The organism is Planococcus glaciei (assembly GCF_900099655.1).
GTDB classification, from domain to species: domain Bacteria; phylum Bacillota; class Bacilli; order Bacillales_A; family Planococcaceae; genus Planococcus; species Planococcus glaciei.
Window position 1 is genome coordinate 288,358 of the sequence record NZ_FNDC01000001.1, and the last position, 115,343, is coordinate 403,700.

Annotated in this window: 101 protein-coding genes, 1 pseudogene and 2 riboswitches (2 of these 104 only partly in view); of the genes and pseudogenes, 39 read left to right on the forward strand and 63 right to left on the reverse strand. The window is 46.9% G+C overall.

Annotated elements, in window-relative coordinates; all coding sequences use genetic code 11:
• From BLQ32_RS01450 to BLQ32_RS01465, 4 genes are all read left to right on the forward strand, one after another.
• Positions 1-921, forward strand: partial view of an MFS transporter gene (locus BLQ32_RS01450; protein WP_074508809.1) — the 3' portion only. The gene continues 315 nt to the left of window position 1, outside the view; the window shows 921 of its 1,236 coding nt (coding positions 316-1,236); the start codon falls outside the window, past its left edge; its stop codon occupies positions 919-921.
• Positions 922-1,010: 89 nt separating this feature from the next.
• Positions 1,011-2,243: an MFS transporter gene (locus BLQ32_RS01455; protein ID WP_074508810.1), complete on the forward strand. Its 1,233-nt coding sequence runs from the start codon at positions 1,011-1,013 to the stop codon at positions 2,241-2,243.
• Between the two features lie 177 nt (positions 2,244-2,420).
• Positions 2,421-3,620 carry an MFS transporter gene (locus tag BLQ32_RS01460; RefSeq protein WP_053164988.1) on the forward strand — a complete coding sequence of 400 codons (1,200 nt, stop codon included), beginning with the start codon at positions 2,421-2,423 and terminating at the stop codon, positions 3,618-3,620.
• Positions 3,621-3,761: 141 nt separating this feature from the next.
• Entirely contained in the window at positions 3,762-4,670 is a 909-nt protein-coding gene (locus BLQ32_RS01465) for a MerR family transcriptional regulator (protein ID WP_036805426.1), read from the forward strand.
• Positions 4,671-4,718: 48 nt separating this feature from the next.
• Here the strand turns inward: BLQ32_RS01465 and BLQ32_RS01470 are convergent, their stop codons facing one another.
• Positions 4,719-4,904, reverse strand: a complete 186-nt coding sequence (locus BLQ32_RS01470; protein ID WP_036805430.1) for a hypothetical protein — start codon at positions 4,902-4,904, stop codon at positions 4,719-4,721.
• A 121-nt stretch (positions 4,905-5,025) separates the two neighbouring features.
• On the reverse strand, positions 5,026-6,324 hold the full coding sequence (locus tag BLQ32_RS01475) for an NCS2 family permease (RefSeq protein ID WP_074508811.1): 1,299 nt from the start codon (positions 6,322-6,324) through the stop codon (positions 5,026-5,028).
• 245 nt (positions 6,325-6,569) lie between these two features.
• Here BLQ32_RS01475 and BLQ32_RS01480 point away from each other — a divergent pair, with 245 nt between their 5' ends.
• Positions 6,570-7,514 carry a nuclease-related domain-containing protein gene (locus BLQ32_RS01480; RefSeq protein WP_175557052.1) on the forward strand — a complete coding sequence of 315 codons (945 nt, stop codon included), beginning with the start codon at positions 6,570-6,572 and terminating at the stop codon, positions 7,512-7,514.
• 342 nt (positions 7,515-7,856) lie between these two features.
• Here BLQ32_RS01480 and BLQ32_RS01485 read toward each other — a convergent pair whose 3' ends face one another.
• From BLQ32_RS01485 to BLQ32_RS01515, 7 genes are all read right to left on the reverse strand, one after another.
• Positions 7,857-9,071, reverse strand: a complete 1,215-nt coding sequence (locus tag BLQ32_RS01485; RefSeq protein ID WP_074508813.1) for a NupC/NupG family nucleoside CNT transporter — start codon at positions 9,069-9,071, stop codon at positions 7,857-7,859.
• Positions 9,072-9,261: 190 nt separating this feature from the next.
• The gene (locus BLQ32_RS01490; RefSeq protein ID WP_074508814.1) at positions 9,262-10,677 is read right to left on the reverse strand and encodes a DHA2 family efflux MFS transporter permease subunit; all 1,416 of its coding nucleotides are present in this window, start codon (positions 10,675-10,677) and stop codon (positions 9,262-9,264) included.
• A 138-nt stretch (positions 10,678-10,815) separates the two neighbouring features.
• A complete protein-coding gene (locus BLQ32_RS01495; protein WP_074508815.1) occupies positions 10,816-13,893 on the reverse strand; it encodes an efflux RND transporter permease subunit in 3,078 nt (1,025 codons plus the stop codon).
• Between the two features lie 115 nt (positions 13,894-14,008).
• On the reverse strand, positions 14,009-14,260 hold the full coding sequence (locus tag BLQ32_RS01500) for a hypothetical protein (RefSeq protein WP_036811866.1): 252 nt from the start codon (positions 14,258-14,260) through the stop codon (positions 14,009-14,011).
• Between the two features lie 116 nt (positions 14,261-14,376).
• The gene (locus BLQ32_RS01505; protein WP_074508816.1) at positions 14,377-15,543 is read right to left on the reverse strand and encodes a TraB/GumN family protein; all 1,167 of its coding nucleotides are present in this window, start codon (positions 15,541-15,543) and stop codon (positions 14,377-14,379) included.
• Between the two features lie 133 nt (positions 15,544-15,676).
• Positions 15,677-16,525 carry a KPN_02809 family neutral zinc metallopeptidase gene (ypfJ, locus tag BLQ32_RS01510; RefSeq protein ID WP_036811861.1) on the reverse strand — a complete coding sequence of 283 codons (849 nt, stop codon included), beginning with the start codon at positions 16,523-16,525 and terminating at the stop codon, positions 15,677-15,679.
• Positions 16,526-16,561: 36 nt separating this feature from the next.
• Positions 16,562-17,197 (reverse strand): class I SAM-dependent methyltransferase, encoded by a 636-nt coding sequence (locus BLQ32_RS01515; protein WP_074508817.1) that lies wholly within the window; start codon positions 17,195-17,197, stop codon positions 16,562-16,564.
• Positions 17,198-17,305: 108 nt separating this feature from the next.
• Positions 17,306-17,484: riboswitch (Lysine riboswitch) on the forward strand.
• Between the two features lie 124 nt (positions 17,485-17,608).
• Here BLQ32_RS01515 and dapA point away from each other — a divergent pair.
• Positions 17,609-18,490, forward strand: a complete 882-nt coding sequence (dapA, locus tag BLQ32_RS01520; protein ID WP_074508818.1) for a 4-hydroxy-tetrahydrodipicolinate synthase — start codon at positions 17,609-17,611, stop codon at positions 18,488-18,490.
• Positions 18,491-18,551: 61 nt separating this feature from the next.
• Here the strand turns inward: dapA and BLQ32_RS01525 are convergent, their stop codons facing one another.
• From BLQ32_RS01525 to BLQ32_RS01570, 10 genes are all read right to left on the reverse strand, one after another.
• Entirely contained in the window at positions 18,552-19,394 is an 843-nt protein-coding gene (locus tag BLQ32_RS01525) for an STAS domain-containing protein (RefSeq protein ID WP_175557053.1), read from the reverse strand.
• 179 nt (positions 19,395-19,573) lie between these two features.
• A complete protein-coding gene (locus BLQ32_RS01530) occupies positions 19,574-20,515 on the reverse strand; it encodes a GGDEF domain-containing protein (RefSeq protein WP_074508820.1) in 942 nt (313 codons plus the stop codon).
• A gap of 15 nt (positions 20,516-20,530) precedes the next feature.
• Entirely contained in the window at positions 20,531-21,331 is an 801-nt protein-coding gene (locus BLQ32_RS01535; protein ID WP_139150498.1) for an alpha/beta fold hydrolase, read from the reverse strand.
• Between the two features lie 269 nt (positions 21,332-21,600).
• Positions 21,601-21,870 (reverse strand): 30S ribosomal protein S14, encoded by a 270-nt coding sequence (gene rpsN, locus BLQ32_RS01540; RefSeq protein WP_074508822.1) that lies wholly within the window; start codon positions 21,868-21,870, stop codon positions 21,601-21,603.
• 43 nt (positions 21,871-21,913) lie between these two features.
• Positions 21,914-22,063 (reverse strand): 50S ribosomal protein L33, encoded by a 150-nt coding sequence (rpmG, locus tag BLQ32_RS01545; RefSeq protein ID WP_036811835.1) that lies wholly within the window; start codon positions 22,061-22,063, stop codon positions 21,914-21,916.
• A 40-nt stretch (positions 22,064-22,103) separates the two neighbouring features.
• A complete protein-coding gene (locus tag BLQ32_RS01550; RefSeq protein ID WP_074508823.1) occupies positions 22,104-23,210 on the reverse strand; it encodes a GTP-binding protein in 1,107 nt (368 codons plus the stop codon).
• Positions 23,211-23,386: 176 nt separating this feature from the next.
• Entirely contained in the window at positions 23,387-24,295 is a 909-nt protein-coding gene (locus BLQ32_RS01555) for an SDR family NAD(P)-dependent oxidoreductase (RefSeq protein WP_074508824.1), read from the reverse strand.
• A 23-nt stretch (positions 24,296-24,318) separates the two neighbouring features.
• On the reverse strand, positions 24,319-25,233 hold the full coding sequence (locus BLQ32_RS01560) for an SDR family NAD(P)-dependent oxidoreductase (RefSeq protein WP_074508825.1): 915 nt from the start codon (positions 25,231-25,233) through the stop codon (positions 24,319-24,321).
• Between the two features lie 35 nt (positions 25,234-25,268).
• Positions 25,269-26,183: an SDR family NAD(P)-dependent oxidoreductase gene (locus BLQ32_RS01565; RefSeq protein ID WP_074508826.1), complete on the reverse strand. Its 915-nt coding sequence runs from the start codon at positions 26,181-26,183 to the stop codon at positions 25,269-25,271.
• Between the two features lie 171 nt (positions 26,184-26,354).
• Positions 26,355-26,546: a hypothetical protein gene (locus BLQ32_RS01570; RefSeq protein WP_036811823.1), complete on the reverse strand. Its 192-nt coding sequence runs from the start codon at positions 26,544-26,546 to the stop codon at positions 26,355-26,357.
• 350 nt (positions 26,547-26,896) lie between these two features.
• On the opposite strand from BLQ32_RS01570, the gene BLQ32_RS01575 reads away from it, so the two are divergent.
• The gene (locus BLQ32_RS01575) at positions 26,897-27,853 is read left to right on the forward strand and encodes a YsnF/AvaK domain-containing protein (RefSeq protein ID WP_074508827.1); all 957 of its coding nucleotides are present in this window, start codon (positions 26,897-26,899) and stop codon (positions 27,851-27,853) included.
• Between the two features lie 44 nt (positions 27,854-27,897).
• On the opposite strand, the gene BLQ32_RS01580 is transcribed toward BLQ32_RS01575, so the two are convergent.
• A complete protein-coding gene (locus BLQ32_RS01580; RefSeq protein WP_074508828.1) occupies positions 27,898-28,620 on the reverse strand; it encodes a class I SAM-dependent methyltransferase in 723 nt (240 codons plus the stop codon).
• Between the two features lie 139 nt (positions 28,621-28,759).
• Here BLQ32_RS01580 and BLQ32_RS01585 point away from each other — a divergent pair, with 139 nt between their 5' ends.
• Together BLQ32_RS01585 and BLQ32_RS01590 are read left to right on the forward strand one after the other, a co-directional pair.
• A complete protein-coding gene (locus BLQ32_RS01585) occupies positions 28,760-29,626 on the forward strand; it encodes an alpha/beta fold hydrolase (protein WP_074508829.1) in 867 nt (288 codons plus the stop codon).
• 243 nt (positions 29,627-29,869) lie between these two features.
• On the forward strand, positions 29,870-31,153 hold the full coding sequence (locus BLQ32_RS01590) for an ATP-binding protein (RefSeq protein WP_074508830.1): 1,284 nt from the start codon (positions 29,870-29,872) through the stop codon (positions 31,151-31,153).
• A gap of 67 nt (positions 31,154-31,220) precedes the next feature.
• Here BLQ32_RS01590 and BLQ32_RS01595 read toward each other — a convergent pair whose 3' ends face one another.
• The gene (locus BLQ32_RS01595) at positions 31,221-32,279 is read right to left on the reverse strand and encodes an LLM class flavin-dependent oxidoreductase (protein ID WP_074509092.1); all 1,059 of its coding nucleotides are present in this window, start codon (positions 32,277-32,279) and stop codon (positions 31,221-31,223) included.
• 327 nt (positions 32,280-32,606) lie between these two features.
• On the opposite strand from BLQ32_RS01595, the gene BLQ32_RS01600 reads away from it, so the two are divergent.
• Positions 32,607-35,027: a DUF4084 domain-containing protein gene (locus BLQ32_RS01600; protein ID WP_244890300.1), complete on the forward strand. Its 2,421-nt coding sequence runs from the start codon at positions 32,607-32,609 to the stop codon at positions 35,025-35,027.
• Between the two features lie 71 nt (positions 35,028-35,098).
• Here BLQ32_RS01600 and BLQ32_RS01605 read toward each other — a convergent pair whose 3' ends face one another.
• Positions 35,099-35,776 (reverse strand): protein kinase family protein, encoded by a 678-nt coding sequence (locus BLQ32_RS01605; protein WP_074508831.1) that lies wholly within the window; start codon positions 35,774-35,776, stop codon positions 35,099-35,101.
• Between the two features lie 254 nt (positions 35,777-36,030).
• Here BLQ32_RS01605 and BLQ32_RS01610 point away from each other — a divergent pair, with 254 nt between their 5' ends.
• Positions 36,031-36,876 (forward strand): metallophosphoesterase family protein, encoded by an 846-nt coding sequence (locus BLQ32_RS01610; RefSeq protein ID WP_074508832.1) that lies wholly within the window; start codon positions 36,031-36,033, stop codon positions 36,874-36,876.
• A 202-nt stretch (positions 36,877-37,078) separates the two neighbouring features.
• On the opposite strand, the gene BLQ32_RS01615 is transcribed toward BLQ32_RS01610, so the two are convergent.
• Positions 37,079-37,501: a YybH family protein gene (locus tag BLQ32_RS01615; protein WP_074508833.1), complete on the reverse strand. Its 423-nt coding sequence runs from the start codon at positions 37,499-37,501 to the stop codon at positions 37,079-37,081.
• Positions 37,502-37,754: 253 nt separating this feature from the next.
• Between BLQ32_RS01615 and BLQ32_RS01620 the strand changes: the two genes are divergently transcribed.
• A complete protein-coding gene (locus BLQ32_RS01620) occupies positions 37,755-39,971 on the forward strand; it encodes an MMPL family transporter (protein WP_074508834.1) in 2,217 nt (738 codons plus the stop codon).
• Positions 39,972-40,030: 59 nt separating this feature from the next.
• On the opposite strand, the gene BLQ32_RS01625 is transcribed toward BLQ32_RS01620, so the two are convergent.
• The 3 genes from BLQ32_RS01625 to BLQ32_RS01635 all read right to left on the reverse strand — a co-directional run bounded on the left by BLQ32_RS01625 (position 40,031) and on the right by BLQ32_RS01635 (position 42,291).
• A complete protein-coding gene (locus BLQ32_RS01625; protein WP_053165376.1) occupies positions 40,031-41,218 on the reverse strand; it encodes a M20 family metallopeptidase in 1,188 nt (395 codons plus the stop codon).
• Between the two features lie 210 nt (positions 41,219-41,428).
• Entirely contained in the window at positions 41,429-41,869 is a 441-nt protein-coding gene (locus tag BLQ32_RS01630; RefSeq protein WP_074508835.1) for a DUF4357 domain-containing protein, read from the reverse strand.
• Positions 41,870-41,964: 95 nt separating this feature from the next.
• Entirely contained in the window at positions 41,965-42,291 is a 327-nt protein-coding gene (locus tag BLQ32_RS01635; RefSeq protein WP_074508836.1) for a YnfA family protein, read from the reverse strand.
• Between the two features lie 199 nt (positions 42,292-42,490).
• On the opposite strand from BLQ32_RS01635, the gene BLQ32_RS19755 reads away from it, so the two are divergent.
• Entirely contained in the window at positions 42,491-42,646 is a 156-nt protein-coding gene (locus BLQ32_RS19755) for a hypothetical protein (RefSeq protein ID WP_175557045.1), read from the forward strand.
• Between the two features lie 72 nt (positions 42,647-42,718).
• Here BLQ32_RS19755 and BLQ32_RS01640 read toward each other — a convergent pair whose 3' ends face one another.
• Positions 42,719-43,477: a TerC family protein gene (locus BLQ32_RS01640; protein WP_074508837.1), complete on the reverse strand. Its 759-nt coding sequence runs from the start codon at positions 43,475-43,477 to the stop codon at positions 42,719-42,721.
• A gap of 293 nt (positions 43,478-43,770) precedes the next feature.
• Positions 43,771-45,138 carry a sigma-54 interaction domain-containing protein gene (locus tag BLQ32_RS01645; protein ID WP_074508838.1) on the reverse strand — a complete coding sequence of 456 codons (1,368 nt, stop codon included), beginning with the start codon at positions 45,136-45,138 and terminating at the stop codon, positions 43,771-43,773.
• A 186-nt stretch (positions 45,139-45,324) separates the two neighbouring features.
• Here BLQ32_RS01645 and BLQ32_RS01650 point away from each other — a divergent pair, with 186 nt between their 5' ends.
• From BLQ32_RS01650 to rpoN, 4 genes are all read left to right on the forward strand, one after another.
• Complete coding sequence (locus tag BLQ32_RS01650; protein WP_036811778.1) at positions 45,325-46,308, forward strand: proline racemase family protein; 984 nt, start codon at positions 45,325-45,327, stop codon at positions 46,306-46,308.
• Between the two features lie 16 nt (positions 46,309-46,324).
• On the forward strand, positions 46,325-47,308 hold the full coding sequence (locus tag BLQ32_RS01655) for a proline dehydrogenase family protein (RefSeq protein ID WP_074508839.1): 984 nt from the start codon (positions 46,325-46,327) through the stop codon (positions 47,306-47,308).
• 39 nt (positions 47,309-47,347) lie between these two features.
• Positions 47,348-48,712: a branched-chain amino acid transport system II carrier protein gene (gene brnQ, locus BLQ32_RS01660; protein WP_074508840.1), complete on the forward strand. Its 1,365-nt coding sequence runs from the start codon at positions 47,348-47,350 to the stop codon at positions 48,710-48,712.
• A gap of 165 nt (positions 48,713-48,877) precedes the next feature.
• Positions 48,878-50,173 (forward strand): RNA polymerase factor sigma-54, encoded by a 1,296-nt coding sequence (gene rpoN, locus BLQ32_RS01665; protein ID WP_074508841.1) that lies wholly within the window; start codon positions 48,878-48,880, stop codon positions 50,171-50,173.
• A 192-nt stretch (positions 50,174-50,365) separates the two neighbouring features.
• On the opposite strand, the gene BLQ32_RS01670 is transcribed toward rpoN, so the two are convergent.
• The gene (locus BLQ32_RS01670; protein WP_235524951.1) at positions 50,366-50,650 is read right to left on the reverse strand and encodes a hypothetical protein; all 285 of its coding nucleotides are present in this window, start codon (positions 50,648-50,650) and stop codon (positions 50,366-50,368) included.
• A gap of 208 nt (positions 50,651-50,858) precedes the next feature.
• Positions 50,859-51,593, reverse strand: coding sequence for a glucose 1-dehydrogenase (locus BLQ32_RS01675; protein ID WP_074508842.1), 735 nt, complete (start codon positions 51,591-51,593; stop codon positions 50,859-50,861).
• Between the two features lie 151 nt (positions 51,594-51,744).
• Here BLQ32_RS01675 and BLQ32_RS01680 point away from each other — a divergent pair, with 151 nt between their 5' ends.
• Positions 51,745-52,329 carry a TetR/AcrR family transcriptional regulator gene (locus tag BLQ32_RS01680; protein ID WP_074508843.1) on the forward strand — a complete coding sequence of 195 codons (585 nt, stop codon included), beginning with the start codon at positions 51,745-51,747 and terminating at the stop codon, positions 52,327-52,329.
• 199 nt (positions 52,330-52,528) lie between these two features.
• Here BLQ32_RS01680 and BLQ32_RS01685 read toward each other — a convergent pair whose 3' ends face one another.
• The 7 genes from BLQ32_RS01685 to BLQ32_RS01715 all read right to left on the reverse strand — a co-directional run bounded on the left by BLQ32_RS01685 (position 52,529) and on the right by BLQ32_RS01715 (position 57,645).
• A complete protein-coding gene (locus tag BLQ32_RS01685) occupies positions 52,529-53,200 on the reverse strand; it encodes an HAD family hydrolase (protein ID WP_053164926.1) in 672 nt (223 codons plus the stop codon).
• Positions 53,201-53,411: 211 nt separating this feature from the next.
• The gene (locus BLQ32_RS01690; protein WP_074508844.1) at positions 53,412-54,200 is read right to left on the reverse strand and encodes an FAD synthetase family protein; all 789 of its coding nucleotides are present in this window, start codon (positions 54,198-54,200) and stop codon (positions 53,412-53,414) included.
• A 22-nt stretch (positions 54,201-54,222) separates the two neighbouring features.
• Positions 54,223-55,215 carry a 4-hydroxy-2-oxovalerate aldolase gene (gene dmpG / locus BLQ32_RS01695; protein WP_074508845.1) on the reverse strand — a complete coding sequence of 331 codons (993 nt, stop codon included), beginning with the start codon at positions 55,213-55,215 and terminating at the stop codon, positions 54,223-54,225.
• Positions 55,212-56,099: an acetaldehyde dehydrogenase (acetylating) gene (locus BLQ32_RS01700; RefSeq protein WP_074508846.1), complete on the reverse strand. Its 888-nt coding sequence runs from the start codon at positions 56,097-56,099 to the stop codon at positions 55,212-55,214. Before BLQ32_RS01700 ends, dmpG begins: the two co-directional genes overlap by 4 nt.
• Positions 56,096-56,890 carry a 2-keto-4-pentenoate hydratase gene (locus tag BLQ32_RS01705; RefSeq protein ID WP_074508847.1) on the reverse strand — a complete coding sequence of 265 codons (795 nt, stop codon included), beginning with the start codon at positions 56,888-56,890 and terminating at the stop codon, positions 56,096-56,098. The genes BLQ32_RS01700 and BLQ32_RS01705 overlap by 4 nt, the downstream gene beginning before the upstream one ends.
• 10 nt (positions 56,891-56,900) lie before the next feature.
• Entirely contained in the window at positions 56,901-57,374 is a 474-nt protein-coding gene (locus BLQ32_RS01710) for a flavin reductase family protein (protein ID WP_074508848.1), read from the reverse strand.
• Between the two features lie 34 nt (positions 57,375-57,408).
• Positions 57,409-57,645 carry a hypothetical protein gene (locus BLQ32_RS01715; RefSeq protein WP_139150479.1) on the reverse strand — a complete coding sequence of 79 codons (237 nt, stop codon included), beginning with the start codon at positions 57,643-57,645 and terminating at the stop codon, positions 57,409-57,411.
• Positions 57,646-57,871: 226 nt separating this feature from the next.
• Between BLQ32_RS01715 and BLQ32_RS01720 the strand changes: the two genes are divergently transcribed.
• On the forward strand, positions 57,872-59,167 hold the full coding sequence (locus BLQ32_RS01720; RefSeq protein ID WP_074508850.1) for an MFS transporter: 1,296 nt from the start codon (positions 57,872-57,874) through the stop codon (positions 59,165-59,167).
• A gap of 69 nt (positions 59,168-59,236) precedes the next feature.
• Here BLQ32_RS01720 and BLQ32_RS01725 read toward each other — a convergent pair whose 3' ends face one another.
• Positions 59,237-61,039 (reverse strand): V4R domain-containing protein, encoded by a 1,803-nt coding sequence (locus tag BLQ32_RS01725; RefSeq protein ID WP_074508851.1) that lies wholly within the window; start codon positions 61,037-61,039, stop codon positions 59,237-59,239.
• A 176-nt stretch (positions 61,040-61,215) separates the two neighbouring features.
• Here BLQ32_RS01725 and BLQ32_RS01730 point away from each other — a divergent pair, with 176 nt between their 5' ends.
• The 5 genes from BLQ32_RS01730 (at position 61,216) to BLQ32_RS01750 (ending at position 66,281) form a co-directional block, all read left to right on the forward strand.
• Positions 61,216-62,112: an alpha/beta fold hydrolase gene (locus BLQ32_RS01730; protein ID WP_074508852.1), complete on the forward strand. Its 897-nt coding sequence runs from the start codon at positions 61,216-61,218 to the stop codon at positions 62,110-62,112.
• Positions 62,113-62,136: 24 nt separating this feature from the next.
• Entirely contained in the window at positions 62,137-63,306 is a 1,170-nt protein-coding gene (locus BLQ32_RS01735) for an acyl-CoA dehydrogenase family protein (RefSeq protein ID WP_074508853.1), read from the forward strand.
• 52 nt (positions 63,307-63,358) lie between these two features.
• The gene (locus BLQ32_RS01740; RefSeq protein ID WP_074508854.1) at positions 63,359-64,339 is read left to right on the forward strand and encodes a VOC family protein; all 981 of its coding nucleotides are present in this window, start codon (positions 63,359-63,361) and stop codon (positions 64,337-64,339) included.
• An 87-nt stretch (positions 64,340-64,426) separates the two neighbouring features.
• On the forward strand, positions 64,427-65,479 hold the full coding sequence (locus tag BLQ32_RS01745; RefSeq protein WP_074509094.1) for an AbrB family transcriptional regulator: 1,053 nt from the start codon (positions 64,427-64,429) through the stop codon (positions 65,477-65,479).
• A gap of 40 nt (positions 65,480-65,519) precedes the next feature.
• The gene (locus tag BLQ32_RS01750; protein WP_244890301.1) at positions 65,520-66,281 is read left to right on the forward strand and encodes a hypothetical protein; all 762 of its coding nucleotides are present in this window, start codon (positions 65,520-65,522) and stop codon (positions 66,279-66,281) included.
• Between the two features lie 128 nt (positions 66,282-66,409).
• Here the strand turns inward: BLQ32_RS01750 and BLQ32_RS01755 are convergent, their stop codons facing one another.
• The gene (locus tag BLQ32_RS01755; RefSeq protein WP_074508856.1) at positions 66,410-67,267 is read right to left on the reverse strand and encodes a neutral zinc metallopeptidase; all 858 of its coding nucleotides are present in this window, start codon (positions 67,265-67,267) and stop codon (positions 66,410-66,412) included.
• 426 nt (positions 67,268-67,693) lie between these two features.
• Between BLQ32_RS01755 and BLQ32_RS01760 the strand changes: the two genes are divergently transcribed.
• The 3 genes from BLQ32_RS01760 to BLQ32_RS01770 all read left to right on the forward strand — a co-directional run bounded on the left by BLQ32_RS01760 (position 67,694) and on the right by BLQ32_RS01770 (position 69,259).
• Positions 67,694-68,467 carry an SDR family NAD(P)-dependent oxidoreductase gene (locus tag BLQ32_RS01760; RefSeq protein ID WP_074508857.1) on the forward strand — a complete coding sequence of 258 codons (774 nt, stop codon included), beginning with the start codon at positions 67,694-67,696 and terminating at the stop codon, positions 68,465-68,467.
• Between the two features lie 211 nt (positions 68,468-68,678).
• Positions 68,679-68,918 (forward strand): helix-turn-helix transcriptional regulator, encoded by a 240-nt coding sequence (locus BLQ32_RS01765; RefSeq protein ID WP_175557054.1) that lies wholly within the window; start codon positions 68,679-68,681, stop codon positions 68,916-68,918.
• A gap of 74 nt (positions 68,919-68,992) precedes the next feature.
• Complete coding sequence (locus BLQ32_RS01770) at positions 68,993-69,259, forward strand: DUF2178 domain-containing protein (protein ID WP_342342108.1); 267 nt, start codon at positions 68,993-68,995, stop codon at positions 69,257-69,259.
• Between the two features lie 139 nt (positions 69,260-69,398).
• Here BLQ32_RS01770 and BLQ32_RS01775 read toward each other — a convergent pair whose 3' ends face one another.
• Complete coding sequence (locus tag BLQ32_RS01775) at positions 69,399-70,016, reverse strand: cyclase family protein (protein WP_074508858.1); 618 nt, start codon at positions 70,014-70,016, stop codon at positions 69,399-69,401.
• A 289-nt stretch (positions 70,017-70,305) separates the two neighbouring features.
• On the opposite strand from BLQ32_RS01775, the gene zwf reads away from it, so the two are divergent.
• Complete coding sequence (gene zwf, locus BLQ32_RS01780) at positions 70,306-71,751, forward strand: glucose-6-phosphate dehydrogenase (RefSeq protein ID WP_074509095.1); 1,446 nt, start codon at positions 70,306-70,308, stop codon at positions 71,749-71,751.
• A 68-nt stretch (positions 71,752-71,819) separates the two neighbouring features.
• Positions 71,820-73,232: an NADP-dependent phosphogluconate dehydrogenase gene (gene gndA, locus BLQ32_RS01785; protein ID WP_074508859.1), complete on the forward strand. Its 1,413-nt coding sequence runs from the start codon at positions 71,820-71,822 to the stop codon at positions 73,230-73,232.
• A 141-nt stretch (positions 73,233-73,373) separates the two neighbouring features.
• On the opposite strand, the gene BLQ32_RS01790 is transcribed toward gndA, so the two are convergent.
• From BLQ32_RS01790 to BLQ32_RS01815, 6 genes are all read right to left on the reverse strand, one after another.
• Positions 73,374-74,324, reverse strand: coding sequence for a ribose-phosphate diphosphokinase (locus BLQ32_RS01790; RefSeq protein WP_074508860.1), 951 nt, complete (start codon positions 74,322-74,324; stop codon positions 73,374-73,376).
• Between the two features lie 263 nt (positions 74,325-74,587).
• The gene (locus tag BLQ32_RS01795; RefSeq protein WP_074508861.1) at positions 74,588-75,853 is read right to left on the reverse strand and encodes a nucleoside permease; all 1,266 of its coding nucleotides are present in this window, start codon (positions 75,851-75,853) and stop codon (positions 74,588-74,590) included.
• Positions 75,854-75,903: 50 nt separating this feature from the next.
• Positions 75,904-76,839, reverse strand: coding sequence for a nucleoside hydrolase (locus BLQ32_RS01800; RefSeq protein ID WP_074508862.1), 936 nt, complete (start codon positions 76,837-76,839; stop codon positions 75,904-75,906).
• Between the two features lie 219 nt (positions 76,840-77,058).
• Positions 77,059-77,160, reverse strand: a riboswitch (purine riboswitch).
• Positions 77,161-77,374: 214 nt separating this feature from the next.
• Positions 77,375-79,804: a DEAD/DEAH box helicase family protein gene (locus BLQ32_RS01805; protein ID WP_074508863.1), complete on the reverse strand. Its 2,430-nt coding sequence runs from the start codon at positions 79,802-79,804 to the stop codon at positions 77,375-77,377.
• A complete protein-coding gene (locus BLQ32_RS01810) occupies positions 79,797-80,123 on the reverse strand; it encodes a nucleoside triphosphate pyrophosphohydrolase (protein ID WP_074508864.1) in 327 nt (108 codons plus the stop codon). Before BLQ32_RS01810 ends, BLQ32_RS01805 begins: the two co-directional genes overlap by 8 nt.
• 63 nt (positions 80,124-80,186) lie before the next feature.
• Complete coding sequence (locus BLQ32_RS01815) at positions 80,187-80,435, reverse strand: hypothetical protein (RefSeq protein ID WP_074508865.1); 249 nt, start codon at positions 80,433-80,435, stop codon at positions 80,187-80,189.
• A gap of 283 nt (positions 80,436-80,718) precedes the next feature.
• Here BLQ32_RS01815 and BLQ32_RS01820 point away from each other — a divergent pair.
• Both BLQ32_RS01820 and BLQ32_RS01825 read left to right on the forward strand, forming a co-directional pair.
• Positions 80,719-81,366 (forward strand): annotated as a pseudogene (locus BLQ32_RS01820) (recombinase family protein).
• Between the two features lie 119 nt (positions 81,367-81,485).
• Complete coding sequence (locus BLQ32_RS01825) at positions 81,486-81,989, forward strand: hypothetical protein (protein WP_074508866.1); 504 nt, start codon at positions 81,486-81,488, stop codon at positions 81,987-81,989.
• Positions 81,990-82,453: 464 nt separating this feature from the next.
• On the opposite strand, the gene BLQ32_RS01830 is transcribed toward BLQ32_RS01825, so the two are convergent.
• Genes BLQ32_RS01830 through BLQ32_RS01850 form a run of 5 tightly spaced genes read right to left on the reverse strand, consistent with a single transcriptional unit; the run spans position 82,454 to position 92,855 of the window.
• Positions 82,454-85,201, reverse strand: coding sequence for a DEAD/DEAH box helicase (locus BLQ32_RS01830; protein ID WP_074508867.1), 2,748 nt, complete (start codon positions 85,199-85,201; stop codon positions 82,454-82,456).
• A gap of 22 nt (positions 85,202-85,223) precedes the next feature.
• Entirely contained in the window at positions 85,224-85,745 is a 522-nt protein-coding gene (locus BLQ32_RS01835; protein ID WP_074508868.1) for a hypothetical protein, read from the reverse strand.
• A gap of 2 nt (positions 85,746-85,747) precedes the next feature.
• Positions 85,748-89,086 carry a site-specific DNA-methyltransferase gene (locus BLQ32_RS01840; protein ID WP_074508869.1) on the reverse strand — a complete coding sequence of 1,113 codons (3,339 nt, stop codon included), beginning with the start codon at positions 89,084-89,086 and terminating at the stop codon, positions 85,748-85,750.
• Positions 89,087-89,109: 23 nt separating this feature from the next.
• Positions 89,110-90,096: a hypothetical protein gene (locus tag BLQ32_RS01845; protein ID WP_083335243.1), complete on the reverse strand. Its 987-nt coding sequence runs from the start codon at positions 90,094-90,096 to the stop codon at positions 89,110-89,112.
• Positions 90,093-92,855 (reverse strand): ATP-binding protein, encoded by a 2,763-nt coding sequence (locus tag BLQ32_RS01850; RefSeq protein ID WP_074508870.1) that lies wholly within the window; start codon positions 92,853-92,855, stop codon positions 90,093-90,095. The genes BLQ32_RS01845 and BLQ32_RS01850 overlap by 4 nt, the downstream gene beginning before the upstream one ends.
• Before the next feature lie 185 nt (positions 92,856-93,040).
• Here BLQ32_RS01850 and BLQ32_RS19760 point away from each other — a divergent pair, with 185 nt between their 5' ends.
• Entirely contained in the window at positions 93,041-93,217 is a 177-nt protein-coding gene (locus BLQ32_RS19760) for a hypothetical protein (protein WP_175557055.1), read from the forward strand.
• Between the two features lie 548 nt (positions 93,218-93,765).
• Here BLQ32_RS19760 and BLQ32_RS01855 read toward each other — a convergent pair.
• From BLQ32_RS01855 to BLQ32_RS01875, 3 genes are all read right to left on the reverse strand, one after another.
• Positions 93,766-94,812 carry a 5-methylcytosine restriction system specificity protein McrC gene (locus tag BLQ32_RS01855; protein WP_074508871.1) on the reverse strand — a complete coding sequence of 349 codons (1,047 nt, stop codon included), beginning with the start codon at positions 94,810-94,812 and terminating at the stop codon, positions 93,766-93,768.
• Positions 94,799-96,904 carry an AAA family ATPase gene (locus tag BLQ32_RS19940; protein WP_217629829.1) on the reverse strand — a complete coding sequence of 702 codons (2,106 nt, stop codon included), beginning with the start codon at positions 96,902-96,904 and terminating at the stop codon, positions 94,799-94,801. The genes BLQ32_RS01855 and BLQ32_RS19940 overlap by 14 nt, the downstream gene beginning before the upstream one ends.
• 1,055 nt (positions 96,905-97,959) lie before the next feature.
• Positions 97,960-99,216, reverse strand: coding sequence for a Y-family DNA polymerase (locus BLQ32_RS01875; RefSeq protein ID WP_074508874.1), 1,257 nt, complete (start codon positions 99,214-99,216; stop codon positions 97,960-97,962).
• A 153-nt stretch (positions 99,217-99,369) separates the two neighbouring features.
• Here BLQ32_RS01875 and BLQ32_RS01880 point away from each other — a divergent pair, with 153 nt between their 5' ends.
• Entirely contained in the window at positions 99,370-100,209 is an 840-nt protein-coding gene (locus BLQ32_RS01880) for a ComEC/Rec2 family competence protein (protein WP_074508875.1), read from the forward strand.
• A 2-nt stretch (positions 100,210-100,211) separates the two neighbouring features.
• Positions 100,212-100,433: a DUF3006 domain-containing protein gene (locus BLQ32_RS01885; protein WP_074508876.1), complete on the forward strand. Its 222-nt coding sequence runs from the start codon at positions 100,212-100,214 to the stop codon at positions 100,431-100,433.
• A gap of 216 nt (positions 100,434-100,649) precedes the next feature.
• Here the strand turns inward: BLQ32_RS01885 and BLQ32_RS01890 are convergent, their stop codons facing one another.
• Positions 100,650-103,541, reverse strand: a complete 2,892-nt coding sequence (locus tag BLQ32_RS01890; RefSeq protein ID WP_074508877.1) for a DEAD/DEAH box helicase — start codon at positions 103,539-103,541, stop codon at positions 100,650-100,652.
• 24 nt (positions 103,542-103,565) lie between these two features.
• Positions 103,566-103,970 carry a (deoxy)nucleoside triphosphate pyrophosphohydrolase gene (locus BLQ32_RS01895; protein WP_074508878.1) on the reverse strand — a complete coding sequence of 135 codons (405 nt, stop codon included), beginning with the start codon at positions 103,968-103,970 and terminating at the stop codon, positions 103,566-103,568.
• Positions 103,971-104,137: 167 nt separating this feature from the next.
• On the opposite strand from BLQ32_RS01895, the gene BLQ32_RS01900 reads away from it, so the two are divergent.
• A complete protein-coding gene (locus BLQ32_RS01900) occupies positions 104,138-104,575 on the forward strand; it encodes a hypothetical protein (RefSeq protein WP_074508879.1) in 438 nt (145 codons plus the stop codon).
• Between the two features lie 115 nt (positions 104,576-104,690).
• On the opposite strand, the gene BLQ32_RS20140 is transcribed toward BLQ32_RS01900, so the two are convergent.
• Positions 104,691-105,305, reverse strand: coding sequence for an HU family DNA-binding protein (locus BLQ32_RS20140; protein ID WP_425312138.1), 615 nt, complete (start codon positions 105,303-105,305; stop codon positions 104,691-104,693).
• 85 nt (positions 105,306-105,390) lie between these two features.
• Between BLQ32_RS20140 and BLQ32_RS01910 the strand changes: the two genes are divergently transcribed.
• Positions 105,391-106,287 carry a LysR family transcriptional regulator gene (locus BLQ32_RS01910; protein WP_074508881.1) on the forward strand — a complete coding sequence of 299 codons (897 nt, stop codon included), beginning with the start codon at positions 105,391-105,393 and terminating at the stop codon, positions 106,285-106,287.
• Between the two features lie 67 nt (positions 106,288-106,354).
• On the opposite strand, the gene tcuA is transcribed toward BLQ32_RS01910, so the two are convergent.
• Positions 106,355-107,851, reverse strand: a complete 1,497-nt coding sequence (tcuA, locus tag BLQ32_RS01915) for an FAD-dependent tricarballylate dehydrogenase TcuA (protein WP_074508882.1) — start codon at positions 107,849-107,851, stop codon at positions 106,355-106,357.
• A gap of 252 nt (positions 107,852-108,103) precedes the next feature.
• Between tcuA and yyaC the strand changes: the two genes are divergently transcribed.
• Entirely contained in the window at positions 108,104-108,691 is a 588-nt protein-coding gene (yyaC, locus tag BLQ32_RS01920) for a spore protease YyaC (protein WP_244890302.1), read from the forward strand.
• Positions 108,692-108,733: 42 nt separating this feature from the next.
• Here the strand turns inward: yyaC and BLQ32_RS01925 are convergent, their stop codons facing one another.
• Both BLQ32_RS01925 and BLQ32_RS01930 read right to left on the reverse strand, forming a co-directional pair.
• Positions 108,734-110,041, reverse strand: a complete 1,308-nt coding sequence (locus BLQ32_RS01925; protein WP_074508883.1) for a CitMHS family transporter — start codon at positions 110,039-110,041, stop codon at positions 108,734-108,736.
• Between the two features lie 188 nt (positions 110,042-110,229).
• Positions 110,230-111,093 carry a LysR family transcriptional regulator gene (locus BLQ32_RS01930; protein WP_074508884.1) on the reverse strand — a complete coding sequence of 288 codons (864 nt, stop codon included), beginning with the start codon at positions 111,091-111,093 and terminating at the stop codon, positions 110,230-110,232.
• A gap of 130 nt (positions 111,094-111,223) precedes the next feature.
• Between BLQ32_RS01930 and BLQ32_RS01935 the strand changes: the two genes are divergently transcribed.
• The gene (locus BLQ32_RS01935) at positions 111,224-112,351 is read left to right on the forward strand and encodes a 2-methylaconitate cis-trans isomerase PrpF family protein (RefSeq protein ID WP_074508885.1); all 1,128 of its coding nucleotides are present in this window, start codon (positions 111,224-111,226) and stop codon (positions 112,349-112,351) included.
• Positions 112,352-112,533: 182 nt separating this feature from the next.
• On the opposite strand, the gene BLQ32_RS01940 is transcribed toward BLQ32_RS01935, so the two are convergent.
• From BLQ32_RS01940 to BLQ32_RS01950, 3 genes are all read right to left on the reverse strand, one after another.
• Complete coding sequence (locus BLQ32_RS01940; protein ID WP_074508886.1) at positions 112,534-113,334, reverse strand: putative protein N(5)-glutamine methyltransferase; 801 nt, start codon at positions 113,332-113,334, stop codon at positions 112,534-112,536.
• 211 nt (positions 113,335-113,545) lie between these two features.
• A complete protein-coding gene (locus BLQ32_RS01945; protein ID WP_074508887.1) occupies positions 113,546-113,815 on the reverse strand; it encodes a hypothetical protein in 270 nt (89 codons plus the stop codon).
• A gap of 150 nt (positions 113,816-113,965) precedes the next feature.
• Positions 113,966-114,652, reverse strand: coding sequence for a FusB/FusC family EF-G-binding protein (locus tag BLQ32_RS01950; protein ID WP_074508888.1), 687 nt, complete (start codon positions 114,650-114,652; stop codon positions 113,966-113,968).
• A 347-nt stretch (positions 114,653-114,999) separates the two neighbouring features.
• On the opposite strand from BLQ32_RS01950, the gene BLQ32_RS01955 reads away from it, so the two are divergent.
• A protein-coding gene (locus tag BLQ32_RS01955; RefSeq protein ID WP_074508889.1) for a DUF6241 domain-containing protein crosses the window boundary here: on the forward strand, positions 115,000-115,343 show its 5' portion. 163 nt of this gene lie beyond the right edge of the window; the window shows 344 of its 507 coding nt (coding positions 1-344); it begins with the start codon at positions 115,000-115,002; its stop codon lies off the right edge, out of view.

Here is a 115,343-nt window from a genome sequence, read left to right on the forward strand (position 1 = left end):
GGAATCGGCGACGCGTTCCTGATTCCGGCAGTTTTTGCCTATACAGCGGACATCACGACGCCCGAACAGCGCGCGAAAGGGACTGGCCTCGTGACAGCTTCCATGTCGATGGGCCTTGTGGCGGGACCGGCCATCATGCTGTTTATGTCGGATTTCGACGTAAAAGCGCCGTTTCTCCTGTCTGCTTTTATCACTCTTAGCGCAGTTCTGTTCTCCGTCGCATTTTTAAAAGAAAGCGACCCTTTGCGGACGGGGCAAGCCAATGTACGGGATTTAGCGGATGAAGAATCGATGTCCAAAAAAATTGCCCGTTCCACCAAAATGCCGTATTTCATTCCATTGGTTATCACGTTCGTGATGAGCTTCGGTTTAATCGCTTACGAATCGATTTTCGGCCTGGTGCTCAACGACGAATTCAATGCCAGCGTCCAGGACATCGCCCTTATGTGCATCGCCATCCAGGGCGTCAGCGTTTTGACCCAGCTGTTTGCAGTCGAGCGGCTAATCCGCCGCTTTGGGGAAGTGCCAGTCCTAATTGCGTTTCTCGGCGTTGCTTCTGCCGGCTTCCTGCTCGCGCTTATAGCTGACACGTACGCCATGTTCTTTGCCGTGACATTGATCATTTTCATGGCCATGTCCATCCTCCGCCCGGTGTTGAATATCCTGGTTTCCAAACTGGCAAAAGGCGAAGTCGGCTTTGCGATGGGTCTCAGCACTTCTTTCATGGGCATCGGCAACGTCATCGGCCCGATTTCAGCGGGGCTGTTGTACGACATCAACCTGGTCTTCCCGTTCCTCCTCGGGCTCATCATGCTGGCAGTCACGATTTCAATTACTGCTGCCTGGCACATTTCGCGCAGCAAAAAAGCGGCCGAGATGCCTGAAGAAGCACTTTCATTTAAAGCTGAATCCGCTGTTTAAGCGGACAGCTTGCTGTTTGACTATCACCTCTCCGACGCTTTGCTTTTGATGAAATCAATTTATTCGATAGAAAAGAGGCTTTTCCTGTAATGTCTTCTCAACAACGCAAAAAAATCACGATCCTGATGGTGAATATGTTTATCGCCATCGCCAGCTTCGGAATCATCGTCCCGATTCTCCCCGCATATCTCGTATCCATCAACCAGGGCGGTACCGCCGCCGGTTTGATGATTGCCATCTTCGCCGGAGCTCAGCTCCTGTTCTCGCCGCTTGGCGGCAAATGGGCAGACATCTACGGACCGCGCAAAGTCATCATCATCGGCTTGTCGCTCTTGACGGTTTCCATGCTGATGTTCTATGCGACGGATTCCATTTGGCTTCTGTATGCTTCCCGCATCGTCGGCGGCATCGGTGACGCTTTTCTTGTTCCGGGCATCTTTACGTATGTAGCTGGCATCACGACAGCTGCGCAGCGCGCAAAAGGCACGGGCCTGGTCACTGCGTCCATGTCGCTCGGTTTGGTCATCGGACCTGGAATCGGCGGCTTTTTGGCTGATTTCGACTTGAAATTGCCGTTCCTTGTTTCGGCGATCGTCACTTTCACTGCTGTTGTCTTTTCATTGGCCATGCTGAAAGAAATTGCGCCGACCGCCGACAGCACGAAGCAGGCGGAAGAATTTGCAAAAGACGAATCGATGCTGGAGCAAATCGGCCGTTCCGTCAAAATGCCGTACTTCATTCCATTGATCATTACGTTTGTCATGAGCTTCGGGCTGGTCGCTTATGAGTCGGTCATCGGCATGTATTTGACGACAGAATACGGTTCGACTTCAAAAGACATCGCCATGATGATCACCGCTACCGGCCTTGTCAGCGTCATTGTCCAAGTATTTGTCGTCGACCGTCTGGTGCGCCGCTTCGGCGAAGTGCCGGTATTGATCGCTTTCCTCGGCCTTGCGACTGTAGGTTTCCTGTTATCGCTTGTTGCGGGAAGCTACGCTACGTTTTTCGGCGTATCGCTCGTCATCTTCCTGGCAATGGCCATTTTGCGGCCGGTGCTCAATATCCTGATTTCGAAAATGGCAGAAGGCGAAGTCGGCTTTGCGATGGGCATGAATACGTCCTATATGAGCCTCGGCAATGTCCTCGGGCCTTTGTCTGCCGGCCTGCTGTTCGATTTCAATATCAACTATCCGTTCATCCTGGGCCTCGGCCTGTTGATCGTCACCTTGTCCATTGCGGTTGTCTGGCGCAGTTCACGTACAGCCAAAGCATTGGCGCTTATGCGCATAGAAGAATCTGAAGCTGAGTCTCTTGTTTAAGAGATTCAGTTTTTTATTGGCAAAAATACACGTTCGGCGGAGAATAAATTTCACCTTCCGAAATAAATTTCCGAAACTCAGTTCAGTTGCATTGACAAAAACTGCCTGCTCAAATTACTATAGGTAGGCTGAGAAAAAAACTCGGAACTATATATAGAAGAAAAGAGGCTGCTGCCCATGTCTGCGGACCAAAGAAAAAAGATCATCATATTGATGATCAATATGTTTATTGCCATCGGAAGCTTCGGCATCATCATCCCGATCCTTCCCTCTTATCTCCAATCGATCAATCAAGGCGGCTTGGCTGCCGGCCTCATGATTGCCATATTCGCGGCGGCGCAGTTTGTGTTCTCGCCGGTTGCCGGCAAATGGGCGGATCAGTATGGCCGTCGGAAAATGATCATTTACGGGCTGGCCGGTTTGACGCTGTCCATGTTTGTGTTTTATCTGTCGGATTCCATCTGGATTCTGTACCTGTCGCGCGTAATCGGCGGAGTCGGAGCTGCGATGCTCGTTCCGGCCATCTTTGCCTATATCGCCGACATTACAACGTTCGACCAGCGGGCTAAAGGAAACAGCCTGGTTTCTGCCGCCATGTCGCTTGGCATCGTTGTAGGGCCCGGAATCGGCGGATTCCTGGCGGAGTACGACTTGAAATTGCCATTTTTGGTATCCGCTCTTGTTTCGTTAGTGGCCGTTCTCTTCTCGATGATCTGGCTGAAAGAAAACGATGCTGTTGAAGCGGATCCGGCGTTGGCTGCTACCTTAACCGATGAAGAATCCATGATGAAGAAAATCGGGCGCTCGGTGACCATGCCGTATTTCATTCCGTTGGTGATTACCCTTGTCATGAGCTTCGGTTTGCTGGCGTATGAATCGGTCGTCGGTCTATACCTCGACAATCAGTTCCAGTCGACCGCCAAAGACATCGCCTTTATGATTACCGCTACAGGCATCGTCGGTGTGATCGTGCAGCTGTTCATCGTGGACCGCATCGTCCGCCGCTTCGGCGAAGTGCCTGTGCTGATCGCCTTTATCGGTGTCGCAGCAGCCGGCTTCCTGTTGTCGTTGTTTGCCGGAAGCTACGCGATGTTCTTTACCGTCTCACTGATCATCTTTATGGCTACATCCATTTTGCGTCCGGTGCTTAATACGCTCATCTCCAAAATGGCTGAAGGCGAAGTCGGATTTGCGATGGGCATGAACAATGCTTACATGAGCATCGGAAATGTCATCGGACCGCTTCTTGCCGGAGTGCTTTATGATTTCAATATTTCTTATCCGTTCATCCTGGGATTTGTGATGCTGATGGTCACCATGATGATTACGGTCACTTGGCAGCGTTCACGCACTGCAAAAATCAATCCTGCTTTGTAATTCGGTAAAACTGGAACCCTTTTGGAAGGGTTCCAGTTTTTTTATACATTCTTTCTTCCTTATATCCCTAAAGCTTTACTGAATGCCTCCAAAGGTTGTATAATAATTATACAGACACGTTAAAGAAACGGAGGTATAGCTATGTATAATATTAAAGCAGCTGCTAAGCTTTTAGATATGCCAAAGGTAACCATCCGTTCCTGGGAAACCCGATACAATGCCATCACGCCAGCGCGCACTGAATCCGGACACCGGCTTTACTCGGATCAGAACCTGGAAGATTTGAAATGGCTTAAAATACAAGTGCAGGAAAGAGGCTTTAAAATCAGTGAAGCCGTCAAACAGCTTCATGCCTCAAAAAGAAAGCCCGCTGAAAAAGCGGTGATGCCGACTACGGCAACAGACGAAGAACCATTCAGCAAGTCCATTCAGGAACTTTATTTGGCCGCTTCCGAAATGGATACGGAACGCTTTAATTACCTGCTTGATTTGAACTTTTCCTTATTCCATTACCGTACAGTCTTTTTCTCCATTATTGCACCGCTGATGGTCCATATCGGAGAAGAATGGGAAAATGGCTCGCTTACTGCGGCTCATGAGCATATGATCAGCCACATTGTCCAGCAGCGCTTTTCCCATTTCTTCCGCATCTTCCCGACTTCAACGGAGATGCCAAAAGTGATGGCGCTGTGCCCAAGCGGAGAAAACCATCAGCTGGGGCTTTTGCTGTTCACGTTGTTCCTGCGGGAAAACGGCTTCCCTGTCATGTATTTCGGGCAGGATACGCCGATTGCCGGGCTGCCGGAAGCCGCGCGGCAGCAGCAGACCGAAATTGTCTGCATGTCGATATTGGATGCTAAACTCTTGCCGACCGTCGAGCACTACATCGAAGAGTTGTCCAAAGAGAATCCGGGCATGCGCTTTCTTGTAGGCGGCAAAGGAGTAGCGCAAAAGCTGCATTCCAAAAAGGTCTGGCACCTGGGTGAAACTTATGAATCCTGGCAGCAATGGCTTGACGAACAAAAAGAACTTCCTTTAAGCAAAACTTAAAGGAAGTTCTTTTCTTTTTAATTTCAGCCATAAAAAAAGATCTGCACATTATTGCAGATCCAAATCCTGATAATCTTTTTGATACGGGCCGTTATCGGTCACTTCAGAATGGTAGAGAGCTTTCAAGGCAAAGTTCTTTTCCAGTTCCATGTCTTTCATTAACGTTTTCATACGCTTTTTCAACTCCGGATGATCGCTTACGAGCTGTTCCATTTTTGACTTGGTATATTTCATGGGGATTTCCAACTCCTTTCGATCTCTTTGTTTTATTATACCACCACAGGGCGGTTCGGAGGAACTCAGCCGCGCTTAACAGAAAAACGCATCTGCCTCAGGACAGATGCGTTTTTTTCAATTAACCGATGACGTGAAACACAAAGTTCATGAGGAACAAGCCGGCGATGATGTAAAGCGTCATCGACACTTCCCGCCACTTCCCGATTGCCACTTTCAAGATCGGGTACAGGATAAAGCCGATGGCGATGCCGTCCGCGATGCTGTACGTGAAAGGAATCAATGCCACAATCAACAGCGCCGGGAAGCTTTCGCTCATGTCCTTCATATCCAGGTTGCGGATATTCTGAACCATCAAGCCACCGACAATGATCAAAATCGGCGCAATGGCGCTATCCGGAATCAGTTTGATGGCCGGAATGAAAAATACCGAAACCATAAAAAGGATTCCTGCCGTCACTGACGTCAAGCCGGTCCGTCCGCCAGCCGCCATGGCTGCCGTGCTTTCAGCGCTTGCCACTGTCGGGCTTGTGCCGAAGACGCCGGATGCCATCGCAGAAACGGACGTTGCCTGGAACGCGCGCCCGAATTTCTCAGGGCGTTCCACAAACGATACCTGCCCCTGGACCGTCCCGATGTTCTCGAAAACGATGACCATCGTCAAAGAGAACACGGCAATCCAAAAGGCCATCGACAAGATCCCGTCAAACGACAGCGCGCCGAACACAGCGAACGCTTCAGCAGCCTCGATGGACGATCCGCCTGCCGCGCTCATGTCGATCAAGCCGAAAAACGACGCAATCACGGTTCCGGCCACAATCGTAATCAGGAAATTCCCCGGTACGTTGCGGATAAACAGCACAATCGCTACGACAAACGTCAAAACCGTCGCCAGCACATGCGGTTCACCGAGTGAGCCGAGGGCCAAAATCGATGACGTGCCGCGTTCGACAATGCCGCCTTTTTCAAGGCCGATCAGCATCAGGAACAAACCCAGCCCCACCGTAATCGCTTCTTTCAGCGAATACGGCACCGCTGCATTCAGCAGTTTCGCAAGAGGCGTAAACGCGATGACGACGAAGATGAGCCCCGAGATGAACACGACAGCCAGTGCTTCCGGCCACGACAAGCCCGTCGACTGGACCATCGTGTACGAGAACAAGGCATTGATGCCCATGCCGGGAACCAACAGAATCGGCGCATTGCCCCAGAATCCCATGACCAGACAGCCGAATACGGATGCGGCAATGGTGGCGATAATCGCCGCTTCAAGTGGCATGCCGGATTCCGACAGGATCAGCGAATTGACCGCAATGATGTACACGACTGTAAAAAAGCCGATGACGCCCGCAGACATTTCCCGTTTCACCGAAGTTCCATTTGTTTGAAGACCAAAAAAGCGGTCCATCCAATTAAACATTCACAAAACCTTCTATTAAATTAGCCCTCTCCCTACCCGCTCTTCCCATAAATTACAGGTGAGCCAATATAGGAGTTTAAGCCAAAAAAAGCTTGCTGTCAAGGGATTTTGCTTGAATGGAAGTTAATCGTTTTCCGGTCGCAAAAAGCAAGAAATCAATGCTTTTTCGCGTCATTTATATAGAGGGTTCCAAGCTGGGGGAATGATGCTATACTGCATTTAATTCAATCGAAGGAGGCATGCATGTGGAATTGCGTATACTGTCAAAAATGGAAGGATTGGAGCGGCTCGCCGGCCGTCTTCCGGAAGCTCATTCCGAAAAGAATTACATACAAAGTGAATGGCACCGGGCAGCTGCTGGGTATAGAGGCGAAAACCGACTTGCTTCACGTATGAAAGAATTTCATTTGGAAGAGACGTTCGACATGCTGTGGGATGTAAACCTGAAGTTGGGCAATTGGCCTGTACAAATGGATGCTCTTCTGTTGACCGAGCGCTGCGCCATTATTATCGAATCGAAGAACATCAGCGGCAAAATCCATTTTGATGATAACACCGGCGAGTTTTACCGGTTTGACGAAGAAGATGTGAAAACGGTGATGGAAGACCCGCGCGTCCAGCTCAACAAACACATTCGCTTTCTGGCGGCCTGGTTCAAGGCACGGAAAATCACCTTGCCGATCCGCGGCTTGATCGTGTTCACCGCGAAAAAGTGCGAGTTCATTGCCAAACCGGCCGAGGCGCCGATCTGCAAAACGTACCAGCTGCCCGAAACCCTCTTAAAAATCTGGACAGCTTCTCCCCCAAAAGCGCCGGATGTAAAATTGACGAAAATCAAAAAGACGCTTCTAGCAAATCAAACCCCTTTTAGGCAAACTCCATTGTGCAAAAGATACTTCATCGATCCAAGCGAGTTGAAACCCGGCGTCTATTGCCGAGGCTGCCAGTGGTATGCCATGCAGCGCGTAAGGCGAAGCTGGCAATGCCCACGTTGCGGAGAACGGGACAGTTCCGCTCACGTACTGGCGGTCCGGGAGTATTTTACGCTGGTCAGCAGCGAATTGACGAATCAGGAGTTCAGGAGATTTTGCGGGATAGAATCTAGGTCGGTGGCTACCCGTTTGTTAAAAGAGTTGAATTTGGAAACAACCGGTGAATTAAAAGCGCGAGTTTACCAGCCCAAATCATAAAGACGCCGTTCTCCTGTCGAATTTTGGTGAACGTGCATAAATTTTTCTGAGCGCGCATAAAATTCGCTGAACGTGCATAAATCCTCCTGAACGCGCATAAAATTCTCTAAGCGCGCATAACTGAGCCCTTCATCGCATTTCGCCTGCGAAATGCATCCATTCCTTCCCTTAACAACGCATTTTCGCCGTTTTTCAACTCAAAACAAACCCATAAACGGAAAAAGCGGCCGCAGCAGACGGCCGCTTCCTAAAAGAAGGACACTTTCCGCCAGCGGAAAGTGTCCGATAAACAAAAAACCTCTTCATCCAAAGATAAAGAGGTTTTTTCTTGTGAATTTATTATTACATGAACATACCGGCAATGGCCGCACTCAGAAGTGAAGCAAGCATCCCGGCCGCAACCGCCTTGATACCCAAACGTGCGATATCCGGACGGCGGCTTGGCGCCAATGCACCAAGTCCGCCAAGCAAAATAGCCAATGAGCTCAAGTTGGCGAACCCACAAAGGGCAAAGCTGACAACGATGACGGTCTTAGGAGACAAGTCAGCAATTTGAGGGGCAAAAGAAGTGTATGCAACAAATTCGTTGAGCACCAATTTTTGTCCGATAAAGCTACCAGCTTGTACCGCTTCCGCCCAAGGCACACCGATTGCCCAAGCAAGTGGCGCAAAGATGAAGCCGAGTATGGTTTGGATAGTCAGGCCTTCTGCGCCGAACCAGTTGCCGATTCCGCCAAGCATACCGTTTAACAAAGCGATCAAAGCGATGAACGCAAGCAGCATCGCGCCGACATTCAAAGCCAATTGCAAGCCGTCAGCCGCGCCGCGTGCAGCAGCGTCCACAACGTTGACCGAGGTGTTGTCTTTTTCCATCACCACGTCTTCTCTTTCTGAAACGTCTTCTGTTTCAGGAATCATGATTTTAGCCATGATCAGACCGGCTGGCGCTGCCATAAAGCTGGCTGCCAATAAATATTCAAGAGGTACACCTAAAAGCGCATAACCTGCAAGCGTAGATCCGGCCACTGAAGCAAGTCCACCTGTCATAACAGCAAACAACTCAGATCTGGTCATTCCTGCGATAAACGGACGGATAACAAGCGGTGCTTCTGTCTGGCCAACGAAAATATTCGCTGCAGCTGAAATCGACTCCGCTTTGCTCGTTCCAAGAAGTTTTGATAAAAAGCCACCTAATATTTTGATGACAATTTGCATAATGCCCAAATAGTAAAGCACCGAAATCAAAGACGAGAAGAAAATGATGATTGTCAATACCTGGAAGGCAAATACGAAACCGAAGTTTGCAGTATCAGCCGCTGGACCGAATACGAACGCGATTCCTTCTCCAGCGTAGTCAATGACATTTTGAACCTTACCAGAGAACCAAAGAAGTGCCTTCTTCCCTGCCTCCCATTCCAGAACGATAAATGCAAATGTAATTTGAATAGCTAAACCGCCGAGAATAGTTCTTGGCTTAATCGACTTTTTGCTGCTCGATAAAAGAAAGGCGATTCCCAAAACTACGAATACACCAAAGATGCCCCATAATAAATTCACAACTTCACCTCATTAGTTTTTTAGCATGAAACGCTTTCATTTCAGCCAGTGCGTCAGTTAAATAGTTTACTGTCGTCAGACATCTTACCAAATCCATGAAAAGAAGTAAATGGCTATCCTGTGACAAATTCTTATCGTAAAAGTTGTTATAATGCAATGAAAATTCAAACAGGCATCCGCAAAAACAGCCTTATTTCCTGCTCTTGGCAGGTTCTGCTTTTTTCAGGAAAAATGCCAGGAATACGCCAATGCCGCTCAATACACCGACCACCACAAACGAAATATTGACGCCGCGCACGAGCCCTTCTGCACCGTATTGCTGCGGGTCCAATGCCGTACCGGTCATAATGGTGACGAGCAGCGCGGTGCCGATTGAACCGGACACTTGGCGCATTGTATTGCTCATCGCGGTGCCATGCGGGATAAGGCGTTCCGGCAGCTGATTGAGCCCGGCAGTGGTGACCGGCATCATCACCAGCGAAACCCCAAACATCCGGATGGCATGCATGACAGCCAAATAAGTGAAGGAAGTCGTTGTCGTCAGCACCGAAAATTGGAACGTGGAAACCGTTACGATCAGCAGCCCAACCACTGCCAGCCATTTGCCGCCGGCCACATCGAAAATCTTGCCGGCGACGGGGTTCATCGCTCCCATGATGATGGCGCCCGGCAGCAGCATCAGCCCGGATTCAAAGGCAGTGAAGCCGTGCATATTCTGCATATAAATCGGCAAAATGGTCGCACTGCCGATCATTGAAATAAAGACAATGACACTTAATATCGTCGACAAGGTGAAAATGCCGTAAGAAAACACGCCGAATTCCAAAAGCGGTTCTTTCAACCGGGATTGGCGGCGGATAAACACAATTAGCGAAACAATGCCGACCGCAATCGACAGGATGACAGGCCAGCTCCCCCATCCTGAATTGCCGGCACTTGAAAAGCCGTAAAGAATACCGCCAAAGCCGAAAGTGGAAAAGATGACTGACGGCAGATCCAGTGTCGGGAAAGTCTGCTTGGTGACGTTGCGCAGCAGGAAATAGGCCAGCACGAAATCAGCGAGGGCAATGGGAATTACGATATAAAAAAGCGCACGCCATGGATACTGCTCCACAATCCATCCAGATAAGGTTGGGCCAAGCGCCGGTGCAAACGAAATCACCAGGCCAAACAAGCCCATGGCCTGCCCGCGCTTTTCAACCGGAAACACGATAAACAGGATGGTTTGCGTCAAGGGCATCATAATGCCGGCGCCTGAAGCTTGAACAATGCGGCCGACCATCAGCAGCGGAAAACCAGGAGCAACCGCACAAATGATGGTCCCGGCAGCAAACAAGCCGATGGCCGCCAAAAACAAGCGGCGCGTTGAAAATTTGCCGATTAAAAACGCAGTAATCGGAATCATGACCCCGTTCACCAGCATGAAAACCGTCGTCAGCCATTGCGCCACATTGGCGTTAATATCCAAATCGTCCATAATATGCGGCAAGGCAGTGGCAAGCAGAGTTTGATTGAGGATTGCGACAAATACACCGGCCATCAATACGGCCAAAAATGGCCCTTTCCGGAAATTTTTATCCATAACTGACTGCTGCTCATTTTTCATTGCCACTCACCTCCGCTTATTGAAAGTGAAAATCTATCTATATTGCTGATTACCCTTTGCCGCATCAAAAAAACGCACATCCCGTCAGATGTGCGCAGTTTTTTCACCTATTATCCGCAGTCCTTCAATCGGATTTTATTAAACGGAAGAAGCTTCTTCCCCGCCCGAGCGGCCTTTTTTCTTTCTGCGGTGGTTGATCCGGTAAAATACGAGATACAATGCCGGAATCATGACCAAGGTGAAGATACTGGAGAATGTAAGGCCGGCAATGATGGTAATGGCCAGCGCTTCAAACAGCGGATCGCCCGACAATGCCACCGGGATCAGCGCCACAATCGATGTCAAAGACGTGAGCACAATCGGTTTAATGCGGGCATAGCCGGATTCGACAATCGCTTCATTAATATCGAAGCCGCCTGATAGTCTGCGGACTTCCACGAAATCAATCAATACGACTGCGTTCCGCACCACTATCCCCGTCAAGGAAACGATTCCCATAACGCCAAGGAAACTGAGCGGCGTCTGGGTGATAAAGAGGCCAAGGATGGCGCCGGATATGCCAAGATACACAGCGATCAGCACAAGGAACGGCAGGCTGAATGATTTGAACTGGAAAGCAATGACCAGGTAAACAAGCAGGATGACCACCAGGAACAAGAGGCCGATTTCCGTAAAGAAGGCTTCCTGGTCCGAGTTTTCCCCGCCGGTCGACAGTTCATAGCCATCTGCCAGCTCAGCGCGCTGTTCGTCCACCACTGCGAGCATCTTGCCTTCAAAATCATCCACTTCGCCAAACGCCCGCAATGTAATGGAACGCTCCGCATTTTGATGCGGAATCTGTGCGACGACAGATGTTTCTTCAGGCGTCAGCAATTGATCAAGCCCCACCAGCTGCGGCGGCCCTTGTCCGTTCAACACCGGCAGCTGGAAGTCAGCGAGTTCGATCGCTTCCCCGTCTTTAATGCCCGCCTGCTTCAATACTACGTCATAAGGCGTCTGCCCTTCGTAAATGCTGTACAGCGGAATGCCTTGTGTCAAAAGCTGAAGCTGGTTTGTCACGGTGCTGAGCGGAATCCGGTTTTCATCCAGGGCGTCATCGTTCGGCACATACCGGGTGGCCGGCACCGCTTCCCCGAGGTTATCGGTCACAACGTCTGCGCCGTTAGCCAGCATGTCTTCCGTCAAACCGTCACGCAGCGCCGTCAATTCCGCCAAGTCAGCGCCTTTTACCGTAACGGTTACCGGTGCTCCGGTCGGCGGCCCCTGGACAATCGTGCTCAGGAAAATTTCCGCATCGGGATACTGTTCCCGGAGTTCCGGCTGCCATTTGTCGATAAAGTCAGCAGCCGTCGTCTGTTCCCGGTCAATCCGGAACGCAACTTGTCCCGTATTCGGACCGGTGTTGTCCATTGATGAAGCAAACAGGTTCGGCAAGCCGTCACCGGTAAAAATCGATACTTCATCGATATCCGGTTCTTCGTCCTGCATTTTCCCTGTCAGTTCCTGAAGAAACTGATTCGTTTCTTCGATTGGTGTGCCTTCCGCAAGCCGCACATCCATCGTCACTTCTTTGCGGTCAGCGGCCGGGAAAAATTCAAACGGCGTAAAGAAAGCTAGCGACAACAGTCCTGACGCCAGCACCAAACCGCCGATTCCTACGAGCAAGGGCCGCTTCAGCACGCCGCGCAGAATTTTCTCTGAATAAAAGACCGCCATTTTTTCGAGCGGTTTCCCCAGGAATCCAGGCGTATCTGAAATTTTCTTTTTGCCGCCGCGTTTGGTTTTCAAATACTGCATCATCGGCACAAGCGTAATCGACAGCACCGTTGATGCAATGATCGTCGTAATCAAAATGCTCGGCAATGCTTTGATGAATGCGCCGTTGCCGCCTGACAGCAGCAAGAGCGGCGAGAACGTCACCACAATGGCCAGACTTGATGCAATGATCGAAGAATAGACTTCCCGCACGCCGTTGATCGCGCCGTCCATCGGAGAATCCCCCAGCTTGTAGCGGCGCTGGATATTGTCGTTAACGACAATGCTATCATCCACCAGAATCCCGATGGCGATAATCAGGCCGATCACAGAAATTTGGTTCAAATCGACGCCCATGAACGGAATCGGGATCAGGCCGATCAGGACTGAAGCAAGAACTGTCAACGCGACGGCAAATGCCCCGTACAAAGTCAAGCCGGCAGTGGTAATGATCAGGACTGCCAATACCGCAATCAGCAATGATTCATACAAACTGTCGAAAATCGTATTCACATTCTCTGCCTGGGATTCGTAGCGTTCCGCTTCGACTCCGGCCGGCAATGCATCGGTGAAGGCTTCAATCACTTCCGAAGCGTTCTCATCCACAGAAGGCACGTCCTGAGCCGATTTCAAAAAGACCGTATACGAAATGGCCGGCTGGCCCTGATACGTGACAATGTCCGTTTTGTTTTGATTGACGCTTTCAATGGTTGCTACATCTTCAAGAGGCACCGCTGCAGAACCGACGCGCAGCGCTTTTAATTTGTCGATGCCTTCTTTTTGCTGCACAGTCAGAAGCAATTGCTCATTGCCGTTGTCATGGGAGCCAAGCGACAAGGGCTGGTTCGCCTGCTGAAGCGATTCGAGCACTTCAAATGGCTGCACGCCGCTCTCGGCAAGCTTGTCCGTCTGGAGTTCAACCAGGATCTGGCGCCCGTCCAAACCTTTGACTTCCGTTCCTGCAACGCCGTCCACCGCTTCCACTTCTTCGCTCAAATCAGCGAACGCCGTTTCCATTTTCGCAAGCTCCGCTTCATCGCCGTAGAACATGTACGACACCAGCGGGAAGGTCAAATCAAGCTTTTCGACAGTGGGCGCCTGTGCCTGATCCGGAAACTGCGACGAAGCACGTTGGACCTGCTGCTGCATTTCCGTCACCAAATCAGCCGCATCAAACCCGTCCTCGATTTCCATCGTGATGATGGAAGCCGAATTCGAAGAAACCGACTGCATTGTGGAAATGCCATCCACTTTCTGCAATTCGCTTTCAATCGGATTGGTGATCGACGTTTCAATTTCCTCTGGGCCTGCACCGGGCAATATCGTGGAAACCAGCACAAGATTCGGCGGCGTTTCCGGAATTTCACGCTGCGGCAGCGTCGTGAAGACATATGCTCCGATGACAGTCAGGATGAAAAATAAAAATAAAAACAATTTCCCCCGTTCAAGTAGATAACGCATAAGACACCTTCTTCCTTTAGATTTTTGTATAACTATTGTATAACCTCATTCTATGTATGGCTATTTTGAACACTTGAGTGCAAAAAAAAAAAGACCGGATTTCTCCGGTCCCGTTTTAAGACAGCGGCAGATGCGTCGTTTTCTGTTTCATGTAGTACGCTGCAGCAAAGATGGCGATGGGGACCAAAATACTGAGCCGGAACCAGATGCCTTGGCCACCAAGAAAAATCAGCATCATTGGAACCAGTATGGCGGCACCGCTCCAAACAAGCGCTTTCCATGAACTTTTCCACAAACCGTAGATAAACAGGATGACCGAAGCAATGACCAGCGACCAGAGCAGAATACCCATGACAAAGAGGCCCATCAGCAGTTCCTCCTCAACCGTAATGTCTTTCTGCTTTTCTATACCCCTTTTCCATTTTTTCAACGCTGCCCAAAATAAAAAAACCAGACGCGAACCCTGCGTCTGGTTTTAAGAAATTATAGGTTTTTCAGGAATAGCCGGATTACATCGGCACCGCCGATAATATTGCCGGCTGCCGTTCCCAGGTTGGTGAGAACGACCACCAAAAGGACCCGTGTGACTTTATTGTCCCAGAAGCCTTTCAGCGTAAAGACATCTTTCGACAATGTTTCAAAATCGCCGACATTCGGGCGTCTCACATAAGCCTGCATCAGGCCTGAGAACCAACCGGCAGCAAGCAGGGGATGCAGCGCACCGACCGGCCCTCCGACAAAAGCGGTCAAAATTGCCAACGGATGGCCAAATGCCAACGCGGCGCCGATTGCACCAAGTGAAGCGGTCCATAGAACCCAACTGATGGTGCCGTCAATGCCCGCTGCCGGATTGTTGTAAAACGTGATGGTCAGCAGCACAACCAAAAGAATCGGCAGCGCCCATCCGATAATGGTCGGCCATTTCGATTTCGGCGGAACTTCGGACAGCGCTTTTAAATCATGGTCATTATGGATCTCTTTCGTAATCCCCGGTACATGGGCGGCGCCAAGAACCGCCACTACTTTATCGCCCGGCGCGTCTTTGATTTTCTGCGCCAAGTATTGGTCGCGTTCGTCGATCAGCGGTTTTTTCAGCCTCGGGAACGATTGCGTAAAATCGTTCAGTACCGCATTCAGCGTATCCTGCGATTTCATTTTTTCAAGGTCTTCCTCGGAAATCGTCTCTTTGCTGAAAATGCTGAAGAACACCGAGGTCAATAGCTGTGCTTTGCCCATAAACCCGATATTGCTCCAAATCCGCGAGAACGTCACTTGGATGTTGCGGTCGGCAAGCACCAGTTCTGCCCCTGTTTCTTTGGCTGACGCGATTCCCTGAATCATCTCCTGGCCCGGCTTGATGCCGAACTGGTCCGCCAAGCGGTTCTGGAATGAGGAAATCGCCAGGTTCATCAGCAGCAGGCTCGATTTCTTTTCTTTGATGACTTTGAAAATATCGGTCTCTTTCCATTTGCTGTTTTCCATGACTGACTGATAGCGCTGTGCATCAAGTTCTATGCAAACCGAATCCGGACGTTCCGTTTCGATGACCTGCTTGACTTGTTCTGCACTTTGGCGCGATACGTGCGCTGTCCCGATGAGGATCAGTTCACGGCCGTCAAGCTGGATGCGTGTAATATTTTCTTCATGCATAAATTTTCTTCCTTCATAGAACTGATTTCTTTCCATAGAAACATGAAAAGACTGTCTATTTCAATAATGAATCACAACACCGAAAATATCAATGCAGGGCTCTTCGTTTCGCGATTTTTTTCGCAGGAAAGCGTCACAGTTCCGGAGCATTGAACGTATCGCCGCCTTGGATGGTTCCGCTGTCAAACCCTTTATAGAACCAGCGTTTGCGCTGTTCGGAAGTGCCGTGTGTAAAACTCTCCGGAACCGCATAACCGCGCGAACGTTTCTGGATGGTGTCATCCCCGACCGCACTCGCTGCCGTCAAAGCTTCTTCCAGGTCGCCTTCTTCGAGAAGGTCCATACCCTGTGCGTGGTGGGCCCAGACACCGGCGTAGTAATCAGCCTGCAATTCAAGCTTGACCTGCAGTTTGTTGTATTCCTCTTCACTTAGCTGGTTCCGCAGGGGCTGCACTTGTTCCATCACCCCAAGCAGGTTCTGGACGTGGTGCCCAACTTCATGGGCAATGACGTAAGCCATCGCAAAATCGCCCGGCGCCTGGAATTGCTGCTGCAGTTCATCATAGAAACTTAAATCGATGTAGAGCTTTTGGTCGCCCGGACAATAGAACGGACCGACTGCCGCCCCCGCGGTTCCGCAGGCAGACTCGACGCTGCCATTAAACAGGACCAGTGTCGGTTCGGCATACTCCATGCCCTGCTTCGCAAAGACTTCTGCCCAGACATACTCCGTATCCGCCAGTACGACCGATACGAAATCGGCCAATTCCTGTTCCTGCTCGGTTTCGACATAAGGCTCATTTGACTGCGTACCGGTACTGCCCCCGTCCATCAGAATGCCCGGATCACCGCCAAGAAACGCAAACAACAGGACAATAAGCAAGCCGCCGATGCCGCCGCCCGCCACTAATCTTCCTCCGCCGCCTCCGGAACCTCTCCGGTCTTCGACGTTTCTGCTGGCTTGTCTGCCTCTCCATTTCATAAAAATTCGCTCCTCGCACATATGCTTTTCTTAAGCTTATACCCCATTTAGCTCACGTTCTAATCCACCTTGCGAAAGCCGGTAAATCAGGAAGCGTTCGCGGAAGTCGCGCTCGATGCCCGGAAGCGGGATTTCCGCCGTCTGTTCAAACAGCGTCCGGTGCTCCAGATAGTCCACGTAATCCTCCGACGGAAAAAACAGGATCAGCTCGACCGCACGCGGCTCCCCTTCCACCGACTTTAAAATATTGTTGACGGTGGACATGAAAATCTGGACCGAAAACGGATTAAAGAAATAAAACCGGTTGTCTTTCGGCTGAATGTTATAGTCCTGCGCCAGGCAGCAGCAAAAATCGACCTTTCCTTTGGCGTGTTTATGCTTCTTCTCATAATTTGCCCGGTTTTCCAAAGCTTCTTCGTAAAAGGCTTTATCCATCTCGACGCCGGCCGACTCCGCACCGAAGCGGTGATGCACATAGAAATTAAGCCGCCCTTTGCCGCAGCCAAAATCGATGAGCCGGTCTTCAGGCGCCAGCCGGTATTCACTGAACAGAATGTCCAGCAGCGCATACGGCGTGGGCTCGTAGCGGTTGTGGTGCAGCGAGTCCGGAAAGCCCGCTTGGCTCTTCGCGGTGCGGATGTTCAATTGTTCATCGCGTTGCTGCTCATTCACAGTGCTTCCCTCCATTTCAGTAAAAATAGTACACCCTTCCCTTGCATTTGGAAAGGGAATTTGATAAAGTTTAGCTAATTCAATATTTTCTTGCTCCTGTAAACACGGAGTGAGGATAGAGGCGCAAAAACCATCAGTACACGAACCGAGGAGTATGAGATCCTTTGACGTTCCTGGAAAGGGGGATTTGCCGAAGCGGTGAGGCACTCATGGTCGACTCCGCTGGTTCTGCATTAAACAAATGCAGGACTGTCATATAGGAAACTATATGGAGGGCTATCTGACGCACAGAAACGATGGATGAACATTGTTTCTATACGCAGCAACGAGACCCTCGTTGCTGCTTTTTTATTTTCCATGCGGCTGGTCCATCACCTCTGATTCTAAAAAAAATGAGAAAAGGGTGGTATTATGAATTTCGGCCAAATTATTACAGCAATGGTGACGCCATTTGATGCAAACGGGGAAATCGACTTTCCAGCAACGAAAAACTTAGTGGAGCATTTGATTGCCAACGGATCGGACGGGCTGGTAGTGGCCGGCACGACCGGTGAATCGCCGACTCTTTCGACGGAAGAAAAAGTGCAGCTGTTCAAATTCGTTGTGGAAACAGCCAAAGGCCGCATTCCCATCATTGCCGGAACCGGATCAAACAACACACGTGCATCCATCTCACTGACCAAACAAGCGGAAGACGTCGGCGTCGATGCCATTATGCTGGTGACGCCGTATTACAATAAACCATCACAGGAAGGCATGTTCCAGCATTTCCAGGCCATCGCCGCATCAACACGGCTGCCGATCATGCTGTATAACATCCCGGGGCGCAGCGTCGTCAACCTGTCTGTAGACACCGTTGTCCGTTTGTCGCAAATTGACAACATCGTCTCCATCAAAGAAGCAAGCGGCAACCTGGATGCCGCAGCTGAAATCATCGAACGCACCGACGATTCCTTTACGCTTTACAGCGGCGACGACAGCCTGACCTTGCCGATTCTTTCGATCGGAGGCAACGGCATCGTCTCCGTTGCAGCGCACATCATCGGAAATGAAATGAAAGACATGATCACGAACTTCCGAAACGGCAACAATGCTGCGGCTGCGGCAGCACACCGCAAACTGCTGCCAGTCATGAACGCCTTGTTCGCTGCACCAAACCCGGTGCCGGTGAAAACGGCTTTGAACCTGTCAGGCGTTGAAGTCGGCGGCGTCCGCTTGCCGATGATTCCATTGAACGAGCAGGAAACTCTAACTTTACGTCAGGCATTGTCGTCCGGCAGAGTCAATTCCTGATTGGATTCACTGGCTGAAAACAAGCAAAACCGCTGAAGCATTGGCTTCAGCGGTTTTTAATTTACTTCATCTCAGTCAATTTTTTGAACGCCTGCTTCAAGCTTCCGCCCAGTGCCAGCTGATTGACGTCGATTCCGAGCTGGATCATGGTTTGGGCAATTTCTGGACGGATGCCGGTCAAGACGGCTTTGACGCCGATCAGGTTCAAGGATTGCGTCAGCTTGATAATCTGCTCGGCAACCATCGAATCGACTTTTACGACACCCGACAGGTCGATGATGAGAACGGAAACCTGCAGACGGCCAACAGCAAGCAAGGTTTTTTCGAGAATGTGCTGGGCGCGGTCCACTTCAATAGCCCCGACTATTGGCAAGATAGCAATTTGGTCATTTACCGGGACAACCGGCGATGACAACTCCAGAAATTCTTTCCGGGCCACTGCCAAGTTCTTTTGATAACTGTTGATATACGTTGAACTGTAGGAATGGGCCGCATGGTCCAGCAGAGAATGGAAAAACTCCATCACTTCAAACAGGATTTCCAGCGGCATCTTTCTATACAGGGCTTCTGTTTTAATGACCTTGCCGATATGCTTGCGGTACAAATGCGTTTCCGCCAAAGCACTATCCAGCGACACGCCTTCTTTCAGGAAATAATTTCCCGTAGCTTCCCCCCAGGTGGAAATTTCCTTAAAAACCGTTTCGGAATCGGTGTAATTTTGTATCGATTTTGCCAAAAGCGCCACAAAGTCCATTCGGAACTGAGAGACAGCTTCCAGAAATTCTTTGTATGATCCCATTTCTTCATTGGTGGCATTTTTTAAGGTTTCTTCTTGTATAAGTTCGGCTATCAAACGCTGGTCTTCTTCCACACGCTCTCCAAGCAACCTGAATTCTTTATCCATCCTGACCTCCATAAGCATTATTCGTAAGATTTGTTAATTTATTATAACTGCCTCGAAACGCTACGGATACCTTTCTTCAAATATATTTCCACGGGATTTCAGCCCTTCCTGCAGAAAAAAAGCCTTTACAGTGAAAAAACACTGGAAAGGCCTGGTTTTGAAAAATGTTCTGTTAACTCTCACGCTACTGTAACCCGGTTCCTGCCTGCATTTTTTGAAGCATATAACGCTTCATCCGCGCGGGCAAACAAAGAATCCGCATTATCGCCGGGTTCAAAAATGGCCACACCGATACTGACTGTGACCGGTATATGGACCCACTCGCCCTGCTCAATTTTCCCGCGGAGCTCTTCAGCAAACGCCTGGGCTTTCGATCTGGCCGAATCCGGCAAAAGAATGACAAATTCCTCCCCGCCCATACGGGCAGCAATGCCGCGGCCGTTTGCTTCATGCAGCAGCTTCCAGGACAATTCCTGCAGCACGGCATCTCCCATCTGATGGCCATATGTATCATTGACGCGTTTGAAAAAGTCGATGTCAATGATGAGAAGCGCCAAAGGCTGGCCGGCTTCTGCCTGCCCTGCCATTTCTGACAAAGCCTCTTCCAGATAACGCCGGTTTTTCAAGCCGGTCAGCGGATCGGTGGTCGTCATTTGCTGCAGGTTGGCGTTCAATTCTTCCAGCTCCCGTTGCTTCTGCTCCACTTCGGCCAGCAAGTTCTGCAGCTTGGTATAGGCTTCTGCCGCTTCCCGGTTGATTTTTTCCGCATTGCGCTTGGCCAGCAGTAATTCCTTTTCGTATTCCCCGCGGATCGTCATCGGAATCAAGGCACATTCGTAAAGGCCGTTCCGTTTGACTGTGTTCATCAGCACCGGAACCGGTCCAGCCGCACCTTTTAAGGTCAAAAACATTTCATCAACTCTTCCATGCAACGCCATGGAAGGCATAAAGTACGTTTGGAAATAGACACGGGAGGCGACAGTCAGCAGGTTGTGGACATTGCCGGGCACGCGCTCTTCTGCACCGGCCAATTCGCGCATGGCCGCGTTCATTTCGATAATCTTGTAATTTTCATCAATCACCAAATAGCAAAATGGCGCCAAGTTCAATTGCTCATCCATCCCCGGATCCCCTTCCTAGTTTTCCAAGTATTCCTTGATCATCCTTACCGTTTCTTCCGAATCGCTGATATGCGGATTGTGCCCTGCCGCATTCATTACCCGCAACTGGCTTCCTTTAATGTTCTTGTGGACATACCGTCCCACTTCCGGCGGCGCGATGGCGTCGAAGCGCGTCTGAAGGATCAGTGTAGGAACCGAGACTTTCGAAAGCTCAGAGCGGACGTCTGACGTAAATGTCACTTCCGCGAACTGGCGGGCAATCACGGGATCGTTGGAACACAGGATTTCCTCAAAATCTGTTGCCAGATGCGGACGGTCTTCGTTTTGCATGACGACTGGCGCCAAGTATTTTGCCCATTCTTTATAATTGATTTCCATCATATCAAGCAGTTCATCAATATCGGATTTTTCAAAGCCGCCGTGATAATCCGGTTCGTTTAAATAATAAGGAGAAGGCGCAATCATGATCATCTTATCGATCAAGCCCGGCCGTTCAATGGAAGCGAGCATGCCGATCATGCTGCTGACCGAATGGCCGACAAACACAATGTTTTCCAAATTCAGCGCATCGCATAAATCGAACAAATCCTGCTTGTATCCATGCAAGGTTCCGTATCGTTCAGTGGTGTAAGCCGATTTATCGCTTTTCCCTGCTCCCACGTAATCGAACAGCACCACCCGGTACTTTTCTTCGAAAGCCGGTGCAATGTCACTCCAAACATATTGGTCGCAGCCGAAGCCGTGCCCAAAGACCAGCATTTGCTGCCCTTGTCCGAACAACCGGACGTTATTGCGTTTTAAAATATCTGTATCCACCATAAAAAAACACCCCTTTGTAAATTCCAAAATAAGCCCTTTTGCTTCTAAACAGTAAGTTCCATCATACCATTAAAAGGAGAAATGCATGGACTTATATCAATCCTACTATACACTGACGCCAAAAATGAACAAAAAGGTGCGGTAACTTATACAAGTTGACATAGCAAAAAAGGCAGTTGCGAATTGAATCCAACTGCCTTCTTTATGTTGAATTGCCTATTTTGAAAATTGCCTGCCTTTAGGACTTCAGTTGATGTTTTAGCACGTTACCAGCTCGCTTTTTTCACTCCAGGAATCTGTCCTTGATGCGCGAGGTTCCGGAAAGCGATGCGCGACATCCCGAATTTCCGTAAATAAGCTCTCGGCCGCCCGGTCTGCGAACAACGGTTTTGCAAACGGATCGGGTTTGAATCTTTCGGCAGTTTTGCCAGTGCAGCGTAATCGCCGCTTTCCTTCAACTCTTTCCGGCGCTCTGCAAATTGCGCTGCCATTTTTCTTTGTTTTTGGTCTTTTGCTATTTTCGATTTTTTAGCCATCTTTTGCTCCTCTTAAAAATATTCACTGTGATTAATTTAAGTTTTATTTCGTTTCCCGGTGCAGCGTCATTTTTCTAAGCCGGGGACTGTATTTCTTTAACTCAATCCGTTCGGGATTGTTCCGTTTGTTTTTTGTGGTCGTGTAATTCCGGTCTCCAGTTTCGGTGCACGCTAAAATGATGTTAACTCTCAATTTTTTCTCCTCCTCGGTAAATTGTTTTTTGCTCCAAGCATTAACATGCAGGCAGCGGATCCTTTAATAATTTCCAATCCGATGCGAGCTCTTCAGCAGTCAGCAAGCAGCCGTCCAGCTGTTCGGCAAGTGCGCTTGGATCGATATCGATTCCGATCAATACAAGCTCTGTCATTTTACTGCCTTCTTCCGATTCCCAGGTCCCCGCCCTTTCGATACTTAAAGACGGTCCGGCCTGGGATAACAGGATGGCCGTCTCGTTGCGGGTTGCCAGCCATAAGAAACCTTTCGCCCGAATCACTTCCACCGGCCAGTCGAGCATCCACTTTTCCAGGCGCTCCGGATGGAACGGCTTTTGGCTGCGGTAAACAAAAGAAGAAATGCCAAATTCCTCGCTTTCGGGAATGTGTTCGCCATTCAACTCCTTAATCCAGCCGGCGCTTTGGCTCGACTTTTCAAAATCAAAGCGGCCGGTGTTCATGACTTCACCTACTGCGACTTGCGAATAAGCCGCTTCAAGGATCCGGGCTTCCGGATTCAGGGCGCGAAGGGCTCTTTTCAATTCCAGGCGCTTTTTTTCCGGCAGTAAATCGGTTTTGTTCAAAACAAGAACATCGGCAAACTCGATTTGGTCAATCAGCAAATCAGCAATTTCCCGTTCGTCGGCTACATCCGCCTGCTGTTTCCGGTCCACCAGCGTTTCTCCCGATGCAAAATCCTGCCAGAAGGCGTTGCCGTCCACCACCGTGACCATCGTGTCCAGCCGGCAGAGCTTCAGCAAATCCACATTCAAAATTTCATCTATGTAGGTAAATGTCTGGGCTACCGGAACCGGTTCACTGATTCCGGAAGATTCGATAACGATATAGTCAATATCTCCGCTCTTCGCGAGTTTTTCCACTTCTAAAATCAGATCTTCCCGAAGCGTGCAGCAAATGCAGCCGTTTTGCAGTTCCACCAATTTTTCTTCAGTCTTTAAAAAGTTCTTCTGCTTTACCAAAGAAGCGTCAATATTCACTTCGCTCATGTCGTTCACAATGACCGCCACTTTCAGATTTTCGCTGTTCTGCAAGATGTGGTTCAATAATGTCGTTTTCCCCGAACCCAAGTAGCCGCTCAAAACCGTCACCGGGATTTTGCCTTCCATATGCCTGTTTCCACCCTTCCGTTTTTACATGTTTCTTAAATCGTAATCATTACGTTTTATATAATACAGACCGTTCTTTCACAAATCAAGCCTTTTATGCATAAATAAAAAATCAGCCGCATTTAGAGCGGCTGATTTAACTTGCAGCTATTCACCGGCAAATTTCTGCTTGCCTTTTACGAGCGTTTTTCCCGTTTCATCCGTTCGCGCAATCCGCCTTCCACTTCGCTTCCCGCTTCCATCGGTTCATACAGCGAACCGGGATTCGGCTCCATCGGCGGCGCGTCTTGAATGACTTTTTGGACGAACTTGGCATTGGCTGATTCCGTCGTGCCCGGCATCAAATGGCTCGACAGGACCGAGGCTTTCGATTTGGCACCCACTGCCACAGATTCCTGCGGCTTGTCGATCAATCCAATAATGGCGTCGATGACAATTTGCGGATCGTCCATCGGCTTCATTTCAGCGGCGTGCCCGGTGTAATTGCCGGTGTGGATAAACCAGGGCGTGTCGGTCGCCCACGGCATGACCGTACAGACATGGATATCCTCATAGCCTTCGAGCCGCATTTCTTCATTCAGCGCGGCACCCAGCCCGGCAACGGCATGTTTTGACGAGCTGTAGCCGGCATAATACGGGAATGCGATTTCGCTCGTGACCGAACCAAGATTAATGAGGATGCCTTTTTTCGTTTCCTTGAAATGGCGCAGCGCGAAATGGCTGCCGTTGATGACTCCTTTGACATTGACTTCAATGACGCGCTTCAAATCATTTGTCGGAATATCGGTGAACGGCCCGATGGCCCCGATGCCGGCATTGTTGATCCACACGTCGATTTTGCCGAACGCCGAGAGCGTCTCTTCAAACAAATGCGCGACTTCCTCTTCCTTGCTGACATCGGTCGTCACCGCGATTGCCCGCGGCCCCAGTTCTTCTGCGAGCGCTTCGATCAAAGCTGTGCGGCGTGCAGCCAATACGACATTCGCCCCTTCCGCAGCAAGCTGCCGGGCGACGCCTTTCCCAAATCCGCTTGACGCTCCCGTAATGACAACGGTCATCCCTTCGCGGGACGTTTTTTTAGCCATCATGAATTCCTCCTGTCCTTCAGCTATTTTTCACCGGCCTTTTTCTTTTCAAAGCGTTCACGCAAATCACCTGATACCCCGGTCCCTTCCGAACGCGGCTCAAACAGGTTGCCTGAAGTCGCAGGCGATGGCGGCGCAGCTTCGAGCATTTCCTGGAACTGCCGGCTGTTCAGCGAACGTGTCGTCTTCGGCAAGACATTGCTTAACGCTGCGGTTCCTTTCACTTTGGCACCGACTTCCAGATTCTGTTCCGGATTGTCGATTTGGCTAAGGATGGCTTCCACCACTTGCTGCGGATCGTCCGCCGGTCCGATGACAATTTCATGGCCGCTGTAATTGCCGGCATGTGCCGTCCAAGGCGTATCCGTCACCCACGGGTCAACAGAGCAGACATGAATGTCCTTATAGTCTTCCAGACTCAATTCCTGGTGCAGGCCATTGGTGAGGCCGGATACGCCGTATTTGCTTGCAGTATAGGCTGCGCCGAACGCAAGGGGCACTTTGCTGGCAAAAGAAGCCACATTGATCAGCGTGCCGTGTTTTTGTTTTTTGAATTGGTTCAGGGCGTAATGGCAGCCGTAAAGCGTTCCGAGGAAATTGACTTCCACCGTGCGGTTCAGGTCTTTCAGCGGCGTATCCGTAAACGGGCCATACGTTCCGGTTCCGGCATTGTTGATCCAGACATCGACTTTCCCATGTGCAGAGACCGCTGTCTCAAGCAGCCGGGCGATGTCTTCTTCTTTCGTAATATCAGCGGTTACGGCCGTTGCATGAGGTCCGCATTCCTCTGCCAGCTTCTCAATTTCAGTGGTTCTGCGTGCAGCGAGCACGACGTTTGCCCCTTCACTCGCCAACTGCTTGGCCACCCCTTTTCCGATGCCGCTGGATGCGCCGGTGACTACAACCGTCAAGCCTTCGCGAAAGCGTTCATTTGGCATGCTGTTTCCTTCCCGTTCTTTTAGATTTTTTCTGCTTACTTGTCTCCTGTAAGTTTCTTTTTCAGCCGATTGCGCATTTCCCCTGAAACTTCCGTGCCTTCGTCTTTCGGCTGGTGAAGGCTTCCTGCCGAATTCGCCGCTTCCGGCGCAGACCGCAGCATCCCGAGCAGCGACCGCCCATTCAAGTATTCCACCACCTGCGGCATCCCTTCAAAAGAAGCCACCGCCGCTTTCGATTTAAAACCGACATCGACATCCGCTTTCGGCCGGTCGATCAGGCCGATGATGACGCCGATGACTTTTTCCGGTGCGTCCACGGGACCAAGTACGATTTCATGGCCGCTGTAATTGGCGAGATGTTCCACCCACGGGGTGTCCGTCACCCAGGGATGCACGGTGCAGACGTGGATGTCACGGTGCCCACCCAGCTTCATCTCTTCATATAGGCCACCCGTCATCCCGGTGATGCCGAATTTTGTGGCGGTATACGCCGCCCCGAACGGCAGCGGCACTTTGCTGACAAAGGACGACATATTGATGAGCGTCCCGTGCCCCTGTTTTTTAAATTGCCGGAGCGCCAAGTGAGTCCCGTACATCGTTCCAACCATATTGATGTCGACCAGCCGGTTCAGATCTTTCAACGGCGTATCCGTAAAAGACCCGAGAATGCCGAGGCCAGCGTTATTGAACCAGACATCGACCTGCCCGAACCGGGACAAAGCCGTGTCCATCAGGTGCTGCATATCGCTTTCCTCGCTAATATCGGTGGTGACGGCTACCGCATTCGGACCGCATTGCCTGGCCAGTTCTTCAATCAGCGCGGTCCGGCGGGCTGCCAGCACGACGTTGGCCCCTTCTTCCGACAGTTTCTGTGCCACCCCTTTTCCAAAGCCGCTCGATGCCCCGGTAATGACCACGGTCAACCCTTCACGCGAAGCGTGCTTTGCCATTTTTATTCCTCCTTTCATCATTAAGTTTCAGATGGTTTAGCCATACCCCTTTTCCACCAAGAGAAACGTGGCTGGCGTCCTGAGCCGGAGCGGTTTTGAACAAAAAAATAAAGCCGGCCAACTATGAGCCGGCCGGCTTTATTGCGGTGTTCCTTTATTCCCTATGGGCTGTTAATAGCTCAACGCTTTTTCGTAAAGCCATCTTTTCAAATTGCCGATGGATGGGAAAGAGACGGCTTCTCCGGTAAGCTTATTTTCTGCGCTTATGATGACATCAAACTCATCCTGAACGAAAGACCATCCGTCTTCAATAAGAGTGCGCGCCGTTTTAATCATCATGCTTGACCCTTTGATCACTTCCATTTTTATAGCCTCCCTTTCGATTGGTGTAGTTTATTATAATAGATAATCTTAAAATTTTCAGACTTTTCTATCAAATTATTTTTCTATTCCTTATTTTTTCTTGAGATAAACCCTCAATCTTTTTTTATTGCTCATTTCTCCGCAAAAAAGTGAAAAATAAACCAGAAGAAAAATTTTTCTTCCATATAGCAGCCTTATCATTATACTTCCTTCAATTATTGCTTCACAAACCTAATGCCCTGTTTCAAATTTGTCTATTTTGAGAAGATGTTTAGCCATTTAAAGACGGGGTACATAAACATTACCTTGCTTTTTAAAAGGGATTCATCAACTACAAGGAGGAATTCGAAATGGAAAAAAGAGGTAACAAACTTATAGGTGTATACGATGTACAGGCAGAAGTATTAAGCCAAGTGAACGAATTGAAAACTCAAGGGTACAGCGAGGACGACATTTATGTCATCGCCCGCGACAACGACCAATTGAATATGATCCGGAGACAAACAGATGTCAACCTGGATACACAAGGTTCTACCGGCCATCACGAAGAAGAAGGATTCATGGGCAAATTCGTGAACTTCTTATCTGGAGATGACAACACGCGCAGCGCATTTGACAACATGGGATTAGACCCTGCGGACCGTGATGCATATTACCACCAGGTGGAAAACGGCAAAATCTTATTATACGTAGACAAAGAATACGGCGATTCTTATAACAGCTACAGCGACCGTGCAGGACGCGATTCAGCAATTGCCGGAACCGCAACAGATACGCCATTCAATTCAGGCAGAACAACGGATGCAGATTTCGATTCGAGCAGAACAACAGGCGCGAACTTCGATTCAACAGACAGCACATTCGGCCGGACAGGCGACACGGATGAAGAAACGCTTCGCCTTCACGAAGAGCGATTGAATGTAAATAAAGACCGCGTGCAAACCGGTGAAGTGAACGTCGGCAAACACGTTGTTGAAAGCGAGCAGTCCATCGAAGTTCCAGTGGAACGCGAAGAAGTGTACATTGAACGCCGTCCGGTAAATGAGGAAGTTTCTGCAACTGAAGGCGGGTTGACTGATGCTTATCAAGAAAACGACACCATCCATGTACCGCTTTCTGAAGAGCGTGTGGAAGTAACGAAAAAAGACGTCGTTTCTGAAGAAATCGTCGTCGGCAAACGCAAAGTACAGGATACAGAAACTGTGCGCGAAACCGTTCGCCGTGAAGAAGCGGATATCGATGAAGACGGACAACTTAACAAAAACCGTACTGATGCTACAAACCGTACGGATCGCGACCGTTTATAATTCATTCAAAAAGCAGCCCTTGTGGCTGCTTTTTTTGTTGCCTTTTACGCTTGAATCGCTGCAATGGCAAAGTAGTCCCCTTCAATGGAAGTGTATTCCACCCGTTCGAAATGCGCTTTGAACCCGGCTTCTGCAAGCAGCCTTTCCCACTCCGCCATGGAAAACAAGCCGGATTCGGTCCGGTCGAATTCCCGGAACACATTGCCTTCTTCATCCCGCATCACATAGACGTATTCGGTTTCCGTTACATGGTCATCCGGGTCGCTGTCATACGTCCATTCCAGGTAGCGCATGCCTTTCTTTCCCAGATCGCTGCCGCCGTGGTCCGTTTGGGGCCGGAATGTTTCTTTGAACTGGTCCGCCACAATAAGCAGCATCCCGTTTTCGTTTAAATGCTTTTTTGCGTTGTGCATGACGGCCAATAAATCCGCAGCCGTCGTCAAATACATGATGGCGTCGTGGATAAAAACGAGGTCGAACTGCGAATTAAGGTCCAGGCTCCTCATATCTCCTTGGATATGCTCACAGTCCGGGTTCAGTTTCCGGCTGATTTGGAGCATGTCCGGCGATAAATCGGTCAGCACCATGGAAAAATGCTCCTTGAAGTAATAGGCATTGCTGCCTCCGCCGCTGCCGAATTCCACCGCCGTCCGGACGCCGGGATGGTGGCGCCGGATTATTTCCAGATACAGCCCCGCTTCTTCTTCGTATTCCGTATGGGGAGACATCAGCGGCCACCATTCTGCCAATTCCTTGTACAGTTTCATCTCGCTTCTCCGCCTTCCGTTTTTAAATTGATTGAACTATAAGCCGATTTTCTCTCCTTGTCAATATGGCTCCGGACAAACGGATTGAAAGTGGTTTTTAAGGGAAACAACTAAGTAAAACCAAAAAGGAGTGGGTTTCATGCTGTTTGAAAATTTCCGCCAGACCACGATAGACACGGGCGGCGCACAGATCAATCTCCGCTTCGGCGGCGAAGGGCCGCCGCTGTTGCTGCTTCACGGACATCCACAGACGCATGCGATGTGGCATTTGATTGCGCCGCGGCTGGCCAAGGATTTCACCGTCGTGATGCCGGACCTCCGGGGCTACGGCGACAGCTCCAAGCCGGAATCGGCCGAAGACCATTCCACTTATTCGAAACGGGCAATGGCAAAAGACCAGGTCGCAGTCATGAAAGAGCTCGGATTCGACCGTTTCTCGGTTGCCGGACATGACCGCGGGGCGCGCTGTGCTTACCGGCTGGCACTCGATTTTCCGGAAATTGTTGAAAAACTGGCCGTGCTGGACATCATCCCGACCGGCGAAACGTTCCGGCGCGCTGACAAAGATTTCGCCATGGGCTACTGGCATTGGTTTTTCCTGGCCCAGCCTTTTGACTTTCCGGAACGCGTCATCGGCCAGAATCCGGACAATTTCTATTTCCAGGGCACCCGGCATTTGTTCCACCCGGAAGCGCTCGCGGAATACTGGCGGGCCATCCATCTGCCCGGCACCATCCATGCGATGTGCGAAGATTACCGCGCGGCCGCTACGATTGACTGCGAAATCGACGACTTGGACCAGGGAACACGAAAGATCGCCTGCCCCACTCTTGTACTGTGGGGCGAAAAAGGTTCTTTGCCGAACTGGTACGATGTACTGGATGTGTGGCGCAGCTGGGCCGAAGACGTCCAGGGGCGAAGTCTCGATTGCGGCCATTACCTGGCGGAAGAAGCGCCGGAGGAAACTGGCGCGGAGTTTTTAAGGTTTTTCAAAAACATCTCTTAAAAAGCCGGTCCAATAAATGGACCGGCTTTTTCACTTTATTGTATATTCCATGCTATTTATTCATATATCGTAAAATTCAGATAATTATATTGACTTATGCTATTTGTCTTGCTATTTTTGTATTAAGTATGCGAAATTAACCATTTCTTTCTGCCTAATAAAAAAATCGATTTTGTTCTTTCCTTCCCTTGTCGATTCATGCCCTAAAGATTCTTCATTCCAACATTCACTGGAGGTAAAAAAATGAAAAAGACGGCCGCCAAAAAAATATTAATTCTTAGTGGAATCTCGCATATGATTGACGTCGTAGAAACCGCAAAAAGAATGGGGTTCTACACCATCGTGACGGACAAGGCACCCGGCTCCCCTGCGAAAGCATACGCCGATCGATCTTACGATGTCAGCACCTCGGATATGGACCGCTTAGCGGAAATTGCACAGTCGGAAGGGATTGACGGCGTGTTCAATGGTTTTGACGACTTGAATACGTGGAACGCTTTGGCATTGTGCGAAAAATTGGGAATGCGCTATTACGCAACGAAAGAACAGTTGGAAATCTGTTCGAACAAAGATCAGTTCAAGGCATTTTGCCGCCAATTCAACGTACCGGTCATCGGCGAATATGAAATCGGTGCAGACTTGAATGAGGCAGATCTTGCCGCCTTGAAGTACCCGGTCATCGCCAAACCGGTTGACAGCTATGCGAGCCAAGGCATTACCGTGTGCTACAGCCCGGAAGAACTGAAGGCCGGCTATCAAAAAGCCCTTGATTATTCCAAATCTCAAACAGCCATCATCGAACCGTTTATCGACACGCCTTACGGAACGATGATGTATTATACGGTCCAAAACGGAGAAGTGTACTTGTCCGCTGTAACAGACCGCCACGTGCACAAGCAGGCAAAGGAACATCCGCCGCTGCCGATCGCCGTCGCTTTTCCGTCCCGCCATAAAGAACTTTACCTGGAAAAAGTGGACCCGCAAGTGCGGGAGATGATCCGCGCCATGAATATCAACAACGGCGTTCTGCTGATTCAGGCTTTATATGAAAATGAGGAATTTTATATTTACGAAATGGGCTTCCGGATCAGCGGTTCCCAGCACTATACGATTGTTGAAAAGCAAACAGGCGTCAACCTGCTCGAAATGATGCTCGACTATGCCGTCGGCGAAGACATTGCCAAATACGACATCTCGAAATATGACAACAGCTATATGCCGTATCCTTCATGCAATTTGCCGATCCTGCTGAATCATGGAACCATCGCCGAAATCAAAGGGCTTGAGGAAATCCTGGCAATGCCCGGCATATTGAACGCGGTCATCAACCGTAAAGTGGGCGATGAAGTCAAACCGAACGGATCGTACAGCCAAATGTTCGGCCGGTTCAATATTTCCGAAAACTCGCTGGCCGCCCTTCACAAGACCATCGATCTTCTTTATACAAAGCTGGAAATCGTCTCAACAGAAGGCTTTGATATGAAGCTGGTGAAATACCAGCCGACAGAAATCGAAGCCATTTCCTAAAGTCTGCGGGACAATCCGGCCAACTAAAAAACGGACATCCTCTTTAAGGCTGTCCGTTTTCTCATTTTCAGCTTTTTGCTGTGTATTTTTTCACTGCCGGCAAAATTTCATTGCCGATCAATTCAATATTCCGCAGCAAGCGGTCGAACGGCACACCGCCGAAGTCCATTTGGGCAATATAGCGCTGGTGGTCGAACACTTCGTGCTGATACAGGATTTTTTCGATGATTTGCTGCGGGCTGCCGATGTTCATCACATCATGTGGATGCGCCCCCTGGTAGAAATGCGGCTTTGGATAGCCCCGGCCGTTTGTCAGCATCATGCCTTTGTCGATATGCGGATGCATTTCATCAAATGCCTGCTGCGTCGTTTCGGCCGCATGGAAAAATCCGGCCGTCGCCACCGGCAGCTCAGCCGGATCGAAGCCGCTTTCGGCCGCGGCTTCCCGGTAAGCGTCCACCGTGTACTTAAAGCTTTCCGCTGGCCCGCCAAGTGTGGCAAGCATCATCGGAACTCCTGCGTGCCCTGCTTTAATGGCGCTTGCCGGATGCCCTCCGACCGCACGCCAAATCGGCAATGAGCCGTTCTGTGGACGCGGGATGATGCGGGCGTTGCGGAGCGGTGCCCGGAATTCACCGCTCCAATTGACCACTTCCTGTTCATTGATCTGAAGCAGCAAGGCAAATTTCTCTTCATACAGCTCTTCATAATCCCGGACGTCGTAGCCAAGCAGTTCAAACAGTCCGATGCGCGATGCGCGGCCGGCGACTATTTCCGCCCGCCCTTCTGAAATCAGATCGATGGTGGCAAAATCTTCAAAGACGCGCACCGGATCGGACGTGCTGATGATGGTCGATGAACTCGAAATCTTGATTTTTTCGGTCGCCTGGGCAATCGCAGCGAGTACTGCGGTATGGGCCTGCGTCGCAAAATAGTCCTGGTGGCTTTCACCGACGCTGAAAAAGTCGAGCCCTGCCTCTTCCGCCAGTTTGGCCAGCTCGATAATCTGGCGGATGCGTTCGCCGGCCGAAATTCGTTCCCCTGTTTGCGGATCTGGAATGTGGTCCCCTAATGTGTACAGCCCGAATTCTAGGCCATTCTGCTGATTGATGCGGTATTTCTCCATGTCTTCCATCCTTCCTTGATACATGCATTAAAAAATATCTTGAATTCAGTATATCTCGCCCTCGGCATGAAAGTAAGTAAAATGCTCTCTTTTTTAAGCTGTCCCCTAAATTCCTACCATCCAAGAGGGTGGGAATAAATTTACAAAAAAATGTTAGAATCTGTAATAATAGTGTTTCTTTATTTTCTTTTAAATTTTATAATGAATGAAAGAGAATTTCTTTTTATCAAAAAAGTACTTTTATATTATATATTTTAATTATCAGTCAACTTACAATAAGCTTATTGCCAATTCTTCCATCCGGAGAATGCCCTTAATCTGAATGAGGTGAAGACCATTTTACAGCCTGAACCCCACAAACTGTTTGTTTCCTATTTAATCTTTCACATAACCGTCTATTACATATGGCTTTTTTATGGCGGCTTTACGGAAACCGTCCAGACAGCGGGAACTTACACTATCCCGTTTTCGGCTTCATTGGTTGCCACGCTGACGCTTTATCTCGTTTACCGGAAGAAGCAAGGCCCAAGAAAGTATTTCTGGCTTCTTTTTGCGCTGGGCTGCCTCAGCTACGCCATTGCAGAAGGCATCCGGATCTATTATTCAGTGATTCCGAAAAGCGAAGTGCCTTACCCAGGATGGGCAGACCTTTTCTATTTTCTCCAGATTCTTTTTTTCATCGCCGCTTTTCTCCAGCAGCTGTGGCAGAAGAAAAAAAACACCAATCAGATTAAATTTCTGTTCGATATGTGCATCATCATGGCTGTTTTTACGGCAATCAGCTGGCATTATGTCATTCAGTACGCATTTTCCGAAGGTTCGCTTTCTCCCGCGCTGCTCGCTACATCGATCGGTTATCCGGTCGGAGATTTGCTGCTCTTATTCTGCGCCATCAGCTTTTATATGCGCGCAGACATTCTGTTCCCCCGCCCTGTTTTGGCGCTTATTTGTGCCAGCGCAGGCGTCCAGATTTTCGCCGACACGGCGTATCTTTATTATTCCACCAAATCCGACAGCTATGTTTCGGGAACTCTTTTCGATCCGCTATGGACAGTGGGACTTTTGCTGACGGCTCTTGCCGGCATATACGCGCTGCAGGAACAAAGAAAAGAAACGGATGCGCCGAGCTTGGCCGCTGGCACTGTGCCAGCCAACGACGAAGGCGTTTCGCTGCGAATGTTATTTCCCTATTTTAGCCTCGTGCTGCTGTTTATCGTCATGGTCTTTGAAAAAGACGGACCCATGAACGGCTTGATTGTCGGAGCGGGTATGTCTGTCGCCCTGATTATCTTAAGACAAGTTTTCACCATGCTCGAGAATCAGAAATTATTGGCCCAGTATCATGATTTGACTGCCATCCTGGAAGAAAAAATCGAGCAGCGGACGACCGAACTCAGCACGAAGAACGAACAATTGGCGGTAGCGGTGCAGAAAATGGAGCACATGGCTTACCACGACGCGCTGAGCGGATTGCCGAACCGGAGACTGTTTTTAAGCAAATTGAATGCTGCGATTGCTTCAGCCGAACGCCATTCACATCAACTCGCTGTCGTCTTTGTCGACTTGGACCGCTTTAAAAACATCAATGATACGTTTGGACACGAATTCGGCGACTTGCTGCTGCAGGGTTTTTCCAAAAAGATGGCTGAGAACCTGCGCCAAATCGATACCGTGTCGCGGCAAGGCGGCGACGAATTCACCATCATCCTGAATGACATCAAAGCCACCGAAGACATTGTGCCGCTTGTCAAAAGAATCCAGTCTATTCTCGAGAAACCTGTGGTTGTCAACGGACAGGAATTGCATGTGTCCATGAGCATCGGCATTGCCGTTTATCCGCAGGACGGAAAAACGACCGAGGAATTGATGAAACACGCAGATATCGCCATGTACCACGCAAAAGAAAACGGCAAGAACAATTACCAGTTTTTCTCCGATGAAATGCAGTCGACCATGTTCCATAAAATCCAGCTGGAAAACGATTTGCGGGAAGCGCTCGACAACGAGGAATTTATCCTGCATTACCAGCCGCAAGTAGAAGCGGCCACCGGGAAAATCGTCGGAATGGAAACCTTGATCCGCTGGCAGGCACCTGACGGGACGATCATTTCGCCAGCCGAATTCATCCCGCTGGCAGAAGACACTCGCCTGATCATCCCGATTGGAAAATGGGTGCTGCACCATTCCTGTATGCAGGCGAAAAAATGGCATGACGCAGGCCATACCCATTTAAAGCTTGCCGTCAACTTGTCGCCTCTTCAATTTATGCATGACGAATTGATGGACACCGTCCAAGATGTGCTCGAGGCGACCGGCTTTGACGCTTCGTCATTGGAACTGGAAATCACAGAAAGCGTCGCTGTCTATGATGCAGAAAAAACGATTGCCCGTATGCAGGCCTTGCGGAATATGGGTGTGCGGATCGCGCTCGATGATTTCGGCACCGGCTATTCATCCTTGGTCTATTTGAAGAAATTCCCGATTAACAGCCTGAAAATCGCCCGGCCATTTATCCAGGATATGGTGGACAATCCAAAAGACAAAGCACTGGTCGAAGCGATTGTTTCGATGGCCCATAGCCTCGAATTGTCTGTCATTGCAGAAGGTGTGGAAACGCCTGAACAGCTCGCCTCCCTAAAAGCGCTGAAATGCGACGAAATCCAGGGCTATTTCTTCAGCAAACCGCTGGCTGCTGAAACTTTCGCCTCCTTGATCAATAAAAAAATGGATTCCATTAATATGCGGTAACCATAAAACCCCCTTTTCCGTTTTGAGTTTTAAACGGAAAAGGGGGTTTTACATGATTCCGGCCGGATTTGTCACTTCCGGAAATTCAGCTGTCTGGAGACAATCTCCATAAACTCGTCAATCGACGAAGAATAATTGTTCCAGTGATGGTACCATTTCCGGATCGTATCGAGCAGCCAGAACGGCATCGGGGTGCCTTTGATCAGCCCGTAATATTCGGTGTACGCTTTTTTCAAATGCTCCCAACGGAAATCGTTGCCGGGCTTGATGTATTCCGAGACGTCGAGAAGTTTTGCGCGCCCGTTTTGCAGGAGGATGTTTTTCAAATGGATGTCGCGCGGATTCATCCCTTGTGCGCGGACAAACTCGCGGGCCGCTTCCACATCGGCAATCACCTGGTCCGGAACCGGAATGCCCTGCAGCAGGCAGTCAAAAAGTGTCGGGCCTTCTTCGTATTTCAAGACCAGCAGCCGGTCCGTGGCGCCGAAGCACCGAGAGAAAAACGGGGACTCCCCCAGCCGCTTGTACACTTCCGCCTCTGCTTCGAGTTTGTCCTGCTTGCCATCTGCGTAAAGCTTGAATGCATAACCGGGCTCGGTGAGCGACTGGAACACCGCCGCATCGGTTCCGACGCCGATGCAGCGCATATCCCTCGCTATCCCTTGTATAGTGACCGGCTCGTTGTCCGGGTGTGACGTTACGGTAAGGTTGTTCAATGACGCTGAAGCCGTTTGCCAATATTGTTCCATGCGATCCCTCCTTGAATGTGGATTGCCATAAACCTTTATCCAGTTCCACTCAGTATAAAGAAAGTTGATTCCGAGGAACAGCAACAACTATCGAGCGGTGGAAGGCCGCTAAAATCAAGCCCTTCCAAAAAGCCCAAACCCCTTTAAGCATAGGAATGCCCCGAAAGTTTACAAAGTTTAACACCTTCTTTAAAGCAGCTTAGCAATCGTCTGCAATACTGGATGACGTAAGCGAATGAGAGGAGATGGAGACTTTGAAAATTGCAGTTATCGGCGATTTGCATTATCCGGCACTCGAAGAAGGCTACCTGTTGACAGAAGAAGAGCGCAACGCGTTTTACGAAACGTTTCTGGAACGCTTTTTTTCCATCCAAGCAGACTTGTATGTATCCATTGGCGACTTGACGAATTACGGGCTGAAAGAGGAACTGGAGGAAGTCTATGCCTTGATCGACCAGCACCAAAAACCGTTTGTCCAGGTACTCGGAAATCACGACGTCTACGGCATGAAGCGACGCGACGTGCTGATGGTCACGAAGCAGCAGCGCTACCAGGCGATTACGACTGATGCAGCCACTCTCGCTTTTCTCGACACCGCAAAAGAGCAGGACACCAAGGACTGGGGAGGCACCATCGACCCCGAGCAGCTTGACTGGTTCGATGACGTTGTCGAAAGAAGCGGAGATTTGCCGCTGATCGTCTTCGCCCACCATCCCGTCCACGGCACGACAACCAACTCCAGTCAGGGCAAGCTCTGCATCCATCCCGACATTCCGGTATGGACCGTGTTGAGCCAAAAACAAGGGCGCGGCCTGTACGTCAACGGCCATAACCATTTCAATTCGATTGTGGAACGGGACCAGTGGAGCTTTATGCAGATTGCCGCCGTGCTCGATGAACAGGCCGTGCGCGTCGTCGAAGTGTCGGACTCCGAAATCTCCATACATTCCATCGACTTGTACGACCCGGAACTCAACAAACAGGCGCAAGTGATCGGCAACGCCATCAGCCATTTCCAGCTCAATCCGCATCCGCTTGGGACCTTGAACGACCTGCAGCACCAGATTGCTCTGGAGCCGGCCTCCACTAAAAAAGTATAAGCTTCCAAGCAAAAAGGAGTTGTCCCAAAAGTAATTTGGGACAACTCCTTTGCGACGAAGCTAGTGCAGCGATGCAACGGTTTTTCATGTCCCGAAGCTGGCGTAGCGATGCAGGGACAGAAACAAGAGCAATAGTATTACCACATACTTTATTAGCAGCAAGGAGTTGTGAAAATCCCTTGCAGAGCGCTGCCTTCCCTTGTTACCCGAAAATGGCGCGGCCGTCTTCCATGTGGACCGGCACGGAGGAATGTTCATGAACGATGCGCCAGGAACCGTCCACTTTTTCCAGCACAAACGTAAAGCGGTTCTTCGTTTTACGCAATTGCTTGCCCGATTGATCAAGTGCCGCAAAGCTGATGATGCAATGCACATGGGCGGAGTCTCCGTATTCCTTGGCCCCTTGGCTCTCCACTTCGGCGCGCAGCTTCGCCCCTTCCTGCTCCATTCCGCTGAACCATTCCGTTACGAAAGCCCTCCACGCTTCGATCCCTGTGTATTCCCATTGCTCAAAGCAATCGAATATGCAGACATCCGGTGCATAGGCGGACAAAAACTTTTCGGCATCCCCTTCGTACACTGCTTCCGTGTAGTTGGCTACCAGGTCTTGTACAGTCGCAAACATATAAAATCCCCTTTCTTGGCACAGCGTTTTTAGTAGCATTCGTCTCCGGCAAGCCGATTTCCTGCCGGTAAACCTGACTGCCTTCTTGACGTGCGGACCGCCGCTTTGACAGGTCGTTTCCCTTGGCTGCCAAAATTGAAGATTATGTGTCCGCTCCATCTGAAAAATTGAAAGGGTGCACCACGAAGACGTGCACTTCACTTCCGTTTTATATTAATATAGGTAGTGCTTGGAAAATTGGAAGGGGTTTATTATGGCTAAATATTTATATAAATTAGGGCAGTGGTCCATGAACCACGCGAAAGCGGTGATTGCAGCGGCACTCATCCTGCTGCTCGTGATGGGTGGGCTTGTGCTCGGCTACGGGTTTGAATTTGATGAAGATTTGTCGATTCCCGGCACGTCTTCGCAGGATACGATCGAAATGATGAAAGAGGAATTCCCTGAAGTCGGCAATGCCGGCGGCCAAATCCTGCTTGTCCACAAGGCGCCTGAAGGAAAAACCTTGATGGACCCGGACGTTGCGGAGAAACTGAACGAAGTTGTCCAGCGCGTCCAGGAAGACAAGGCAGTCGAAGCGGTCTATACGCCCGACATGCTGATGAACTACAACAAAGACCAGACCATCGCCTACTCAATGGTCATGTACGACACGGTCGCAGCGGAGGTTTCCGAGAAATCGATCGCCCATGTTAAAGAAGCGGCCCAAATCACGGAAGACGCCGGCATCCAGACGGAACTGTCGGGTGATGTGGAAGTGCATCCCTTTAAAATGGAAATGGCAACGGAAGTGCTTGGCGTACTGGCTGCCTTCCTGATCCTGTTTTTCACATTCGGTTCCCTGCTTGTCGCAGGCATGCCGATTATTACTGCCGGAGTCGGCCTCGGAATCGGGCTGCTCGGCGTCGTATTCGCGACGAACTTCACGTCCATTTCAACCGTCTGCCTGTCGCTTGCTGCGATGCTCGGGCTGGCGGTGGGCATCGACTATGCCTTGTTTATCCTGTCGCGTTTCCGCCAGGAATATGAAAAAGGCTATTCCATCAAACAAGCTGTCGCGATTGCCAACGGCACTGCCGGAAGCGCCGTCGTGTTTGCCGGCTTGACCGTTGTTATCGCGCTGCTCGGTTTGTCTGTACCGCAAATTCCGTTCCTGTCGATGATGGGCTACACGGCTGCAGTCGGCGTATTTTTGGCCATCGTCATTGCGGTGACCGTCGTACCGGCTGTCATTTACCTGTTCGGCGATAAAATGGCCCCGCCTGCCGGGCGCAAGAAAACGGTCAGTGAACGGTTCACCGACCGCATCAAACTTTCCGGCAAGCTCATGAACGGCTGGGCGCGCCTCGTCGGGAAATTCCCGTTGGTGGTTGCTCTTGCCGGCATGGTCATTCTCGGCGTCATTTCCATCCCGTTTTTCCACATGGAACTCGGATTGCCGGATGACGGCTTCTACGGCGAAGACACCGATGAACGCCAAGCCTACGATCTTCTGAAAGAAGCTTACGGCGAAGGCTACCACGCTTCCCTTGTCGTTGTCGCAAAAGCGGAAGAAGGCGGCGAAGTTCTGAGCCAGCTGGAAACGCTGCAAGCGGACATCACAGCGATGGACCACGTGGCCTATATCTCAAACGTCATCCCGAAAGAAACGGGCGACATGGCCGTCATCACCTTGAATCCGGTGACCGGCCCGAATGATGCCGAAACCAAAGAGCTCGTCAATGAACTCCGCGGCGCCGACTACGAAGGCATGGATTTATTCGTCACCGGTTTGACCGCCGTCAATATCGACACTTCGGATAAACTGGCCGATGCACTGCCGGTATTTGCGGCGCTGATCATCGGGCTGGCGTTCGTCCTCTTAGTCGTCGTATTCCGCTCCATCCTGGTGCCGCTGAAAGCGGTGCTCGGGTTCGTCCTGTCTCTTGGTGCGACTTTAGGATTTGTCACATGGGTCATCCAGGACGGCAATTTCTATGAACTGTTCGGCTTCTCCACTTCTGGGCCTGTCCTGAACTTCCTTCCGATCATCGTGGTCGGCATCCTGTTCGGCCTGGCGATGGACTACGAAATGTTCCTCGTCAGCCGGATGCGCGAAGAATTCACGCATTCCGGCGACGCCCGAAAAGCGGTGCTTGCCGGACTCCGCGACAGCGGTGGTGTGGTGACCGCTGCCGGACTCATCATGATCGCCGTCTTTACCGGCTTCATGATGGCGCCGGACCCGATGGTGAAAGTCATGGGACTTGCGCTGGCATTCGGTGTGCTGTTTGATGCCTTCATCGTCCGCATGATGATTGTGCCGGCTGTTATGCTCTTGATGGGCAAAGCCGCCTGGTACATGCCGAAATGGCTTGACCGAATCGTGCCGAACATCGATGTGGAAGGCGAAACCATCATGAACGACATGGAAGCGCCGGAACGCCTCAAAGGCAAAGCCGCTCCAAATACCAAAACTGTGCAACAGTAAAATTCTATAACCAATAGAAAACAGCCGCCTTTTTACAGGGCGGCTGTTTTTCTGTTCCGTTATTCAATTTCGCTGTAGCTGCAGACGACATGGGCAACCGCTTTGGCGGCCACCAGCAATGCGTCTTCATCGATGTCGAATTTCGGGTGGTGATTGTGGTAGATTTCGTCTCTTCCTTTCGGCATGCAGCCGATATAGAAGAAAATGCCCGGCGTTTTTTCCAGGTAATACGAAAAGTCCTCGGATCCGGAGAAGACCGGAAACTCCGTGACTTCTTGGATCGCCGGGTCATCTGCATTTTGCAGGATGGATACTACGTTTGCAGTGACTTCCGCATCGTTGCAAAGCGGCGGATAGTCCGGTGTATAGGTCAGGCTGCATTCAACGCCGAACTCCAGCTCAATCCCTCTCGTGATGCGCTCTATTTCCCGGGCAATAATTTCCTGCGTCTTGTCGTTCATGTAGCGCACGTCGCCTTCAATTTCGATGCTGTCCTTGATGATATTGAAGGACCCTTTCGCGTCGAACGAACCGATGGTGACAACGCCCATTTCGAAAGGGTTCAAGCGGCGGCTGACAACGGTCTGGATGGCCGTGATAAAATGAGCGCCTGCGACGATCGGATCGTTCGCCTGGTGCGGCGTCGAACCGTGGCCACCTTTTCCTTGGATGCGCAATTTGAAATACGTGCGCCCCGCCATGGCATAGCCGCTGCGGTAGCCGACCGTGCCGGCTGGGTGGCTTGGAAACAGATGCGTGCCGAAGACATAGTCGAGGTCATCCAGTATGCCGGATTCGACAATGCTTTTCGCTCCGCCCGGCGGCGTTTCTTCCGCGTGCTGGTGGATGATTTTGACGGTTCCGGACAATTCCTCTTTCATCCCGATCAGGCAGTCGGCGAGAACCAGCAGGTAAGCGGTATGGCCGTCGTGGCCGCAGGCATGCATGACGCCTTCGTTCTGCGACTTGAAAGGCACGTCTGCTTCCTCAAAGATCGGCAGCGCATCGAAGTCCGCCCGCAGCCCGATTGTTTTGCCGGGCTTTCCGCCTTGAATGGTGACAATGACGCCGTAGCCGTTTCCAACATGCGTCTGTACGTCGACGTCTTTTCCTTTGTAGAAATCCGCGATGAACGCGGCGGTTTTCTCTTCCTGGAACGACAGCTCCGGATGCTGATGCAGATGGCGGCGGATCTCGATCATTTCATCTTTTCGGCTTTCGAGCATGTCGAGCAGCCGCTGTTTCACAGAGTTTGTCTTCATTTCCTGTGTCACTTGCTTCCTCTCCTTTTGTCCGTATGTATTTTTTAGTCCTTCTACCATTAACCTTACAATGGCCGATGTAAAATTGCACAGAAAAAGAGGGCTCTCCCGAATAAATTCTAAGAAGCCCTCTTTTCATTTATTTTTATAATCTTTTCACAACCATCCCTAGACCGGATCCGATCCGTCCAGCAGTTAAGTGCCCGGCTTTTCTTTCCAGTCATGCGCACCTCTCACCCAGCCGCCGATTGCGGCCCCCATGGCCGCCTGCGGCGAATCGAATTCGATGTCTTCCATCACCAGCAGCTGATTTTGAAACGGAATGAGCCGCTTTTCGAGCACCAGTTTCTCCCGGGACCGGACGTATTTCTTCGGGCATTTCGGTGAAGTCGTGGCAGCGAATTTCGATCCCTGTTTAACGACGAAGCACTGCCCTTTGCAGTAGCCGACGGCGTCCGCCCCGCGCTTTGACTGGATATACAGCAGTTCCGGTTCCTGCTCCGGTTCCCTGAACATCCCCGCTTCAAATGGGGACACCGCCCGTTCTTCGCCGCTTGCCGGGTCCAGTTGGAGAAATTGGTACAATTCTCCGTGGGTGTTGTGAATGATTTTTCTCAGGTAAACCTCTTTGGCCATGGCGATCCTCTCCTTATACAGACAATCCTCTTTAACTGTATATAGAGAACCGGCCCGTAAAAGGAGACAACTCTTTCAAGCCCATTATGTATGTGTCATCCGCGCGGTGCCCAAAGCATAACTGATACCCCGACCAGGCAAATGCCTGCGCCGACCCAGTCGTACAAATCAGGTGTTTTCCGGTCGACTCCCCATCCCCATAAAACGGAAAGGATGATGAACACGCCGCCGTAAGCTGCATAGACCCGCCCGAATGACGAGAACGACTGCAACGTCGCAATCACTCCGTACATGGCGAGTGCGATTCCGCCGAAAATCCCCCAAAACAAAGGCCTTCCTTCCCGGAGCCACAGCCATATCAAATAACCGCCGCCGATTTCGGCCAATCCGGCGAGGATGAATAAGAAAACAGTATACACCATGGTTCTTGCTCCTCCTTTCTGTTGGCAAACTGCCTTCAGTCAATCGTAGCAATTAACGCCAAAGAATTCGAATGATTTTTCGGCCGCCCTTTTAATGAAGCGAATTATGCTATGATTAAATTGTAAGTATTTGTATGAAAATCCAATAAATATTCGTTTCAAGCTATACACTAAAAACAGTTATGAAAGAGGTGCCTTTTTGATAAACACAAATTTGTTAATGTATATTGCAATAGGAGTCCTATTGGGTTTATTCCACGATTCCATTTGGGCCGGAGTCGGAGCAATGGTTTTGATTTACATTGCCGTCCGGCTGGATGAACTCGTCAAACTGATGAAAACCGGCAGGCAGTAAACGGCCCTTACACAAAAAAGCCGGCGGATCTGAAATGGATCCGCGGGCTTTCGTTTTTTATGGACTGCGCCGTTACGCCGCCTTTTCTTTATTTTTCTTCACACTGATTAATGCGCCGACTGCGACGATTCCAAGCAGGACGCCCCAGAAAATGAGCTTCCATTCTGTCGAATGGGCAAAGTCATACGGCAGAATCCCGAGCTTTTCGTGACCTAAGGTGAGGACGGTCAGCTTGACGCCCACCCAACCGACAATGACAAAAGCGGTGGTTTCCAGTTGCGGGTAGTTTGCCAGGAGCTTGACGAATTTGTGGGCGGCAAAACGCATGATGATGATGCCGACCAATCCGCCGGCAAGCATGACAGCGAACTGGCCGCCGTTGATCCCACCGATTTCAAAATCGCCCAAATGCGGCAACGTAATCGCCAGCGCGACTGCTGCCAGCATCGAATCGATCGCAAAGGCGATATCCGCCAGCTCGACTTTCAATACCGTCATCCAGAAGCCGGACCCTTTTGTCGATTCCGGCTCGAGGGAATGCTCTTTCCCTTTCCGCTGATCGTAAATGTGCTTGAATGCGATAAACAATAGATACGCGGCTCCGAGCGCCTGGATCTGCCATACATCCACCAACAAGGTAATCATGAACAGCGCTGCAAAGCGGAACACAAATGCCCCCATCAACCCGTAAAACAACGCCCTTTTTTGCTGCTCTTTCGGCAAGTGCTTCACCATAACTGCCATAACTACCGCATTATCGGCAGCGAGCAAGCCTTCCAATGCGACCAGGACCAGCAACACCCATAAATACTCCAATAAAATTGCTTCCATCTCTTATCCTCCTTTAATTTTGCCAACAAAAAAGACCCCTGCCTAATAAAAGGCAAAGGTCTCGCTAAGCAAAATTATCTGCTATCACAGCCGATGGCTACGAACCATGTAATGACGACTGTGAAATAGGTTTCCCTACAGCTACTCCCCTTCGACATAAAGTCAAAAGTCTATTGAGTTGTTACTAATATTATAACCTAGACAAGTAGTCTCTGAACTCTTGAATTTGTCGAAATTATGGCGCATCTTCGTTCTGTGCTGTCTTCTTTAAAATCAGGGTTTCCTTCTTAGATTCAGTTAATTCCGTACTGGCTGATTTTCTTGTATAAGCTGACGCGGGAAATTCCAAGCAGCTTTGCAGCCGCACTTTTGTTTCCATAAGTTTCAAGCAATGCTTGTGCAATGCGCTCTTTTTCCAATTGATTTTTCTCTTGTGCCAATCCACCTTGCTTTGTCTCTTCTGAAATTCGAGGCATGATATATCGGAGATCTTCCGGCTTGATGGAGGGGCCATCAATAAGGATGACCATTCGTTCTACCACATTCCGCAACTCACGGATATTCCCCGGCCAATCATAGTTCACGCAAAGCTCAATGGCCTTTTCTGAAATGACAGGTGGCTCTTTATGGTGATTAAAGGTAAATTCATGGAGAAAGTTTTCCATCAGCACCGGAATGTCTTCTACTCTTTCGCGCAGCGGCGGAATTTTCAGCGTAACGACGTTCAAACGATAATATAAATCTTCCCGGAACTGTCCCTTTCTGACCATTTCTTCTAAATCGCTGTTAGTTGCAGCAACAATCCGGATATCCACTTTAATCGGCGAATGGCTGCCGATTCGGGATACTTCACGTTCCTGAAGGACACGCAGCAGTTTAACCTGCATATCCAGCGGCAACATGCCCACCTCATCCAGAAATAGCGTCCCGCCGTTTGCCTTCTCCACTTTCCCTGCCTTGCCGTTCTTATCTGCTCCGGTAAACGAACCTTTCTCATAACCGAAAAATTCGCTCTCGAACAGCGCTTCCGGGATCGCTCCGCAATTGATTGGAATGAATGCTTCATTGCTCCGGGCACTGGCTTCATGGATGCCTTGGGCAAACAGCTCTTTTCCGACCCCGCTTTCTCCTTGAATTAAAACTGTAGCATTGGTCTTCGCCACTTTTAGCGTCAGATTCTTAATGGTCTGCAAAGCCGGACTTTGTCCTTTGATGTTTGACAGCGGTCCATTCTGTGCTTTTAGATTATATTGCTGCTTAACTTTTTGAAGTTCCGTTGTCGTCAGGGACAGTTTTTCATTGAGCTGCACAATATTAGAAATGTCTTGGTCAATGGCTACCGCTCCTACCAGTGCGCCTGACGCATTGAATATCGGCGATGAGCTGATTCGGACATGTTTGTCTGGACGCGGCTGATGATATACATTGAACACCGGCTCACGGGTTTTTAAAATCTCAAGTAATTTCAAGTCCTCTTTCTCAAAGAATTTGTTTATCTTTTCCCCAACAATTTTTTCTTTTGAAATACCATACAGGCTTTCCGCTTTATCGTTCCAATATTGTACTTCTCCCTCTTCATTCACGATGGAAATTGCTTCCGATGTTGTTTCAAGCAAAGCCTCTAAATAATATTGGCCATTCTTTTCTGCCTCGCTTTTCATGTTTGCCACCTGCTCTCTTGTAGACCTTCTGTTAATTAACACTTTACACTCTTGTAAACACTCTGTACACATTTGAGAAACAGAAAATTCTTTTAATGTTTATTCCAAAGGGTTTTTGAAAGTTGGCACGCTTCTTGCATATTACTAGTTATGTAAGCGAATTCATTATTCGGAGGAGGCACCCAAATGATTGTTTCTGAGCAACTAATCCAAACAATAGATGCCCATACGATGGGAGAAGCTGCCCGCATCGTTATAGATGGGATCCCTGAAATCCAGGGTGATACTATGATGCAAAAAAAGCAGTACATGCAAACCCACCTTGATTCCATTCGAAAACTATTGATGCATGAACCGCGAGGGCACCTCAATATGTTCGGCGCCATTTTGACAAAGCCTTGCAATCCGGAATGTGACCTTGGGGTTCTATTCATGGATTCCGGCGGTTACTTGAATATGTGCGGGCACGGGACGATTGCTTCTGTAACGGTTGCAATCGACCATGGGCTCATCGAGAAGAAAGACCGCTTGCTTCTCGACACGGCTTCAGGCATCGTCACTTGCTTTGTCAGTTACGAAAACGAGCGTGTGAAAGAAGTATCGTTCGTCAATGTCCCGTCTTTCTTGTTCCTAAAGAACGTATCTGTTGATGTGGCTGAGGTTGGCCCAGTTCAAATGGACATTGCATTCGGCGGCAGTTTCTTTTCCATAGTGGATGCCGCACAGTTCGGACTGGAACTGTCAATCGATGAGCAGGATCAAATTACGCGCCTTGGCATTGCAATCCGCAAAGCAGCAAATGAACAATTAACCATCGCCCATCCCGAAATTCCGGACATCTCCACTGTCGACCTGGTCGAATTCAGTTTGAAACGCGGCGATCACCATTATAAAAACACCGTAGTCTTTGGTGACGGCCAGTTGGACCGTTCCCCCTGCGGCACAGGCACTTGCGCGAAACTCGCTACATTGCCCCTTGCAAAAAACGAAGAAATCATCCAGGAAAGCATCATCGGTTCGAAATTTAAAGGAGCCATAATAGCAGATGCCCAAGTTGGCGACTACAAAGCAATCATCCCGAAAATCACCGGTTCTGCTTGGGTTACAGGAATGCACCAATTTTCATTGGACGTAACCGACCCATTTGCAGAAGGTTTTCTATTAAAATAGACGGAGGCGAATAAAAATGAACGCAACAAAAGATTTTTTTATGATGTTGTCACAGAATAAAGCATTAAATGGAGCGGCAAAGCGCTGGGGCTTAAAACTTGGAGCGCAATCTGTCGTTGCCGGCACTACGATTGAAGAAATGGTGGAAAGCATCCGCAAATTAAATGCGGAAGGCATTTCTGCTACGATAGACAATCTTGGGGAGTTTGTTTTCGAAAAAGAAGAAGCTCTCCAGGCGAAACAACAGATTCTAGAAGTGATTGACGCTATTCACCAGCACCAGCTGGATGCCCATATTTCCTTAAAGCCGACCCAACTCGGCCTCGATATCGATTACAAGTTCTGCTTGGAAAATTTGCGAGATATTGTCGCCAAGGCACATGATTACACTATTTTTGTCAATTTCGATATGGAAGACCATTCACATCTACAGCCTTCATTCGATATTCTCGAAGAATTGCACCAGGATTACGACAATATCGGCACCGTCATCCAAGCCTATTTCTTCCGCGCGGAAGAAGACCTTGAAAAATACAAGAATTATCGTCTCCGCATCGTCAAAGGCGCCTATAAAGAACCAGCCGAACTCGCCTATCAGGAAAAAGCGGAAATTGACGCCAATTACATCCAATTAATCGAATACCACCTGCTTCACGGAAAGTTCACATCAATTGCAACACATGACCACCATGTCATCAATCATGTACTGCAGTTTGTAAAAGAACATAATATCCCGAACAGCCAGTTTGAATTCCAGATGCTGTATGGGTTCCGCAAAGATCTTCAATTGGAGCTGGCCAAAAAAGGTTATAATTTCTGTACGTACGTTCCGTTCGGCAACGACTGGTATGGCTATTTTATGCGCCGCTTGGCCGAACGCCCACAGAATTTAAATCTGGTCGTCCGTCAAACCTTCAACAAAAAAACAAATGCAATGATCGGCATGGGAATGGGCATGTTCTTGCTTGGCCGTTTAAGCAAAGGATCAGCAAAAGGCTAATATACGCTCCATATTACACATTCAAGGGGGAAGCTTAAGATGGAATCAATTAAATTCAGCCAAATTTTCGCTATCGGATTTATGCTTTTCGCCATGTTTCTAGGTGCAGGAAATGTCATTTTCGCGCCAATGGTCGGCCAGCAGGCAGGCACCAATACATGGATTGCCATGGCAGGTTTTTTAGTGACAGGCGTCGGCCTGGTGCTGCTTGCCATTATCGCTTTGACACGCGGCGGCGGGACCGTGGAGAAACTGGCATCACGCGTGCACCCGGTTTTTGCCATCGTCTTTTCAATCCTGCTGTTTTTAACACTTGGACCGATTTATGTAATTCCACGGACAACTTCTGTCGTTTATGAAATCGCTGTTTTCCCGCTGATGGCTGAAAACGCAAGCAATGCACTGTTCCTGTTTGTTTTTTCAGTGCTGTTTATTCTTTTGACGGTGATCTTGTCATGGAACACAACAAAATTCGTCGACCGGCTCGGGAAAATCATCACACCGATTTTTGGTGTATTGCTGGTTATCCTGATTGCTAAATCACTGATTACTCCAATGGGCGGCTTCGGCAAGCCAATGGGCGAATACATCTCCGCCAGCAGTGCATTCCTCGAAGGCTTTACACAGGGCTATTATACAATGGACGTACTCGCCGCTTTTGTTTTCGGCGGAATTTTCATCAAATCAATCGGAGCCATCGGCATTCAGTCACCGAAAACAATTTCGAAAGTCTTCATCCAAGCAGGCCTTATTACTGTCGCCGGTCTTGTGCTGCTGCAAGTGTCAATGGCGTGGCTAGGCGCTACCAGCCTCGACCAGATTGGCTACAAAGAAAACGGCGGCGAAGTTCTGGCGCAAAGTGCAGTTGTACTGTTCGGCCAGATCGGCATCTTCCTTATCGGGACAGTCATTTTCCTGACTGGCATCACGACTAATGTCGCGTGTTTGTCAGCAGTGGCCGAATATTTCGAACGTCTAATGCCAGCCATCTCGTATAAAAAGTGGCTGATTGTGTTTGCACTGATGGGGCTTATCATCACCAACTTCGGCTTAACCACAATTTTGACAATGGCTTCACCGGTTCTGTTGCTGCTTTATCCGCTGGCCATTGCCTTGATTGTCCTGATCTTCGCCAACAATCTATTTAAAGGACATCGTTCTGTCTATATCGGCACGATGATTGGCGTCGGCATCGTTGCTGTATTGGATGCTTTGAAGGAAGCTGGAATTGCGCCCGATGCCATCAACCGGGCATTCGGCTTTATCCCCCTCTTCGAAAATGGGGCAGGGTGGATTGCCACTGGCATCGTCGGCTTTTTCGTCGGGTTCCTTGTTGCGAAGAGCCGACAGGAAGGCACCGAACTAATTACAAATAATCCGGGCGAGCAAGTAAATTTAAACTAGGAACGAATAAAGCCAGCCGCTCTTAAATGCGGCTGGCTCTTTTAGTGTTTTAATCCGTTTTGAAGAATGCTGCTAATCTTTTTTGAAAATTCCTAAAAAACCATGTTACAATAGCGCTTATTATTTCTTTATATCTGTATGTAATCGTTTTAAAGGAGGCCCATTATGAAAAACGCACTTCAGCAGCAACAAAAACTGAATTTCTCTATGACTCCTGAGCTTAGGCAGGCTATTGAACTGCTGCAATATTCAAATGCCGAGCTCGAACGTTACATCCGGGAACAGGAAATGGAAAATCCGCTCATTGAACTGAAGGAAAGGGAAAATAGTGAAATCGGCACAGCAGAGATTCCACGCTCCTTCCCTAGTCAACGAAGACCGCAAATGCCGCTCGAAACAATTGCCAGCAGCGAAGACAACACAAGAGACTCCTTATATAGGAATGCCAAACTTATTTACTCCGATGAAGCCGTACAAAAGCTGTTGAAGTTTCTGATTTACAACTTGGACGACAATGGCTATCTGGATTTCCCTGGACCGGCTGGACCGTTCAGCGAAGACCAGATTGAAACAGGTATTCACCTTCTTCAAAAAGCCGGCCCTGCAGGAATCGGTGCCCGGAATTTAAAAGAATGCCTGCTGCTGCAAATCCAGTATTTGCATCCTGAAAAAACAGCCGCAAAAAAAATAGTGGAGCACCACTTGGACTTGCTGGCCGCGCGGAAATGGAAAGAGCTTTCTTCCCTGCTGAAAATTTCTTTAGAGGAAATCAAAGAAATTCATTTGCTGATCCGGACACTTCAGCCAAAACCCTGCTCATTCACTTGCGGTTTTGTTCCACACTATTTAAAACCCGACATTGTTATAGAAATTGTGAATAACAAGCTTAGCTTTAAGTTAAATGACAGCCATTTGCCCAGCATCCATATCAATACATGCTATTTGCCCAATCATCGGCCCAAAGACGAAGCCTCCGGCTATATCAGCAGCCAATTCCAGAAAGTCCAATGGCTTCTTACGAGCATCGAGCAGCGGCGAGATACTCTTATCAAAATTACGGATGTCCTGGTAGACCGCCAGGAAAACTTTTTCAAACTTGGTTTCGACCATTTGAACCCGCTTACGCTTAAAGAAGTAGCAGACGAAATCGGCATGCACGAATCCACAGTAAGCCGCGCCGTTTCAAACAAAGTAGTTCAAACTGCTTTTGGTTCCATTGAGTTGAAGCGTTTATTTTCTTCCAAACTGATGGACTCCGAAGGCAATAGCGTATCCCAGACCGCAGTGAAATTGCTAATGAAAAAATTCATTTCGCAGGAAGATAAGCACAAGCCCTATTCCGACCAAAAAATAGCTGACTATTTGGCTGCCAGTGAAGGCATTCCCATTTCAAGGCGCACCATCAGCAAATACCGGGATGAATTGCACATCCCTTCGGCCAGTAGACGAAAAGAATTATAAAGACGAAAAAAGCCTTCAGCTCCTATATGGATTTGAAGGCTTTCATTTTCTTTGAATTATTGAGCCGTCATGCCGCCGTTTACGACAAATTCCAAACTTGTGGAACAGCCGAGGCGCTCCCGTAGAGCAACTACAAAAAACCTTTCCCCATTTTACCTGGAAATGCTCCTGCTCCTGCTATCGCTTTTTATACTAAAGCTTCGAATCCAACGACTTTTGCTGCAGTTTATTGTAATACCGGACACTGGTCATTGCGCCTTCATCCACCATTTCGGCATCGTCGATCCCTGAAGGCTTCCCTAGATTCCGGACGTATTTGGTGTTTAGTTTTTCCGCCGCTTTGTTCAGCTGCGCTTTTACCTTTTTCCGGTTTTCACTTTTTGAAAGATAGGCCGTTCCTGCAACAGCTCCCGCTGCTCCAACTAGCTTGGTGATTTTACCCACTGCTATCAGCTTCCCTTCTATTTCTTTATCCAATGCCTTACTCACAAAGATAAAATGCCTGTTTTTAACCTGGCATTCATTCTTCCTATTCCCTCTTCCTGCAGGAATATGTCTGCAAAGGCAAGTTGCCTCTTATTGACCACTTTAAAAAATTGCAGGGATTGAAGAGCTTCCGGCAACAAGGCATTGCATACAGAAAAAAGCCTCCGGATCCGTTTTGGATCTGGAAGCTTTTGTTCATTTACTGCGCTGTCATGCCGCCGTCCACGACAAATTCCGAACCTGTGGAATAGCTGGAGTCGTCCGATGCCAGGAACAGCACCATGTTCGAAACTTCCTCCGACTCGGCCACACGTTTCAACGGGATGTGCTGTGCGAATGCTTCGACAGCCGCTTTCGTGTCTTCCTGCATGATCATCGGTGTCGCGATGACGCCCGGATGCACCGAGTTGACGCGGATGCCGTAATGCGCGCATTCGATGGCGGCCGATTTGGTCATGCCGCGCACCGCAAATTTTGTATCGGTGTAGCCGATGGCACCGGCCACCAAGCCGTTCATCGAGGAAATGTTGACGATCGAACCGCCGCCTGCTTTTTGCATCGACGGGATAATTGCTTTCATGCCAAGGAAAACGGAAACCTGGTTGATGTCGACGATGCGGCGGTACTCTTCTTCCGTCGTCTGCAAAATCGATTTCGCCATCGTGATGCCGGCGTTGTTGACCAATACGTTAACCGGTCCGAACGCTGCTTCCGCTTCTGTGACAACGTTTGCCCAATCCGCTTCGCTTGTGACGTTCTGCTTGATGAACAAAGCATTTTCGCCCAGTTCCGCAGCCAGTGCCTGCCCTTTTTCTTCATTCAAATCGGTCAAAATAACTTTTGCGCCTTCTTCAATGAATTTCTTTGCATGGGCAGCACCCATTCCCTGTGCCGCTCCTGTAATGATGGCAACTTTTCCTTCTAAACGAGCCATGTGTTTTCCTCCTAAAAATCGAATGTGTTAAAATAAAATAAACTACATATGTAAATTTACAGATAAATTTATTGATTGTCCATCTAAATGGTTTGATGTCATAATAAATTCACGAATGCGTTCTTTTCCGGACGATACAGGAGGTTCCCACATGACAAACAGCGAAGACCGGCGTACGATGCGTACCCAAAAAAAGCTGAAAACGGCATTGCTCACATTATTAAAGGAAAAAGACCTGAACCGGCTGTCGATCACCGAAGTCACCCAGCAGGCCGGATGCAACCGGGTGACGTTCTACTCGCATTACAAAGACCTGCAGGAACTGCTCGCCGCTATCGTGGACGACTACCTCGAAGAGCTTCAGGCATACTTCCGCAAAAGCTTCCAGCACTTGGAGCGTTTTTCCTCGTCGGATGCAGAGCGGCACCTCCCAATTTTTGAATTCCTCTACCAGAACCAGCGGATTTCTTCCCTCGTCATCAAAGGCGAAGTGCTGCCAGGCTCCCAGAACCAGTTCTGCGACAGCCTTTTCCAGGTATCGGAACAATCGCTGCGGCTCGAAGAAGCAAGTGATGTGGAAGTGCCTGCGCTGAACTATTTCATGACGTACGGCAGCCTCGGGTTTTTCCTCCACTGGATCAACGAAGACTTCAAGGAAGAACCTCTGGCGATGGCGAAAAAACTGGCCGCTCTTCACGGGAAAATGTACGGCGGCGCTGTGGTTATTGAGGAGTAATGAACAATAACCACAAAAAACCCGCCGATTCTCCCGGCGGGCACTGGATATGTGGATGATTTTCCTCTAAAACGGGGATAACTTTGCCGTTTCGTCATTCTTGGGTAGTTATCCACATGTGGATAAAAATTAAATGCATTACTTCTTTTCTATCCACAGCTTATCAAATAAAAACCCTGAGCCAAGTGCTCCGGGTTTTCTATTTCGATACCTTCAATTCGTTCAAGCGCTCGATCAATTCCCCGAGCGGCATATCGGCCATTGATTCCAGCCGGTGTTCGACTTCGCAGAAATCCATCGTGTGGGTCACTTCGTTCGGCACGATGACGCAGCCCATGCCGGCCCGTTTCGCTGCAAGCGAGCCGTTTGCCGAATCCTCGAATGCTACACATTCCTCCGGTTCGAGCCCCAGGCATTCCGCCGCTTTTACGTACAGCGCCGGGTCCGGCTTCACGATTTCCACATCATCCGAAGTCCGGATGCAGTCGAAGTAATCGAACAAGCCCAGGTTCTTGAGATGCTTAGACACCCATGCGTAATCGGAGCTGGATGCCAGCGCGACCTTAAGCCCGAGCTCTTTTGCCGCCTTCAAATAGTCCTCCACACCGTCCCTTGCTTTTTCCTCAGCAAGTTTCACGTGGAACTTTTCCTCCAATTGTTGCTGCAGGTGCTTGTGCTCAATTTCCTCTTCAATCAGCTCTTCGAGGTAATGGAACGGTGAAAATCCGGTCTGTGTGCCAATTTCCTGCTGCCAGCGCTCGATCGGCAGTTCGCTACCGTATGCCGCAAATATTTCCTGCAGCACCCGGTAATGATGGGTTTCCGTATCAAGGATGAGTCCGTCAAAATCGAAAATGATTCCTTTGATCATGGTGCAACTTCCTTTCTTAAAGAGGACACGCTTTTTCCGTATCCGTTTATTATTATCATTCACCAAAAGGGAAGGAGTAAAACAATCTTCTATATATAGAACGCCTCTTGCTCCCTTGCCGCTCACTCGCAAAAAACTTCAAGCAAAATAAAAAAGCGGAACATTGTAAAAATGTTTCCGCCTGTTACATCAAATTATTGAATGCTAAAAATTAAGTAGCTACAGCTTCCAGCTGCGCCATCCAGTGAATCTTCAATAGTTTTGGCAACGCCGACCAGTCGTAATTCAGCTGAATTGTCCGCTTGCATTTAACGGTTGCCACACATTCCACCGAGGACTCCGGGGTTTCAATCCGCACTTTATAGGTGCCGACATTCGGAAGCGAATAGTTCGGCAACAGCCCGTTCTTCTGGCAATACTTCGTTTGATGGAAGGTGCCGAGAAGCTCCGGCAACTCGCTCAGCTGCCGGTCCGCCAGATGCTGCCGGATCAGCGTGGAACTGATTTTCTGTTCGTTCCACTTCAGTTCCTCGACAACCGTCAGACCGACTTGCTGAACATCTGCATAAACGGCGAGCGTCTCCACTGTCCCTTTCGCTTTTGCCCCGTAGGTATAATCAAAGCCGCAGACGATTTCCTGGGCGTTCAAGCCGACAATATAGTCGTTCAAAAAATCATCCGGCTCCACTTTCGCCAGTTCTTTCGTGAATTCCACGACATAAAACAACTCCACCCCGAGCCGTTCCAGCTTTTCCGCTTTCTGCTCCAGCGGCTCCAAATAAGCGACTTCCCGGTCGGGAAACAGCACGCTTTTCGGATGCGGGAAAAACGAGAGGACCGCCACTGCCAGATTTTGTGCGTCTGCTTGTTCTTTCGCCGTTCGGATAACTTTTTGGTGCCCCAAATGGACCCCGTCAAAATAACCCAGCGCCATGGCTGCCTTAGGAGCCGTGCGTCCAATGTCCGGTAAGTTCGCCGCATTCACGTAAACAATCTGCATGATGATCCTCTCCTTTTTCTCGTTAGCCGGCTAAATTCTGCGCCACTTCGTAGATTAAATCTTCCTGGCCCCCGACCGCTTTCAGTTTGCCGATCTCCTTCAGGATATCCCGCTCGTGAACCCCGAACTGCTTCGCCGCTTTTTGGGCATGCAGCAGGAAGCTCGAGTAAACGCCGGAATAGCCTAATATCAAACTGCCGCCTGTGATTTCCTGCGGCTGCTGCATGATTGGCGCGATGACATTGTTCGCTGTATCCATCAGCGGATACAAATCCACACCGGTTTCATAGCCCAATTTTTCGAGCACCGCCACCATCACTTCCGTCTGTGTGTTGCCGGCACCTGCACCCAGTGCGCGCATGCTGCCATCGATAAACGCCGCACCCGCTTCCACCGCAGCCACGGTATTTGCCATCGCCATCGATAAATTATTATGGGCATGGAAACCGATGTCACAGCCAATCGACTGTTTCAAGGCAGAAATGCGTGCAGTTACGTCGCCCGGCAGCATTGCACCGGCCGAATCCGTCACGTAGACAATCTCCGCGCCATAGCTTTCAAACAGTTTTGCCTGCTCGACCACTTTATCAACCGGCGCCATATGGCTCATCATCAAAAATCCAGCTGTTTTCAAGCCCAGTTCACGGCCGAGTGAAATGTGCTGCGCTGCGACATCCGCTTCGGTGACATGCGTCGCTACCCGCACCATCTTCGCACCAGCTTTTACCGCATTCTGCAGATCGTCTTTTGTGCCGATTCCCGGAATCAATAGTACCGCGACTTCCGAAGCCGTACATTCCGCGGCCGCTGCTTCGATCAGCTTAAGTTCATCTATGGCCGATAAGCCGTATTGCAGCGATGAGCCGCCCAAACCGTCTCCGTGAGAGACTTCAAAATAACGAACGCCGGCAGCGTTCAGGCCTTTCGCCGCTTCCCGTACCTGTGCTTCCGTAAATGCGTGGCGGACCGAATGGCTGCCGTCGCGCAGCGTTACATCCAAAATATTCAGCGTCATAAGGCAACCTCCTTTGCTTGCTGCAGGTGGCGCGCCAGTTCATTGGCGACTTGCACCGCTGCAGCTGTCATAATGTCCAAGTTGCCGGCATAGGCCGGCAAATAATCAGCGGCTCCCGCGACTTCCAGGAATACCGACACTTTCTTGCCTTCAAAGACCGTTGCCGCTTTCAAGGAATAACCCGGCACGTATTGCTGCACTGCTTCCACCATTTCGAGGATCGATGCCCGGATTGCTTCTTCGTGCCCTTCTTCAGCAACCAACGCATGGACCGTATCGCGCATGATGATCGCCGGTTCCGCCGGGTTCAGGATGATGATTGCCTTCCCTCGTTTGGCGCCGCCCACTACTTCGATGGCGCGGGACGTCGTGCGGGTGAATTCGTCGATGTTTGCCCGTGTCCCGGGACCCGCACTCTTACTGGAAATCGTTGCAACGATCTCGGCATAATCGACCGGCACCACACGCGAAATCGCATGGATCATCGGAATTGTTGCCTGTCCGCCGCATGTCACCATATTGACATTTCCTTTTTCCAGGTGCTCGGTCAAGTTGACCGGCGGCACCACAAACGGCCCGATGGCAGCCGGCGTCAAATCAATCACTTTTTTGCCGGCGGCCGTTAGGATATCGCTGTTTTTCTGATGTGCGTAGGCACTCGTTGCGTCAAACACGATATCGACGAGGTCCAGCCGCTCCGCCAAGCCTTCGATTCCGGTCGCAATCGTTTCGTAGCCGCGGTCCTTTGCGCGCTTCAAACCATCCGAATCCGGGTCGATGCCGACCATGACGCTCATTTGGAGCACTTCGCTACGCTCGATTTTATACATTAGATCCGTTCCGATATTTCCGGAACCGATTATCCCCACTTTTAGCTTTGTCATTTCATCATCACTTCTTTCGCAAAGTTCATGCTTACTTTCCCCAACACGTCGAAATCAGCTTCGAAACGGTCACCCGCTTCAAACGGCACCGCTTTCGATAAAGCTCCTGAGAGCACAAACATGCCGGGTTCAATTGAAATTCCGTATTCATCGAGTGCCTGTGCCAGCCACACCACCGCATTCAGCGGATTGCCCAGCACGGCGGCACTGGTAGCTTCATCGAGCCATTCCCCATTTTTGTAAACGGTCATCGGGATGGCGGCGATATCCGGAATTTCGGACAGTGCCGTTTTCCGACTTCCCAGTATAGCCCCTGCCGATGATCCGTTATCTGCCACTGTATCTTCAAAACGGATTTTCCAGTCTTCAATGCGGCTATCAATGATTTCGACAGCCGGAACGACGAAATCGATGGCATCGATGACCTCTTCTACTGTCACATCGGCTCCCACAATCGCCTTTTTAAAGACAAAGGCGATTTCAAATTCCACTTTCGGCTGCAAAAACGATTCGGCTTTGATTGGGGCTCCCTCTTCGAACAGCATCGTATCCAACACGAAACCATAATCGGGAGTATGGACATTCAGCATGTCCTGCATCGCTTTGCTCGTCAACCCGATTTTCAATCCCTTGACCGCTGCGCCATTTTGCACTTTTTCCTCAATCTGAGCCAGCTGGATCTGATAAGCCTGTTGAGGCGTAATTTCTTTATAAGTATGGGTCAGCGGAGCAATCGGTGCTTTTGTTCGTTCCGCTTCCAATAGCTGCTTGGCAATCTGTTGAATATTCATAGGTCTCCTCCTACTTCACGGTTTCGAATTGGCTTAATTCGCGGTACTTCCCGCCAAAGAACAAAAGCGGCTCTTTATCTTCAAGCTTCAAATCCAGCACTTTCCCAATGAATAAGGTATGGTCACCTTCGACATGCGCCGATACAACTTCGCAGGCAATTTGCGCCAAGGCGCCGTTTAATACCGGAAGGCCTTCCAAGGTGTCAAACAGAACGGGATCGTCTCCGGGTCTGCCGGAGAAATGGCGCGAATGCTGCTCTTGGTCTTCGCTGAGAATATTCACCGCAAACTTTTTTGAAGCGCTTACTTTTTCCAGAAACTTGGCTTTATGTCCAATTGAAATCACCACCAGCTTCGGATCGAGCGATACGGACATAAATCCGTTGGCGGTCATGCCGTGGGGCACCCCATCATTTTCAGTTGTTAACACCGTGACACCAGTCGCAAATTTCCCCATTGCATCTCTAAATAAGCGGTCATCCATTCCAATTCCTCCATTCATTTTTCGAATAATTCAATCATAAAGGAGCCATTTTGAAATTATCATAGTCATTTTTATTGAAAATTCTGATAGGAACCATAAAAAAATACAAAACGCCGCATGAAAGTTTTTGAAACGGCAATTCTGGCGAAAATCCAGATGCATCAACCGCTTGGATATTGTAAAACCGAACACAAAACCGCCGATTTCTGCTGATTTTTTTCTTTTCAGCATGGCCATATGCGTTTCCGCTTTCAATTTTTCCTCTTGTCAACCGATTTCTTTTCCCCTAGAATTCTGTTCAACGGCAAAACACCTCTTCCGTTTTTTTCCATTATTTGCTTTCTGATTTTTTCCAGGAAGCGAAAACGGAGCGGAAATGGCTGCCATTCCACTAGAAGACGGGAGGGAAGACGACCTTAACAAATTTTAGAAAACGCTTACAAACTTCTGGAACTTCAGGGACGATGGGGAAATTCAATATCAAAAGGGGGATTTATATGCGCATGCGTTGGGTAGTATTAGCTTTTCTCTTCTTGCTCGCCGTTTTGAACTATACGGATAAATCAGTACTGGGACTGGCCGCAGAACCGATCATGACGGGACTTGGATTGTCGTATGATGAATTCGGAATGGTAGGAAGCAGTTTCTTCGCTGCATATGCAGTCGGAAGCCTCGTACTCGGAACATTGACCTATCGCTTCAACTCCAAATATTTGCTGATGATGATTGCTGTAGGATGGACCGTGTCACTGGGAAGCGCTTATTTTGTAGAAACACTGACACAACTCATCATGCTGCGCGTCGCTTTAGGATTCTTTGAAGGCGCCACATTAGGGTTTTCTATTGTCCATCTGGCACGCTGGTTCACCAGTTCACAGCGCGGATTCGCTGTCGCCATCATGACTTCGGGCACCACAGTCGGAACGTATCTGGCAGCGCCGCTTCTGGTAGCGGGCATTACAAACGTCGGCTGGCAGCACACATTCGCTTTGCTCGGAGTAGCCAGCTTGATCTGGGCCGCCGCTTTCTTCTTTATGCCGGACGAGCCAAAAGAACCGCTTGTCGAAGACGTAAAATCTTTGGCATCCAATAAAGATGTTCCGTTCAGACAGATTCTCAAGGTTTTGGTGAATCCGTACGTACTGTCCATTATGGTCGTCGGCTTCGTATCGATGTGGATCACTACGTGGGTACTGACTTGGGCTCCAACTTATTTGATTGAAATTGCAGGCCTTGAACCACAGCGCATGAGTTTCATCTTCGCCGGAATGGGGATTGTCGGAACCATCTTCGCCATCGGCATGGGCAAGTTCACCGATTTTCTGTTCAAGAGAAACAAAAGCCTTATCAAATCGTATGACCGCGTACTCATCACTGTCCTGGTCATCGGCGCTTTGGCTTACGGCATGACAACGATCGTCTCTTCACCGATTTTGGCCTGTGTATTCCTCGGAATCGGTTTGATCATGAACACCAGCCTGCTGCCGCTGAACACGACGATCAAATCACTGGTCATCCCAAGAAACCTGGTCGGCAGTGTTACCGGGATTTCCCTTTCGATCGCCAGTATGGCCGGCATCATCGGGCCATGGGCTACCGGATACTTGATCACCTTGGCAGGCGATGATATCCGCGCCGGCTTCAACTCTGGCGTACTTGTGATCGTCAGCTTGTATGTGGTTTCCGCTATTGTGCTGCTGCTGACACGCAAACTGAAAATTTCGGCCACGGAAAAAGAAGACGCACTTCGTGCCGAAGAAGAAAAAGAGAAATTGAACGTCGCCATCGAATAGGACCGCAAAAAGGACTGTAAACAAACTCAGCTATGAGCTTGTTTACAGTCCTTTTTTGTGTTGCCGGCTTTATTTCGCAAATTCATCAAAGTTCAAGCTGTCCGTCAAGATCAGCACCTGGATGACGAGCAGGATATACGCGGCCGTCGAAGCATTCTTCAGGGAAATTTGCAGCTGCTCTTCAATCTGCTTGATGCGGTACTGAACCCCGCCGATTGACAGCATCAGTTCATCCGTCGTTTCCTTCAGGCGCTGGCTGTTCAATAAATACACATAAAGCGAGTACAGCAATTCTTTTTTGCGCGGATCATCGAAGTTGTAAAGGTCTTTCAATGTCTTTTTCGCCATGTCCTGCAATTGTTCGATGCTCATGTTCTTGACGATGTCGCCGATCATCCCGAGATCTTCGTAATCCGTCAGCAGCTTGCCGTTCGGGAAGCGCTGGGCGACGCGCGCTTCTTTCAGTGAATGCTCAAAGTCCTTGAAGTTGCTGAACGTTCCGCTGATCCCGAGCGAGTAGCTGTAATTGCTGTTTTGCTTTTCCAACTTCTGAAAAATTTTCGCGATTTTCTTTTGCCAGTCGGCTTTATCGCCGCTATGCGAATTCAGGAGCGCAATTTCTTCCCCGAGCACCGCGAAAATGCACGGCAAGTCCCATTCCCTAGCCACTTTCGCCAACTGCGTCATCTGGTCGTGGATATCGATGATGCCGTTTGTGCTTTTTTTCTTTTTCACGCTGATGATGCCGGTGGAAAAAGGCGGCTGGAACTTGAACGGCAAAAACTTGTAATACGATTCGATGTATTTGATGTTGCGGTTATGGATCAAGCGTTCCAATAGCGAACTGCGCATCCTCTGCTGCTCTTCAAACTGTGCTTCCTCGTATAAAATGCATAAGGACACGACGGTCGAAATTCGTCCCAAAAACAGATGGTCATTGTCATCCATCTGCTGGCCGTCAAAATAAAAGAACGAGCACGTCGCGTAGTTTTTTTTATTGATCAAAACCGGCGCGGTCAGTTTCGTGTAGGCGCCGCCTTCATAAACCGAAACATTGTGTTTATCGTTCACGTGGGACAGTTTCGCTTTGCCGCTTCCGATCAATTGCTGCTGCTCTTCCGTCAAGCCAATCTGGCTCAAGGCGTTCCCATGGACATCCTCGATCAGGATGGGGATGTTCAACAATCCGTATGCCGCCTCCACGATTTCATCCATCGAATGCTTTTCCGTCACTTTCTGTGTCAGTTCGCCCTGGAACATCGAAATCTTCTCAAGCATCTGCTTATGATGGACAAGCGCGTCGTAGGTCATTTCCAGTTCGGATAAAATATTGTCGTTTTGGTAAAGGTGGATGAGTTCCCCCCGCTCTTCCATCCAGTCGCGCTCCAGCCGCACTTCAAATTCACAGCACAAATCGCCTTTGGCTACGCATTTGTTTTCAATGGCGATAATCGATTCCCCGAACTCATACGTCAAGGCCCCGCTCGCAAAACCGCATAGCATATGGCAGACGCATTCATCCGCCAGCCCGTAGTTCTTCACATGCTGTTCGGCTTCGAACGATTCAATCCACTGCCCCCAGGTATTCTTGCATTCCACCGTGCCATCCAGATGGCGGACAATTTCCCCCATGAACACCACGTCTTTTACATGCCCCAGGCGCGAATGCCGTTTGCCGACATGCACTTTCCCTTTTTCCTGCAGCTTATTTTTGGCCGACTCCATCCCGAACTCCTTGCCGAAGCGGAACAGGAAGCCCTTCGTTTTATAAGACCCGATATTGTTGTATAAATTGTTTTTTAATGTGTGGAAGGCATTCGCCGACATTAAAATGTTTTTCGACTCTCTTGAATCAAAGACAACTCCACTCATTAAACCACACCCCTTCAATTTTCTATTCTTAATACTACAAAAGCGACAAGCCATTTACAATATATTTTAAAGATTTAAACTATTTATTCCATAAAAATCACTATGACATCCCAATTTTTAAAAAGCTATACTCAAAACAGAAATTGAAACCGCATTCATAACGAGGGGGTAACACGATGACGATTTTTGAAGGATTTCATAATAGCTACGTATTAGCGAACGGCGTACGCACCCATTATTCATGGGCTGGAACCGAAGGGCCTGCAGTTATCCTGCTGCACGGCGCCGGACCTGGAGCCTGCGGTGCAGCCGGATGGCGCTTGATGCTGCCGGCACTGGCAAAAGCCGGATACCGCGCCTACGCCGTTGATCAGCTGTCCATGGGATTCACGGATGCCCGTCCCCACGCCTGGCCAGTGAACGGCCATCAAAGTCTGGTGGATCATGTCCATGATTTCATCGAAGCCTTATGCCTCGACGAAGTGTCGCTGATCGGCAATTCGCAAGGCGCTTACGTCGCCGCCAAATACGCCATCGACCATCCGGAAAAAGTGGACAAAGTGGTTTACATCGGAAGCAACACGATCTATCAGGCGATGCAGGAAGTACCGGAGAGAAAAATGCGCTCGTTCCTGGAAGTGATCGGCTACGACTACACGGAAGAATCGCTGCGCAAATTCATGTACCGCAATTCAACAGTCGATGTTATCATTCCGGAAGAATTGATCCAGCTTCGCCATAAAGCGGCCACCCGCCCGGGCGTGAAAGAATCGAACCAGGCGTTTGATGCGTACCTCGCACGGATGAACGACGAACCGAAGCTGTGGGACCGCTACTGCATCAAAGATTCCTTGCCGAAGCTGAAAATTCCTGGCCTGTTTATCTGGGGCATGAACGATGCTGTTGCACCCGTTGAGACCGGCTACAAACTCGAAAAATTATTGCCCAACATCCAATTTGAATATATCGAAGACTGCGGCCACCAGGCACAGACCGACCAGCCCGAAGTTGTCAACAAACTGGTCACGGATTTCCTGGCAGCCGAAAAAACACAAGCCATCGCCACCCAATAAACGACTCCAGAAAGGAATGATCACATGGTAACAGTAAACGAAAACAAAGCGCTTTATGAGGAAATCATGGAGAAAGCGAAACGCATCGGTGAAGCGGCTGAACTGGAAGCGCTCGAAGCGGACCACAATTCAACCATTTCCCCGCGCCTCGCTGAAATCATCCGCGAAGAAGAGATCCATAAATTGATCCTGCCGAAGGAATTCGGCCATCCGCAGCTCGACTGGCGCACGTTCGTCGATATGGTCAGCACGGTCGGCTACCACAATTTATCTGCTGCGTGGCTGACGTACTTCTTCTCGGCACATAATGCATGGGTCTGCTACTACCCGAAACACATCCGCGATGAAGTCATCAACCAGGGCGGTTTCGTGGCAGACGTCTTTGCCCCGATCGGCAAAGTGGAACCTGCCGAAGGCGGCTACACCGTATCCGGAAAGTATAGTTTTGTAAGCGGTATCAATTACTGCGACTGGGTCGGCGTCGGCGCTATGATGAAATTCGATGACAGCGAACGGCCGGAACGCGTCGGCATCCTGTTCAAAGTATCGGACCTTGAAGTCGTGAAAACCTGGGATTCCCTGGGCCTCCGCGGATCCGGCAGCAACACCTTGATCATCGACAACGTATTTGTGAAGCCGGATGCCATCCTGCGCTTCAGCAAAATCATCGAGAAAAGCCAGCCGCCGTATGAAGATTTCGACCAGGATTACTTGTATTACAACACGCCGTTCTACCCGGGCTTCTATGTCGGCTTTGCCGCAATGGCAGTCGGCGGCGCGGAACGCGTCGTGGCGGAATTCGAAAAACACACAGCCGGCCGCATGCGCTTTTCGGGCATCAACGAAAAAGACTCACCGACAAGCCAGCGCGTATTAGCTGAACTGAAGCTCGAAATGCTTTCCGCCCAGACGCTTCTGACCGAATACATCAACATGATGGAGCGCGACAAAGGCGGGGCATATGACGGCTCCCAGTACAAAGCCATCCGTGCAAAAATCATCGACAAATGTGTCCAAATCGCCGTGAAAGCTTTGCTGACTTTGGGCGGACATGCCTTATTGAAAGGCCATCCGGTCGAAATGTTCATGCGCGACTTGATTGCCATCGGCACACACATCACATCGCTCTATGAAGACGGCATCCTGGGCTACGGCAGACAGCTGTTCGGCGTCCAGACCAATATCCAAGGCTGATCAACCGGAAGTTCCGATAAATTAAAAACTACTCATTACGGGGGGAAATCAAATGGAAAAATTTCTATACGCACCGGAAATCGCAAAATTGGGGCACGTCGCTTTGGTATCGGAAGACCTTGAAAAATCACTGTGGTTCTTCCGCGACACCATCGGCCTGGAAGAAACGGAAGTCGTAGACGGTGTCCATTACCTGCGTGCCTGGGGCGACTTCGAGCACCATACCCTGTCCATTACAGCGGGTGACACATCTTACATCGACCATATCGGCTGGCGCACGAAACGCCCCGAAGATGTCGACACGTTTGCAAGGTTATTGGAAGACGCCGGCACGGACATCCGCTGGGTGGAAGCCGGTGAAGAAACGGCGCAAGGCAGAGCCGTCCGCTTTGAACTGCCGAGCGGCCACCGCTTCGAGCTGTACTACGATATGGACAAAACACCGGCTGACGAGTCGCGCAAATCCGTTCTGAAAAACCAGACCTACAAATCATGGGCAAAAGGCGTATCCCCTCGCCGCATTGACCACGTGAACTTGCAAACCTCAAAGGACAACAGTGAAATCGTCAAATATTTGCAAGAAGCGCTCGGCTTCAAGCTGCGCGAGTACTTTGTGGATCCGGATGACGTGCAAGTGGCGAGCTGGCTGAGTGTCACGAACCTGGTGCACGATGTTGCCGTCATCTCGACGCCGCGTTCCCAAGCGCCGAACGAAATGCACCACATCGCCTACTGGCTCGACAATGCGCAGGACTTACTGCGGGCTGCAGACATTCTCTGCGAATCCGAAGTGCAGTTTGTCGGCCCCGGCAAACACGGCATTTCCCAGGCCATGTACATTTACGTGAAAGATCCGGGAAGCGGTTTGCGCCTCGAAATCTTCACGAACGGCTACCTGATCTTTGAACCGGACTGGGAGCCGGTGAAATGGACATATGAAGAATACTTGAAAAACGGTTCAGCTTACTGGGGCGACCGCCGCCGCGATGACGTCGACCGCGAAGCGCAAGTAAAAGAACTGGCCAAATCATAAAGGAGGAACCACCAGTATCCGTGCTGGTGGTTTCTTGGCTACCGAAAACAGTTAGCCAGACAGAAAGGAGGGCTTTGGTTGAAGGCCATGTTAAGAGTGCTGGTTTTGTCGCTGATCGGCGGCTACCTGTTCAGCCTGCTGCACATCCCGATCCCGTGGATGCTCGGCCCGATTGTCGTCGTCATGCTCGCCCAGTTCGTCTATAAAGGGCCGCTCAAATGGTCCGGTCAGCTGCGCGATCTCGGCGTCGTCATGGTCGGCACCGTCATTGGCGTCCAGTTCAATACCAGCCTGTTCGGCATGATGGGCTCGATTCTATTTTACATGCTCACGCTGAATGTCATCTTGATCGGCGGCTCCATTGCCATCGCCTATTTGACAAGCAAATGGGCCAAAATCCCGATGAAAGTTTCTGTCCTGTCCGCCATTCCCGGCGGCCTCGGCCAGATTATCGTCTTTGCCGAAGAGGAAAAAGTGAAGGAAATCGGCATCATCTCGTATTTCCAGGTCATCCGGCTGCTTCTGGTCGTCGTGTTCGTGCCGTTCATCGTGGCGGGACATGTCATGAGCAAACAGCCGTCGGATGCGGCCTTGTCCGTCAGCCTGGTGCTGCTGATTGCCTTGGCATGGGTCTGTTCCTATTTAACGAAGCGCATCCATTTGCCGGTCGCCGCTTTCATTACACCGATTCTGCTGCTGATCACGCTGCAGTTGACGACGCCGATCGCCATGCCGGCCGTTCCGGATTTGGTCATGATTGTTGCTCAGCTATTGATCGGCGCCCATATCGGGCTGATGTTGAAGCCGCATATGATCAAGCTGCCGGTGCGTGTTTTGGCAGCGGGCATCATCAGCGCACTCGCCCTCATCGCGCTGACATTCGGCTCAAGTTTCCTGATGTCGTTTGCCATGGGCACATCTTTTGCAACAAGTTTCCTGAGCACCGCCCCGGGCGGGCTTGACCAAATGGTGCTGCTCGCTGATGCCATCAAAGCGGACGTCTCGCTGGTTTCGATGTTCCAGACATTCCGTCTGCTGTTCATCTTCATCCTGATCATGCCGCTCATGAAAGTGTTTTACCGCTGGCGGGATAAAAAGCAGACCGTCTATAACGCGGAAGGCCATGCTGTAAAATCATAAAAAACAAGTGAGCTTTTATATCGAAAGCAAAAAGACTCCGATGGCCCAAACGATGCCATCGGAGTTTTTCCGGTTAAGTTTCCGTAAATTGGTTATATATAGAAGAAACTCATCTTTTCTGCAAGCAACTGCCGGGACACCCAGCATTTATCCCGCTTCCTGTATGATGAAAAAAAGGAGTGATGACATGATTTTCCTCATTATCTGGCTTCTTCTGATCGGCTATGCCGCGTTCCTGGCACCGCCCGGCGAAGATCCGGATCCCGTGTTTTCTAAAATCCTGAGCGGCGACTGGGGCGGCATCGATCCACTCGTGTTCGCAGTCTTCAATTCGCTCGGCCTGTTTCCACTCGTCTTTTTGACCATCCTTCTCCTGCACGACCGGCAAAGATGGCCGGCGTGGCCATTCGCCCTGCTGTCGCTCGGGACCGGCGCGTTCTCGCTGTTGCCTTATTTCGCATTCGGCGACCGGCCGGCGAAAAACCGGACCCGCATCCGCACGCCGAACTGGCTGGTGCGCTTCCTATCGTCCCGTTTCTGGCTCATCGTCCTGATGGTCATGTGGACCGGCAACCTGTTGACGCTCTTCCAGGGGTTCTCGCTCGCAGCCTACCGGGACGCCTACTTCGCTTCCGGCCTCGTATCCGTCATGACGGCCGACTGGTTTGTGCTGTGGGGCTTGTCCGTCTACGCTGTCCATCGCTACTTCCCTGATGCGAAAGCAAAAGGCCTGGCGTGGATCCCGATTCTCGGGCCGGTGCTCGTGTTGTGGCTAAACAAGAAGGATTTACCGACAAAATAAACGCAGGACTAATCAGAAAGGAGCTCACATTTTGTGAGCTCCTTTTCGTATAAGTGACTGGCGCTGAGATTTATCAATAAATCCTGTATGTGCTCCCGCTTCTTCAAAACAGCAGCCAAACGTTCTCTTCACTGTTCCGCTGCATCATCGCTAAGAACATACGGATCACAGCTGCTGGGCATTCCGCTTTCAAAACCGGCCATGAACGCGGCCGTTCGCTCGGCTGGCGTGCCATGGTCCTCGTCACCGATCCCTTCAAATTGACCGGCACCGGATAAAGTCTCCATTGCTTGTTCAACAACAACCGGCTCCAACAATTCAGGGTCATAAGCCGAGTAAGCCCATACGCCGGTCAGACAATCCGCATTCAGTTCCGTCCTTTTAACGGGCACCAGCCTTTCCTGATCCGCTTGAGAGGACAGCCACCCCCATTCGCCCTGCAGCGAATGGGCGTACACATGAGCCATGGCAGCCGCTACTGCAAAATTTCCAGCGGCAGCGCCGGCTTCCGGATCCTCATTCGATGCCACTAAGCTTTCCCAGATTTCCATCGCCAGCTCATTCGCAAAAACGATCGCATCGTCCTCTGCACAATAGAAGGCATCTTCCGGACCGGTAGTCCCCGTAGAGACGCAACTGCTTGTTTCCGTTTCACCGGCATACGGCAGGCTGTAATCGACAACCGGCATATTGTGACCTCCCTGAACCATCAACTCCGCCCACAAGTTATGGACATTATTGATAACCAGATCAAGAAAGCTGGTCATGGCTGCACTGCTTTTATCCGCCGTATAACCATAGTCCACTGATTCTCCAGGTCCCGCTGCCGGCGCTTTTGGCAGTTCCATCATTTCAAGCTCCCCGCTTTCTCCCTCCGTTTGCTGTCCGGCATTTTCGGCAGTCGACGTTTCCTGTTCCGGTCCGCATGCCCCCAGCAATAAAACCAACAATGCAACTGCAAGGAAATTGCTATGCTGTTTAGACACGTTAACTTCTCCCTTCCTTAAATTTTTCTTGCTCCTTTGCAACTTAAACTTTCACCTCCGTCTTATGCCGTCCGTATTTTAAAAATTTCAGACTGCATCCGTTGTTCCAGAGAGGCTGCTTCTATGTAAAAACCAGTTTCTTTCCAGTATACTATAATTATCTGATTATTTTGATAAATTTATCGTATTCAAGAAATTACTTCAACTCGCAATCAGCTTTATTGAAAAAACGCACTTCCCTAGTTGATTCTTGCCAGCCGCTGGAAAGGAAAAAACAGAAGAAAAAGAAGAAGCCCCAAAAGATCTTAAGAAGCTTCAAGCTGATCGATACTATCCAATTGAATTTTTCAAAATAGGTTTTTCATTGATTTCACCTCGAACTATAATGAACATACATAAGCGTTAAAATCAGAAGGAGGGATTAGAATGAATAAACTGATGGAAGGCAAAGCGGGATTGGTGACAGGAGCGGGATCCGGAATCGGGCGCGGCAGTGCACTGGCATTTGCACAGGCGGGCGCAAAGGTGATGGTCTCGGACAAGAACGAGGACAGCGGCAAGGAAACGGTGCGCCTGATCCAACAAGCGGGCGGTACTGCAGCCTTCTTCCGCTGCGACGTATCAAACGAAGACGATGTGAAGGCGTTGGTCGATGAGGCAGTGGCTGAATTCGGCCGTTTGGATTTCGCCCATAACAATGCCGGAATCACGGCAAAAGTCGCTCCCATCGCAGAATCCGACAGCGCGGACTTTGACCGGGTCATCCAGACGAATTTGTACGGCACCTATTATTCGATGAAGCATGAAGTGCGGGCCATGCTGAAAACAGGCGGCGGAGCGATCGTCAACACCTCCTCCGGCGCCGGGCTTGAAGGCGTACAGAACATGATTGACTACGTCGCGTCGAAATTCGGCATCAACGGCATGACCAAAACCGCGGCGCTCGAATACAGCAGGCATGGCATCCGCGTGAACGCCATCTGCCCCGGCCTCACCGCAACGCTTGACGTCGAAAACTGGTTCGCCGCCGCACCGGAACAGGCAAAAGCCATCACAGCTACCCTTCCTTCCGGCAAGCTGGCGACACCAAACGATGTGGGCAATGCCGCAGTGTTCCTTTGTTCAGACCTGGCCGGCCAGATCAACGGCGTCACGCTCCCCATTGACGGCGGGTTTTCGATCGGGAAGTTTCAGGGCTAATGCCCGAATTTACGGAAACGGAAATAGAAGCTTCACAGCTGAACTGAGATAAAGCAAAATGCTTATGGGAACATTCCGTAAGCATTTTTATTTTTCCAAGCAGCAAACACCTGAAAAATTTCAAAATAAAACACAATATACTTTAAATTAGTATAAGTTCACTTTACTTTTATAACAACTTGATTTATATTTTTATTAAGAGGTGATGGTTATGAAAAAGAATTTTGGGGATTCGATTTCAAACAAGGTATATGAATATCGGGTGCTTGCCAGAATGTCCCAGCAGGAATTAGCAGAAAAAGTCGGGGTTTCCAAACAAACCATCTTCGTCATGGAAAAAGGAAATTATGTTCCGACGCTCCTTTTGGCATTTCGGATCGCCGATTTTTTCGAAGTTGAGGTAAACGATGTTTTTACGTATGTGAAAGGAAGTGACCAAGTTGACGAATAATTTTGAAGCGGTCTCTAACGCCATTTTTCATCCGTTGAAGTCCTGGGCCGGAACAATCCACAGGGAATTGGAATATGCTCATCAGCAGCGGGTTTGTCCTGCTGATGATCGCCTGTATCCTGGCTTACGCTTTTTACAAGAAAATCGGGAGCGAAGATGAACGGACAAAGCAAATATCGTTGAACAGTGCATTTATCCTTTTATGCGTCGTCATTTTGTGCGACATGATTTTCCCGAAAGAATACATGTGGCAAATTTTCTTTCTATACAAGTATTCGTTTGCGATTCTTGCGGCAGGCATCTACTTAGCAGTCCGGTACAAAAAAGATTTTCTCAGCTGATTAAGGGAAATCCCAAAAACGAAAAAGGCACCGCTCCATGCGATGCCTTTTCTTTATTGTTTCCGGTTATCCACAAGAAGGCAGCATCGTTACGGTGCTGTCCTTAGCCTGCCTATATTCCGGCTACACAAAAAAACGTTCAGTTCAGTCCTTCAAACAGCAAGACCCGGGCAGGTGAAGCATCCGTGCCGAGCAGTTTCAAAGGAGCCGCAACCATGAAGTATTCGCCTTGCTCAACGTCCTTCAGGCGCAGTCCTTCAATAATGATGATGTCGTTCCCGAACAAGGTTTTATGCGTCGGATGCCCTTCCTGGCTTCTTTCAACTCCAAGCGCATCGGTGCCGACGCCCCGGATGCCGATTTCAGCCAGATAATCCGCGCCGTCTTTCGCCAGGAAGACAAAATCAAAATCAAACGTGTCCACAAACGAATTTCTTGTTTTGAACAAAACAAAGTCATCCTTTTCGAGGCCGAAGCCTTCCAGGTCCGCTTTTGAAACCCCATCCTCCACTCCGGTCAGATCCAGCACTTTGCATGGCCCCACCAATTTGTCCATCGGAACCGACTCAAACGTTTCCCCATCTTCCACCATGTGAAGCGGTGCATCGATATGGGTGCCGGTATGGACATCGAGTTCCAAACGCGTTTCGGTGACATAGCCGTTTGTCTGCCGATTGAGTTTCGGCTGTTTCTCCGGTTTGTTTTTGTAGACGGTCATGCCTTCATAAATCGAACTTGTGATATCGTACATTTTCATCAAATCAACCCTTTCATAATGGATAGCTGTATACCTACCTTCGCATGACCCAGCGCGAACTGTCCAGTGCAACATCCAAATATATTTCCTTCAGAACGCGGCACCCAACAAATCAATTCATATTTTCCAAGTCCTTCCCTACCATTGGAGCGTATAAATCTTTATACTATAACCTGTTGCTACATCCATTCAGGATGAATTTAGGAGGATTTACAGTATGAACAATCAAAGTCCCATCACAGGATCCAATCCGGAAAGTGGTTCTGTCGAACTTCAAAACGAGTGGTCCATGGAAGACATGACCCTTGTGTTATTTGGCGCAACGGGCGACCTGGCGAAGCGGAAATTGTTTCCCGCCCTCTATAATTTATACCTTGACGGCAAATTGCCTGCCAAACTCTCCATCATCGGTTTGGGGAGAAAATACATTTCAGACGAGGACTTTCAGTCGAATGTGGAAAAAGCGCTTCGCGCCTATTCCAGAAGAAGCGTCCAAGCTTCAAACCTGCCGGATTTTTTATCAAAATTCCGCTATTTCACGTTTGACGCGACAATTAAAGAATCTTACGAGAAGCTGCTGGAACTGGTCGAGAGCCGGGAAAACGAACTCGGAATTCCGCAAAATCGGCTGTTCTATTTGTCCGTGGCGCCAAGTCTAGTGGACGTAATCACGACCAACCTCCACGCAAGCGGCCTGGACCAAAACGAAGGCTGGAAACGCCTGATCATTGAAAAGCCGTTCGGGAGCAATGTAAAGACGGCCAGACGATTAAACGATAAATTACGGAAAACCTTCAGCGAAGAGGAAATTTACCGAATCGACCACTACCTGGGGAAACCGATGGTGCAAAGCCTCAATACCTTGATCTTGGCGAATCCCGTGCTGGACTCCTTGCTGGACCAAAAACTGATTTCCAATGTCCAGATTACGGCAAGCGAAGTGGTAGGCGTGGAAACCCGGGCGGATTATTACGATAAAGCCGGAGCGATCCGGGACATGGTCCAAAACCACCTACTTCAGCTGGTCATGATGGCGGCCCTTTACCTGCCGGAGAACCTGGCGGAAAACAAGAGCCGGGCCAAGAAAACCGGAATCATCGAATCTCTTCGGCCGATTCCGAAAGAAGAAGCCCATCAGCACGTGGTCCGCGGCCAGTATGAAGCCGGGGAAATCCATGACGTCCCGGTCATCGGCTATACAGAGGAACAAGGCGTTGGCGCTTCCTCAAAAAATGACACGTATTTTGCGGCGCGTCTCGCGATCGACCATCCTTCCTGGGAAGGCATCCCGTTTTATATCCGCACCGGGAAGCGGATGGACAAGAAGTCCACACAGATCGTCGTCGAATTCAAACACAAAATGGTCGATCCCGATCGATTGCCGGGAACATCTCCGAACTTGCTGGTGCTCGAAATCAGCCCGAACGAAAGCATTTCGCTGCGCGTCAATTTGAAAGAGCCTTCCGACAATCAGTTCAAGCCGGTGTGGATCGACTTCTCGACCAATTCGGAAAACCAGCCGGAAGCCTATGAACTGCTGCTGTTTGACGCCATCCTCGGCGATTCGACCTTTTTCGCACACTGGAAAGAAGTCGAGCTTTCCTGGGAATGGATCGAGCCGCTGCTGGAGGCCTATCAGGAAGATCTGCTGCCTTTGCATCCTTACCGCGCAGGTTCAACAGGTCCTGAAGCTGCAGATGAGCTGCTGCAAAAAGGCCAGCACAAATGGTGGTAAAACGAATCGTTTAATCCAATACCGGAATTCGGTGTTCGAAAAATCATAAAAGAATGGAGCTGGATAACATGAAACAGCAAATCGGCGTGATCGGTTTGGGCGTAATGGGCACAAACCTCGCATTGAATATGGAAAGCAAAGGCTATTCGGTAGCCGTCTACGACTATTGGACAGAACGGGTCGACGGGCTGTCCGTCAACGAGGCGAAGGGAAAAAACATTCAAGGCGCCTACAGCATCGAAGAATTCGTTGCGTCCCTGGAAACGCCCCGCAAGATTTTATTGATGGTCCAGGCGGGAGACACGACCGATACGGTGATTGAATCGCTCATCCCCCACCTTCAAAAAGGGGATATCCTGATGGACGGTGGAAATTCGTTCTTCAAAGACACCAACCGGCGGACGGCGGCCATCGAAGAAGCCGGCCTGCATTTTATCGGCGCCGGCATTTCCGGCGGCGAGGAAGGCGCCCGCAACGGCCCTTCCATCATGCCGGGCGGATCGAAAGAGGCCTACGAACAGGTCCAGCCGATCCTTGATGCCATTGCCGCAAAAGTGGACGGCACGCCTTGCAGCACGTATATGGGCCCTCTTGGTGCCGGCCATTATGTCAAGATGGTCCATAACGGCATCGAATACGGCGACATGCAGCTGATTTCCGAAGCGTACTTCATCATGAAACAGGCATTCGGCCTGAGCGCCGATGAAATGCAGGGCATCTTTGCAGAATGGAACAAAGGGGAACTGGACAGTTACCTCATCGAAATCACGGCAGACATTTTGGCTAAAAAAGATGACGAAACCGGCAATCCGCTTGTTGATCAGGTACTGGACGCAGCCGAACAGAAAGGGACCGGGAAATGGACAAGCCAAAATGCATTGGATTTAGGGGTCTCCCTTCCAATCGTGACAGAATCGGTATTTGCCCGGTTCATCTCTGCCATCAAGGATGAACGCGTCGCGGCAAGCAAGATCTTGAAAGGCCCTGAAGCGGAAAAGCCGGCAGGAGATTCCGAGGAATTGATCGAAGCCATCCGCCAAGCGCTGTATATGAGCAAGATCTGCTCGTATGCCCAAGGCTTTGCCCAGATGCGCGCCGCTTCCGACGAATACGGCTGGAACATTCCCTACGGCGATGTCGCGATGATTTTCCGCGGCGGCTGCATCATCCGGGCACAGTTCCTGCAAAAGATCAAAGAGGCGTTCGACCGCAATCCCGAACTGCCTAACCTTTTGGTGGATCCGTACTTCCAGGGAATCGTCGAAGAGTACCAGCAATCCCTCCGCAAAGTGCTGACCTTGGCCATCCAGCAAGGCATTCCGGCGCCTGCTTTCTCAAGCGCCCTGGCTTACTTTGACAGCTACCGTTCTGCGGTATTGCCTGCCAACATGATTCAGGCACAGCGCGATTACTTCGGTGCCCATACCTACAAGCGCACCGACAAAGAAGGCACGTTCCATACGGATTGGTCAGCTAACTGATCCGTATCTCCCTGGGGAGAATCAAAGAAAATCGCATGAATAATTAAAACAGCACGCGGATGCATCTGGCCTTTGGGGCCTTGATGATGCATCTGCGTGCTGTTTTTTATTTTAAGAATGAAAAGCCAATAACCGGCGAAGTTACTCGAACAACGGGCTGACCGGCTTTTCGTTGTGGACGTGCTCAATCGCTTCCGCCAATAGCGGCGCAACCGAAAGGATCGTCATTTTGGAAAGGCGCTTCTCCTCAGGAATCCGGATGGTGTTGGTGACGACCAGCTCCGTGATGGCCGATTCTTCAATCCGTTGAATGGCGGGGCCAGACAACACGCCGTGTGTGCAGCACGCATAAACGGCTTTTGCGCCGTTTTCAACAAGGACATTGGCAGCCACAGCGACTGTGGAGGCGGTATCAATGATATCCACAATGATGATGACGTTCTTGTCCTGGATATTCCCGACAATATTTATTGTTTCAGGCTGTCCCGGACGCATCCGGCGCTTGTCGATAAAGCCGATCGGCACGTCCAGGTGGTTCGCAAGTTTTCGGGCTCTGCCCAATCCTCCGTTGTCCGGAGCAACGACTATCGCGTTTTCCAGGTTCTTGTTGTGCAAATGCTCCGCCAAAACCGTTCCGCCGAGCAATTGGTCCACTGGGATATCAAAGAATCCCTGGAGCTGCGGCGCGTGAAGGTCCATCGTAATCACACGGGTAGCCCCTGCTTTTTCCAGCATATTGGCCACCAGTTTTGCCGTGATCGGCTCACGCGAACTCGCTTTCCGGTCCTGCCGCGCATAGCCATAATACGGAATAACCACCGCGATGCTTTCCGCAGATGCCCGCTTCAGCGCATCAATCATGATCAACAGTTCCATGATGTGCTCATTTCCCGGCTGGGATGTCGACTGGACCAAAAACACTTCCGCCCCTCGGACGCTTTCCTCGATATTGATCTGGACTTCCCCGTCGCTAAAGCGTGTAATGGAACTTTTGCCGAGCTCACATCCAAGCAGCTCGGCGATTTCCTGAGCCAGCTCCGGGTTTGAATTCAAGGTGAAGAGCTTAAAGTTTTTTCTTAATTGATATGGCAATGTGTGGTCCTCCTCCGCATAAACTCTTTTCGTAAAAGCTGATAGCTGACCTTTTATTTTGAAGGTTCATGAACATGCATATAACTTGCAGCAGCTGATTTTATAATACCTTTTTGATAGCGTAATAGCCAACAGTTAAAAGGGATTTTCAGTTTTGATGAATGGGAATAGGTGGTTTCTTATAAAATTAAAAAAGCAGCCCTTCCCCGTAGAAGGAGAAATTGGCTGCTTTTTTCATGGCTTTTTCTTAACTTAATGTTCAATCACACAGATTGTGCGGCTTCATCTGCACGCTCCACTGGATCGGGATTGTTTTTATACTTGAAACTGATGGCAAACAGGATGCCAAGAATGAGGGTATAGGCTCCGAAAACCAGCCAGATACTCTGCCAGTCCTTTATGCTGTCCACTGTAAAATAATCCACTACTCTTCCGCTGATCACAGCTCCCAAATAAGCCCCAAGTCCGTTCACCATGGTCATGAATAAGCCCTGGGCACTGCCGCGAATCCGGCGGTCCACTTCTTTATCCACAAACATCGATCCGGAAATATTAAAGAAGTCAAACGCTACCCCGTATACGATCATCGATGCCAGCAATAAGAGGAATCCAAAGCCAGTCGGGTCTCCAAAACCTAATAAAACAAATCGCAGGGTCCAGGCCGCCATACTTAGCAACATGACCGTTTTAATTCCAAATTTCTGCAGGAAAAACGGGATGGCAAGAATAAAGATGACTTCTGAAAATTGTCCAATGGATAATAAAATCGATGGATATTTCACAGCAAGACTATCTTCATAAGCAGGATTCAGCCCAAAATCATGAAGAAACGGGTTAGCAAACGCCAAGTTGATTTGCAGTGCCGCACCGATCAGCATGGCAAACAAGAAAAAGACGGCCATTTTCTTTTGCTTGAACAAGACAAAAGCGTCGAGCCCCAAGCGGCTTGTCCACGACTTGTCCACCTTGTCATTTGACGTCGGGCAATCCGGCAGAACCAATGAAAAGAGTGCCAGTAAAATGCCAGCCCCTGCAGCAATGTACAGCTGCATATTGCTCAGCTCAAATCCGCCCAGGCTGATGAGCCACATGGCAAAAATGAAACTGACGGTCCCATATACACGGACAGTTGGGAATTCTTTTGTTGTATTAAGCCCTGCTTTTTCCAACCCAATATAGGAAATGGTATACGATAAGGAAATCGTCGGTACGAAAACCACCGCGTTAAAGAACATCACCCAAAACATAACCGTCGGGTCCGAAACTTGCGCGGCTATAAGCAAGAAAATCGCGCCGATCAAATGGCTGATACCATACAGCCTGTTCGCTTTCACCCACCGGTCAGCGATAATGCCGATCAGGCTTGGCATGAAAAGCGATGCCAGCCCGGATGCGCCGTAAATGGTCCCGACTTGTCCGCCGGAAAAACCTAAGGTGTTGATCATATACGAACCAAGGGTCACGAGCCAGCTACCCCAAATGAAAAACTGAAGAAAGATCATAATTTTAAGCCGAGATTTAATAGTCATTGTTTTCCTCTTTCACTTTTAGTCGTATTCATGTTGTATGTTTCCATCCGTTAAGCCTTTTTGGCCAGTTCGGTCATGTAATCAAAAAACGCATCGCGGTCCACGTCGTAAACGACATCGACCGGCCGTCCTTCAGCGGTTTCCACTGTACGGCCCTGGCTTGGCCCGTCTGTGTGGACGATGCTGTTGATGGTCTGCACTTTCACCAGATCCGGCTTGCCGACAAACGCAGTGGTCAGAACATCCCACAAATAATAGGTCGAGTTCGTCGAGAAGTGGACAAGCGGCGGCACCATGGCATAGCACTGCCCCAGAAAATCCAATCCAAGGTGTTGGCGTTCTTTCGCCCAGCGCTCACGCACATCGAGCGTCAGCGGCACCTGGTTGGTGCTTTCAAGCGCCACCAGCTCGATCTTTATGCTGCTGTCCCAGACACGGGCCGCTGCTTCCGGATCCCAAAACACGTTCCATTCCGCTGTTCCGTCATGTTCCGGTTCGTGTACGTTCCCCGCTTCACGGAACGTGCCTCCCATCCAGACGAGCCGTTCAATCTTCTCTTCGATTTCAGGCGCTGCGTCCAGTGCACGGGCAAGATCCGTCAGCGGTCCCGTAAACAATAACGTCGTTTTTCCTTCCGTCGCCAATACCGTCTCGGCCAGATGAAGATGTGCCAGTTTTTCCGCCACTGGTGTAACCACTTTTCCAGATTCATTTAAAATCGGCAATGCGTCCACATAAAATGCATGCATGCGCCAATCTTTCGGAAATGGATTTTTCGGGCGTGAATTTGACTCGGCTACATCCAGGCCGCCATTGCCAAAGCGGTCGATAATTTTTCGGCTCGCGAACATCGCCGGTTCCAAATAACAGTCTGCCGGAATGACGGAAACGCCCGTCAGCTCCACCGTGTCCATTTTTAATAATAAAAACAGCGAAACCAGGTCATCGACTCCGCCATCATGGTTAAAGTAAATTTTCTCTTTCATTTTTCCCGTTCCCTCCGTGGTGACTATTTTTTGTCCTTCACCCAACTGTTTTCTTGTTGAGTTACGCGAGTAATGCCATTGCTGGTTCCACGCCAATAGTTCCCAAAATCCCTTGGCATCATAAAGAAAATTTTTACTTCCAAAAATAAAAAAATGCCCCGGAAGCTACCGGGGCATTGACTAGGGAACGTGTAAATAAGGGAAGAATCAATTGCTTCTTCCGCTGAACACTTACCTCGTAGTCAAACCCTTTACGGCGGCTTGGTAGAAACTATTGGGCCATATCCCCAATCTTATACGACATTATTCGCTATTAAATTCGACTTAATACTAACAAGAATTTTAACCATGGTCAATCAAAAAGCAAACAATTATAATATTCTCCATTAACATTGTTCGTATTTTGAAGCGTTTTCATTGTATTTCCTGTAAAATATTTATAAATTTCCGCAATAAAGGGACGGAACCAACATTCCGAGGAATTTGGGTCCATCCCTTTATCTAAATGTTATGAGTTCCTATATTGTATATTGTTCTAATTTACTGATATAGAGATCGATTTTCTTTCAAAATAAGCATGCAGCCGATATTCAGCTATCTCGCCAGTCCATCTGTACAAGCACTCGTTTTCTTCATCGGAAGGCTGCAATTTGAAAAGGAATGTCCCATCCTCAAAAGCCACAATGCCGTCTTTTACACTCCCACTCCATTTAGTCATGGGCATTAATGATACCAAATCCGTTATCTTCTTCTGATCATATTCTCGAAGCCTTTTCCCTTGAGCGTCGCTAAAGTCGATATTCATGCGATAGTCCTTTTCAGTTAAGTACCGGTGAAAAAACGGGGCTGCTTCTTCTGGAGTTATCGGCTCCAACCACTTGTTTTCACCTTTTGAAAGCATGTAACTGAGGACAACCATCTTATAGCTTTTGACCATGCCGGTCTTTTCAACTTCCAAAAGCCAGTGCTCGTATTTCAGCCATACGTCTTTTTCTTCTTCTGTCAGTTCGCCTGCATAGGATAGCATTCCAAAGTAGCTGCCGAATTCCTGCTTCACAGTTTTAGCATCGGCATTGGCATGCAAATGAAATTCCAAATACGTCGGACGGCTTCCCAGTTCTTTTTTCAATTCCCGGTAAGCCACAACAAGTGCTTCTTTTCGAGGAGCTCTTTTTCTGCGCATTTCCTCCAGAAGATTGATCACTTGCAGATCCAAGTTGAATTCACACCCGACGGGCACAAGCGGTTGAATCGCTTTATTTCCCTTCGGCTTCTCTTCTTTATCAAAGACCGCCAGTTTCAAATCGGCATTGCGGTAATTTCCGATGAAATCGATGATGACGCAATGCGACTTTCCTTCTGATATCCTTAAACCCCGGCCGATTTGCTGCGTATAAACCGACAGGGACTCTGTTGGCCGGATGAAAAGAAGTGTATCCACTTTTGGAATATCGACGCCTTCATTGAATAGATCCACCGTAAAAATAATTTCAAGTTCTCCGGAATCCAATTTAGTGCGGGCCGTTTTGCGCTCTTCCGGATGAGACTCGCCGTGAAGCGCAATAGAGCTAGTCCCCTGATGCCGAAAGAAGTTACTCATATAAACAGCTTGTTTCACCGAAGAACAAAAGACAATCGTTCTGGTCTGCTTATACCGCTTCCATTCATCAAAGATTTTCTGCGCAAAATCTTCACGGAGCTGGACTTGTAGCAATTCCTGTTCATCATACCGGGTTCCCCGCCAAGGAATCGCTGAATAATCCGTATCGTCATAAACTCCGTAATAATTGAATGGTGCCAACCAATTGCGTTCTATCGCGTCGAGGAAATGAACCGAAATCGCCACGTTGCCATCGCATAGGGCATATACGTCTTTGTTATCCATCCGGTCGGGCGTCGCTGTAATCCCCAACAAAAACTTCGGCTCAAAATGATTCAGCAAGCGCTCATAAGTCGGTGCTGCCGCATGATGGAATTCATCCACGACAATCAAATCAAAGGCATCTTTTTCAAAGCGATCTAGATGATACTGACTGCCCAATGTGTAAATAGAAGCAAAAATAAAATCCGCATCCGTTCTTTTTTCGGAAGCATTATAAAAAGCGCTCGACCGCTCCGGATGAACATGCTTGAACGATTGCTCCGCTTGGGTTAGGATTTCTTCTCGATGTGCGACAAACAAAACCCGTTTAAATTTCTCGGCAAAAAAAGCAGCTAAGTATGTCTTTCCTAATCCTGTTGCTAAAACAACCATTGCACGGCTGTAATCTTCAGCCATTGCGTTTTCTAAAGCGTCCAACGCCTCCTGTTGAGCAGGTCTTGGAGAAATTTCAGTGCTATAAGGCGCTTGAGTTTCGGCAATTTTCGGTTGCTGCGGGAAAGCAGGTCCCACCGTCATCTCGATTTCTTCCGCTTCTGACCACACTGGACTGATTGGCCGCTTAATATTTGCCTCTGTATGTAAAGACCGATATTCGGCCAGTGTCTCCCTGTTCAAAGGCACTGTCTGATCGGCATAGAAATACTTAAGAAATTGCGTAACCGCTTTATCAAAAACTTCCGCATCAACAGTTGTCGGCGCAATCAAGTTCCACTCAACACCTGAGGTTAAAGCAGATGCCGATAAATTTGAGGAACCTACAACGAGATGTGAAGTCTGAGTTCCTCGGAACAAATAAGATTTTGGATGAAAGGAAGTTCCGCCGCTTTTCCAGATCCGGATTTCTGCAGAATGCACTTCTTCTAGCAGCAGTTCAAGAGCATCCGGTTGTGTCACAAAAAGATAATCGCCTACTAGTAGTTTAATCGGCACCTTTCTTTCAACTGCTTGCTGCAAGAAAGGAATGATCTTTTTCACTCCCGATTTCATCGCAAAAGCCGTAATCCATTGAATCTCAACCGCCTCTTTTGATAACCGCTCTAAATGCGAAAGCAAATGAGAAGTCACCAATTCCAGCTTAGTCATCTTCGACCTCAATTAAGAAGATACGCTTTTCAAAGCCACCACGTTTTTCCGCTTTTGCTTTGCGAATTTTTTCAAGCTCCTCAAAAGATGAACCGTGAATTTTTGTAGCTGCGTGAAGGAGTTCCAATATATCCGCTAATTCCTCTAGTGCATCTTCATTGGTTTTTGCTTCGTTGTATTCTGTAAGTTCTTCGGCTATTTTCTTTTTCAACTCAATCTCGTATTCTTTATCTTCAAGAACACGAGACGATAATTCTTTCCCAGTCTTTTCAATCACTTCAGGTATAAGATCACGGACTAACTTGTTATAAGTTGGCATCGAATTAACTCCTCTTTGTAATCATTAATAGGTATTATATTATATCAATTCTTAATCTTTCTTTTATAAAGAAGATATATTACCGTGCATTCCTGGATATGCATACAAAGATTTGTAATAATTTACTGAATCAAACTTTTTAATATACCTGTGTGCTTGAATAGGTGACATATAAATAACACCCTCAATTTCTGTAGGTTCATCATTAAAAGCATAATCAACCACAATAATGCAATCTGCTTTGTTTTCCTGTAAATCTTTAATCCACATTGAGGTATCAATATTATTGCCTAAAATAACGTCTAAAATCATTTTACTATTACTCCCACCTTTTTCTTAAAAACATAGTCCTTAATCTATTTCTCTATTTTCAATTCTTTTCCCTTTAAATTTTCTATTTACTAATTATATAAGAATAAAAATATTTTTCGTAATAGTACACTTTTACGAACGCTTTAAAAAGGGCCGAAAAGGGCCGAAAAGAACGTTCGTAAACGTGTCAAATGACTTTACGAACGTTCGCGAAATTGCATACACTTTTACGAACGCTTTTCAGGTATTAATGAGAGAAAAGAATCGTTTGTAGAGGTAAATTATGGAACATCGCAAATTTAGCTACATCCGGGTCAACAGCAAAGATCAAAATGAAGGCCGTCAAATGGAAGCCATGCGGAAAATGGGCATTACTGAACGGGACATTTATTTGGACAAGCAAAGTGGAAAAACTTTGAACGTGCAAACTATCAATTACTGAAACGGGTTATTCGAAAAGGCGATATTTTGTATATCCACTCACTGGATCGGTTTGGCCGGAATAAAAGAAGAGATTCTCCAGGAATGGAATGATCTCACGAAAAATATTGAAGCGGATATTGTCGTTCTGGATATGCCGTTGCTGGATACAACACAGTATAAAGATAGCATGGGGACTTTTATCGCGAATCTGGTTTTACAGATTCTATCGTGGATGGCTGAAGAGGAACGGGAACGCATCCGGAAACGGCAGCGTGAAGGAATCGATCTGGCATTGCAAAATGGCATTCAGTTTGGCAGACCAACAGTTCATGTTTCAGAGGAATTTAAACTTGTATATAGAAGATGGAAAGATGGAGAATTAACAGCAGTGGAAGCCATGCAGAAAGCCGGGGTTAAAAAGACCAGTTTTTATAAATTGGTAAGAGCAATGGAAGAAGAGACAATTAGCTCTTTAGAATATAGAAGGAATTTACTTAAAAATATCTAATCACTTTAGAATGATTAAATAAAGCAAAAAAGATAGCACATTTTAGAATTCCCTATATCATTATAAGAAAGACAAAATGACAAGAGGTTATTCAATCCTAATCGAAATGGGGAATTTTAATGGCGAAATTTAATCAATTTAATAATGAAAGATCTGAAAAAAGAACTTCTGGGAATACTAGTTTTATTAAACCTGTAAATACGATAGAACTTGAATCAGGAGCCAATAAAAAAGAAATAATAAATTCATTAAATAAGATGAATAAACTAAAAGGTGATAAGAAAGAAGAATATATTGCAGAGTTAGTTTCTAAAAACAATTCATTGGCTTTTGCAACAGATTTATTGCGTGTTTTAGATTCAATTATTACTTATAATCATAAATTAGATCAAGATATTGTAAAAGGATATCAGGAGACTATAAAGACTCTTCTTAAACGACTAGAAAAATTAAAAGGTCAAGAAGATAAATTCGAAATAGAATTGATTTATAAAGAAGTGGATAAACTTAACAATAATATTCAAAGTATTCATGATGATTGGCAAGATATATTAAAAATTCTTCTTTTAGGTGTATTTTCTTTAGTAGGTATAGTCGTAGGGAATAAATATAAAAAGCAATAAAAATTTGTATTGTTTATTTAAGTGAGAAAGACTTTTGCGAAATATACGCAGAGGTCTTTCTCAATTTTTCAAATTAGAAACTATCTTAATTGACTACCGAAAAATCTTATACATATTTAATTTAGTAATGTAGAATTCCTCCAGTAACAGTCTCCAGAGTGTCCTGATCAGTTGCCAATTTGAAATCCGTCATTTTTCTGCCTCCCCATTTCTTTTCAAAATCGTTGTGAAACAACATTTATGATAGATTGTTTTTGAAAAAAGTAATGGGACAAAGCAAAAGAGCCAAAGAAGAAAATTGACGCCTTCTTCTCTGACTCTTATAAACCATCGTTTTTGATAAGCAAATAAATTAATCTCAGCTATTACAAAATTTAAGAAGTACATTGGGATTACATTTTCATACAGCTTTCCAAACTTTCAAGTAATGAATAATAACTTATAGAATCATTTGATGAACATTATTAAGATACTTCTATCCAGCTTATTAATTTCGCTTGATAGTCCTTACCATCTGTTATAATTCCACGATAAAGTAATTCTCTTTGTAACATGGGTTGAATTATTTCATTTAATAACTCGTTGCGCTTTAATGTTTTATTTTTTTCTGTTACTGGTCGGCTAAATAACTCTTCTATTCGCTTTTCCCATTTAGGAAATCTATTTCCGTTCAAATCAATTGATACTGGAACTATATGAGGTTTTCTTTCTCTTTTTTCACCTTGCACTTCTATATACCAAATTGATAGAATTCCTTTTTCTTGATTTTCACTTTGAACAGCTATCCCTATTTTTTTTGGATCTTGTTGTTGATAGTTTTCGATATAATCTATTACGAGAGGATGATCTAAACCTAATAATTCAATCTTATTCCCTGCCAGAGACTTCTCACGATCTATTGTGAATAAAACTTTATGCAAAGTAGAATTAGTAATCTCAATTAGGTTATCATCTTTGTTTATAAATTCTCCATTTTCTTCTCGAACTGCTAAATTCACGAAACTTTCAACTTGTTTCAACCCACCTTCAATATCCGCCATTGGTTTATAATCATCTAAACTAAATCCTTCAAGCTCTTGGAATAGCTCGAAAACGACTTTTCTTGCTTCTACTGCATTGTTCATAGCAGCTGCTAATTCATATTTAGTTCGTCTTAATTCTGGATCATTTAATGCATTTTTATAAAGCGACTCATAATTCAATTTCTCTGATAACTGACCTAGAATTTGTGATTGCAGATTTTCAGCTACATTTCCATGTTCATCGACTTTACCGAGCGTTTTTGCAATTTCTTTTAATTTTTCATCCAATAAAAGAAAAATTTTCCCTTCAATAGTATCAGACAAGATTAAATTATATACCTGAGCAGTATGTCTTTGTCCGTAACGATGAATACGTCCAATTCTCTGTTCAACATCCATTGGGTTCCAAGGTAAATCAAAATTGAAGAGAACTCTAGCAAATTGAAGGTTAATTCCCTCTCGTCCTGCTGCTGTAGAAATTAAAACCTTGGGGCCATCTGAACTTCGAAAACGTCGTTCAGCAGCAATCTTTGCTCCGTGATCGCCCCCCTTTAGTACAGTTACACCTTGTCCAGGATAATATTTTTCTATTTCTTGAGACAACATTTCTACAGTCCCTAAGTAAGTAGCAAAGATAACAATTTTTTCTTGAGGATTATTCTCCCAAAGTATTCCCAGGGCAAACAGTAATTTTTTGATTTTTGTTTCTTGAGTTAAAGGAAACCTTGATAAAACTTGTTTTATTCTAGATCTCTCTTCAGGAAGTGCATACTTTATCGCTGTTAGAACAGCATCTTCAGTTTTGTCTATTTCAGCTTCTGAGGCGTTTGAGTCAGCTCCATTAAAGAGATCCTCCTCATTCATTTTCTTTAAAATTTTTCTTTTAAAATCATTAAGAATGTGGTCAACCTCTATAGCAGCTAGTCGATCGTTTGCTAAGTTGAATTCCGTTCTAATAATTTCTCGCGCCTCACCATATGCAATTTCTCTAGCATCTATGTCAAGGTTGTTATCATGAACTATTCCTTCTTGGATGGTAAGCGCTAATAGCCTTCTTTGAAGGGTTCTTTTAACAGCAGCAAAACTAGAGGCTGCTATTTTTTGAAAGATTGTCATTACAAAACCTAAGGCTCTTCCCTTGCCGCCTTCACGGTTTGCCAAAGCAAAACCTTCCGCTAAATAACTAACCAGTTCCTGATAAAATTCTCTTTCCTCTTCAGACATAATAAAAGATTCGGTCTGTACAGAGCGACGCGCAAATAATGCAGAACCATCAGAGCGACAAGCATCGGCTTTTGTTCTTCTAAAAACTATTTCATTTAATCGATGTCTATTTTCTAGCATCTCATCTACATTACGAAATAATGCTGGGTTTAGAAGTTGAGCCAACATCAAAAATCTAAAATTATCTCCCTGATGGGGTGTTGCTGAAAGCAATACAAGATCCCTTGCTTTATCTCTCATTACTTCAGCTAATTTATAGTTTTCAGTTTTTTTGAGCTTTCCGCCATTTTTATAAGCAGTTAAATGGTGAGCTTCATCAAAAACTACCATATCCCACATCGGGGCTTCCTTTAACTTAGTGATTCTAGACTTTCTTTTTAAAGTATCAATGCTTGCAATTAACCTGTCGTGCTTTGTAAAAGCGTTTGAGCGTCTATCAGTGACATCTCCTTCACTTCCAAACACCTCGAAATCTAAATTAAACACTTCATTCAGCTCTCGGTGCCAATTATTAACTAACCCAGCAGGTACAACCATAAGTGCGCGTTTTAATTCCCCGCGACTCGCTAATTCCCGGAGGATTAAAGCCGTTTCTATTGTTTTTCCTAATCCTACTTCATCAGCAATCAAAAACCTTCTAGGGAAAGCAGTAGCAATTCTATGTGTCAATACTACTTGATGAGGCAATAAATCAATTTTTGCTGAGGTAAGTGCTGACGCACTATCAATTAAAGGAAGCTTGTAAGCTTGGTAGGTTAGCCAAGCTTTTTTTAAGCTACTTTCATCCCCATTAACGTTATTAATTATTAACTCCGAGCGACTCAATAAAGGAGATAGAGTGTTAATTGGAACTCTTCTATCTCCATTACTAAAGAATACCTGAATAAACCCCTCTGTTAGTATGCCTACAACTACTCCTTCTCCGTATTCAATATGAGAGATACGTTGACCAATTGGAAAATGCACTTCTATCACCTGCCTAATCTATCTATGAAATTCTAGGATGGTAAATACCTATACAACTTTTATCTTTTATTTCATGAATATTAGGATTTTTAGTTATCATTTTTGCATCTTTTGCGGCTCCGTTCCACAAACATTGACTTAGAGGGATTTGTTTTCCATGGTAAGATCCTCCACAATTCCAGTAATAAATACCATCCGTTTTCTGTACCAATCTTTTTTGAGCGTCGGGTATCCAAAATACAAGAGACGACTGTCCTTCGTATGTACTTTGAAATGATAAAAGTGACGAATAAAATTCATTTTCCAACCAATTTGTTAAAACAGTAGGTTCCATGACATCTAAAATCATATCTAGCCCACTGACAACTAATGAATATCCTTCTGCGGATGGTAAATCTTCTGGCCATCCATTTTGAAAATAATTTAAATAACTACGAATACTTACAACATCCTTTATTTCTGTCATAGAAGTAAGCTCTAGAGAGTCCCATAAAAGCGAAATACCCTTACGTGTCCATGTGTCTCCTGCTAAAACTGAAGCCATTTTTATTCCTCCTCATTCAATCCAAAGAGAGCTAATTGTTCATTTTCTTTTTCTGGATTTTTGGCACGCCAAGAACTACAAATGTGATGTGCTTTCATAGCAGCCTGCCTAATTTCAGAATGAATACTATTACGTGTAAACCAGCTAAGCAAAGGAATAACGGCTGGATGTAATTTAAAGTTTGAATTGGAAAGAGTTTCGTTTACATTAATTTCACTATTATCAAAACAAGCTCCAATAAAAAATAATGTCTGATCTAAATCATGTGAAAGTCCTTTCCTTAACCTTCCTTTCCAATTTCTAGCAAAATCTGCAGGTGAAACCATGAAAAAAGTTCTATTTTTCTCATAAATCCAATTTTTCTCTTTGAAATCATCATCATCTAGACCTGTACCTCTTAAGAAGTTCTGCATCTCATTGCGTGATACTGAAGAAGTCTTAGTAAAAATTCTTAAGATTTGTCGACTCATTACTTCTGATTCGACAGGTGGCGATTCGAGATTTATATCTTTTTCTTCATCTAATATTTGATTAATTCCTACTAAGGCTTCCTTGACAGTAAACAAGCGCCCTTCTTCAACATATACGCTTCCATAATGCTTTGAAAAATACTCCAAAGCTTTCCCTCGGCGTATTACTTGTAAATCAGATTCAGTCAAACCTGATGCTAAATGATTAGCAAGAATTGCTTCGAGTTGTCTAATATCTTTTATCATTCGTTTACGTAATCTCGCCCAGCTGATTCTTTTTGGCTCTTCTGTCCTCTTTCTGCAAACGTGAATAATATCATATTCTATCTTTTTTGATCCGAATTCAGCATTTTCCCCTTTTGACTCATCACTTCTAATTGGATAAGTTGCTTCTAAATAAAAACCTGCTTCAAATAAGCTTTCGAGTACTGCTATCCAAGGCTCATCTTCACTATGGTGAAATGTAAATGCCAAAATTCCACCAGGTTTTAAAACCCTATTACTCTCTCTCCAAACCTCGGTTAGGATTCTCTTATAAAATTCATCTGGATTTTCGGGATGACGAGCTTTATTTGTAACTGCTTCAAGAGCTTTTGGTGTAAGATCTACACTAAAATAATTAGGATACGCTTCAGATAAACCTAATTGTAGCCACACATAAAAAAAGTCAGCCAGTTCTGCATATTGTACATTATCACCAAACGGCGGATCAGTAATAATCAAATCCATACTTTGTTCTTCTATGTCTAGTTCTGTAGAAGAACCACAAGTTAAGTTTACATCATTTAAAACTTTATCTTTCATCATAACTTTGTGGCTTTTCCCAGATAAGGAACTAGACAAATCTCCATCTAAATTTTTTAGATACTCAGTAGATACCAGTTCATATGGTTCACTTTTCCACTTTTCCGCCTTAAACATAGCACTTAATGAAGAATTCCAATTCCCTCTACCCAATTCAGAAAAAATACTATTCTCTACTACGTTCATCTTAGGATGGTAATTGTTATTACTCATAAAAGGAACTAACTTGTCATATCCCTTATCCCAAAAACAAAACATGTTTTGGTTTCTAATGTAGAGCTGAAATGCTCCTAGAAACAAATCCTTAATGTCCTGGCTCATCCGCTGATTATCTACAATACTTTTTAAAAGAGTACTTAATATTAGGAGCTGTCTTTTATTAAATAACTTCCACCAATGTGAATATCCATGATTCGGAAGATTGTCCCTTTGATGTGTTTGGTGGCTAAACTTAATTTCACCTTCAGGCCAATAATTTTTTAAATGCGTAGTTTTCTTTGCTTCCCATTCTTTTACAGCCTGATTATAGCTTTCAATATTACTAGCACTTTCAAAAAATCTACCATTATATATCTCTCCATTGTTACTACAATCCGGACAATATCCATGATAGGCGTAAGCTGAAACAGGTGCATCATGACCAGTTAAAGACAATGAATTCGATAGTTGTTGCTGTGTACCACAATCTGAACAAACAAATTTTCCTCTTCCTTTATTAGATCCCGATTCTGCCCCCGTAGAAAAAGTGTTTCCCGTTTCCGGACAAGTTATATATTCAGGTAACTTACCTCGAACCTCAATTAAAGAAATGTTTTTTGCTCTAGCATTATTCCAATCTATTGTTTCTTCTGTTTCATCAACAGTTTTCCCACCATTTAATTTAGACCCCTTTAACCAAGAAGGGTTAACTAACAAAGTTAGTGATATTTTCTTATTCTTAGCCTGCTTTGTATCTAATTCTTGGATGGTGTTTTTAATTTGACAATTTGGACATTCAAAATCACCATTTTCATCTGCAATTGCAAAGCTTTCTTCGTCTGGAGAAATCACCAATGTAGCTGAGGGAGCCATTCTTGCTTCTTTCTGTTCTATATCAAAAGTATGGCTGCAATTACTACATTCATGTTTGATCCAAGTTTTAACACTTAATTCTTTAACAAAAATTTCTGGATTTACCATTATAGGTGTTTTATGATTACAACCTGTATTTTGACAAGGTCCATGTTTAGCCCAGTATGTATAAACAATTTCAGGCCCCCAATAACGGTAAAAAGATCGATCTTTTTCAGTAATTGAAAATGGATTAAAATTTTGAGGCATTATCTCAAAATTATATCCTCTTACTTTATACCAGTTTGACCAACCTTCAAAATTCGAAACCGATTTTTTAAATTTTTTCATTTCACTTTCTGATGGTTCATCAATGAGAAAGTTATCGTAAAAAGGTGTAATAGGGACGTTCGTATCTTGAAATTTCAACCATTCCCCATGGTGTCCCCTTGGACAACTACATGAAAAATATGGCATTAGCTTAGGTTTTACTTCTAGCTCAATTTCTTTTTCGAATTTTTTCAATTCGTCGAAGTCAACCTTAGCAAGTTCATTTTTGACAACCAACCAAGCGATTGGATTTAAATCATTTCCGTGCATTTGCATCCCTAAACGTGACCCTTCTACAATTGTTGTGCCACCTCCCATAAAAACATCTGCTACCTTCAGTTTCTTCAGACTACCTTTATTTTGGTGGTTCTTATAATATGAACTCCAAGCCTCTTTGGCAGCATTGATCGGATCCTCTGGAGCTTTCATAGCCGCTGTTAAAAGCATGGTTCTAAAAATGCTTGACCTTCTCCTAGCCCACCATTTTGACATTTGATATATAGGCTTACTAGAATTCCCTTCAATGCTAGCAATTTGATTTACAGGCAAGATTGGAAAATCAACTTCTAGAATGGTTTTAGGGCGGTTAGGGTCTGAAAAATCCACTGTTTGGTATTCTGTATCCTTTCCTGCCTGTATATATTTTATTACTTTTTCTTCAAGCTCTTGCTTCTTAGTTTTTGCCATATTAATTCTCCTCAATCTAGTGGTCACTTTGTTATTTCAATAAACGGTACCATGGTTTCCATTAATGATAATCCTCCATGCGCTAATGTAGGATAGCCACCTGAGTTCTTCCATCTTCTTCTTCCCAGCACATAGGAGAACAATCCTTGACTATTTTCCATCTGTATTTCAATAGGCGGTATTGACTTCATTGGCCTTCTTTCTTTATTTTTCGTATATCTTTGACTTTTATAAGTTTCTTTCAAATAATCCCCTTGTTCTCCACTTATATTTGTAAACTCGCCAGTAGATGCATATCCATGATCACTTGTAATGATCACTCTCCTACCTAATGAAGCTTTTTCTATTAATTCCCAAAATCCTTCTGAAGTAAAGTATTCGGAGCTTTTTAAACTCAATTCTCTTAGTCCTTTGCCGGGTACTTTATATTCATGGATCCGGTCATCAAATGCAGTATGCCAAAAAATCAGATTTGGATCATTGCCAATTAGTGATATACAGTCTTTCCAAGGCATATCGGAGAGTTCAGTTTTTGCTCCTGTAAAAAAATGATTCAATCCAGCACTATTATTTTCGAGAGAAGACCTCTGAGAAAATCCCAATTTTTTTGCGAAATAAGTAGTATCACTTGGAAGGGCAGAAGCAGTAATTTTAGATTGATGAATCGTATAGCCACGCTTTTGACTTTCGGTGAGAAAAAACGGCATTTCTCTTAAAGACAAACCATCAATAATAAAGACTGCTTTTCCATCATGGTTTTCTTCCCAGAATTTAATCAATAGCTCAGATGTTTTCGAAACATTTGTTTCAAAACTGTGCCATAAATCCCATCCCGCACCTGCAATTAGCGCCTCTAGTCCACTAATCTTACCTTCACGTTTAAGAATTTCCTGTACAGGAGATTGCTCAAATGGCGGAGTAAAAACATTAAATAACGTTTCTTCAATTGCTTCCCAAGCTCTTTGATCTGTTCCTAAAAGCATGCTATTTAAAAGCTCTTTATCTATCACGAACGTTCCTCCTTTTCCAAATCCAGTCCATAAGTAACTCCATCTGGTAAGACGCGTAATAGTTGCTGTAATTGCGCACCAGTTAACGCTGTAATGTTTAAAGAGATATTTTTTATTGGTGTTCCAGTATTAATACCCCATCCTTCTATCTTTCCAATTAAGTTTAGTGCAGAAGTAGGTTCTGTACTAAGTTGCTTAACTTTTCCATTTCTAAGAACAGGAGGATTAAATATATTTCCATCTCCATTTTGCCCGCCATATATATTAGTTCCGTTCCCAATATTTGTTTCATCATTCTTAGGATTAATTCCACTAGTTTCAGTATTGGTTGCAGTACTTCCTGTGTTAATTCCATTAGTCGATGTTGACTCTGTAAAATCTGCTTCCGGACCAGCTTCACTATCTTCTTTCTGTTTATCTATAAAAGAATTAGTTGGGAACGCTGAAGGCAGCATTAGATGTGTTTGGTCTAAATAGCTACCTGTTCCCAATTTCCCTTTCATTCTATGCCATGCTTCATCTTCACTTTCTCCTAAATGAAGAATAAGTTGTTCCATTCCTCTTATATCAATTCCAATTTTACCTTCTGCACACAACCGAATTAGTTTTTCTTTAATTTCTGTTTCCCCTAGCCAAGGAATACATTCTTGCCCACCCGGCCTCGGTTCCTGTAAGTCTTTCAACAATTTGCCTACTGAATCTTTATTTTCTGCAACAGCTAATACTAATTCATCAAAATCCTCAGGTTCAAAAATAGATTGACGAATAAAAAAGTCAATTGCTTCTGGGATATCTTTTCCTTTAGCTTGATGAGCCTCTAAATGAAACTCACACTGTTTTACGTCGTTATAACTCCAAATATCTAATATGGCAAAGCGATTGAATAAAGAGTTTAACATAAGGCGCAGCTTATCTTGGTATTGTTTATGTATACCTCGATAAACTGGTTCGCTGCTCATCCATTCATTTGCTTTTAAAACAGTGCGGGCATTTATAAGCAACTCATCATCTCTGTAAATATTTCCTTGCCCTTGCTGAGGTAACAGAAAACGAATAGTGTTCCTTTTAACCGCTATATGTTCCTTCAACCACTTCCCAAGTGTTTCATCTATTTTTTCAATGTATTCCGGAATAACAATTATGGGGATTCTGTTATCCCATCTTGAAGGATGATCATTTTCCTCAAGAGATTCCCAAGGATTTAAAAACCAATTATCTCTTAAAACAACTACTTTGTACTTAGGCGTGATATCTTCGGCCCCACCAATTACATACCTTACTTCTTTTGCTAATTGATCAATATCTGATCCATCTTGAAAAAGCTTATTATTCCGAGCAAAAGCGAGGAGTTTTGCCTGCGGATTTTCTTCTTCTTTAAAAATCAGTTTGCTACCTACTTCATGAATATTAAAGCTATTGTTGATGATATTATCCATTTCAATTATAAAGTTGTTATCGTCTATAGCTCTATCTTGTGTAATATCCATTTGTAAAACAGCTCTCTCAGCTCCTGCAAATTTATCAATTGCTAATGAACGAATCCATAAAGAACTCAAAATGTCTGCTACATGGGGAATGTGATCTTTTTGTTTCACTGCTTCTTTAACTGCACTTAAATTTCTTTGTGCTTTCCCCCTTAAAGTTTTGTAATATTCATTACTAACAGAATCTAAAAATGCTGTAACACCAGAAGCATCTTCTTCAATTGAAAATCCAGCAGCTGTTATTAATCGGAATTCTTTACTTCTTTGTTTAAACAAGTTCGCTAAAATTTTAATTAAGTCACGTGTTTCTTGTGCATCCGTAGAAATCAGTATTTGATCTTCTAAAAGGTTTAATAAATTTGGAGAAAATGGCCATGAATCTAAGAAATCTTGTTTTAAAGTCTCTTTTTCTAACTCTGGTACTTGAAATAACCGATAATACTCATTTACATGAACATTAATAAAGTCACTTATTTCTTTCTCAGAAATCTGCGATCTATTTTCGAACAACCTGTGTAATAATAATTTTTTCCGATCTCTTTTCACATATTGACCTTTAAAATCTACAATAACAGGGTTGTTTCTATGAATTTGTTGATACGCGTCTGACTGACCATTTCGAACTGAAACAACCAAAACTAATAAGTCGGGATGCTCTTCGGCTATTTCAGCTAACGTTTGTATAAAATTAAACGCCCATTGTCTTCGAGGATATTGTTTTGTATTAGTTAATCCATCATACCAAGTTTGAAATTCATCTAAAATTATAGCTGTAGGTTGCTTTTTAAACATCTCAAGTAAGAGGTCACGACCTAGTACATCCGTTTTTCTTTCTTCCTGTCCTTCCCATTTGCCTTTAATAAACTGTCCATATGGATGGCGATCTAAGATTAAATCCCATAAAAATTTATAATTTTGCCAATGTAAACTTTCAGCAATCACGTGCATTTCCGGCCGTAACTGGATCTGTGCCAGTTCTGGTCGTTGAAGCTTAACCGCCCAATTATCCAACCAGGTTTTTGTTGTCTCTGAATTGGCAAATGAATGATAAAGAGTAGTTAGTAAGTGAGATTTCCCTTGCCCTCTTTCTCCAATAAGAACGACTGGACGTGCTTCCCTAAGATTTATTGATTCTATTGTTTTAATTAAATCATTAGATGGATAAGTCATTTCTAAAAATTCTTTTGCACTTTTGTTTACTTCTTTATTAAAATCTATCGCTGTACCTTTTAGAATTCTGCTTTGAAATTCACTTCTTAAATTTAAATTTAACAATTTTTTCCCTCCATTTATATTGCTTCTTTAAATACGGATTTCTAATCATATCATATCATTTAATTACCACTTTCATACAATTAAGAATAAGCAATTAATATTAATTCCATTTTTAAGCATTTTCTTTTATTTGAAGGAACATTTACTTTTCACGAGAATACTGTAAGTAAGAAAGGAGTGAAAATATGGGGATGAGCTGGCAAGGTACTTTAGATGCACCTATTAAAAATTTAACAGAAGAGCAAGCAAAATCAATGCTACACGATATCGCTACGACTCTTGCAAATGTAACTGAAGAGAAAGCTGAGCACCACGACAAGATAGTAGATTTGTTCAAGAATTTATCAACTCATCAATATTAAAAATATGTAGTGTAGCGCTTCCGGCGTGCCAAATTAAATATAAGGGCTTTTACCTTTTCTATTTCTAACAAAGCATTATAAGAACTGGTATGTCGCATACTCAGCCACAATACTCAAAAGACTGCTCACTTAAGCAGTCTTTTTCTACTTCTATAATTATTAAAGACATTCCTCTATTAACTTAACATACGATTATGACCAAACGGAAAAATCAACGAGTTTGTATAGCACCATCTAGTTCATCAAGGCTTCTCGCTTCTTTTCATAACAAGTTACAAAAAGAAGACATTAATTCTTCCAGCTGCAAAAATTTGTAGAAAGCATGCAATAGAGCTCTTCTATAGGATCATGTCAAACTTCAGCTTTTCTATCACTTATGATAAATACTATGTGAGATTATTCTTAAATCTAGGTTTTCTCTTTCATTAATTTCATTTTAAATTTGACAGGACGTTTTATTTTTATAAAATTTGAATGAGTAACAATAGAAAAATCCTCCAAGTAATTCGAAGGATTTTTCGTTTTTTGGATAAAGCTAATTTGTAAAACTATACAAAAAATTGATTAGCAAGTGCTAACAAGCTTTCCTTTATTCCTACAAAATCCTGTTGTAAATCAAGAGATACCACAAAAACTTGATTACCTTTAATGTGATAAATATGATTAGGTTGATTTAATGCGGTTGTTTTCGCGTAAAGCAACATACCTGCAACTGTTTCATCCGACCCTATTTCCCAATTATTTATATATGTAAATATTTGATAAAGATTGGCGGACTTCTGTTTTGCAGCTCCCCCTTCAAACCTTGACACCATATTCTCCGAATAAAATTTCGCATCCACAATCAATGTTTTATTACCTTTTTGAAGTATAAGATCTGTTTGCATAATCGGTAATGCTTCTGTGAAGCCATCATCAACATTCCATTGAATTTGAGAACGGGATACTTTAAAATTTGTTTCGCTTTTGAAAAATGCATAAATGAACTTTTCATATAAGGATGACAATCTTTGTTCGTCTTGCAGCTCTTTCATTATCTGAGATGTAGAACTTTCATCGAGTAATAGTTGTTCATAAAGAAACCTACATACATCCACAATAAATTGATAGCGAATGTTTTGTCGGTTGTATCTAACGTTTCTCCATAATTTTAATTCTAACTCTACATCTGTTACCTCTGTAAAATAAGGTAGAAAACCATAAAACAACCTACGCATTTTTCTACTTATTTTATTTGAGCGCGATAGGTAAACAAGTGTTGCTTTAATAATTTGATTCACCAATATATTTTCAGAGAACTCATCATAAACCACAGAAACTTTCTTATTTATTAATGTATTTTTCTTTATGGTGGAATTGATATCAATTTTCCCTTTAATCACATTGGAAGTCTCTTCAACACTTATATAATCTTTACTTAATCCCCCGCGTAACAAAACAGGTATACCAATCGATAAAATCTCTGCGTAAATCTCTTTGACGTTCTCAAAATCTTCTGTTCCGACGTCTTTATACTCGGAAAGATTTAATGTTTGGTAGGCATAAGAAAGCATATAGTATATATTGCGAATTGGAATATTACTATTTCTCTCCATTGTAACAACCTCTTAGTCGTACAGCCCAATCATTTGCCTTCTGTTCATTATCAAACCAATACTCGAATAGCTGTGGAACAATTTCATATTCAATTACTTCCTCTATACGATTTACAGTATCTACTTTAAAAGCATCACCTACAAAGTAGCTATGCCCAATTTGAAAGCCTGTCCCTAGCTCTTCAGTAATTTGATTATTTAAGCTATTAATTTCTTTAATGATACGATTTAAAGCTTCTGGGTTATCTAATTCGTTCACATATGACATGAATGTATCATTTTGGAAAGCCGGTTTAATTTCAAAAAATGAAAATCTTCTTCTAAGTGCGTAGTCCAATAAAGCTAGGCTTCTATCTGCTGTATTCATCATACCAATAATGTATAAATTCGGCGGCACAGAAAATTTATCATTAGAATAAAGCAGATTGATTTGCACGTTTCGCTTATCGGTTTCGATGAGCATCATTAGTTCTCCAAATATCTTACTCATGTTCCCACGATTAATTTCATCGATTATAAAAAAGTAATCTCGTTCGGGATCTCGAGCTGCTGTTCTAGCAAAATTCACAAATGGACCTTGTTTCAGTTCAAAACCTTCCCCTTCAGCTTTTGGACGAAATCCTTCGATAAAGTCCTCATAACTATAGCTTTGATGAAACTGAACCATCTGAATACGTGTTTCATCTTTTTCTCCCATCATTACATGAGCTAATCGTTTGGCAATAAATGTTTTGCCTACACCCGGTGCACCTTTAAAAATAAGATTCTTCTTATTTTCAAGCAACGAAATTAGACGCTTAAGATCATTCTTCTCAATAAAAACTTCCGAGAGAAATTCAACCATTGTATATGGTTCATTTTCCTGTACAGTAGGTTTGGATTTAATAAAACGAATGTAGTAATCAATTGAACTACCTGATACTCCTTTATATTTTTTGTAGATTTCATCAGCTACAACAATATCTTTCAATTGTTTTAATTGTTCAATATCTGTTTCATTAAAAATTGAAACGCCAAAATGGTGCTCTATATCCTTAAGTGCATTTATTTTTTGCTTAATTGTTTTATCATTCAAGCTAGCTCCTGTATCCGTAACTTGATTGGATAACCAAATTCGAAATTCATTTACTTCTGTATCTTTTGAGTCAATAAAACCTTCATTCATAACTTGATCAATCTCTTGAATAAGAATTGGATAGGAATTAAGACATGTTAATGTTTTTTGAGCAAAAGTCTGATTAATTTCCCACTTTCCAACTTGCTGCCATTCCACTTTCCTTCTATGTTTAAACTCTGATGCTTCATTATCGAAGTAATAATCTCCCATAACAATTCCGCGCGCTAAAATCTTTTTAACTCCTTCTTTTACATATATAGTATCCCCAGGTTTTATTTCATGATAGAAATCCCATACAGCTTTTGTATCATTAGTAGGGCGCACTCCATCCGACCTTTGTTCTGTCATTTTACGTTCGACAGCTTCCTTTGAATCATAGGTTTTCAAATCCCCTAAATAGTCCCAACCAAGTGCAATCATATTTTTCACGAGGAACTGGTCCCATAATCTAGAATTTTCACCTGGAGAGATCACCCAATAATTAATACTCTTGTCAATTTCACCTTCCTGACCTTTAATTTTCTTCTCTTTTTTGGGATAAATTAATGTTGGATTTTCATCATAGTATAAGAATATTAAATAGGAGCGCATTAATACGCCCCAATCAGGTATTCCACCCAAGTTATCAGACTTACTTCTTACACCACGATTGAATTCATCTTCCGCAATTTTTATTCTAAATTGGACCCTTTCAGTACCATACTTTTCGGGATATCGCGGTGTACCTTTACCACTTACATACTTCTCAATATCCTCATCACTTTGTTCCGTCATTTGTTGATAAACATTTTTAAACTCTTGATATGTTTGATATTCAAAAAAGTTTTCTTTATAGCCGCTGGCTAACCCATACTTCTTTAAAAGGTGTCCAAGTTTTTCAAGATACGGCGCGTACCATATACCTGTTTTTTCACCTAAATTTTCTGTGACCCAAGCTTTGTAATTTTCTTTTTGAGTGTTCAAAGTATCATTCATTATATGCCTCCCAAAAATAATTTATTGCCTTAAATTATAACACTCTACTATATTTGAAAATGCATTTATTTCCATTTTTTATCTGTACATAAATATTAAAAAAGTTCATTTGATTTTTTAATATACAAATGGGGAAAACCATAATTAAAAAATAAAACGGCTACCAGTATTTATCTACGATCTAAAAATTCCAATTACTTATAATAAGCCTCCACGTATAACCCCTTGAATAAGTCTCGGTGATCTTTTATTGTCTGTCTTTGAATTAATTAAAAGACATTGAAAAAATTCTTTATTTTTGAAGCTTAACGAGCATTTTGAACGTATATAAAACTATTACAGAACGAAAGGTGAGCAAATAATGATCGATACTTTTTTTGATACATATTTTAAAGATAACATGGTAAGAGGAATCAAGCTGTATGAGAAAAACTTAGTTATTCAGACATTTCTCGTTTTATTTTCTCTTCTCATTTTATGTATTCTACTTTTTTCAATCCAGAATTTTGGTCGTTTCTTATTTCATTACGATTACTATTCGTAATGAACACTCTCAACAGAGAAATGGACAACATTTCTAAAAAGCATTCTCTAAAAGTTGCTCCTAAAATAAAAAGATAGATCTTAGATTATTTAAAACATACTTTGAGATTTAATCATTCAAGTCAATATAAAGAATTCGCGTTAATTTTAAGGCAGAAAGGAGAGAAAAATTTAAAATCCTATAATCTGTTCCCTTATTTAGCTATGGTGCTTACTGTAACAATTTTTTTATGTGGTTCAGTTATTCGGATTTATCCAGAACGCACCCAAGATGTAATTTCTATAGTGGTTATAGTTACTGGTATTATTTTAATCTCCAATTCTTGTATAAATGCTATTGCTAATCTATTTTTCAATGGAAAGCCAAAAGAAATAATCCATTTATCAAATACTATTCTTGAAATTTTCCTTGAAAAATCCATTAACGAAAATGCTTTAATGATGTCTAAAAAAAAGAATCTAAAATTAAAGAATCATGCCATCTTTCTTTTTATATAACTAGAGCTCATTTTTTATCTTTGATGCCCGCCAATCAAGCGCGTCCGGGCAATCGCGGTTCCGGCTTCGGTTCCGGACACCGCCCGGTAGATGGCCGAATAGCCGTACCGGTTCCGGATCTGGTCCATCGCTGCCCCAAGCTTCCGGTTCTCCCATTTCCGCGCTTCGAACAGGCTCAGCTGCATCGACGACTCCTCCTCCAGGTTGCTGAGGGACAGGGAAATCTGGCGGACCGGTTTGCCGAGGTAATGCTCCCGGAACAGTTCCTGGCAGACCCGATACATCTGCAGCGTCTCGTTCGTCGCTTCCTCGATGGAGCGTGAGCGGGAGAAGCCACCACCGAACGACGTCTTGCTGTAGCCAATCCCCAGCTGGATGGTCCGCCCCGCCCGACCGGCCATCCGTGCCCGCATCGCCACGTCCTCGCACATCTCCAGGATGATGGTCAGGATGTCTCCCACTTCGGTGTAGTCTCGGTAAAGGATCTGCCCTTTGCCGTAGCTGACCTGCCCTTCGATGAGCGGCGCACCGAGTTCCGACAGGTCGATGCCATTGGCGTGCTGATAGAGCTGATGGCCCATGATGCCGAAGCGGCCTTCCAGTTTTGCGACATCCGTGCAGGCCAAGTCGCCGACTGAGAAGATGCCCATGCCGTTCAAGGTCTGTTCGGTGCGGGAGCCGATGCCCCACATCTTGCTGAGTGGCTCGACCGGCCACAGCTTCTTCGGCACGTCGTCATATGCCCATCGGGCGAAGCCGGTCTTCTTCGCCTCCAAATCGAGTGCGAGCTTCGCCAGCAGCATATTCGGCCCCACCCCGACCGCAGACGGCAGCCCGAATTGGCGGACAAGGGCGTCCTGGATATGGCGGATGAGCGCCTCCGCCCCGCCCCAGAAGCTCTCCACACGGGTGAAGTCGATGAAGCTCTCGTCGACGCTGTAGACGTGGATGCAGTCCTTCGGCACGAATTCCGCCAATAGGTCCGTGATGGCCATCGACACCTTCAGAAAGAAGCCCATCTTCGGCTCCAGGAGCCGGATCCGCGAATCGCCCGGGATTTCGAACAGCCGGGTGCCAGTGCGCACTCCGAACTCCTGCTTCATCCGCGGGGAGGCCGCAAGCACGACGCTGCCCTTGCGTTCCTGGTTGCCGACGACGGCGATATACGCTTCCAGCGGATCCAGCCCGGCCTCGACCGCCGCACAGCTCGCATAGAAACTGCGCATGTCCAGACACGCGATGGTACGTTCCTTCCCTGCTTGACTTGTCATGCCCTTCCCTCCCTCAAACGAGAACACTAGTTCTAATTCTATACCACCAAAGGCCCACGAACAATCCTGCAAAACAGGAAAAAATAGATTGCCGTTTGGGGGACTAGCGCTTATGATGAATGTAAATAACTTACAGGAAAGAAGGAGATCCCACTGAAGAAGACCCTAAGCATTCTTACGTCCGTGTTCCTATTGGCCGGGCTCGTGTCCGTGCCGTCCACCTCCGCTGCCACGCCCACGATGAAGGTGCATTTCATCAATGTCGGACAGGGCGACGCGACCTACATCAAAATGCCGGGCGGTGAAGACGTCCTGATCGACGGCGGACGCCAGGGACAAGGCGATGAGGTCATCGCCTACCTGAAGAAGCAGAAAGTGGACGACATCGAGATCATGATCGCCACGCATCCGGATGCCGACCATCTTGGCGGCCTGGACGAAGTGCTGAAGGCGTACAAGGTGGAATCGGTCTACGCTCCGAAAGTGGCGCACACAACCGATGCCTACGCAAACTTCTTGAAAGCTGTGAAGGCGGAGAAGCTGACCATCAAGACCGCCAAGGTCGGCGTCAAGCTACCCTTAAAGACCGTGACGGCGAAATTCGTCGGGCCGACGCGTGAGTACGGCAAGACCGACCTGAACAACTGGAGTGCGGTGCTGCACGTGACATACAACAAGAACAAGTTCCTGTTCACAGGTGATGCGGAGAAGGCGTCCGAAACGGACATGGTGAAGGCGAAGCAGACACTCCTGGCGGATGTCATCAAAGTTGGCCACCACGGGGCAAAGACCTCTTCCAATGCGGATTTCCTGAAAGTGGTGAAGCCGAAGTACGCCGTCATCAGTGTCGGCAAGAATGCTTATGGCCATCCGACCGCGGACGTGCTGAACCGCTACAAGCCGTATAAGGCCACTGTCTACCGGACCGACCAGAAGGGTAACATCATCTTCACGTCGACAGGGACCAAGATCACGGTCGCTACGGTGAAATGAACATGGAGACCATCAAAGGAATCATTGACCGATTCGAGGAAGATATAGTCGTCGTCGAGGTAAATGGAGTGACCCGGGATTTCAAGAAAAAAATCTTTCCTCAGAATGCTGAGCCTGGAGACTTTGTCGAAATCAAAGGTGAACAGGTAACCATTTTGAAGGACGAGACGGAGAAGCGGCGGAAAGAGATTGAGGAATTGATGGACGAGCTTTGGGAAGATTAGTTTAAATTACAACTTAATATTAGAAAAAATCCTGAGCGCTCAAATGTTGAGTACTTAGGATTTTTTCTTAGCAATTTGTGAAGAAGCCATTTTATGTTTACACTTATTTTATTATCTTGATTTATCACTCAAAATATTGATTTTTCAAATATGAATACTTCCGCAAGTAACTAATTTTCATGAGGAGGCGTCTTTAACTATTCTTCTAGAAAACATTTAGTTTTCTTCACTTGTAATGTAATGATACAACTTACTTTGCAAAGCTTTCTCCAAAACCATGTTCATATGCACCACAGGTATCTCTTTCCCATTCTTATCTTCCATTGTACTTTGCTCAATCATGTTCTTATCCGGAACAACTTCCCCTAAGTAATAGAAGTCCCCGCCTTCATCGTCGTCTTTTTTCACGAATAAATGAAGATCGATACCTTGTTCTTTGGCATTGATGATCTTGATGACTTCTTCAGAATCTAGTGTTCGGTTACTTCTGGTCGACCATTTAAATACTTCTGGATTGATAAAGCCTTCGGTATAGGCGACACTCGATTCGACTTCGTCATGCTTATGGTAAGTGACAAAAATGGGGCAAGTGCCATGTTTTGTTTTATAGCCATAAATAGTCGAGCTTTCGTCATTTAACCAATTTAATAAGCGGCACGCATCTTTTCGCGTGTATTTTTTGTACAATGTTAAAGGCTTTTCACAGGAATATTGTTCACTAAGGAGAGCTGCACTGTTTACAATATCCAGTAGCATGGCTTTAAAACTTGGATTAGCGTTTAAGCGTTCTTTAATTTCCGCATTAAAAGATAAAGTATCTTCTGATTCAAATAAGATAAGCGGTTTGTTTCCATACTTTTTCTGTGTAGCTTCGGTGTAAAACGATAGATTCAAAATGCGCTCCACTGATTTAAAGGTATCTTTATTGGTGGTACATCCTTGAAGTTCTAGCTCTTCGAAATATCTCTCTTTAGAAATGCTTCCTTCATTCAAAAGCAATTGGAGTAACAGCACTTCATGTTTCCGCTTACCGTTTAAAATTTCTTGCGAAAGCATCGTGATCACTTGGTCTTCGTAAGTGGAAAGAACCGGTTCGATTTCTTTTAACTTTAAGAGGAAGCGGTAGTAGTTCACGTATTTTTGTACAATGACGAGTGGATCTAGCGAATTGTGAATAATGAAATCTTGCAGCTTTGGAACTTCGCCAATTCGATTCTTGAGTTCGTTATAGGCATCTCGCAGTAGTTTTATATCCGTTAAGTTACTGCGCTTGATCGCATTAAAGACGCGGTTCTTGGCGATTTCTTCAAAGTTGACGGTCGAAACGCCTTTGATGTAACTGGTGTCTTTCATATGCCGGCGGATATTGTCTTTGTTTTGAGAGCGGTCACCGGATAACGCGACGGGAATGAGGTAATTGTTTTTGTAATTCCCGATAAAATCGATGATCGTTACGAATTCTTTGGACCCATGCTTACGAAGCCCTCGACCCAACTGCTGGATAAAAATAATGCTCGATTGCGTTTGTCGCAGCATTACCACTTGGTTGACGCTTGGAATATCAATTCCTTCATTAAAAATATCGACAGTTAATATATAATCGAGCAACCCGTTCTCTAAACGATCGACCTGGCGAATTCGCTCCTCTTGCGAATGATCACCTGTTAAGGCTACTGTTCGAAGCCCTCTTTTATTCAACTCCACCGACAGCTTTTCCGCTTCGTCTTTTCTGCTACAGAACATCAAGCCTCTGACGTCATCCCCCGAATGCCCGTAATAGTGAATTTTTTGGAGGATGTGTTCTACTCGTTCTTCGGTGACAAGTTTTGAAAAAGCCGTTGTTTCATCGATGACACCTTCTTCGTACTCGATATCAGTTACTCCAAAGTAATGAAACGGGCACAGCATGTCTTCTTCAAGCGCTTCTTGTAAACGGATCTCATAAGCGATGTTGTAATCAAACAGTTCGTAAATATTGAAGTCGTCTGTGCGCTCGGGTGTCGCAGTCATACCCATAAGAAATTGGGGTTGGAAGTAGTCAATGACTTTCTGGTACGACTTCGCTCCTGCTTTATGTACTTCGTCGATTAAAATATAATCAAACGCTTCAGGATCAAATTGTTGAAGTGTCTCTTCTTTTGAAATGGTTTGAATGGTTGCGAATAAATAACGTGCATCCGTTTGTCTCGAAGATCCCGATAAAATACCAAAGTCCTCTTCTGCTCCGCCTAAAATTTGAAGAAAATCAGACTTTGCTTTTTGTAGTATTTGTTCGCGGTGAACGATAAACAACATTCGTTTTGGCGCAAAGCTACGAACATCAAATGCCGACAAGTACGTTTTTCCGGTCCCTGTTGCTGAAATGACCAAGCCTTTATCATGACCCGCTTCTCGCACCAATTGAATTTCTTGAAGAGCCGCTTGCTGCATTTTGTTTGGCGTGACTTTCAGCGCTTCTTCAATGGCGTTTGTTTGATACACTGCCGGAAAGTCTGTTACTACGCTTACTTCACGATTATTTGCAGGCGGCACGTAGTAAGATGCATAGTGCTCGATCCACTCTTCTGTCAGTGGAACGGAAGTGGACCAGACATCTTCAAATTGATCATTAAAATGATTAACGATTTCTCCATTTTCAAGTGAAGTTAATTTCACGTTCCACTCGTAATTTACCTTTAATGCGTTAGCCGTTAGATTGGAGCTGCCCACAATTAAGGAATGATGCGTTTCATGATTAAAGATATATCCTTTTGAGTGGAATCCTTTTTTATTGGCTAGTCGGACTTCGACATTCGTAATTTTCAACAGCTCTTTAAAAACTTTGGGTTGGTTAAAGTTAAGAAACGTCGATGTCAGAATACGCCCTTTAATCCCTTTTCGCTCTAGGTCTAAAAAATGCGATTTCAGTGTAGCCAAACCACTTTCCGTTACAAAAGCAACGGAGAAAAGAAACGACTGACAGTGATCGAGCTCTTCAAGAAGGGCATTTAATACATTTTCGTTTGTATTGTTAACAAGTAAAGTCGGCTTAAACCGCTCTCCACTGTGTTGGGTCTGATCGATAAACCCTTTGTATAAAGACTCCTGTAAATTCTGCAGTAGATTCATCGTCAACCACCATTCGTTTTCTTCTTAGTTTTGATTCACAAAGGTCCGTGCAATTTTTTCAATCGCTGGAATGTCGGCTGGCGCCCACTCCAATTGTTCTAATTCGTCCGATTCCAACCATTTGATAGCAATATGTTCCGTTAAAACCGGTTCACCTTTTAGAAGCGTGCAGTAAAACGTTGTTAAATGCACAATGCCGAATTCGTATTCGTGGACGGTGTGTTCTACTTGTTCGCCGATCTCGATTTCGCAATGCATTTCTTCTTGAATCTCGCGCTGCAAGGCTTGTTGCGGGGACTCGTTTTGTTCGATCTTGCCACCTGGGAACTCCCATAGTCCAGGTAAGGCTTTTTCCGTTCCTCGCTGTGCGCAAAGAATTTTATCGTTGTCTGTGATGACTGCTCCTACTACATGGATGTTTTTCTTCATGGATGTCTCCTCACTTTTCTACGTATTCATCTCTAATCATTATATTCCTTTAGTTACATTTAATTGAAGTTCAATTATAATTGGATCTAAACTAATATCTTCCATCTAGTTATAATCTACGCGTTTTATGAGGGGATATCTACCCCTATGAGAAAGGGGCACTCGAAATGACGGATAAGCAAAATTCTATGAGCGTGAATAAGCATGTGCTCACACAAGACTTAAACTTGAGGCAGTATTCCAATACGGCGGTTTTCCTGAAGGATCGATTGTTTGTGTTGTCGCCTTCTGCTCAAAACCAGCACAATTGGTTTGATTTGAGTAAGGTCAATGTCGATCGCTACCAGGAAAAGCAATACAAAGGTTTTTTAGTCGTGCGATTTTTTGATAAATTATTGGTCGCCGACCTTGATCGTTTTATCCGTGAAATGATGCCTTCGGATAAATACGTTTTAAATAGTTCGGGTCGCCCGCATTGGAAGTTCCGCATCAAAGTTTCCGGTTCTACACATTTCATCATTAATCATCAAAATAGCACGAAAGCTTATCCAGTCAGGGAGTTCTCCGTAAAACAATTACAAGAGTTGCTGAACAAACGAGCTTAAGCCTCCTTCTATATAAAGAGCGCATCAGGACTCTCCTGATGCGCTCTACTATTACATCTATACGTCTCTAGTCAGCTCGACTTTAGCTTTAACAACTAGCCTATATCAATTTAACTTACAGGTACTTCCGGTAATTCCCTCTCAAAAACACTTCCTCAATCTGACTCGTGAACACTTTCGTATTCAAGATCTTTTTCCCGATCAACCGGCTGGCGATCATTTCAGTTTCCTTGAAATCCATATTCAGATCTTCGGCTGCCTTCTTCACTTCCACAATCGTGGCGTCCTTCGCATTACCGCCGGACTCCTTTGCTCTTCTGCTTTCTTCAAAGACATAAGTCAGGACTTGGGCTTCTTCTTGGTTGAGCTTGCCGGTTTCGATAAACTTCTCGATAAAGCTCTTTTCGTTCAGGATGTCTTTCAGCACTTTCGCCGCTTTGAACTGCGGGGCCTTGGAAGCCGGAATGGTGATTTCTTCCCCGGTCTGCGGGTTGCGGCCTTTCCGTTCTTTTTTGTCGGTGATCTGGAACGTGCCAAAGTCGTTGATTTTCACTTCTTCGCCTTTTATCAAGGCCTGTGTGATGCTTCCCGTAATTTCATTGACCACTTTCGCCGCCTGGTCTTTCGTGATGCTGCTTTTATTTGATACGGCTTGGATCAGTTCTTTTTTGTTCATCGTCTTTCCCCCTGTTTGGTAAGGCGCCTTCTTTTTGCCGCCTTTTTCTCCTATCCTTTATTATACAGTTATAGAAGTTGGAATTGTGGGAATAAGGGCTTTCCGGATGTAGTATAATTCGGTTAAGGAGTTGCTTGCTATGGATGAAAAAGACTGGCTGATCATTACGACCATCTACGAGGAAAAGAACATCACGAAAGCGGCGAACAAGCTGTTCACTTCGCAGCCGGCGATCACGTATCGGCTGAACCAGCTGGAGGAGGAAGTCGGCGTGCGCCTCATCTGGCGCCACAAAAAAGGCATCAAGTTCACGCCGCAAGGGGAATACGTCGTGCAGTACGCCAAGGAAATGCTGATGAAGCTCCAGCAGACAAAAGACTACCTACTTAACACGAGCGACGAATTCGCCGGCATGATCCGCCTAGGCGTATCGAGCAATTACGCCCGTTTCATCCTCCCCGACGTCTTGAAGGAGTTTTCCGAGAAATACAGCAACGTCCAGTTCAAGGTGTTCACCGGCTGGAGCTACGAAGTGCTGAAGGAAATGGAGCAGGACAATATCGTCCTCGGGATTGTGCGCGGCGACATCTACTGGCAGAGCAACAAAGTGCTGTTGAACCGGGAGAACCTGTGCATCATTTCGAAGGACCCCATCGACTTGCCGAACCTCCCGAAAGAGCCGCGCATCGTGTTCAATACCGATCCGAAGCTCCAGCAGATGATGGACAGCTGGTGGTACAGCAACTACTCGCAGCCGCCCACCATCAATATGGAGATCGATAATATCGAGACGTGCACGAAGCTTGTCTCCAGAGGCCTCGGCTATGCCATCGTACCGGAGCTTGCCATTACGGAAATGCCGGAGCTCCACAAAGTGACCTTGCGGGACCAGAACGGGCAGCCGTTCGACCGGCCCACCTGGCTCATCTACAAAGAAACGGACGCGCTGTATCCGGCGGTCCAGCACTTCATCGACTTTCTGACCAGCTCTTCCGCCGCAGATGAAACGGATTTAACGGACGAGGCATCAACCTAAGAGAACTTTCTAAGAACGACAAAACCCCTGGCTGTGGATCAGCCAGGGTTTATCAGTTTGCCTTTTCTTATGCATTTACTTTTGCTTGCTTGGAACGCGTTGCCGCTGCCTTGCCGGCAATTTTCCCGAAGACGGCACCGGACATCAAGCCGGATCCGCCTGGGTAGTTATCGTAGAAAATGCCGCCGATCATTTCGCCTGCCGCAAACAGCCCGTCGATTGCCTGTCCGCCTTCATCCAATACTTCGCCTTCCGGATTCACGTGCAGTCCGCCGAACGAGAACGTGACGCCGCACGTCACCGGATACGCATAGAACGGGCCTTGTTCGATCTTCAGTGCCCAGTTCGATTTCGGCGGCGTGATGCCCCGTGTGCCTTTGCCGTCTTTCTCGTTCGGGCTGTACTCGCCTTCCTGGACAGCTGCGTTGTATTCCTGGATCGTCTCCAAAAACTGCTTTTGGTCGACCGGCAATTGCGCGATCAGTTCTTCCAGCGTGTCTGCTTTGTATTCCGTCGTCTCTTCCAGATTGTATTCTTTCCGGAGCATCGGCCGGACCTGTGCGTCGTAGATTTGGACCGCCATCTGGTCCGGCTGCTTCAGGATTTCGCGGCCGTATTTGGCATAGGTGTAGTTTCTCAAGTCTGCGCCTTCGTCGACAAAGCGCTTGCCGTCCTTGTTCAGCATGATGCCTAAAGGATAAGAATGCTTTTTGAAGATGTCGCCCGGTTTCGTGAAGTCGCCGACTTTCGGTGCGTTGTAGTCCGTACCGATCGAGTGGCAGCCGGACCACTGGCCGAACGTCGCGGCGCCCGCTGACACTGCCATCGACAGCCCGTCGCCCGTATTGAATTCCGTTCCCCGCACAATGGCCGCTTCCCATTCTTCACCCAAATGCTCCATCCGCATTTTCTTGTTCGCTTCAAAGCCGCCGCACGCGAGTACCACAGCTTGCGTGTCTACCGTCAGCTCTTCGCCTTGGCGGTTAACCGTGATGCCGGTGATGCGGCCCGCTTCTTTTTGCAGGCCGGTTGCCGCCGCTTCGTACCAGACCTCGATGCCGAGCTTCGCGGCGCGTTCATTCAATTGCTTAATCAGGCCGACGCCTTTATCCGCCGTCTTGACCGGCAGCCCGCCCCAGAAATGCCGCTTGCCGTCTTTTTCGAACGACTGATTATCATAGATCAGTTCAAACGTGATGTCGTTGTCTTTCATCCAGGCGATTGTTTCAAACGATTTCGACACCAATTGGCGCGCAAGGCCCGGTTCGCTCCGGTTGCCGGTCACCCGCATGAGGTCGTTGTAATAGTCTTCCTCGCTGTAGTTCGGCATCTCGATCTTTTGGGCTTCTTCTTCCGAAATGTCGACGATTTCCTTGATGGACTCCAGCCCGTTATAGGCGAAGCGGATCGCGCCGTCCGTGAAGAACGAGTTGCCGCCTCTTTTTTCTTTCGGCCCTTTTTCCAGCACCAGCACCTTCGCTCCGGATTCGTGTGCGGAAATCGCCGCACAAAGCGCCGCATTGCCTGCCCCTACCACCACTACATCGTATGTTTTCCCTGTCATCGTGATTCCTCCTTAAAATTCTTCCTGCTTTCATGATAGGATGTAATTGTCAGAAAATAAAATTGAAAAAATCTATAGAGAATCATAAAAGAATTTTATCTTTATTTTAATTTTAAACAACATTTATTTATCATCATTTTTAATTCCTCCAACGGTTGAAAATAAAGGCGGTTTTCTACCAAACCGGGCGGCGGTAACGCTATAATGAAGGCATAGTTCAACGGCAAATACAGTCGAAGGTGGTATGGATTCATGCATACTTTTCGGAAATATAAAAACTCACATCTGCAAGTGCCGGTGAAGGCGCCTCTGCATTTCAACGAAGCGACCGGAAACGAGGAAATGGGCTTGCTCATTGCGAAGCTGAAGTCCATCTTTGCGGAGGCGAAACAGCAAGAGCGCGAAGTCGTTTTCCTGTGCATCGGCTCGGACCGCTACATCGGCGATTCGCTCGGCCCGCTGATCGGCAGCATGATGCAGGAGAACGGCATCTCCCATACTGTTTATGGCACTCTGGAAGAACCGGTCCATGCCTTTAATTTGAAAGCCACCTTAAAAGACATCTACCGGCAAAACCGCAATCCGCTCGTCATCAGCATTGACGCGAGCCTCGGTACAAAAGAGCAGGTCGGGAATGTGCTGTTCAACGAAGGGCCACTAGTTCCGGGAAAAGCGCTGGAAAAAATGCTGCCGGAAGTGGGCGACTACCACTTCCAGGGCATCGTCAATTACCTAGATCCGCTCCCGAGCTCGCAGTTTTTGAACGACACGCGCCTCCATACGGTCATGAAACTGGCCAAGCTGATTACCGAAATCATTGTGGACAGCGACAGCGAATAAATAAAAGGGATTCCGCCATTATCGGCGGAATCCCTTTTTGGTTTAAATCGCTCCTGTGATAAACGCCACCGCGATGATGGCGATACAGCAGATAAAGGCCCATTTGAATGCAAACTTCTGCAGTTCGCCGATGTCCTTTTGCACCATGCCTGCAACCAAAAGCGTGGAAGCGACAAGCGGGCTCAGGAAGTGGATCGGCTGGCCGAGAACAGACGCCCGCGCTATGTCCAGCGGACTGACGCCGTAAGCGGCTCCCGCTTCTGCGAGGATCGGCAGGACGCCGAAATAATAGGCGTCGTTCGACAGCGCAAACGTGAACGGCATGCTGGTGATGGCCACCACCAGCGGGTAGAACGAACCGACGGAAGTAGGTATAATCGAAATCAACGAATTGGAGATGGCATCGACCATCTGCGTCCCGGAAAAGATTCCCGAGAAAATCCCGGCTGCAAAAACCAGTACGACCACGGTAATGGCGTTGCCGGAATGCGCCAAAATCCGTTCTTTTTGAAGAGCCAGATTAGGATAGTTGATCGCTGCTGCCAGGACAAAACCGATGATGAAGCTGATTGGCGCCGGCAGTAAGCCGACCACCAAAACCGTCATGACGGTCACAGCCAAGATCAAGTTGACCCAGATCAGCTTCGGCCGTTTCAAATCATTTTCCACCGCATGCGTAGCGGCGACTTGCAGCATACTTTCCGAGCCTGACGGAATCTTCTCTACGGAGATGATGCCAAGCCGGGCCCGTTCTTTCTTGCCCATCAGATACGCGACACCCAATACGCTGAGCATCCCTGCCAGCATCGTCGGCACAATCGGGATGAAGAATTCATTGGCATCCAAGCCAAGCGAGGCGATGGCCCGCGTTGCCGGACCGCCCCACGGCGTCATGCCGCTGACGATACTGACGGATAAAATGGAGATCGTCGCAAGCACCAGCGGATTCATGCCTAAGCGCAGATAAAGCGCCAGCATCGCTGAAACGGTGATCATGTGCGTCGTCGTCCCGTCGCCGTCGAGCGCTGCAATCATCGCAATGACGGCTGTGCCCAGTGCAATTTTCACCGGGTCCCCTTTGACGATTTTCATGACTTTATTGATCAAAGGATCAAACAAGCCGGCATCGATCAAAATGCCGAAGAACAAAATTGCGAACAGCAAGAGCGCTGCGGAAGGCGCAACCTGCTTCAAGCCTTCCATCATCATATCCCCGAGCCCTGACCAGAATCCGCCGATCAGTGCAAAAACAATCGGAACCACTACCAACGCCGCTACCGGCGACATCTTTTTCGCCATGATCAGATACGTAAAGACAACAACCATCGACACCCCTAAAAATGTAAGAATAACAATTACCCCCTTTGAATGTATTCGCTTACAATTCCTAGAAATCTAATAAGATTCCCGGTTACTTAATAATTTGAATTAGTTATAAGAATATTTCATCTAATCCAATAAGTAAAATAGATAAATCTTATTAGAAATGAACAAAAAAACTTATAATCTGATTTCCTGTTCATTTATTCCGTACATTTTTAAAAGGAGGGGTGGTCATTGAGAAAGTCGATGAACTTTTGCACCGTCGACAATTTCAGGAATTCCTGGTTGTACATGAGCCACGTATCCCGCGTCACCGGTTCACCGTTTTTGTAAAACAACGGATATTTGTAAAGCTCGTCTGAAGGGCGCAAGCAAATCTCCGGCAAAATGGCGATGCCCAGATCGTTTTTCACCATCTCTTTGCAGGTTTCCTGCCGGTCTGTTTCCATGGTGATCATCGGCGGTTCGATATAGCGGTTATGCCACCAACTGCTGATGATGTCTTTCAACGAACTGTCCGTCTTGTAATTGATGAACGGCAGTTCCGGCACTTTCTCCAGATCGACTTCTTTTTTGGAGATCAAAAACAATTGCTCCGTCTGCAGCAAGGTCTTCGCCCCCGTCCAGTTGTAGTCGCCGCGAAGAATGCCCAGGTGAACGCCTGAGGAATTGAGCAGCCCCATAATATCCGCACTCCACCCCGTGTTGACGCTGAACTGGACATTTGGATGGGCCGTCAGAAACTCCTTCAATAACGGCGGCAGTTTATATTGCGCAAAATTGCTCGAAACGCCGAGGCGGATCGTCCCCCGTATTTCCTGCTGCATGTTTTGAAGATAGTCTTTTGTGTTCTGGAGCTTTGTGGTCATTTCTTCCGCATACTTGGCCAGGTAAATTCCTTCTGACGTCAGTTCAATCCCTTTTTTCGTTTTGAAGAAAAGCTTGGTCCCGACTTCTTTCTCGAGGTTTTTTAGGCGGTACGTCAAAGCCGGCTGCGAAATGTACAAGCGTTCCGATGCCCGGCTGATGTTTTTTTCTTCATATAGTACTTGCATGGCTTCCCAGTCTTTTTCGTCCATTTCCTTCACTCCATTTATGTTATAAGTTTTTTCGATAAGACACTGAACAAAATATCTATTTCACTTATGACTCAAATTACCATACTCTAATTTTAGAAGCAATAGAATTTTCAGAAAGGTGGTTCATCCGATGAAAGTACCGATTGCCGTCATGCGCGGCGGAACCAGCAAAGGAGTATTCATCAATTACAAGGAAATGCCGGAGGACCGTGTGCTTTGGGACAGCTTCCTGCTCGACATCATGGGAAGCCCCGACCAGCGGCAAATCGATGGCCTGGGCGGAGGCAATTCCCTGACCAGCAAAGCCGCCATCATTAAAAAGTCGGAAGTGAACGGAATCGACGTGGAATATACGTTTGCACAGGTCAGCATCGAAAATCAGCTGGTGGATTTCAAGGGGAATTGCGGGAACATCTCTTCTGCCGTGGGTCCGTATGCCATTGAACAGGGTCTCGTTGCAGCAGTTGCGCCGGTGACCCGGGTCCGGATCTTTAATACCAACACGCAAAAAGTGATCATTGCGGAAGTCGAAGTGGAGGATGGACGGGTGAAAACGGAAGGGCAATGCGAAATCCCCGGGGTTCCCGGGACCGGTTCGCCTATCTATTTGTCGTTTACCGATGCGCAAGGCGCCGTCACCGGCAAGCTGTTCCCGACCGATAATCCGATTGACCGGATCGACACAGGAAACGGCCCGATTGACGTGTCCATCATTGATGTCGCCAATCCCCTCGTTTTTGTGAAAGCGGAAGATGTCGGGTTGACCGGGTCGGAACTGCCGCATGAATTCACGGTGGAAAAGCTGGCGGAATTGGAAGAAATCCGTTCAGCTGCCGCTGAAATGTGCCTGTTTTCAACAAAAGAAGAAGCGACCGTAAAATCGCCCGCTGTACCGAAAATGACGATCATTGCCCCTCCCGAAACGTATTTTGATGTCAACGGCGTGGAACGGCAAGCCGACGGAATGGATTGCCGGATCCGGATGATGTCGATGCAAAAGCCGCACCAGGCCTTGGCCATCACCGGCGCCATCTGCACCACAGCCGGCGCGTTTTTAAAAGACACGGTTTTGAACGACATTATCGAAGTCGAAAAAACCGTCCTGCGCTTGGGCCATCCGTCCGGCATCATCGAGACAAAAGTGGACATGATTGCGGGACATATCGGCAACATCAAAGTGGTCCGCACCGCCCGGATGATTCTGGAAGGCTTTGTCTATACAAAGCACAACTATGTGTACAGCAAATCATTGGCTTAAGGACACGCCTCTTAAAACTTGAGATTTCCAGCCTCCCGCCTTCATACTGGCGGGAGGTTTTGTGTACGCCAGAAATGGCGGAAACTGTCTGCATCATTAAAGCGCTTGAAGGCCAGGCGTTTTAAAGGCAAAAAAATGAGCCAGAGAAGACATCTCCGGGCTCATGTAGTTTGGAAGTATTCTCAGCGGGGCTTTTCCCCGATCACAGCGGTTGCATCCAGATTTTCGTCCCTGACGACTTTGGCATGGAGTCCGGCTTCAACGAATATGTCCAGGGTTTTTGCTCCCTGCGCCTCACTGGCCTCCATCAATAGATGCCCGCCGGAAACAAGCCAGTCGGCCGCTTTTTCCGCAATCCTGCGTTGAAGAGCCAGTCCATCCGCACCACCGTCAAGCGCGTGTTCCGGTTCATACAAACGCGCTTCCCTCGGAAGGAATTGAATCGACTCCGTAGGGACGTAAGGTGGGTTGGCCACTATGAGGTTCACTCGGCCTTTCAATGAATGGGGCAGCACATCATATAAGTCGCCTTGGCAAACACGGCCGCCACTTTCCGTTAAATTGCGGGAAGCACACCGCACGGCTACTGGATCGATATCAACGGCATGCAGCGAAATGGCTTTAACGCCTGCCGCTACCGCAGCGCCGATTGCACCTGAGCCGCAGCATAAATCCACAACAATATCATCTGCCTTGGTTAAGCCTATTGCTTTTTGCACCAGAAACTCCGTGCGCGGCCGCGGGATAAAAACACCGGTTTCGACTTCGATCCGCAAGCCACAAAAATGAGTGAAGCCGAGCACGTATTCAAGCGGCAAACCGTTTGCCCGCCTTTCTATCCAATTCATTAATTCCTCCAGGCTTCCAGCTTCAGAGACGAGCAGACGTGTTTCTTCTTCAGCGAAGACACACCCCTCGTTTCGCAATCGGCCGACGATGCGTTTTCGGGTTTCGGGATCTAACTGTACATGGGTTTTCTTCATGCTCCTCTCACCGCTTCCTTGGCCACTGTTATTTTTCTTTTCTATTCTAGAAATAATATAAATGTCCTTCTTCGACTAGCCTGCTCTGTCAGTTGAAGTCCATGACCTTCCATTCCTCTTCTTTAACATAGCCAATTGAAATAAAATTTAAGAGAATACTTAAAAGGACCTGCTCCCGCTAAGTATTCTCTCACTGTCCGTAAGCTAAGATTTATATTTCCTGATAACTTTTTATAAATTTATCACTAAATTCTCTTGTATTTAAAGGATGCTTTCTATTCTTGGGATGAAAATCGATTTTAAACAAAAATTCTTCATTTAACTTTTTTACTTCTCCTAAGACGTTTTTCATCATTACTTCTTTGTTGTTTTCAATCTTAAAAAGTTCAATCTGCGGCAAGGGATTTCCGTCGTTGTACTGGTAAAAACGATACTGTCCATTTACTGAAGTTACATCAATATTGCTTATTAATGTTTTCATTTTTCCATCTCCTTTTTTTAAGTAGTTTTACTATATAGCAAATGGAAAATTAATGTAAGTAAGCGATAATTGTGAATAACTGTTGTGTTTGAAGTGTATTTTTTCATAAAATAAGGGCTCTCCAGTCTCCTGGAAAGCCCTTTTCTTCATTTATTTCTGGATCATCCCTGTAAATTCCCCAAGCCGTTCCAAAGAATTCAAGTTGCTGTTGCAGACATCGGGGTCCTGGCAGATGTAGTTGCCGCGCTTGATGTAGTTGTCCTGGCCGGAGCTTTTCGTCTTGGCGGTGAACATGCCGACTTCGCTGTGTCGGTTGCAGATCGCGCAGATGCCTTTTTTATGGCTGCGGGTGAGTGAACCGTGGATGCCTTCCAGGCGTCCGTCTTTTTCGTAGACAAGGTACATCAGGCTCGAACTCTCAGTCCAGGCGAGGTACGACAGTTTCTTGAAATCGATGTTCTCGAACTTCGGCCCTTTCAGCTTTTTCGCTTTCGGGAACAGTTTCTTCAAGGCCGCATCGGTGACCGCTTTGAACGGGATGATGTACGGCTCAAGCTGCGCCAGGAAAGCTTCGGCGTCAGCCTTTTCCTTGATGCTTGCGAGCGGGTTCAGCACCGCTTTCTGTTCGGCCGTCAGCGACGGGAACAGCTTGAACACTTTCTCGTGCGCCAGGTGGCGAAGGACGCTCAGCACTTCGGCGTCGTTGCCGGTTGCCTGTCCGGTCACGAGAATCCGTGTCTGGTCTTTAATAAAGTTAAACTGGTCGTTCCGGATAAACGCTTCCGGACGCGCGCCAGTGTTTCCTGTTTTATCGGTTGTTTCTTTTACATGTATCATTAGAGCCACTCCTTATGGGTTGAATTGGATGTCTATAAGGAAGCCGTGTACAGGGAATGACACATTGATGGGCGATTTAGTTGTTGCTTGCCCCACACAAAGGATCGCCATTCGGAATACCCGGCTTTGCATGAGTTTTACGTGACGCTGATAATTGAGATTTCATTATCATCTGATACCACTTCCTTTCACAAACAGGGATTGCTCCCTCATGGGTTTATCATACTTGAATTGATCGTGAGTTTCCAACTGAAAAAGCCCGAAAAACAATATTGCCATCCAAGATCTGGTAGCTGATAATAGTAACGAAGCACTAGCTCGAAAATGGAATCCAAAGGAGTTTTAATGTGAAACAGATTTTGGCAACAACTATTATCAGCTTTGGCGTTATTGCCTTGCTTGCGGTCGGCGGGTATTGGTTTATTCAGCGCGAAGCGGCTAAAGGCGAAGAACCGCCTGCAGTTTCTTCTAGCGTGCAGGCTCCGGAAGTACAGCCCACCGAACAGACTTTGGAGATTGTCGACACCCCCTTTTCAGCTGAGATGGACGAAAAGAAGCTGCAGGACCATCTTCACGAGATGAGCCACAGCAAAGTGTACGCGGCTGATAAATGGGGACAGGTGCGGCTGATCACGCAGGCGAATATTGCAGAGCTGCTGGCGATTGTCGAAGCGAGTAATTTTGAGAAAAA

What these genes read in the sequence shown, in the direction of transcription:
- BLQ32_RS01455 (WP_074508810.1), top strand. Translation starts at nt 1,011, where the DNA reads ATGTCTTCTCAACAACGCAAAAAAATCACGATCCTGATGGTGAATATG.
- BLQ32_RS01460 (WP_053164988.1), top strand. Translation starts at nt 2,421, where the DNA reads ATGTCTGCGGACCAAAGAAAAAAGATCATCATATTGATGATCAATATG.
- BLQ32_RS01465 (WP_036805426.1), top strand. Translation starts at nt 3,762, where the DNA reads ATGTATAATATTAAAGCAGCTGCTAAGCTTTTAGATATGCCAAAGGTA.
- BLQ32_RS01470 (WP_036805430.1), bottom strand. Translation starts at nt 4,904, where the DNA reads ATGAAATATACCAAGTCAAAAATGGAACAGCTCGTAAGCGATCATCCG.
- BLQ32_RS01475 (WP_074508811.1), bottom strand. Translation starts at nt 6,324, where the DNA reads ATGTTTAATTGGATGGACCGCTTTTTTGGTCTTCAAACAAATGGAACT.
- BLQ32_RS01490 (WP_074508814.1), bottom strand. Translation starts at nt 10,677, where the DNA reads ATGAAAAATGAGCAGCAGTCAGTTATGGATAAAAATTTCCGGAAAGGG.
- BLQ32_RS01495 (WP_074508815.1), bottom strand. Translation starts at nt 13,893, where the DNA reads ATGCGTTATCTACTTGAACGGGGGAAATTGTTTTTATTTTTATTTTTC.
- BLQ32_RS01500 (WP_036811866.1), bottom strand. Translation starts at nt 14,260, where the DNA reads ATGGGCCTCTTTGTCATGGGTATTCTGCTCTGGTCGCTGGTCATTGCT.
- BLQ32_RS01505 (WP_074508816.1), bottom strand. Translation starts at nt 15,543, where the DNA reads ATGCATGAAGAAAATATTACACGCATCCAGCTTGACGGCCGTGAACTG.
- ypfJ (WP_036811861.1), bottom strand. Translation starts at nt 16,525, where the DNA reads ATGAAATGGAGAGGCAGACAAGCCAGCAGAAACGTCGAAGACCGGAGA.
- dapA (WP_074508818.1), top strand. Translation starts at nt 17,609, where the DNA reads ATGAATTTCGGCCAAATTATTACAGCAATGGTGACGCCATTTGATGCA.
- BLQ32_RS01525 (WP_175557053.1), bottom strand. Translation starts at nt 19,394, where the DNA reads ATGGATAAAGAATTCAGGTTGCTTGGAGAGCGTGTGGAAGAAGACCAG.
- BLQ32_RS01530 (WP_074508820.1), bottom strand. Translation starts at nt 20,515, where the DNA reads ATGGATGAGCAATTGAACTTGGCGCCATTTTGCTATTTGGTGATTGAT.
- rpsN (WP_074508822.1), bottom strand. Translation starts at nt 21,870, where the DNA reads ATGGCTAAAAAATCGAAAATAGCAAAAGACCAAAAACAAAGAAAAATG.
- BLQ32_RS01550 (WP_074508823.1), bottom strand. Translation starts at nt 23,210, where the DNA reads ATGGAAGGCAAAATCCCGGTGACGGTTTTGAGCGGCTACTTGGGTTCG.
- BLQ32_RS01555 (WP_074508824.1), bottom strand. Translation starts at nt 24,295, where the DNA reads ATGGCTAAAAAAACGTCCCGCGAAGGGATGACCGTTGTCATTACGGGA.
- BLQ32_RS01560 (WP_074508825.1), bottom strand. Translation starts at nt 25,233, where the DNA reads ATGCCAAATGAACGCTTTCGCGAAGGCTTGACGGTTGTAGTCACCGGC.
- BLQ32_RS01565 (WP_074508826.1), bottom strand. Translation starts at nt 26,183, where the DNA reads ATGGCAAAGCACGCTTCGCGTGAAGGGTTGACCGTGGTCATTACCGGG.
- BLQ32_RS01570 (WP_036811823.1), bottom strand. Translation starts at nt 26,546, where the DNA reads ATGGAAGTGATCAAAGGGTCAAGCATGATGATTAAAACGGCGCGCACT.
- BLQ32_RS01575 (WP_074508827.1), top strand. Translation starts at nt 26,897, where the DNA reads ATGGAAAAAAGAGGTAACAAACTTATAGGTGTATACGATGTACAGGCA.
- BLQ32_RS01580 (WP_074508828.1), bottom strand. Translation starts at nt 28,620, where the DNA reads ATGAAACTGTACAAGGAATTGGCAGAATGGTGGCCGCTGATGTCTCCC.
- BLQ32_RS01585 (WP_074508829.1), top strand. Translation starts at nt 28,760, where the DNA reads ATGCTGTTTGAAAATTTCCGCCAGACCACGATAGACACGGGCGGCGCA.
- BLQ32_RS01590 (WP_074508830.1), top strand. Translation starts at nt 29,870, where the DNA reads ATGAAAAAGACGGCCGCCAAAAAAATATTAATTCTTAGTGGAATCTCG.
- BLQ32_RS01595 (WP_074509092.1), bottom strand. Translation starts at nt 32,279, where the DNA reads ATGGAGAAATACCGCATCAATCAGCAGAATGGCCTAGAATTCGGGCTG.
- BLQ32_RS01605 (WP_074508831.1), bottom strand. Translation starts at nt 35,776, where the DNA reads ATGGAACAATATTGGCAAACGGCTTCAGCGTCATTGAACAACCTTACC.
- BLQ32_RS01615 (WP_074508833.1), bottom strand. Translation starts at nt 37,501, where the DNA reads ATGTTTGCGACTGTACAAGACCTGGTAGCCAACTACACGGAAGCAGTG.
- BLQ32_RS01620 (WP_074508834.1), top strand. Translation starts at nt 37,755, where the DNA reads ATGGCTAAATATTTATATAAATTAGGGCAGTGGTCCATGAACCACGCG.
- BLQ32_RS01630 (WP_074508835.1), bottom strand. Translation starts at nt 41,869, where the DNA reads ATGGCCAAAGAGGTTTACCTGAGAAAAATCATTCACAACACCCACGGA.
- BLQ32_RS01635 (WP_074508836.1), bottom strand. Translation starts at nt 42,291, where the DNA reads ATGGTGTATACTGTTTTCTTATTCATCCTCGCCGGATTGGCCGAAATC.
- BLQ32_RS01640 (WP_074508837.1), bottom strand. Translation starts at nt 43,477, where the DNA reads ATGGAAGCAATTTTATTGGAGTATTTATGGGTGTTGCTGGTCCTGGTC.
- BLQ32_RS01645 (WP_074508838.1), bottom strand. Translation starts at nt 45,138, where the DNA reads ATGAAAAGCGAGGCAGAAAAGAATGGCCAATATTATTTAGAGGCTTTG.
- BLQ32_RS01650 (WP_036811778.1), top strand. Translation starts at nt 45,325, where the DNA reads ATGATTGTTTCTGAGCAACTAATCCAAACAATAGATGCCCATACGATG.
- BLQ32_RS01655 (WP_074508839.1), top strand. Translation starts at nt 46,325, where the DNA reads ATGAACGCAACAAAAGATTTTTTTATGATGTTGTCACAGAATAAAGCA.
- brnQ (WP_074508840.1), top strand. Translation starts at nt 47,348, where the DNA reads ATGGAATCAATTAAATTCAGCCAAATTTTCGCTATCGGATTTATGCTT.
- rpoN (WP_074508841.1), top strand. Translation starts at nt 48,878, where the DNA reads ATGAAAAACGCACTTCAGCAGCAACAAAAACTGAATTTCTCTATGACT.
- BLQ32_RS01675 (WP_074508842.1), bottom strand. Translation starts at nt 51,593, where the DNA reads ATGGCTCGTTTAGAAGGAAAAGTTGCCATCATTACAGGAGCGGCACAG.
- BLQ32_RS01680 (WP_074508843.1), top strand. Translation starts at nt 51,745, where the DNA reads ATGACAAACAGCGAAGACCGGCGTACGATGCGTACCCAAAAAAAGCTG.
- BLQ32_RS01685 (WP_053164926.1), bottom strand. Translation starts at nt 53,200, where the DNA reads ATGATCAAAGGAATCATTTTCGATTTTGACGGACTCATCCTTGATACG.
- BLQ32_RS01690 (WP_074508844.1), bottom strand. Translation starts at nt 54,200, where the DNA reads ATGCAGATTGTTTACGTGAATGCGGCGAACTTACCGGACATTGGACGC.
- dmpG (WP_074508845.1), bottom strand. Translation starts at nt 55,215, where the DNA reads ATGACGCTGAATATTTTGGATGTAACGCTGCGCGACGGCAGCCATTCG.
- BLQ32_RS01700 (WP_074508846.1), bottom strand. Translation starts at nt 56,099, where the DNA reads ATGACAAAGCTAAAAGTGGGGATAATCGGTTCCGGAAATATCGGAACG.
- BLQ32_RS01705 (WP_074508847.1), bottom strand. Translation starts at nt 56,890, where the DNA reads ATGAATATTCAACAGATTGCCAAGCAGCTATTGGAAGCGGAACGAACA.
- BLQ32_RS01710 (WP_074508848.1), bottom strand. Translation starts at nt 57,374, where the DNA reads ATGGATGACCGCTTATTTAGAGATGCAATGGGGAAATTTGCGACTGGT.
- BLQ32_RS01720 (WP_074508850.1), top strand. Translation starts at nt 57,872, where the DNA reads ATGCGCATGCGTTGGGTAGTATTAGCTTTTCTCTTCTTGCTCGCCGTT.
- BLQ32_RS01725 (WP_074508851.1), bottom strand. Translation starts at nt 61,039, where the DNA reads ATGAGTGGAGTTGTCTTTGATTCAAGAGAGTCGAAAAACATTTTAATG.
- BLQ32_RS01730 (WP_074508852.1), top strand. Translation starts at nt 61,216, where the DNA reads ATGACGATTTTTGAAGGATTTCATAATAGCTACGTATTAGCGAACGGC.
- BLQ32_RS01735 (WP_074508853.1), top strand. Translation starts at nt 62,137, where the DNA reads ATGGTAACAGTAAACGAAAACAAAGCGCTTTATGAGGAAATCATGGAG.
- BLQ32_RS01740 (WP_074508854.1), top strand. Translation starts at nt 63,359, where the DNA reads ATGGAAAAATTTCTATACGCACCGGAAATCGCAAAATTGGGGCACGTC.
- BLQ32_RS01745 (WP_074509094.1), top strand. Translation starts at nt 64,427, where the DNA reads ATGTTAAGAGTGCTGGTTTTGTCGCTGATCGGCGGCTACCTGTTCAGC.
- BLQ32_RS01750 (WP_244890301.1), top strand. Translation starts at nt 65,520, where the DNA reads ATGGCCCAAACGATGCCATCGGAGTTTTTCCGGTTAAGTTTCCGTAAA.
- BLQ32_RS01760 (WP_074508857.1), top strand. Translation starts at nt 67,694, where the DNA reads ATGAATAAACTGATGGAAGGCAAAGCGGGATTGGTGACAGGAGCGGGA.
- BLQ32_RS01765 (WP_175557054.1), top strand. Translation starts at nt 68,679, where the DNA reads ATGAAAAAGAATTTTGGGGATTCGATTTCAAACAAGGTATATGAATAT.
- BLQ32_RS01770 (WP_342342108.1), top strand. Translation starts at nt 68,993, where the DNA reads ATGCTCATCAGCAGCGGGTTTGTCCTGCTGATGATCGCCTGTATCCTG.
- BLQ32_RS01775 (WP_074508858.1), bottom strand. Translation starts at nt 70,016, where the DNA reads ATGAAAATGTACGATATCACAAGTTCGATTTATGAAGGCATGACCGTC.
- zwf (WP_074509095.1), top strand. Translation starts at nt 70,306, where the DNA reads ATGGAAGACATGACCCTTGTGTTATTTGGCGCAACGGGCGACCTGGCG.
- gndA (WP_074508859.1), top strand. Translation starts at nt 71,820, where the DNA reads ATGAAACAGCAAATCGGCGTGATCGGTTTGGGCGTAATGGGCACAAAC.
- BLQ32_RS01795 (WP_074508861.1), bottom strand. Translation starts at nt 75,853, where the DNA reads ATGACTATTAAATCTCGGCTTAAAATTATGATCTTTCTTCAGTTTTTC.
- BLQ32_RS01800 (WP_074508862.1), bottom strand. Translation starts at nt 76,839, where the DNA reads ATGAAAGAGAAAATTTACTTTAACCATGATGGCGGAGTCGATGACCTG.
- BLQ32_RS01805 (WP_074508863.1), bottom strand. Translation starts at nt 79,804, where the DNA reads ATGACTAAGCTGGAATTGGTGACTTCTCATTTGCTTTCGCATTTAGAG.
- BLQ32_RS01810 (WP_074508864.1), bottom strand. Translation starts at nt 80,123, where the DNA reads ATGCCAACTTATAACAAGTTAGTCCGTGATCTTATACCTGAAGTGATT.
- BLQ32_RS01815 (WP_074508865.1), bottom strand. Translation starts at nt 80,435, where the DNA reads ATGATTTTAGACGTTATTTTAGGCAATAATATTGATACCTCAATGTGG.
- BLQ32_RS01825 (WP_074508866.1), top strand. Translation starts at nt 81,486, where the DNA reads ATGGCGAAATTTAATCAATTTAATAATGAAAGATCTGAAAAAAGAACT.
- BLQ32_RS01835 (WP_074508868.1), bottom strand. Translation starts at nt 85,745, where the DNA reads ATGGCTTCAGTTTTAGCAGGAGACACATGGACACGTAAGGGTATTTCG.
- BLQ32_RS01840 (WP_074508869.1), bottom strand. Translation starts at nt 89,086, where the DNA reads ATGGCAAAAACTAAGAAGCAAGAGCTTGAAGAAAAAGTAATAAAATAT.
- BLQ32_RS19760 (WP_175557055.1), top strand. Translation starts at nt 93,041, where the DNA reads ATGGGGATGAGCTGGCAAGGTACTTTAGATGCACCTATTAAAAATTTA.
- BLQ32_RS01855 (WP_074508871.1), bottom strand. Translation starts at nt 94,812, where the DNA reads ATGGAGAGAAATAGTAATATTCCAATTCGCAATATATACTATATGCTT.
- BLQ32_RS19940 (WP_217629829.1), bottom strand. Translation starts at nt 96,904, where the DNA reads ATGAATGATACTTTGAACACTCAAAAAGAAAATTACAAAGCTTGGGTC.
- BLQ32_RS01875 (WP_074508874.1), bottom strand. Translation starts at nt 99,216, where the DNA reads ATGACAAGTCAAGCAGGGAAGGAACGTACCATCGCGTGTCTGGACATG.
- BLQ32_RS01885 (WP_074508876.1), top strand. Translation starts at nt 100,212, where the DNA reads ATGGAGACCATCAAAGGAATCATTGACCGATTCGAGGAAGATATAGTC.
- BLQ32_RS01890 (WP_074508877.1), bottom strand. Translation starts at nt 103,541, where the DNA reads ATGAATCTACTGCAGAATTTACAGGAGTCTTTATACAAAGGGTTTATC.
- BLQ32_RS01895 (WP_074508878.1), bottom strand. Translation starts at nt 103,970, where the DNA reads ATGAAGAAAAACATCCATGTAGTAGGAGCAGTCATCACAGACAACGAT.
- BLQ32_RS01900 (WP_074508879.1), top strand. Translation starts at nt 104,138, where the DNA reads ATGACGGATAAGCAAAATTCTATGAGCGTGAATAAGCATGTGCTCACA.
- BLQ32_RS01910 (WP_074508881.1), top strand. Translation starts at nt 105,391, where the DNA reads ATGGATGAAAAAGACTGGCTGATCATTACGACCATCTACGAGGAAAAG.
- tcuA (WP_074508882.1), bottom strand. Translation starts at nt 107,851, where the DNA reads ATGACAGGGAAAACATACGATGTAGTGGTGGTAGGGGCAGGCAATGCG.
- yyaC (WP_244890302.1), top strand. Translation starts at nt 108,104, where the DNA reads ATGCATACTTTTCGGAAATATAAAAACTCACATCTGCAAGTGCCGGTG.
- BLQ32_RS01930 (WP_074508884.1), bottom strand. Translation starts at nt 111,093, where the DNA reads ATGGACGAAAAAGACTGGGAAGCCATGCAAGTACTATATGAAGAAAAA.
- BLQ32_RS01935 (WP_074508885.1), top strand. Translation starts at nt 111,224, where the DNA reads ATGAAAGTACCGATTGCCGTCATGCGCGGCGGAACCAGCAAAGGAGTA.
- BLQ32_RS01940 (WP_074508886.1), bottom strand. Translation starts at nt 113,334, where the DNA reads ATGAAGAAAACCCATGTACAGTTAGATCCCGAAACCCGAAAACGCATC.
- BLQ32_RS01945 (WP_074508887.1), bottom strand. Translation starts at nt 113,815, where the DNA reads ATGAAAACATTAATAAGCAATATTGATGTAACTTCAGTAAATGGACAG.
- BLQ32_RS01950 (WP_074508888.1), bottom strand. Translation starts at nt 114,652, where the DNA reads ATGATACATGTAAAAGAAACAACCGATAAAACAGGAAACACTGGCGCG.